Raw genomic sequence first — 113838 nt, forward strand, 5'->3', positions numbered from 1 at the left:
ATCACCATGTCCCTCCGACGAGCGCCTCGTATTCCGCCAGCGGGCGCAGCAGCGTCGCGGCTGCGATCTCCGGGGCGTCGACGGCCTCCTCGTCGCGGATGCGCCGCACGGCCCGCCCTCCCGCGCCGGCGACGCCCTCGAAGTGCGCGGGGTCGACGATCCGCCCCTTGCGGCGCGCGCTCGGCGGATGGCTCGCGACCTCGCTTCCGCCGTAGGCGATCCGCACGCTCGCGCCCGTCACCGTCACCCGGACGCTCTCGCCGATCAGCCGCCATGGGACGGAATAGGCCGAGCCGTCGACCTCGATCGTGCAATCGGCGCCGACCCGCCGGACGAGATCCCGCGTGGCGAGGAACGAGCCGTGGCCCGGCAACGGCTCGAGGCGCGCGGCCTCGTCGCGGGCGAACCGCACGATCGGCGCCTCGCCGGTCGTGCCGTGCTCGCGCACGTCCGCGATCTCGCGCGTCCACTCATCGAGATGCGCTTCAAAGGCGGCAAAGCTCTCGAAGCTGCGCCCGGCGATCGCGTTGTTCTTGACGTAGCCGACCCCGCGCTCGTCCTTGCCCTTGGTGCGGGCGCGATACGGCGCGCAGGCGACCACCCGGAAGCCCCAGTGCCGGGCAAAGGCATGCAGCCGCGGGTTCAGGACGACCTCCCGGCTCGCCGGGTCGTGGTGGAGGACGAGGGCGCGGGCGTTGTCCAGGAGGACCTCCTCGGTCACGCCGCCGAAGGTTCGGAAGGCGCTCTCCATCCCCTGGAACCAGCTCTCCTGGCGCTCGCCGTCGAAGGCGCGGACGTGGAGGCGCCGCGAGTAGCCGAGCGTGGCCACGAAGAACGACACCCGCCGCTGCTCGCCGCCGATCTCGACGCGCCGCTCGCCGAAGTCGATCTGCAGCTGCTGGCCCGGGCGCGTCTCGAACCGGATCGTCGCCCGCGCCTCGGCGCGGAGCTCACGACGCAAGTGGGCGACGGCCCGCTCGACGGTGCGCAGGCTCACCACGACCTTCTTCTCCGACGCCAGCTCCTGGCGCACGACATCGGCGTTCCCGGCGTGACGCCGGAAGCGCTCGGCGATCCAGTCCTCGAGCCCGTCCAGCTTCTTCGAGCGCGACGGCGATGTCGGCGGCCGCCATCCACCGGCTCTCAACCAGCGCCGAACCGTGTTCCGCGAGCACCCCAGCTCCGCCGCGATCCGCTTCGAGCCGCAGGGCCGCGGCGTGCGTCGAACCGCGACGCGATCGGCTCCGCGGGCAGGCAGCATCGATCTCCCACCCGGGCCGCGGAGCTTCCTCGCTCCGCGGCCCGCTCAGGCGTTTCCCCGAAAGCCCTCGGGATAGGCGACCGCAAGGCCTGCGTCCGTGACTGAGAGGTCGAGTGCGCGCACCCGCGCGCGCACAAGGCGCTCGCGCGCGCGTACGAAATCCGGCAGGGCGCGCACGTCCCACAGGTTCGAATCCGCGGGGATGAGGTGACGCTCGAGGAAGGCCTCGTCGCGGGTCTGGATCCAGGTCGAAAACGGCAGATCGCTCTTCTCGAGGTTCTCGCGAGCGGGGAGGATCTGCAGATTGCCCACGCGGTCGACGGCCTCGAGAATGCGCACGATCTCGGTTTCTGAGAGGTTTTTCGCCATCAGCGCCTTACGATTGGCGAGCGCGCGCGGGATGATGTGATCGACATGGTGAGGCGTGACGCCCCAGGCATGCGCGTCGTAGAGCAGCGACAGGGCCAAGAAGCAGGTTCGTCGGCCATAGGTCGCGTCCAGGAGCGCGTCGATCGCCGCCTCGTCGAAACCGGCCACGCGTCCCCGTGAGGCGAGGCCGCGCACGAGGGGGCGCACCGGGAAATCCGCGTCTGGCCCGCGCTCGGCTTGGAGGATCGCGCGGGCACGACCGATCGTCGAATCGGAATTGCCTCCGAAAACCCCGTTGAGAAGAGACCCGACGAGCCAACGATGGATCTTTCCGGCGTTGCGCGTCTCGAACGGCGTGGACCCGTCGAGCCCGCCGGCATCGGCCTTGTGAAGCCAATAGGCGATGGGCAGGAGAGCGTTGACCGATGTGAGCGTGTGCGCGTCGATGCCGAAGCAGTTGACGAGGCGCAACGTCGCCTCGAGGCTCACCTTGATGCGCGTCCAATCCTTTTCGATCCGCGCAAGGTTGGCGGCGTTGAAATTACCGGCGCGGTAGCGCTGGTCGAGGTCGCACAGAACCAGGCAAGACTTCAGCACGAAATCCTTGTCGATGTCGTTCTTTGCGGAAAGACCGCGATTGAGGTGCTCGACGAGCTCGAAGATCTCCTGGCGTGCGCTCGCGCCGCCCCATTTCGCCGTAATCATTGACATCAAGAGGTCGGACTTGGCGAGCTTGAGACCGCCGTCATTGGCACGAATGAAGATCTCGACGACGCGATCGTAGGACTGATGTTTTTCGGTGTAATAGGCGACGACCTCGTCCTTCCAGATCGCGCGGTAGAGCCGATCGAAAGTTCGTCCAACGAGACGCTCGTCGGCGCGTGTCGCGGTCTGCGGCAGGCGATCGAGGATCTCCTCGCGCAGCCGATCGTAGGCGTCGTCGCCCACGCAATCGAGAATGCGCCCGACCTTCATCCAGAGCCGACCGCCACCGCTCGGCGGTTCGACCTCTGCGAAGCGAAGACCGTAGGTGACGCCCCGCTCGCCGCCGTCCTCCTCCTCGTCCTCCGCGTCGGGATCCTGGAGAAGGTCGATGTAGAGACGCTGACGGCTCCAGGAGTCGGGATCGTGGCGGCGCTTGTATTTCGGCCGAACGGACAACGTGCCCCTCAAGCCGAGGAGGAGCGACGTCAACCGCTGCTGCCCATCGAGGACGAGCACGACCTCGCGCCCGTCAGGCTCGACAGGTGTGTTTTCGGTCTCGCCGACGCGGTAGTGCTCGACGAAGCGGTAGATCTCCCAGTCGCTGCGCCGCTGCGGATCGATGTCCCAGAACAGGAAGGAGGAAATCGGGAAGCCCTTGAGAAGCGAATCGAAAAGCGCCACGATCTGGTCCGGCTGCCACACGTAGGGGCGCTGGATCGCCGGAAGGAAATACGTTCGATTGACTTGATCGACGACGCGCGCGACGGTGGAGGACTGGTACGACATACGGGCTCCGCAAAAAACGCCAAGGCGCGCCGCATGAGCGCAACGCCCCTATTCACATCCCGTTTGCGGCAAATCGGCAGGTCGTCAAGCACCATCGCTCGTTCGTGGGCACCACCTCGACACGCTCGCCCAAGGGTGGTTGCCAATTCCTGCGGCGATGGATCGCGGCTGCTTCTCGGCAAAGGTCTGCGAGGCTGCGCTTCGTCAGCCGCCCTGGGCGGTGCCTCGGTTCGCTGGCGGCGTTTCCGATGGGGTCGTAGCGCGACGATACGCGTGGGCGCGATCTTGAAGAGCGTCTCGAGCATCCGCGCAGTGTTGCGCCGCCGTTCCGCGGTCGCGCCTCGCCGACGTCCACGCTTGTCCGATTGAGAAAAGCTACCTCATGTCGCCCCATCGCGGGCGGACAGACCGACTCAACCACTTCGGTCACCTGTCGGGTCCGTTCCTCGAAAGCGAGGCGAAGCGGCTCGAAGATCGCCCGTCACGGGCGGAAATAAAAGCCCGATTGACTTTTTCCCTCAGGATCAGTCGATCGGGCTTTACTCGTTTTCGGTCGATCGCGTCTGCGCCTCGGCGATGCGCAGCAAACGGGCAAGCGCCGGGCGAAACGCAGTCCGCCGCCGCACGTCGAGAGATCGAGGCTCAGATCGCCGACTTTTGCGATATCCACGAAACAGCACAGGCAGCGTCGCTCCACCGAGATGCAAAGCCGTCAGTGCGCGTCGATGTCATGCCGCAAGCCGTTCGGGCGCCACGAGCCGCTCGGCGAAGCGCAGCCCGAGCTCGCCGCCGGCGCTGCGGACAATCGAGGCACGGACCGCGCCTGTCTCCAATTCGAGGCTCACCGTCTCACCTTCGCGAATGCCGTCGAACGCGGCGATACGGGCGCCAGTCTCGCTGACGTCGAGCATCGTCGTCGTGACCCGACGGCCATTGGCGAGCACGACCACCGCGGTGCGGGTCTTGACCCGCATCGAGTCGCGACGATCGCGGACGTCGGCGGACACGCCCTCGAGGAAGCTCTCGACCGCCGAGGAAAGTTCCTCGGCGACCTTGGTCAGCGTGGTCGACACGCCGAGGACGCTGCGGGCCTGACCCGACGTCTCGTCGATCGCCGCGGTGACGGTCTCGACGTTCTGCGTCGCGTCGGTCGAGCCGCGCGAGGCGATGGAGATCGAGTGCGAGATCTCCTTCGTCGCCGAATCCTGCTCCTCGACCGCGCTTGCGATGGCCTGCATGAAGCTGTCGATCTCGTGGACGGCGCCGCCGATCTCCCGGATCGCTTCGACGCTCTCGCGGGTCGAGCCCTGCACGGCAGTGATCTGCTCGGCGATCTGGTCGGTCGCCTTGGCCGTCTGGTCGGCGAGCTGCTTCACCTCCGCGGCGACGACCGCGAAGCCCTTGCCGGCCTCGCCCGCGCGCGCGGCCTCGATGGTCGCGTTGAGCGCAAGCAGGTTCGTCTGCTCAGCGATGGTGCGGATCATGTCGACGACGGCGCCGATCCGCTCCGCCGCCTCGGACAGGCTCTCGACCTTGCCATTCGTGCGCTGGGCCGTGTCGTTCGCCTTACGCACGATGGTCGAGGCGCGAGAGGCCTGCTCGGCGATCTCCCGGATAGAGGCGGAGAGCTCCTCGGCGGCGCTCGCCACCGACTGCACCTCGGCCGCCGCCGTGTTCGACGCGTCGCGGGCGGCACCGGCCTGCCCGGCCGCGGCACCCGCCACCTGGGTGAGAGAGCCCGCGGTCTCGCGCATGGTGCGGGTGCCGTCGTTCACGCTCGCCAGCGAGCGGGCGATAATCTCCCGGAAGCGGGCGATCAGCCCTTCGAGCTGCGACTGGCGCTGGCGTTCGCGGTCGCGCTCGGCATCGGCCTCGCGCTCGAGGCGCGCGCGCTCCGCGGCATTGTCGCGGAAGACGACCACGGTGCGTGCCATATCCCCGATTTCGTCGCGGCGTTGCGCGTGCGGGATCTCGAGGCGATGGTCACCCGCGGCCAGAGCCTGCATCGCGGCGACGAGGCCGCCGATCGGGCGCGTGATCGAGCGGCCGACGAGCCATGCCGCGGCCACGGCCAGGCCCGCTGCGACGAGCAGCGAAAGAAGTGCGAGCGTCTGGAAGCCGGCCGCAGATGCGCTCACCTCGGCGCCGATGCGCTGGTTGGCGGCCTCCTGAAAATCGATGAACCGGTTGATCGCGGCGAGCCAGTCGCTGAAGAGCTCCTTCACCTCGCCAGCGAGGACCGCATAAGCCTCGTCCACCGCGCCCGCGTTCTGCAGGCGGATGATGTCGGCGACGAGCGGGTTCGTCCGCGCCTGGATCGTGGCGATATCGGCCAGGATCGCACGCTCCTCCGCGGAGGCGTCGACCTCCTCGACCAGCGCCTGCATGGCGCGCTCGTTCTCGGCATAGGTCGCGGCGAGATCGGCGATCAGGCGCTCGGCGGCGCGCCGATCCGAAGCATTCTCGACGAGCACGACGTCGCGGATCGCGATCGCCCGATCGTGCACGCTGCCGCGGAAGTTGATCGCGTAGCGCTGGAGCCTGCTGTTGACCTCGTTGATTTGAGCGAGGTTCCGGTCGAGCAGGTTGACCTCACCGACCGATACGAACGTCAACCCGCCCATCAGGACGAGCATGAAGGCGAAGCCGAGCGCGAGGCGCGCGGCGATGCCGGCCTTGATCTGCGACATGGTTCAAAGTTCCCTGGAGAGATCGACGCGTGCAAGACGCACAAATGTTAGGCTCAGACACCCTAAAGGCTCCGTAAACTACCGGACCCTCAGATCATGAAAGCTTCCTGCGGTGGGGTGGAAACAACGGTCGGCTCGATGCGCGTGTGCGGCTTTCGCAAGAACGGGATCGCGCTCATTAAAGGCCGGCCGAAGCGGACCACACCTTCGAGACGCGCGCGCAGCGCCGCCGGCGGGAACGGCTTCAGCAGCGCACAATGATAGCCCGCGTCGAGCATCGGCCGCAGCCGGTCGGGGTCAGGCGTCATCGTCATGAGAAGGAGACGACAGGCGGCGTTGCCGTGCCGTGCCGTTCCCTCCCTGGCGAGCGTCACCGGATCGAGCGGGCCCGTCGCCGTGTCGACGAGAGCGGCGGCGAAGCGCCGTTCTTCCAGCGCACGCACGGCCTCGTATCCGTCGTGGACGACGACCCGGTCGTGAACCCCGATTCGGTCGAGAAGCACCTCGAGCAGCGCCGTGACCTTTCGGTTCTCGTCGACGACGAGAACGGGCGTTTCCTCGTTCGTCATCGCACCGCCTCCCAATCCTCGACGTCCAAAACGAACGCGTCGAAGTCCGTCGCTGCACCATGCGCCCAGATGTGACCCGACACCCGCTCGGCTTCGCGGGCCAAGGCCGCTCGATCATCGGGCCCGAAGGCTCGCGGGCGCGTGTCGATCAAGCAGAGCGAGCCGAGGCGGATCCGCTCGCCCATGAACAACGGCGCGCCAGCGTAGAAGCGGATGAAGGGATCACCGAGGACGAGCGGGTTGTGCGCAAAGCGCTGATCGGCGGCCGCGTCGGAGACGACGAAGACGTCGTCGGCGAGGATCGTATAATTGCAAAAGGCGACGTCCCGGCAAGTCTGCTCGGCTTCGAGCCCGACGCGCGACAAGAACCACTGACGGTCGGCGTCGACGAGCGAGACGAGCGCGATCGGCACAGCGAAGCGGCGCGCGACGTCCCGACAAATGACGTCGATGTCCGGATCGGACGGCGCGTCGAAGATTTCCAATCCTCGCAGCCGCTCCAGGCGCTCTTTCTCGTTTTCGGCGACCGAATAGCGCATCGTCCTTCCTCCTCGTTCCCGAGCGAGGAGCGAAATGGCTCTTGATCCTTACGGGATCTTTGCGCCATTGCTCGAAAGCGAGGACAATTGACACAAAAGTCGACGCACGTGCCCGGCGGCCCGGTCCAATGCTTTCTGATCGGTTGCCGCGATCACCGATCAGCTCGAGGGGCGCCGTCACCTGGATCGACCCAGTGGGCCGCACCTCTCTGAACCGCGCCGTGTGTGGATGCCCCGGTCGTGTCCCCGATGGTGGTGTAGCTCGACGGGAGCGGAGCCGTCCGGCCGCGCGCCCTCCATAGCGCCGTAGCGGACGGACGGCTTCGCGGGTGGTCATCGANGCGGGTCGCGAGGAACGAGCCGTGGCCCGGCAACGGCTTGAGGCCCGCGGCCTCGTCGCGGGCGAAGCGCAGGATCGGCGCCTCGCCGGTCGTGCCGTGCTCGCGCACGTCCGCGATCTCGCGCGTCCATTGATCGAGATGCGCCTCGAGCGCCGCGAAGCTCTCGAAGCTACGTCCGGCGATGGCGTTGTTCTTGACGTAGCCGACCCCGCGCTCGTCCTTGCCCTTGGTGCGGGCGCGATACGGCGCGCAGGCGACCACCCGGAAGCCCCAGTGCCGCGCGAAGGCATGGAGCCGCGGGTTCAGGACGACCTCCCGGCTCGCCGGGTCGTGGTGGAGGACGAGGGCGCGGGCGTTGTCCAGGAGAACCTCCTCGGTCACGCCGCCGAAGGCACGGAACGCGCTCTCCATCCCCTCGAACCAGCTCTCCTGGCGCTCGCCGTCGAAGGCGCGGACGTGGAGGCGCCGCGAGTAGCCGAGCGTGGCCACGAAGAATGACACCCGCCGCTGCTCACCGCCGATCTCGACCCGCCGCTCGCCGAAGTCGATCTGCAGCTGCTGACCCGGGCGCGTCTCGAACCGAATCGTCGCCCGCGCCTCGGCGCGAAGCTCACGACGCAGGTGGGCGACGGCCCGCTCGACCGTGCGCAGGCTCACCACGACCTTCTTCTCCGCGGCCAGCTCCTGGCGCACGACGTCGGCGTTCCCGGCATGACGCCGGAAGCGCTCGGCGATCCAGTCCTCGAGCCCGTCCAGCTTCTTCGAGCGCGACGGCGATGTCGGCGGCCGCCATCCGCCGGCTCTCAACCAGCGCCGAACCGTGTTGCGCGAGCACCCCAGCTCCGCCGCGATCCGCTTCGAGCCCCACCCGAGCGCCTTCAGCGAAAGCATCGCCGAGACCTCGTCCGGCTCCTTCATCTCCAGCCCCCGTGCAATCTGCTCCTGGGGGCATCTGTGCATCCATGCGTCGTCCATCGCGACCTCCTGCTCGATGGCAGGGGGTCAGTTCCTCAGGTCGGCAGGGGGGCAGTTTGTCGTGTCGCCCGACAAGAGCGCGCCCGCCGTGGCCAGACCGCGAGCCTGACGTGCTGGTAGCGGCTGCTCTCAACAGGCGCGATCCTGCCGGGCGAAACGACTGCCGTCACGTGATCTCGCAACCCGCCGGGAGGCACAAGTTGTAAGCTGACCGGCCACCGCCGCGCGAGGCCGTCGAGGAACTCAGCTTCGGTGATCTCGGGGCAGGCCACGAACCCGCGCAGCCGACCGTCCGCGCTCAACCAAATCCACAGGCCGAAGGAGCGCCACCACCGGCTCTCGCGACGCCGATGATCCAGAACGTTCCGGCAGGCAATGCGCCAGCCGTGGAACGCTGCGACGGACAGGTTCACGTCGAACTCGACCGCGAAGAACGGGCCGCCAGTGATCGCCATTATCCGACGTGACAGTCGTGAGGAGTAGCGTCTCACACATCTTGAGCATTTCAGCGACAGGCAGCGGTTCGAGGAAGAGCACGTCACAGGATGTATTTAGAATAAATAAATTCATGAAAAAGCGAACCCCAGCAGAAGTTGCCCGAGACATGGGAGCCAAACCCATCAGAGACGTATCAGGGCTGCCGCATGAAGTTGATTGCCACGGATTGGATAGAGCCCTCATGGGAGACGAATCGTTCGAAGAAGGAATGAGGGAACGGCGCGTATGGATTGATGAGAAATGTGGGGGCCGCCACAGCATAGAGCCACTGAGAAATACAAGTGGTGATCGAATTGGCCGGAAGTACCACTTCGAGAACGCGAACGATGCGTTTTACTTTAGGCTTCGCTTCTGACCGCCGCTGGCGATTGATTTAGCGTAGGCGCAGCGGACTTCCTTCTCGTTTATATTGGGGCGGACTGAAGCGGCTCGTTCATGAGCCCTGTTAAGGTCGTGTTCGCTGCCGCCGAGCGATCCTCCGCCCGGAGGTCTCGAATGGCGAAGCTCCCGAGCGAGTGGAAGGTCTATCAGCGCAAGCGGGGTCTGAACGGCCTCGCCAGCCGCGTGTGGGCTGCTGGCAGAGCCTCGGGCCGATCTGTCCTCCCTTTCGCCGTCGTCGGCGTGCTTATCGGCGTCGGCGCGGTCTCCTTCATCGATCTCATCTCCGCGAAGTCGCCGCCCTTCAGCCCCTCGCTCTGGTTCTGCGAGGACCGCACCCATCTCGGGCTGGTCGGGAAGGCAGCCGTGATCGACGGCGACACCATCCGGCTGTGCGGCCTCGACACCAGCGTGCGCCTGTACGGGATCGACGCGCCCGAGAGCGGCCAGCCGTGCCGGAATGCCGCTGGTCGGAGCTACCGCTGCGGCTCAGAGGCGACGGCGACGCTCTCGGACCTCATCGGGCGTACCGGGCGCGTCTCCTGCGAGCGGAAGGATGTGGACCGGTATGGCCGGATCGTCGCGGTCTGCCGAGCAGGCGGCCTCGACATCAACGCCGAAATGGTGCGGCAGGGGTGGGCGGTCGAGTACCGCCGCTACTCGGATGGGCGCTATCGGGACGAGGAAGCTGCCGCACGCGACGAGCGCCGTGGGTTGTGGGCGGGCAGCTTCGTCGCGCCTTGGGATCACCGAAGGGGCGAGGTGAACGTCTACCGCTAGCCTCGCCCACTCGATAGCGCACTCACTCGGCGGCCTGCACCCGATTTTCGGCGGTCGTCGTGCGCTTCTGCCCGAGCCCGATCTCCTTCGCGCGCTGGGAGCGCAGGGCCGAGTAGTTCGGCGCGACCATGGGATAGTCGGAGGGCAGCCCCCACTTCTCCCGGTACTGATCAGGGGTCAGCCCGTACGCCGTCATGAGATGCCGCTTCATCGAGCGACAGTGCTTCCCGTCCTCAAGGCAGATGATGTAGTCCGGGGTGATCGACTTTCGCACCGGCACAGCCGGAACAGGCGGAAGGCTGGGCACCGGCTCCTCGGCGGCCTTTTTGAGGGCTACGAGCGCACGATGGACCGACCCCAGCAATTCCGGCAACTGCGCGGCTGGTACGGGATTGTTGCTGACGTAAGCGATGACGATAGACGCGGCCAAGGTCACATGAGTTTGCTCGGACATAGTTTGCCTCCAAGTCGTTACGTCAAGGAATAGCAGCGATGCCGGTGCCGTCAAACACTTCGCGCGCCAGCTTCAATTCCGCTGCCCGAATAAAAAGCCTGTTGGCGGCAGAATTTCGGTACATCAGCGGCAGGCATCGGCTTCGCGATGAGATATCCCTGCGCCAACGTGCAGCCAACCTTGCAGAGGTATGCCATCTGCGTGTGTGTTTCGACGCCTTCGGCTACGACACCCATGTCCACGCCCCGTGCAAGCTGCACCATTGCCCGGATGATTGCGTCAGCTTTTTTGGACATGGCAGCATTCTGAACGAAGCTGCGGTCAATTTTCAACCAGTCTACTGGCAGGTCGTGTAAATGCATCAAAGATGCATAACCGGTGCCGAAATCATCGAGCGCAACGGCGATTCCCATACCTCGAAGCGTGCTGATCGTCGCTTTGACATGCTCGGAATTTGCGCCGAGAAGCACGCTCTCCGTGATCTCGACCTCAAAATGGTTCTTCGGTAGAGCGTAGGTTTCTAGCATCCTTGCCACCCGTGACGCGTAGTCATGCCGGGTGAACTCGACGTTAGACGCATTGATTGCCACCGATCCGAAGTCAACCTCTGCCTCCAACCATTTGGAGGCATCATCAACCACAAGATGAAGCATTCGCTGGCCGAGATCGAAGGCGAGGTCTGTATCCTGAAATGCCGCCATTACTTCGCCCGGAGAGCGAAGCTGCCCATTTTCATCGCGCCAACGTAGGAGCGCCTCAAAACCTTGAACATGCCCGGTAGCAAGACAGATTTTCGGCTGATAGAAGGGCCTTATCCGATCCTCCAAGAAAGCTAGTCGTGCCGTCCGGAGCGTCGCGACCTTCTTGATCGTCTCAACACGAAGATCATCAGTGAACGTTAGCCAGCGATTTCGACCAGCGCGCTTGGCTGCGTACAGTGCCATGTCGGCGGCGACCATCAAGTCTTCTGGCGTAGAGCCATTGTACGGCGCAACCGCTATTCCGACGCTGGCTCGCTGCTCGAACTTCTGCCCGTCGAGGCAAACCGCGTCTTTCAGCCCTCTCAGGATCGCCTTCGCGACAAATTCCGCTTCAGCGACATCCACTCCCGGCAACAGAACCGCGAACTCGTCGCCGCTCAGTCGAGCGGGTGTCGTGCTCGCCGGGCAGGCGGCGGCGATCCTCTTCCCGATTTCTGTAAGGAGCTTGTCGCCCGCGCTGTGCCCGAGCGTGTCGTTTACGTCCTTGAAGTTGTCCAAGTCGATCAACAGCACCGCTACTGGCTGTGTTCTGCTGGTCTCCGTCAAGGAAGCCGATAACAAGCTCTGGAATAGCTCGCGATTGGCGAGGCCCGTAAGTTGGTCGTACCATGCCAAATTGAAGAGCTTATGCTCGGCACGTCGCCTTTGGGTGATGTCCGTGTAGGTTCTGACTGCGCTCCCGTCCTCTCTGTGGACCGTCCGAACCTCTATCGTCGCTCCATTGGGCCTGTCCCGCTCATAGATGTTCGGGGCCCGGCGAAGCTCGTATCTGCGGCGCATCCAAGGAGGTTGATCAGCCTCATAGTTGATCATCTCGCCTGCCTGCTCTTGGTAGCGGACGACATCAGAGAACGTGACGCCGGGGCGGATCAAGTCGTGCGGAAGGTCCAGCAGTTCGAGCAGGCGAGGATTGTGAACTTTGATCGCTCCATCAGCATCGACCATCATGAGGCCCTGATCCATGCTCTCAAGCGTTGCGCGAAGCAGCGAAGCCTGCGCCGTGATCTGCGCTTCGGCCTCTCGCGATTCGTGCACGTCGAGGGCGATACCGATCCACTCCTCGATGCCGAAAGGCGTGCGGACCGGAGCGAAGGTGACATGATGCCAGCGGTAAACGCCGTCGTGTCGCCTCGTCCGAGCCTCCATTTCTCTCGACCGCCCGTCCTTGGCGGCGTCAAGACGCAGGCGGAACGCCGCTTCCCGGTCGTCGGGATGAAAGATGGAGAAGCGCTCCTTTAGCTCGGTTCCGATCTTGCCGTGATAGTCGATCATCCGTTGATTGCAGTAGATCGTCTTTCCTTCAGAGCTTGCAATCCAGACCTTTTGCGGCAGGGCGTCGGCCAGAGCGGTGTACTCACTCGAACGTTTTTCGAAGGCCGCCTGCGCCACCTCAACCTGAGTGCGGTCGTGCGCTACGAGAAGCTTTTGTCCGCCGCCGAGCGGCACCGAGGTGACTTGCAGGCTCCGCCCTTGGGCACGTCCAAGGTCGCGCACCACGGGTTCCGGCGCGTCGCCTAGCTCAGCCGCCGCCGGAAGGCCGCCAGTCAAGACGGCGGCTCGCCGGTTGGTGATCGAGGAGCGGCCATGCCCATCGATGACGATGAGACCGGCCTCCACATTGTCGAGCGCGGCCTGCAAGAGCCTGCTGCGTACCCGCAGTTCAAGCTCGCGCATCACGCTTTCTGCGAGCGATTGAAGGAGGCGACCCTCTTCGCCCGAGATGCCGCTGGGGCGTGCTTCGTAGTCGAGGACGCACAACGTGCCGAGTGGAAGCCCCTCGTCCGTCTTCAGCAGCGCACCTGCGTAGAAGCGGAGCCTCGGATCGCCAACGACCAAGGGATTATGGCAGAAGCGGTCATCCTTCGTCGTGTCGGGCACAACGAAGAGGTCTTGTGCCAAGAGCGCGTGGACGCAGATCGAGATATCGAGTGGTGTCTCGCGAACGCCGAGGCCGATCTCCGCCTTGAACCACTGGCGGTCCCTGTCAATGAAATTGATAACGGCAATCGGTGCGCGGAAGAGGCGCGACGCTAAGAGCGTCGCGCTTTCGAAGGCTTCCTCCGGCTCGGTGTCGAGGATGTCGTACTTCTTCAAAGCGAGCAGCCGGTCCTCCTCGGACCACGGCAGTCGCAGGTCGCGGACACACTGGTTCACGATCTCCCCCCCGAGCGAAGCCACTGGACGCCCTTTTGTTCGTCAAGCCGCCTTGACCCCCGACAGGAAGGACGTGACCTCATCGCCAAGGCGCGACGAGTTCTGAGCAAGCTCCTTCGCGGCCCCGAGAACCTGCGAGGCGGCAGAGCCGGTGTCCGTCGCGCCGCGCTTCACCTCCACGATGTTTTCGGTGACCTGCTCCGTCCCGCGCGCCGCCTCCTGCACGTTCCGAGCTATCTCCTTTGTCGCTGCGCCCTGTTCCTCCATAGCAGCCGCGACGGTGGTCGAGATCGACGCCATCTCGGTGATCGTCGCGCTGATCTCCTGAATGGCGGTGACGAAGTGGCGCGTGGCCTCCTGCACCTGCCCGATCTGCTCTGCAATCTCTCCTGTGGCCTTGCTGGTCTGGCCCGCAAGCTCCTTCACCTCAGCGGCGACGACGGCGAAACCGCGCCCGGCAGCGCCAGCACGCGCCGCTTCGATGGTGGCATTCAAAGCGAGCAGGTTCGTCTGCGCGGCGATGTCGTTGATTAGGGAGACGACGTTGCCGATTCGATCCGCTCGCTCGGCCAGCGCGCGCACGGTCTCGTCGGTTCGCTTCGCCTCGTCCTGCGCCTTCGCGGCAACCTTGGACGAGTGGGAGACGCGATGCGTGATCTCCTGAATGGAGGCGACGAGTTCCTCGGTCGCGGCTGCTACGGTCTGCACGTTCGCGGAGGTCTGCTCTGCGGCGCTGGCGACGGTGACCGACTGCGAGTTCGTCTGCGCAGCGATGCTCGACATTGACTGAGCCGTCGCCTCCATCTCGGTCGCTGCGCTCGTAAGGCCCTGCGTCAGCGACGCCACCTGCGCCTCGAACTTCTTCGTTAGGTGGTCGAGCGTCTCGGCGCGACGCATCTTTGCGGCGTTCTCGACGGCAGCAGCTTCGTCAGCGGCCTTCTTGGCGATCAGCGCGTCCTTGAACACCTGAACCGCGTCCGCGATGCTGCCGATCTCCGTCTTTTCGCCCCGAGCGGGGATTTCGACGGCGAGATCGCCATCAGCCAACCGACGCATCGGCGCGACAACTGAAGCTATGCCTCGCGAGACGCCACGCACAATGAAGGCGGCCATAGCGATGCCGAGCACCGTGGCGACAAGGAGTGCGACGATCACCAGCGTAGTCGTCGTCTCCTGCGTGGAAGCGCCTGATGCAACCGTAGCGGCGGAGTTCCTGTCGTTGAAGGCTACCAGTTCTGCAAGCGCTTCATCGAGACCCCGCCCGAACGGAAGTGCCTTCTCCCTGTTGTGATCGCGCGCCGCTACCAAGTCATTACGGCGAGAGTGATCGAGGACCACTTCTGCCTCGCGTAAGAAGCCTTGCCAGTTCTGCTCAAAACGACGGAAGATAGCGTCTTCCTCGGGAGTCTCGATCAGCGGTTCATAGCCGAGCGCAGCGTTGTTCGCTGCCTCTACGAGACGGGGAAGTAGTTCGTCAACCCGCCGCTTCTCGGCTGGATCATCGTACATGATGTGCCGCAACATGGCGAGCCGGTAGGCGGAAGTCTGGATATTCATGTCGCCCGCGAGCCGCACGCTTGGAAGACTAATTAGACCGATATAGTCGGCGGAGGCCGCTACGTTGTTCGTTCCCCTCAGAGATACCAACCCTACTGCTCCAAGCATCACGATCAACAGAGAGAAAGCTGCGATAAGCTTCGCCTTAATGGAGATGGACTTCATCTCACACGCTCCTGATGTTCCCGAGCACGCGCGTAGAGCGGGGGGTGCGCCATGCTTTTGTTCGACAGGCGAAGTCTCGGACTGCCTAACTAATGATCATTTAACAGCGGTATGGTGTGCAATATTTTTTTGAGGTCAGCGGTTGGTAAGCTAATCGAGCGGCGCGAACGGTAGGTTTCGACGGTTGACCAATGGGGCAATTTTTTCGCGGCAAGCAAGCTATTTCCGGTGAGGCGCTCCGGGTCCGCGGTACGTGCCCTCGGCCTTCAACTTTTGCCGCTTCGCTTCGCGCTCCCGCTTCTTCCGCTCCTTGTCCTTCTCTCTGAGCGCCTCGTCCCGCTGCGCCTTAGTAATCGTCTCCTGCGGCACAGCGCGCGGCCTACCCGCCGGGGCTCGGACATAGCCGAGAAGTCCGGTCTCCTCGACGGGCTCGATGACGGGCTGCCCGAGGCCATTCTCCTCGATGTAGGCGGCGAGCGCTTCCGCTTGGAACCGATCATAGAGGAAGACGAGGTAGTCGTCGGTCGAATCCGGATTGCGCAGGTCGCCCCGACCGGCGAACTGGATCACATCCTCGATTTCTCGTGCGCGCTCGATTTCCTCTCGGCTCAGTCCGAGAGAGCTTATGAGAGGATCATCGTTCTTCGTCGCCTTGCTGCTGTAGATGTAGAAGCAGCACCGGTAATGGCTCAGGCTGTTTGTGCCCTCCGCCTTAGGCGAAACCATCTCTCCTGAGATGTGGCCTTCAAAATACTTCATGATATCTGTGTTAGCAGACCAGTATCCAATCTCTCGGTTCGAAATGTACTTCAAAATTCGCGTGAGGCCCGGCTTGCCTTTGCGCAAGAGGTATGTACTGGAACCTCGATGCATATCAGCGAAATAGCGGATAATAACTTTTCGCGGCTGCCGCGTGCGTCCTTGGACCTGCTCCTTGGTAATTTGGAGCATGTTGGGATGAAGGTTCTGCGTCACCTTGGCGAGGATGCTATGCTCGTACCCGGCAGCCGCAATCGTGACGCTCGCAGCGGATCGGAGGTCAAGCAGGGTCCATGCTGACCACCAACTGAGCTTTCGCCCCCGGAGGCGCGCGTCCTCCCAATCGAGAACATCGACGTAGGCACCCTGCGGGGATCGGGCTCGGCGGTCGAGCGAGACGAGCGCCCTGCCGAGATCATCGAGCATGAAGGAGCGGGAGTCGGGAGCGTCGTCTCGGACGCGGAGACGCGACCAATTCGCACCGGCAACGGGCACAAGGTCGTAGCTGGCCTTGAGCAGCGTGACCGTGGTCGGAACATCGAGCTTGCCCGCAAGGACGGCGTTCGGGACTTCATCGACCACGACGTGCCAGTCCTTGATGTTCGCGAGATCGGCGGACATCAGGCCCTCGTGCGTGATCTGAAGGATGACGTGGCTGTGGTCCTCGAATTCCGCTATAGCGTCGATGATCTGAACGCTAACCGGGTGACGCCGTTTCTTGCCCGAGTGGATAGATCGGATCAGCGGCTTGCAATTTGCACCGGCCATAAGCCGATTGAGGTCTTGTTCCCGTTCATCGATAAGCTCGGTCCGAGGCGAAGCGAAAATGTACTTGCCCGGAGTGTTGACCATCTCGTTCATGAGGAGATAGGTTTTGCCCGAAGACGGCGGTCCAATGATTTGACGAACTTGCATTGAAGAAATCCTGATTGAGCAATGACCTATAATCATGTCCGCCGCGTGTGTGGTCTATATATTTTTCTGGACACAATTATTTGCCCGACGATGGCGAGAACTGCCTGCAACTCGATTGAAGACGACGGGCCGAGGCGGAGCCGAGGTCTGGCGACGGCATGAGAGTTGCTCGGGCAGTGCTCGACCATCGTCACCGGGGAAGGTGCGGCGATTGCGCCAGCCTGCTGGCGCGAACGGCGCATCTGCCCCGTGGGCCTGACCTGAAAGTGAGCTTCCTGTTGGGACCGCTCCCGCGCTCGCGCCTTCAGCGCTCGGCGTCAGCGGTGCTGCTGCGCTCCTCGCCGGGCGGCGAGCGCCCGCCGCTGGCGCGCACCAGCGTGCTCCTGCTGGTTCTCGAACCGGCAATGTTTCATTCCCCCAACCCCAAACAGAACGGGGTCGAAATCGGCGGCGCAGCCGCCGCGTAGGCACGTGTCGGACGTGGCGGGGGGGCACTCTGAAGCACGCGGCGGAACTCGGCGGTGAAGAACCTTTTCGGACGGCCCGGTACGGGCATTGCTGATTGCAACGGACCCGCAGTAGCCTATGGAGCGCCCGCTCTCGGCCCGAGGTCACCACATGCGGAGTTCGGAACATGCTCGATGTAGTTCGAGGTCGTCAGTTCAGGGAGAGCGTTGGTGGCTTTCTGAACCGAAAGGCGTCAGCGACGCGGACCGCGAAACGTTCAAGCTCCTCGCGCGTGCAGCGCGCGTCCTCGCCGCGCTCCCAAACAGCCGGGCGGAAAGGATCGTGTCCGACCTCGAAGCCGCTCATAGGCAGGAGGCTGCCCTTGCTCAGGACGCTTCTGCGTGCCGCCCGCTGGCGGCCCTCCGCAACAAAGGAAGAGCCGCGCCCGCATTTCGCGGTGTCGCGGCTCTCGAAGACCCACGTGATCACCCCACGGGACACCTTCTTACATATGTGATTCGTTCGGCGTCGTCCACCAGACTAGGGCTGCAACATACCGCAGAGGACACTCCTTGCGCGTCGCGCCCTGACGTAATACGATTTTGATGCGCGACTTCGTACATGCCCCCACGGGTCGCAAACTTCTAGGCGCGTCAGGAGCGATCTTGACGCGCCGTTTTCTTGGTAATCTTTGTTGTCCGCTGTCCGATACCGCAGAGCTTACGGCGTGCGCACCGCTGTTGCAAGCCGCATTGACTGAAGAAGCCGCGTCTGGAAAGGTCGGGATGTTCGGGCACTAAGCGGAGGTTCGAGTAATGCGTCACGACGGGGGCTGCCTCTGCGGCGAGGTTCGGTACAGCGTGACGACAGCGCCCACGCGGGTCACCTTCTGCCACTGCAAATTCTGCCAGCGAACGACCGGCTCGGCCTACCTCGTTGAGCCCATCTTTGACAAACGAGCTTTCGAGGTCACCAAAGGTGAGCCCACCACCTACGACCACACCTCGGAGGGCAGCGGCAAGGTCATCCACATCCACTTCTGTTCGACCTGCGCGACGAAGCTGTTCCTGACGTTCGAGCGCTTCACGGAAGTGGTGGGCGTTTATGGCGGCACCTTCGATGATCCGAACTGGTTCGAGCGCTCGCCCGGCAACTCGAAACACATCTTCCTCGGCGTTGCTCAGCGGGGGACGATCATCCCTGCGGGGATCGCCTGCTTCGAAGAGCATGCCACGAACGTCGAGGGAGAGCCGAACGAGCCTCGCGTCTACAGCAGCCCTCACGCTGTATGAGATGACCGCTGGCGCGTCTGCGCCGCCGAGGTCAGGTCCGCCTCCATGAAGTGCAGGAGTTCGGCCACCCGTGGCGGCACGTCGTAGTACGCGTCCCGCATCCTGAAGCCGAGAGCCATGTACAGCCTAATCGCCTCGTCGTGATAGACGCCGGTATCGAGGCGCATCACCTCGTATCCTCGCTCGAAGCTAAGTCGAAGGAGCTGCTCGCAGAGCAACCTCCCCGCGCCCGAACCTCTTGCATCGCTGCGGACGAAGAGGCGCTTCATCTCGCATGCGCGACCATCGAGGGGACGCATCATGACGCAGCCGATGGTCCGGCCCCCAAGTCTCGCAAGCAGGATTTCTCCACGTGGTGGCGCGTGGACCTCGGGAAGGCTGTCCAAAGTCGCGGCCCACTTATCGGGCGCGTAGTAGGCGTCGATCAGCCACGTCTCGGTGGCGTAACGCTCGCGGAGCCACGAGAGAAATCCATCGCAGAGGTCTCGCACGTTGAGGAAGTCGTCGGGGGATCGCGCTGCGGTGATCGTCACGCTGTTCTCCATGGTGCTCCTCCACTTCGGAAGTGGCGGCCTCCTCGGTTAGAAGATGCGTCAGTAGAAGAGGTTGCGATCACATTCCATGACGAGCCGCACGAGCACGGACGGGTTCGCCTTCTCGTGCTGTATCGCCTGAAGGGCCTCATCATCGACGCCGCGCGCGGCGCATGAGGCCCCGACAGATACAGGCGACCACCGCCGCCGACGAATTTGTCGAAATGCTCGCGGAGCCGACCAGTCCCGACACCGACGAGGCTGTCGAGGACGGGTAAGCGGACAAGCTGAACCGCATCGCCCGCGAGGAACAGGTGCGTCTCGTTACCTGCCTCGACAGAGGTGGCAGCGACAAAGAACGCGAGCGCGGCTTTCGTCGGGTGCTCGGGTCCGCAAGTTACGTGAACGAGAAGGCTATGCATGGCGGGTCATCCGAACGAGGGTCGCGAGGGCAGTCCCATCCGCTTCAGCGCCATGACAACGGGGCACATTCCGGTGAAGGACGCTTGGATCAGGTGCGCGCCCATCGCTCCGGTGACCCAAAGCCAGTTCATGCTGTGGAACGCCGCGAGGAAAACCGAACCGAGGACGATGACGCCGACGACGAGCAGGATAGTGCGTTCGATGCTCATGCTGTCGTCCCTTGAGACAAGCTCGATCATCGCCTTGCTTTGCACCAAGGGCAAGCTCCGGAAACAGCGCAGCTTGCCTTTGCTCTCCTTGCGGCGGACGTTCGATGTGGCCGGTTCTTCCAAATGGCGCGGACATTCCGCAGAGATATCTTTGCAGCCGGTAGGGAGGCGAACCATGCCGACCAGCGTCGCAGACATGCTAGCCAGCGCGAACAGTTCGGTCCCGAACCTCTCGCCGCAGGAAGCGGCTGAAAAAATTTGCGGAGAGAATGTTCTGGTCGTAGACGTGCGTGATCCGACCGAGGTCGAGGAGACCGGAAAGATCAAGGGCGCGGTGAACGTATCTCGTGGAATGCTCGAATTCCGAGCCGACCCCGAGAGTCAGTACCACGATCCAGCGTTCGAGCGAGGTAAGACCGTTCTCCTGTATTGCGCCTCCGGCGGACGTTCCGCACTGAGTGGCCGCACGCTTCAGGAGATGGGCTACGGCGAGGTGTACAACGTCGGCGGCTTCAAGGAATTGGCGGACGCCGGGATCGAGACGGTGCAGGTCCGCTGAACTTCCGCTCATGCACGATGCCGAGACGCAAGAGGCCCCGCTGGTCGGCGGGGCCTCGATCAGAACAGCGGCGAAAGGGGGCAGCCGCACTGCCGCTCTGATGTTCGTAGATAAGACGCGGCGGCTGCGAGCGTCAATCGCGACCTGCTTGACCGACAATGGCTCCATGCCCGATCCGCTCCCATGCCTCGCGGAATTCGTCGTGCTAGTAGCCGCCCGGCTGAAGCCAGTAAGATATGCGCCCGTCCTTCTCGCCTCGATGAGCCCGCTCGCGAACTTCTGACGGCAGCAAGACGTAGGCCGAGGGGTTGGGGGTGGCGATGCGGTTCACGACGATCCAGAAGTCGCCCATGATCTTGTTCAGCCCGTTCCCGAGCGGAACCGGGGTGCGCTCGCTCAGCGCCTTCACCTGCACGCCGATGAAGCGGGAGGCGTCTCGGGTGTAGGCGATGATGTCCACGCCTCGTGCGTTACGCGCCGTGGGCATGACGTTCCACCCGAGGAGGGTAGCAGCAGTAGTACAGGCCGACGTTTCCGGTCACCTGCGGGTCGAGCGTGACGTTCTCGGCCTCACCCATTACGCTGCGCCTCCGCTCCGCTCGTCCTCCTCCCTCCCGGCATCGACCGGTAAAGTGTTGCGGGGGAGCACCCGACCTGCTGAGCGACTTCAGCCACGGTGAGGGCACCGTCTGCGAGGAGGACACGGGCCACGCCGAGCTTCTTGTCATCGAGGAGACGACGACGCCCGCCGACACGCCCGCGAGCACGAGCGGCGCGCAGCCCGTGCATGGTTCGCTCGCGGAGAAGTTCGACCTCAAGCTGGCCGAGGGCGGCGAGGGTGGTGAAGATGAACCGCCCGCCCGGCGTCGTCGTGTCGATCTGCTCGGTGAGCGAGATGAGGCCGATCTCCCGGCTACGGAGATCGTCAGCGATGTCGAGGAGGTGGCGGATCGAGCGCGCGAGCCGCGAGAGCGAGTAGACGCACATCACGTCGCCGGGGCGGGCGAAGGCGAGCGCCTCGGCCAGCACGGGCCGGTCGGCCTTTGTGCCGGAAGCCGTCTCCACGAAGATGCGCTCACATCCTGCGCTCTTGAGGGCATCGACTTGGAGCGCGTGCTCCTGACGATCAACCGAGCAGCGTGCGTACCCGACCTTCATCTCTCGATCCCCACCCTCCTGCGTCAGTTTCGAGACAGAGCTAATGCTACAGGCAATCGAGAATGCCGCTACCATTTTCAGCCAAGCTATCGAGACGAGGATGTAGCTCCTCGGAAACGAGCGTTTCCGAGAGGCCGTCGTGTAACCTCGGGGCTGATCTCAAAACATAGCGCTCGTGATCGACTGAAGTTCATCGGCCACCTCCGCAAATTTATCTCTGCTGAGCAGAGCGTACTTCTCTTCCAAAGTGAGGAATTTGCCTGACACGTTCTCCCCGTGCAAGGAAACCGTGCCTAGTACAAGCTGCATATCCTTCGGACGCTCAGCAAAAATAAAATTAATCATCTTCTTTGTATTGACTTTATCCTGCTCCTGCTGAATAGGGCTGTCAATAACGAGAGGTGCCGCAAGCGCAGTTGAGTATTCTTCTAAGGTCTGAAGAAAGGAAAATACATAGGCAAGCACTGCGCGCGGTTGATCACTTCCTGTCTGCTTTATTTTAGCGAACATCTTTTGTGACTGGGCAGGCTTCAGGTCAGGCACTCCAAGGCTCCGCAAATTCCGTGAAATCCTTTGCGCGAAAAACGACTCGATTGCTTTCTTTCTCTTCTTATCTTCCAATTCCTGAATCCGAACTTCAAGGGCTTTGATGTGCGTCTCACGCTCACGCAATGACGCATCTATCAAGGCCGACTGCTCATCAAATACGGATAAGGCTTGGCGGCGTCCTTCGGCAGCCAGCACATCCTTGAATTCAATTTCTCCATTCCTTATTGCAAGCGTCTCCTCGATCTCAACGATGACATCTTCAACTTGAGCTATGCGGCTCCTTGTAACCTCAACTTTCTGACTAAGTTTCGAAATTTCAGAAAACAGATCATTTATAAGCGCTATGCACTGTTCTCGGTCATCGATGATCGAAAACCTATTGCGAAACGAGTTTCTGTGCTCTGTTCCGCAGGTAGGGCATAAAATAAAATCGCCCTCGTGCTTGGCCAGCGACTTTACGTCTCGGTCATACTCAGAAAGCGCGCGACGAGCAATTTTAAGCTGCTCATTGAGTACAACTCGCTGCGCAACTGCGTCCTGCATTTCACCGATGTAGGCAAAGCGCTGAGCCCGTAGCGTCCGAAGACTGTTAAGATGCTGATGAATTGCTTCCTCGTACTCAGCCTGATTCAATGTGAGCGCATCCGAAACAGCACTTGCCCTCAAAGCAACAGCAGCTTTCTCAACAACCGCTCTGTGAGCCAGCATTTCAGACCATGCAACGCGCAAAGCGCTCAAATTGGCTTTAACTTCGAAATATTCGTCCGGCTTCAGCCCCGAGTGGTACTGAATCACATCTTTCTTCCAGTCCTTGTACTGGCTAAGCTGCGCAAACGATTGCCAAGGGTTTTGCCAGCCATGATCCTGATCTATATAGAACGGTAGAAACAGGTACGCAGGAGGAGGCACTTCGGGAGTACCCTTGCGCGACGTAAGCGTTAGCTTGGTGCCTAATACCTCTGCAAGCGCCGGAGCAAACTCCGCAGTTAGGCTAGATGTACATAGAATCTTTTCTCCATCTTCTGAGAACAGACAAAGACGATTCGCACGTCGTGCAACTGCGAAGCGCTGCTCATCTACACTGAAGTGAAGCACGCCAGTTACTTTCGCCTCAGTCCACCGCACGTGTTGTTGTGCAGGGTTAGCACCGAAGACCCAGTATAGAGACTTCAGAAGAGACGACTTTCCAGTGTCGTTCTCACCCCGGATCACGTTTACGTGGGGGTCGAACACGAGTTTGAACGCCGCCCGCTCTTTCTCGGACATCAGAAGTAATCTTTCGAAGCGCAATCTTCTCATCGTTCTTCTCGCGAATGTTCCTCACCAAGAGACGAAAGCATTCTTCTTCCTTCATGGTGCGTAGAACTCATACAGAAAGGCTGCACGAAGATAATCGTCACCAAACTTTAGCCCCGCCTGTGAAGCGTACGCTTTGAGCTTGGGAAGGGCCGCACCAAGTAGCTGAGGAAGCGTACTACTCGGCTGCCTGCCAAGTTCGTCCGTGATGCGGCGAACTGCTTCGGAAAACTGGACCGCACTGAGTTCGGGACGAGCCAACTTGTTAGTGGCATACAAATCCCATTGTGCTTTGAGCGCGCGCTTTTCCATTGGCGGAACACCTACGAGTTCGCCAACGATTACGTCCCACTGTGGCCGTGCAGATGTCTTTAAATGCAGGTCGGATAGCCATTGGGACATATGTTGGCGAGTAACAAATTTCCCCGCCAACAAGTCTTCAGAAGAGGCCAAATCCTTAAGATTCTTTGAGCGCCTACGGCACTGATCAACTAGAGCCAAATAGAATCCTTTGTGATTGCAGTGCGTTAGAGCACATTCATCGATCACAAAATTTACGACGCGCCCAAGAAGAGTCTCCTCAAACGATGTCAAGCTCAGGTCTGTATAGTGGTACTCGAACAGTCGCGCCTCGTCCGAGGTAAAACCTGAGACCTCAGATTCTAGAGCCTTTACGAAACTCGCGAGAGCGCTTTTTTCTGCCTCTTGAAAGCTACACGGATACTTGCTCTCAGCGATGAAATCACAGACTTGATTGCTGACAAATCCGAGAGCAACCACGTAGTCGCCAAACTTCAACCGACTGTCGTACATCTTCCCTGAAATCGACTGGTCTGCTATCCCATCCGTTTTCTTTCTCGCTGTGAGCTTCTTCACGGTCCATTTACCCGACTTGGCCGTTTTCAGTTGGTAGCACCTGATCTCAGTCGGGGAGGTAGCATCGTCCAAAACCAGAATGTCGTCGTGGAACTCAAAAGCTACCGCATAGCCCTTTCCAGCTTGGTGGAGCGTCAGCAGGTGGGAGACGCCCCAACAGGTCTGAAAGTCGAGGCGTTCGAGTGCGGTACTCCCGCCCTTCTCGCGCTGCGGAACGGATGTCAATGATTCGAGGAGGTCCACGCCGAGCCTTCGCACTTAGTTGCCATCGAATTGTACACGTTCGATTGCCGCGAAGCTAGCGCTTGAATTTAGAAGGCGAAATTGGAGAAAATCTACACAGAGTGGCCCGTCACTCGACGGTACATCGGTCAATCCGTAACCAGACTGTTGGAGGATCGCTGAAGCCGCTTGCATCGGAGCCAGCGTCAGCGTTTGCGCGTCGCGACCATCGGAGGGCGCTGCTGCCACATCTCTTAAACTGCAAAAACGACGGCAGAGCCTCTGGCGTTGACGACGAGCATCCAATTGGCATGCCCGCAGTCGGGCGGAGTAGCAGACCCTTGCCCTTAAAGGCTGCCCTCACCTGCCCATAATCTCAAGCTAAGTGCTTGAAAAATAAGGGTGGTGCCGCAAGAGGGACTCGAACCCCCGACCCCATCATTACGAATGACGTGCTCTACCACCTGAGCTATTGCGGCGGAGAAGTCGGCGCCGGGGCGCCGGCGACTTCCGAGGCGCCCCTCTTATAGGGGTGCGATCGGGTTGGCAAGCGTCCCGCGGCGGATTTTTCGCGCCGCGGGATGATCATCAGCCGAAGAGGCGGAAGCGGCTGGGCTTGCGCTCCTCCTCCACGCCGGGATCGTCCGGCGGGCGGTTGGCGAAGGGCGGCGCCGACTCTCCCGAAGCCGGCGCGGGCGACGATGCGTCGCCGGCGGGCACGGCAGCGCCGTTGCCCGTACCCGGCGCCGGGGTCGCGGTTCCGCTCTCGGGCGCGGGCGTGCTCGGCGCGGGCGCCGGCGTCGCCTCGACGCGGCGGCCGGCGGCGAGAGCCGCGGAGAGCTCGTCGCGATCGCGTCGCAGCCAGGAGCCGCGCTGCGGCTGCGTCGGCGCCGGAACGGGGGCGGCTTGCGCCTGCGCAGGTGCCGTCTCCGGCGCGGCTTGGGCGTGGAGCGCGGGCTCGGCAGACCCGTCCTCCTTGGCCATGGAGACCGGCGCGGGAGCCGGAGCCGGCGCGGGCGGCGTCTCGCGACGGATCGGGTCGAAGGGCTTCTCCTCGGGCGCGATCGCCGCAGCGGGCGCGTAGGCCGGGCGCGGCGGCGCGGCGGGGACCGGCGCCGGCTGCGGCGCGGGCGGCGGCGTCGGCTCGGGCGGGGGCTGCGGCGTCAACCGTGCCGCGTAGCCGGACGAGGCGGGCGCGGGCGCGGGAGCAGGCGCGGGAGCCGGCGGAGGCTGGCGCACGGGCTCCTCCGCGCCGCGCGAGACGGCGGCGGGCGCGACGACGGGCGCGGGCTGCGGCGCCGGCCGCGGAGCGGGTGCGGGTGCGGGTGCGGGTGCGGGCTCCTGGGCCCGCGGCGTCGGCTCGACGGACGGCTTCGGCGTCGGCGCCACGATCTGCGCCTCCTCCGTCACGGGCTCCGCGGGCTTCGCAACGGGCGCGAGGGTCGCGCCGTGATAGACCGGCGGCTCGAGCGCGGCGAGCGCGTCGTCCGGGCGGTTGTCGAGATCGCCCACCACCGAATCGACCACCGTCGTGCCGACGGCGCCGAGCACCTCCGGCGGCTGCTTCCACTCGAAGGCGTCGAGCCGCCCGGAGGCGGGCGACATCGGCGCCCAGCGGTCGGAGACGATGCCGTCAGCGACCCAGGCCTTGTCTCGGGGCGCGTGGACCGCGCGGGCGAGCCATTCGCGAACCTTCACCGTCGGGCCGTGCTCGGCGCGCTCGATGTCGGCCATCATCAGGCAGGCACGCACGCTCGGCCGCTCGCCGAGCAGCGGGTCGATCGCCTGGCGCGCCTTGGCGAAATCGCGTGCGTCGAGCGCGGCGCGGGCGAGCGCCAGCCGGCCTTCGACGGACCAGGTGGAGAGCGTCGCGAGCTTTTCCGCGCGCTGGAGGCGGTCGTGGGTCGAATCGCCGATGCGCAGATGCGTGTAGGCGTCCGCGATCTCCGGATGCGGCGTCGTCTTCCAGGCGGTCTCGAGGATCTTGGCCGCCTTGCGCAGCTCGAGGCGCTTGGCGAGGATGCGCCCGGCGAGAGCGGCCGCCGGCGTCAGGTCGGGCGCGAGGCGCAGCGCCTCCTTCGCCTTCTGAAGCGCGAGTTCCTCGTCCTTCTCCCCGCGCGAGAGCGCGTCGGCAGTCAGCAGGACCGCGCGCTGGCGCTTGGCGCTCGCCTTGTCGACGAGGCCCAGCGAGGCGCGGCGCTCCACCACGTCGAGGGCGCCCGCCCAATCGCCGCGGGCGACGTGCGATTCGAGCACTGCCTCGTTGGCCCAGCTCGCCGCCGGAGCGAGGCGCGCGGCTTCCTGCGCGTAGGCGAGCGCCGCGGGACGGTCGCCGCGCTGGCGCGCCTCGACGTGCAGGCCGCGCAGGCCAAGCACGCGCGTCTCGTCGTTCTCGGCCATGGCGCGAAAGGCGCTCTCCGCCTCGTGCCGATCCCCGGACATCTGCGCCGCCTGGGCCCGCAGGAGCAGGACGAGCGGCTCGTCGTGGCGCAGGTAGCGCTGCGCCTCGCGGGCGTAGCGCTTGGCCGCGGCCTCGTCGCCCGAGCCCACCGCGACCATGCCGCGGGAGAGCGCGAGCAGGCCCTTGCGGCGCTTCCGGTTGACGGAAGCCTCCGCCATCTTCTCCGGCGCCTTGAACAGCCAGCGGATCAGCGCCTCGACGAGGAGGAAGACGAAGACCAGCGCCACGAGCAGCACCGCCGCGACCGCGAGGCCGACGGAATAGCTCACGCCCTGCCAGACGAACGCCACGCGGCCCGGCTGGTCCGCGAGCCAGATGGCCCCCGCGGCGAGGGCGGCGACGACGGCGAGGTAGAGGAGAACGCGCCACATGTCCGGGTCTTCCTTACTGTGCCTGCGGAGCGAGCGCTCCGCGTGCCGCATCGACGGCCGCGCGGGCCGCCTCGCCCGCCGCGATGCGCGCGGCGAGTATCTCGGCGAATTCCTGTGAGGCGGCGCGGCCGGCCTCGGGCAGCGCCTGCCAGGCGGCGTAGGCCGCGGGCAGGTCCCCGAGCGCGAGCGCCCGCACGACGTCGGCGACGGGGTCGATCGCCGGCTCGCCGGGCGCGTCCAGCCCGTCGACGGGCTCGACGCGGACGGCACGGGCGAACAGCCCCTCGAAGAACGAGCCGACGCCGTCCTGCGTCGGGTCCTCCGGCGTGAGCGAGCGATGCACCTCGGGCGCGACCTCGGCGAAGCGCGCGCGCAGCGTCTCGGCGGTGGGCGCGCCGGTCTCGGCGAACGGCGCGAGATCGGCGAGGACGCTCTCGTCCATCCCCGTCGCCTGCAGCGTCTCGAACGCGCTCGGATAGGGCATGCCGGTCGGCAGCGCGTTGGCGATGGCGTTGGCCGCCGTGATGCCGAGATAGGCCTGGCGGGTCGCCTCCGCCTCGGCGGCGACGCCCTCGCGCAGGCTCTGCATGTCGGCCTGCGCCTGTGCGATGGCCTGGCGCGCCTCGTCGGCGGCCTGCGTCGCCTCGTCCACGCCGCCGATATCGGCGGCGAGGCTGTCGAGCCGGGGCGCGATCTCCTCGTCGAGGCGGGTCGCGAGCGCCGCGATCCGCTCGTCGAAGGCGGCGATCCGCTCCTCGAGCGTCGCGATGCGCTCCTGCGCGGGCGCGGCGTCGGCGGCCTGCGCGACCTCGTCGATGCGGCTCTCGAGGGCGGCGATCTCCTGGGAGAGGTCCTCGGCGACCGGGGCGGCTTCCGCCCGCTCGCGCGCGGCGGTCGCCGTCTCTTCGGCGGAGGTGGCGCGGCCCTCGACGGCGACGATGCGCTCCTCGAGCGCCGTCGTGTCGGCGCCGGCGCGGAAGAAGGCGTCGTAGGCGACGAGCGCACCGGCGACGACGAGCGCCGCCACGACGGCGGCGGCGAGCGCGCCCGATCCGCCGCGGCGGTCCTCGGAAGACGTCGTCGAAGGGCTCGGGCCGGACGCGCTCCCCCGCGGCGCCTCGACGGCGGCGGCCGCGGCGATCTCGTCGGACGAGCCGGCGGACGCGGAGGACGACCGCGCGGGAGACGCGGCGGCGGGCGATGCCGCAGTCCGCACGGCCGGACCCGTCGCCGAGGACGACGAAGTCGGCTTCGACGCGCTCTCCTCCTTCGGCGTCGCGGCGGCGACGGTGGTGCCGGCGGGCTCGGCAGTCTCGCCCGCGGGCTTCGCCGCCGGCGGGGCCGGGGCGACGCGCGCCTCGTCCGTGACGATGGTGGTGGAGGACGGAGCCGCCGACGAAGCGGGCGCGGTTGCGGAAGGTTCGGTCACGGGAGGCTTTTCCTCGACGGGCTTGCCCACGGAAGCATTGCTTGCGGAAGCACTGCTCGCGGAAGGCTTGCCGACAGAAGGCTCGGACGCCGGCGCGGCCGTCGCCGGAGGCGTCGTCGCCTCGGTCTCGGGCTTGCGCGGAGCGTTGCTCTCGGACCGCCCCTGGCGGCCCGCTCGGGAAGAGGGTCTCTTCGTCACGTCGTCCTTCCGCCTGATCGCGCCGCGCGGACGCGCGACGTCTCGTTTGGTCGGTCTACACCGTTCGTGCGCCGAGTGGCACCTCCGGTGTGCCGGCCGGCATCTCGAACCTTAGCATTGGTTCAACGCACTGAGCGACATCTTGCTCCAAAGGCCAAGCTCGCGGCGTCCGCAAAAACGCGCAGAAGGGCGGTTTCCGACGGTTCCGCCGCGACGACGAGCCGCGTCGCGCCAGCCTCCCGGAGGGGTTCGGCGGCATCCGCCGAGATCGCCGCGTGCAGGAACGCGCGGGCGCGATCCCCTGCAGCGGCTCGCGAAACGGCGTCTAGGAAGAGCGTGGCGCTGCGCCGCGAATAGTGCAGGACGGCGTCGATCTCCCCCGTAGCGAGGGCGCCGCGGGCCGCGGCGTCGAGCGGGAGGGACGCGGCCTCGTAGACGACCCAGGGCGTCACGCGATAGCCCTGCGCGACCAGCGTGGCGTCGGGCTCCACCTTCCTGTCGCGCCCCACGAGGTGGAGGAAGCGCGTTCCGGGCGCGTGGTTCCGCCGCACGTGGGCGATCATCGAGACGGCGTCTCCCTCCGCCGCGCGCACGTCGACGCCGCCGGCGTCCCGCACCGCCTCGGCCGTGCGCTCGCCGACCGCGAGAATCGGGGCCCGGGCGAGGTCGACGGGAAGGCGCGAGAGGAACGCCGCCGCCTTGGCGCTCGTGACGAGGAGGGCGTCGACCGGCCCCTCCGGCGGGGCCTCGCCGGTGGCGCGCGTCTCGATGAGGGGCGAGAGGAGGACGTCGAAGCCCATCGCCTCGAGCTTCGCGGCGGTGCGCGCGGCGTCTTCGGCCGCGCGGGTGACGAGGACGCGGACCGGCGCGTCGTGAGCCCTCACCCGAAGATGCCCGCCGGCAGGCGCGCCTTGACGTCGGCGCCGACCTCCGCGCCGAGCCGCGCGGCGTCTGCGAGCGGCGCCTCGCCCTCCCCCTCCACGACCTCGGAGCCGTCGGGGCGCAGGACGAGCCCCTTGAGATGCACCCGGTCGCCGACGATCCGCGCATGCCCGGCGATGGGCGTGCGGCACGAGCCGTCGAGCACGGCGAGGAAGGCGCGCTCGGCGGCGAGCCGGATGCCGGTCTCCTCGTCGCAGATCGCGGTGGCGGCCTCGCGGGCGAGGGCGTCGGCCTCGCGCACGACGATGGCGATGGCCCCCTGGGCGACGGCGGGGAGGAAGTCGTCGATGTCGAGCGCGGCCGAGGCGTGATGGGCGAGCCCGAGGCGGTTGAGGCCCGCCATGGCGAGCAGTGTCGCGCCGTACTCGCCCGCCTCGATCTTCGACAGCCGCGTGCCGACGTTGCCGCGAAGCAGCGCCACCTCGAGATCCGGCCGCAGCCGCCGCACCATCGCCTGGCGCCGCAGCGAAGCGGTACCGACGATCGTCCCCGGCGCGAGGTCCGCGAACGAGGTCGGCCCCTCCGGCCCGCCCTTGCAGATGAGCGCGTCGCGCACGTCCTCGCGCGGCAGGAAGCCGGCGATGACGAGCCCGTCGGGGAGATCGTTCGGCAAGTCCTTGCCGGAATGGACGGTGATGTCGACGCGGCCCTCGAGCTGGGCCTGGTCGATCTCCTTCGTGAACAGCCCCTTGCCGCCGGCCTCCGAGAGGGCGCGGTCCTGGATCATGTCGCCCGAGGTCTTGATCACGTCGAGCGCGAATCGCTCCGGCGCGATGCCGAGCGCCTCGGAGAGGCGCCGCTGCGTCTCGTGCGCCTGGGCGAGGGCAAGCGGGCTCCCGCGCGTGCCGATGACGAAGGCCGACCCGTTCTCGCGCGCAGCGCCGCTTGCCATGTCCTCGCCTCTCCCTTGTCACGCGCATTCCCTTCGGCGCGGGCGGGGACTATAGGTGCGCATGACGCGGTGCGGAAGCTCGGGAAAGGCACGATCCTCCCGCGGCCCCGCGCCGTAGGAAAGACAGGCGGCGAGGAACACCATGCGCGTGCTCGGCATCGAGACGACCTGCGACGAGACGGCGGCGGCCGTGGTCGGGCTCGCGGAGGACGGGCGCGGCCTCGTCCTCTCCAACGAGGTGCTCTCGCAGATCGCGGAGCACGCGGCCTATGGCGGCGTCGTGCCGGAGATCGCGGCGCGCGCCCATGTCGAGGTCGCCGACCGCCTCGTCGCCCGCGCTCTCGCCAAGGCGGGCACCGATCTCGACGGGATCGACGCCATCGCCGCCGCCGCCGGCCCGGGGCTGATCGGCGGCGTCATCGTGGGGCTGACGACGGCCAAAGCGCTGGCGCTCGTCGCGGGCAAGCCGCTCGTGGCGGTCAACCATCTGGAGGCGCACGCGCTCACCGCACGGCTGACGGACGGGATCGCCTTCCCCTACCTGCTCCTTCTCGTGTCAGGCGGGCACACGCAGCTCCTCGCCGTGCGCGGCGTCGGCGATTACGTGCGCCTGGGCGCCACCATCGACGACGCCATCGGCGAGGCCTTCGACAAGGTCGCGAAGCTGCTCGGCCTCGCCTATCCGGGCGGGCCGGAGGTGGAGCGTCTCGCGCGGTCGGGCGATCCGGAGCGATTCGCCCTGCCGCGCCCGCTGCTCGGCCGCCAGACGCCGGACTTCTCGCTCTCGGGCCTCAAGACCGCGGTGCGCCTGGAAGCCGAGCGCATCGCGCCGCTCTCCGAGCAAGACGTGGCGGATCTGTGCGCCTCCTTCCAGACGGCGGTGGTCGACGTCGTCGTCGACCGCACCCGCGTGGCTCTGCGCGCCTTCCAGGCGATCGCGCCGCGGCCCTCCGCGCTCGTCGTCGCCGGCGGCGTGGCGGCGAACGGGGCCGTGCGCCGTGGGCTGCAGCGGCTCGCGACCGAATCGGGGCTTCGCCTCGTCGCGCCGCCCCTCGATTTGTGCGGCGACAACGGCGCCATGATCGCCTGGGCCGGGCTCGAGCGCTTCCGGCTCGGCCTCATGGACGATCTCGACGCGCCCGCCCGCGCGCGCTGGCCTCTCGTCGCGGCGCCCGCGCCGGTGGAGGCGGGAGGCGCGTCGTGACGCCGCTCGGCATCGTCGGCGCCGGCGCCTGGGGCACGGCGCTCGCCAATGCCGCGGCCGCCGCCGGCGCGCCCGTGGTGCTCTGGGCGCGCGATCCGGACCATGCCCGCGAGATGGCCGAGACGCGCGCCAACGCCCGCCATCTCCCCGACGTCCCGCTCGCCACCTCCGTGCGCCCGACGAGCGCGCTGACCGAGCTCTCCGGCTGCGACGCGATCCTCCTCGTCGTGCCGGCGCAGGCGGTGCGCGAGGTGACGACGGCGCTCGCCTTCGTCCTGCCGACGCACGCGCCCCTCGTCATCTGCGCCAAGGGCATCGAGCGCGACACCGGCTTCTTCCTCTCCGACGTCGTGGCGGATCTGCGCCCGGGCGCGCCGGTGGCCGCGCTCTCCGGCCCGAGCTTCGCCCACGACGTCGCCATCGGCCTGCCGACGGCGGTGACGCTCGCCGCGCCCGATCCGATCCTCGCCGCGACGCTGGCGGCGCGCCTCTCGGGACGGGCGCTGCGGGTCTATCATTCCCTCGACCTGCGCGGCGTCGAGATCGGCGGTGCTGGCAAGAACGTGCTCGCCATCGCCTGCGGCGCCGCCATCGGCCGCGGGCTCGGTGAGAGCGCCCGCGCGGCGCTGACGGCGCGGGGCTTCTCCGAGCTGATGCGCGTCGCGCGCGCCTATGGCGGGCGCGCGGAGACGCTGATGGGGCTCTCGGGCCTCGGCGACGTCGTGCTCACCTGCGCCTCCGCCGCCTCGCGCAACTTCGCCTTCGGCGAGCGGCTCGGGCGCGGCGCGAGCGTGGCGGAGGCGGCCGGCGGCAAGCTCGTGGAGGGGGCCTTCACGGCGAACGCGCTCTCGGCGCTCGCGCGGGCGCGCGGCGTCGAGATGCCGATCGCCGACGCCGTCGCGGCCCTCGTCGCAGGACGCGCGGGGCTCGACGAAACCATGGAAGCGCTCATGAGCCGGCCGCTCAAGGCCGAGGACTGAGCGCGACGACGAACGAGAACGGGGGCGGGTGAGAGAATGGCGTATTGGCTCTACAAGTCCGAGCCGGACGTGTGGTCCTGGCAGCAGCAGGTCGAGGCCGGCGAGGCGGGCACGCATTGGAACGGCGTGCGCAACCATGTCGCCAAGCAGAACCTGATGGCGATGAAGATCGGCGAGCGCGGCTTCTTCTACCATTCCAACAAGGGCAAGGAGATCGTCGGCATCGTCGAGGTGATCCGCGAATACTACCCCGACCACACCGACGCCTCGGGCAAGTTCGGCATGGTCGACGTCAAGGCGGTCTCCCCCCTTCCCCGCCCCGTGACCCTCGACGCCATCAAGGCCGAGCCGCGGCTCGCGCAGATGATCCTCGTCAACAATTCCCGCCTCTCCGTACAGCCGGTGACGGAGGAGGAATGGCGCGTGGTGCTGGAGATGGGTGGGGCGTGAGGCGGAACGCGGAGCTCACGCAGCGTCGGCCCGCAGCGTCGGGATACGGTCGAGCTCCGCGCCGAGCTTCCGGCGCGCGTGCCACAGGTCGTGCGCCTCCTGCATGCGCATCCACAGCATCTCCCCGTTCCCGCACAGCTTGCCGAGGCGCAGGGCCATCTCCGGCGAGATCCCGGATTGCTCCGAGAGAACGCGGTGCAGCTGCTGGCGGGTCACGCCGAGATGTCGCGCGATCGCGGTGACCGATAGACCGAGCGCTGGGAGGACGTCCTCGCGCAGGACGGCTCCGGGATGCGTGGGTGCTCGTACGGGGCGTTGAGCGATCTCTACCATTTTCCGTGCCTTGTCAGCGTGTTCATCGAGCTAGTGGTATTGAACAAGATCGACGTGTGACGCGTCCTCGTCCGCAAACTCGAAGACGATGCACCACGGTCCGTTCACATGAACGGAGTAGCGTGTCGGCTCGAAGCCGATCAGCGGATGGAAGTCGAAGCCCGGCACATTGATCTCGCCGACTTCGCGCGCGTTGTCGATCACGTCCAACCTTCGCAAGATACGATCATGTAGCCTCTTGTCGATTTTCGCGCTCCTACCCGTCTTTAACAATTCACGCAGGCCCTTGTGCTTGAAATCGCGGATCATCGATACTCCCGCCGCTGAAAACAACCGTCTGCAATATCGGTGAGGTTACCATCGGCGGCCGAATTGTCAAGTGAAAAGTGACAGTTTACGCCTTGATCCCGAACTTCGACAGGCTGGGCGGCTGCCACCCGGAACCCACCGATCGACATGCCGGAGCCATCCCGCAAGAAACCCCGTCCGCACCGAGCCCGTTGCCTCGTCGAAACGTCACGACGACGAAGGAGACGAACATGGCCAAGGCCGGCAAGGGAATGGGGCACGACACGGTGCGCGGCGTCGAGCACGTCGAGGACGTGCCGGAGAACGTCACCCGCGAGGACGAGCTCGCCTCCAAGCGCATGGGCGACAACGAGCTTCAAGGCGACGACCAGGTCCGCGTCCACAATCAGCGCCAGACGCAGGCGGGCGCGCGCACCGACCGCCCGGAGACGGACGATTTCGTCGACAAGCACAAGACGGGCCTGCGCTCGGACAAGGTCGCGCCCTCCGAGGAGGAGCTCGACAAGGAGATGCGCAAGTCCTGAGGCGCGCTCGGCGCGTCATCGAAGACAAGCTCGGGCGGCAGCGTCCGCCCGAGCCCATAGCTGGCTTCAGCGAATCGCCATCGCTTCACATTCTGCTTTTGTGATATGATCCGCTCCGATGTGATGCGGGTCGCCATTCGGCCGCCCCCGCCCATCTGATGGCGCAAGTGCCATGTGCAACAGCCGTGTGAACGGGGAGCGGGACGCGATGGGGCCTATCACGAGACGCGGCATGTTCGGGCTCGCACCTGGTGCCGCGCTGGCGACGTCGTCGAGGCGCGCCTCGGCGCAAGACGACGGGATCGTCGTCGTCATGTACCGCCGGGCGGGCTGCCCCTGGTGCCACGCCTGGGACCGGGAGATCGGCGCGATCTGGCCGAAATCGGACGTCGGCGCGCGTCATCCGGTGCGGATGGTGGACCTCGATCAAGACGAGAGGCCGGCTCTCGCACTCGACCTGCCGGTGCATTTCACCCCGACCTTCGTCGTCGCCGTCGCCGGCACGGAGATCGGGCGGATCGAGGGCTATCCGGGGCAGGATTTCTTCTGGGGGCTGATCGAGCGGCTGATCGCGGACGCGGAGCGGGCGGCTGGCGGTTCGCCGACGCCCGCACCCGCGGCGGGCACGAACTGAACGGCCACACGTGCATCGGCGTTGCGTATGCGACTGAAGCGCGCTAGTCTCGCCGAATTCGCCGGGAGGTGTGCATGCGTGTCGACGTGAACGAGGCCAAGGATCGTCTGGAGGAACTGATCGATCGCGCCGCAGCGGGGGAGTTCGTGGCCATCGAGGCGCGGGACGGCAGCGTGGCGCAATTGTCGCTCTACGGGAGCAAGCCGGCGCGCGTGGCGACGGATCCGGCCGAACGGGATCGCATCATCAGAGAGATTCAGGCGCGGGTCGCCGCCAAGCGGCTCCCTCCAGGGCCGCCCGCCGAACGCGCCGCGGACTTCCTCTACGACGAAGAGACCGGCCTCCCGATATGATCGTCGTCGGTTCGTCCGCCCGCGCCTGACCCACCTCACACGTCCGCGAGGCGTCGACCGGTCTCGCGGTCGAAGACGTGGAGCGCACCCTCCGCGACGCGAAGCGGCAGCGTGTCCCCCTCGCGCACGGTGACGTTCCCGGGCAGGCGCGCGGCGAGCACCTCGCCGCCCTCCCCCGCCACCGGCACGATCGCCGCGTCCTTGTCGAGCAGGACGCCGTGGACGAGGGTGTCGGCGCCCAGCGTCTCGACGACGCGCGCCCGCAGCGTCAGCTCGGCCTCGGGCTGCCCGACGAGGGCGAGATGCTCCGGCCGCACGCCGATCGTGACGGGCTTCTCGCCGCCATGGCCGACGATCGGCTCCGGAAGCGCCCGCAGAGGCGCGCCCGTGTCGAGCGTGATCGCCCGCCCGTCGCCGCCGAGACGCCCGGGCATGAAGTTCATCGCCGGCGAGCCGATGAAGCCCGCCACGAAGGTCGTCGCCGGGTGGAGATAGACGTTCATCGGCGTGTCGATCTGCTCGGCGACGCCGCCGTTCATGACGACGAGCCGGTCCGCCAGCGTCATCGCCTCGACCTGATCGTGGGTGACGTAGAGGGCGGTGGTGCCGAGCGAGCGCTGAAGCTGCTTGATCTCGAGGCGCATCTGCACGCGCAGCTTCGCGTCGAGGTTCGAGAGCGGCTCGTCGAAGAGGAAGGCCGCGGGCTCGCGCACGATGCAGCGGCCCATGGCGACGCGCTGGCGCTGGCCGCCGGAGAGCTGTCGCGGCTTGCGGTCGAGATAGGGCTCGAGCTGGAGCATGCGCGCGGCCTTGTCCACCCGCTCGCGGATCGCGTCCTTGGAGAGGCCGGCGATCTTCAGCCCGTAGGCCATGTTGTCGTAGACGCTCATGTGCGGGTAGAGCGCGTAGTTCTGGAACACCATGGCGATGTTCCGGTCCTTCGGCTCGAGCCGGTTGACCACGCGCCCGTCGATGGCGACCTCGCCGCCGGTGATCTCCTCGAGCCCGGCCACCATGCGCAAGAGCGTGGACTTGCCGCAGCCCGACGGCCCGACGATGACGATGAACTCGCCGTCGGCGACGTCGATCGAGACGCCGTGGATGACCTTGGTGTCGCCGTAGCGCTTGACGACGTCGCGGATGCCGATGCCGGCCATGGCCTCGTTCTCTCTCACTTCTCGGTTTCGACGAGGCCCTTGACGAAGAGCCGCTGCATGACGAGCACGACCGCGACCGGCGGGAGCAGCGCGAGCGTCGCGGTGGCCATGACGAGGTGCCATTGCGGCTGCTCGTCCGACACGTTCACCATGCGGTAGATGCCCATGACGATCGTCGTGAAGCTCTCGTCCGTCGTGACGAGGAGCGGCCAGAGGTACTGGTTCCAGCCGAACAGGAACATGATCACGAAGATCGCCGCGATGTTCGTGCGCGAGAGCGGCACGAGGATGTCGAAGAAGAACCGCATCGGCCCCGCCCCGTCCATGCGCGCCGCCTCGGCGAGCTGGTCGGGCACCGTCAGGTAGAATTGCCGGAACAGGAAGGTCGCGGTGGCCGACGCGATGAGCGGGATGGTGAGGCCGGCATAGGAATTGAGCATGCCGAGATCGGCCACGACCTCGAAGGTCGGCAGGATGCGCACCTCCACCGGCAGCATCAGCGTGAGGAAGATGATCCAGAACGCGATCATGCGGAAGGGGAAGCGGAAGTAGACGATCGCGAAAGCCGAGATCAGCGACACCGCGATCTTCCCCGTGGCGATGAGGAGCGCCATGACGAACGAATTGAACAGCATCAGCCCCACCGGCGTGCCGCCGGCCTGGGCCATGCCGGCCGAGAGGAGCTGCGAGTAGTTCTCTACCAGGCGATCGCCGGGCCAGAGCGGGGCGACGCCCGAGAGCAGCGTCGGCTGCGGGTGGGTCGAGGCCACGAAGGCGACCCAGACCGGGAAGAGCACGATGGCGACGCCCGCGAGGAGGACGACGTGGCGCAGCACCGTGAGGAAGGGGCGGTTCTCGACCATGGCGGCGCTCCTCAATACTGTACGCGCCGCTCGATATAGCGGAACTGGACGAAGGTCAGCACGATCACGATCGCCATCAGGACGACGGATTGTGCGGCGGAGGAGCCGAGGTCGAGGCCGACGAAGCCGTCGGAATAGACCTTGTAGACGAGGATCGTCGTCGATTGGCCGGGCCCGCCCGACGTCGTCGCGTGGATGATCTGGAACGTGTCGAAGAAGGCGTAGGTCACGTTGACGACGAGCAGGAAGAAGGCGGTGGGCGAGAGCAGCGGGAAGACGATCGTCCAGAACCGCTTCATCGGGCCCGCACCGTCGATCGCCGCCGCTTCGACGAGCGAGCGCGGGATCGCCTGCAGGCCGGCGAGGAAGAAGAGGAAATTGTAGGAGATCTGCTTCCAGACCGCCGCGATGACGACGAGGATCAGCGCCTGGTCGCCGTTGAGCAGGTGGTTCCAGTCGATGCCGAGCGCGCGCAACGTGTGCGCGAAGAGCCCGATCGAGGGATTGAACAGGAACCACCACAGCACGCCCGCGACCGCCGGGGCGACGGCGTAGGGCATGATCAGCAGCGTCTTGTAGCCCGACGCGCCCTTGATCACCCGGTCCGCCATGGTGGCGAGGAGGAGCGCGATGGCGAGCCCCAGGAAGGTCACCGCCAGCGAGAAGACGACCGTCACCTGAAAGGAATTGAGGTAGAGCGGGTCCGAGAACAGCCGCTCGAAATTCGCCAGCCCCACGTATGTCGTGCGCAGCCCGAACGCGTCCTGGCGCAGCACCGACTGGTAGAGTGCCTGGCCGGCCGGCCACAGGAAGAAGATCGCGGTGACCACGAGCTGCGGCAGCAGCAGCGCGACCGGCAGCGCGAAGCCTCTGAAGGTGACTTTCTTGTGCATCAGGAGATCCGGTCGCGAGCGCCCCGACAGCGCGACGGCTCGGGCCGGCGGCGCACGAGACGCGAAGCCGGCGAACGAGAGACGCCGCCCGTCGAGGGCGGCGTCCGGGAAGAGCCCGTCAGGGCCTCAGCTGTTGTCGGCCTGGAACTGGCGCAGCATGTCGTTGCCGCGCTCGACGGCCGTGTCCAGGCCCTCCTGCGGGGTCTTCTGGCCGGCCCACACGGCCTCGAGCTCTTCGTTGATGATGTCGCGGATCTGGACGAAGTTGCCCAGGCGCAGGCCGCGCGAGTTGCCGGTCGGCTCGTTGAGCGTCATCTGGCGCACGGAGACGTCCGTGCCCGGGTTCTGGGCGTAGAAGCCCTCGCTCTCGGAGAGCTCGAAGGCGGCCTGCGTGATCGGCAGGTAGCCGGTGTCCTGGTGCCAGGAGGCCTGGACCTCGGGACGCGACAGGAACTCGAAGAAGGCGGCGACGCCGGCGTACTCGGCCTCGTCCTTGCCCTGCAGCACCCACAGGGTGGCGCCGCCGATGATGGAGTTCTGCGGCGCGCCCGGCACGTCGTCGTAGTAGGGCAGCATCGCCACGCCGACCTCGAAGTCGGTGTTGGCGTTGACGCCCGCCTGCGCGGCGGAGGAGTTCATGTAGATCGCGCACTCGCCCGAATAGAAGAGCGGAGCGGAATCGGAGCGACGGCCGCCGTACTCGAACAGGCCCTCGTCGGCCCACTCCTTCATGTTCGACACGTGACGGACGTGCAGATCGCTGTTGAAGGCGAACTCGGTCTCGAGACCGTCGAAGCCGTTGTTAAGCGTGGCGAAGGGGACGTTGTGGTAGGCCGAGAAGTTCTCGAGCTGCACCCAGGACTGCCAGCCGGTGGTGAAGCCGCAGGTGGCCGCGCCGGACTCGACGATGGCGCGCGAAGCCTCGACGACCTCGTCCCAGGTCTTGGGCGGCATCTCGGGATCGAGGCCGGCGGCCTCGAAGGCGTCCTTGTTGTAGTACATCACCGGGGTGGAGGAGTTGAACGGCATGGAGAGCATGTTGCCGTCCGAGTCGGCGTAGTAGCCGACGACCGACGGCAGGTAGTCCGACTGGTCGAAGCCGTCGGCATGCTCGTTCATCAGCTCGTAGACGGGGTAGATGGCGCCGCGGGCGGCCATCATCGTCGCGGTGCCGACCTCGAAGACCTGCACGATGTGGGGCTGCTCGCCGGCGCGGAAGGCCGCGATCGCCGCCGTCATCGTCTCGGTGTAGTTGCCGCGATAGGTCGGGACGACCTCGTACTCGTCCTGAGCCGCGTTGAACTCCTCGGCGATGGCGGCGGTGCGCTCGCCGAGCTCGCCGCCCATGGCGTGCCAGAACTGGATCTGCGTCTGGGCGTTGGCGGCGCCGGCCGCGAGCATGAGAGCCATGGCCGAGGTGCCGGCCAGGATCGTGCGGGTGAAGGACATGGACGTCTCCCGTTGAAGATTTCCCGTCGCCCCGGCTGTCCGGCCGGCGACGCGACGTGAGCGCCTTTTCGTGACGCTTCGTTACGGCTCTGTGACAGTGAGCCGGCTAGACAATAGGCGGGAGGCGCCCGGCGAGGCAAGCCGTTGCGGGAGCAACCGGAGGCTCGCATCCTCGGGCGAAAGCGGGCCCGCGTGGGGCGCAGTGACGATGCGCGAGCGATACCGCATCACGCCGCACGATTGCAAGTCGTGTGGACAAGTTCCACGGCGGGCCGGCCCCGCCGCGCGCCGTCCGCCTGCACTGGACCGCGCATCCCTCCCGCGCTAAGCGGGGCCGAAGCCGATTGAAGCCCCGTCCCCAAGCCCGGCTCGGAGCCCCTCCCCCATGTCCCTCGACAGCGTGCGCGCCTTTTTCGCCGAGCGCGCCCCCGACATCGACGTCGTCGTCACCGAGGCCTCGAGCGCCACCGTCGCCGAGGCCGCGGCCGCGCACGGTGTCGAGCCCGCGCGCATCGCCAAGACGCTGACGCTGGCGGTGGGCGAGCGCGTCGTCCTCGTCGTCGCGCGGGGCGACGCGCGCCTCGACAACAAGAAGATGAAGGCGACCTTCGGCGCGAAGGCGAAGATGCCGGACGCGGACACGGTCGCCGCGCTCACCGGCCACCCCGTCGGCGGCGTGTGCCCCTTCGGGCTCGCCACGCCGCTGCCCGTCCATTGCGACGTGTCGCTCAAGGCCTTCGACGTGGTGGTGCCCGCAGCCGGCGCGATCAACGCGGCGGTCTTCATCGCGCCCGAGCGCATGGCGGCCTTGACGGACGCGACCTGGGTCGACGTCTGCCGCGAGCCGGAGGCGGGTGCGGAGGAGAGCGCGCAGGCGTGAGCGCCGCGCGTCAGAGCGCGTCGTGCAGGCTCTTGGGCGCCCAGTCGTTGACGATGCGCCGGCGCTTTGCCTGACGCCGCAGCACGGTCTTCAGCTTCGACTTGAGGAGCGCGATGTCGAAGGGCTTGAGCAGGAAGGCGTCGACGCCGGCGGCATGCGCGGTCGTGACCTGCTCGAAGGTGATCGACGTCTCGGTGAGGATGAAGGCGATCTTGAACATCTCCTCGTCGCTCTTCACCGTACGCAGCACCTGCAGGCCGTCGACGGGCTCGAGGTCGAGATCGCAGACGATCAGCCCGTAATTGCCGTTGCGGATCATCTCGATGCCCTCGACGCCGGACGAGGTCACCTCCACCTCGGCGAAGCCGAGCCGGTAGAAGATCTCCGCCACGAGACGGCCGATCTTGACGTTGTCGTCGATGATCAGGACTGCGGGAAACGGATCGTCGGACATCGCACCGCCTCCCTTACGTGAGGGCCTCGATGCCGCGCTTGGCCAGCAGGTTCTGCTGCAGCGCGAGCATGCAATCGTGCACGAGCGTGGGCTTGGGCGTGCCGCGGGAGAACGCCTCGTCGAGCGCGAACTTGTCGAGCACGTCCTGGCTGATCAGGTTGCGCTCGAGGAGCTCGAGCGACGGCAGCAGCTCGCGCCTGGGGATCTCGCGCCACTCTATGATCCGCACTTCCTTGTGCCGGCTATCGGTCGAGATGCGCTTGAAGGTGGAATTCAGGGCGTCGCGATCGCCCTCCATCATGTGCCCGAACCAGCCGCGATCGAGCACGAGGATCGAGGTGATCAGCGCGAACTCGTTCTGCCGGCGCGAGGAGCGTACGAGACGGTCGAGCTGCTCCGTCCGCGTCACCGACTCCTTGTCGAGGGTGCAGCGGCTGAAATAGATGATCCGGCTGAGGCTGGAGCGGTTGAGCATGGGGCCTTTCGCGTCACGTCGGGTCCCACGCTCGCACTACGCGGATAAGAAACCGTAAAGGCCGTGCGGCTCAGGGGCATTGCACCGCGACGCGGCGGCCGCGGGAAACGATGGCGACGGCCTCCTCGGGCGAGGTCGCGATCACATCCTGAACACGCCGAAGGGTGTCTTCGGGATCGGCGCGTTGAGCGACGCCGAGAGCGCGAGCGCCAGCACACGGCGCGTCTCGGAGGGGAGGATCACGCCGTCGTCCCACAGCCGCGCGGTGGCGTGGTAGGGCGAGCCCTCCGCCTCGTACTTCTCGCGGATGGGCGCCTTGAACGCCTCCTCCTCCTCCGACGCCCAGGTCTTGCCCTCGGCCTCGATGTTGTCGCGCCGCACCGTGGCGAGGACGGAGGCCGCCTGCTCGCCGCCCATCACCGAGATGCGGGCGTTGGGCCACATGAACAGGAAGCGCGGGGAGTATGCGCGCCCACACATGCCGTAATTGCCGGCACCGAAGGAGCCGCCGACGATCAGCGTGAGCTTGGGCACCTGCGCGCAGGCGACCGCGGTGACGAGCTTCGCGCCGTCCTTGGCGATGCCGCCGGCCTCGTATTCGCGCCCCACCATGAAGCCGGTGATGTTCTGCAGGAACAGCAGCGGGATGCCGCGCTGGCAGCACAGCTCGACGAAATGCGCGCCCTTGAGCGCGCTCTCCGAGAACAGGATGCCGTTGTTGCCCACGATCCCCACGGGCATGCCGTGGATGCGGGCGAAGCCCGTCACCAGCGTCGTGCCGTAGAGGCGCTTGAACTCGTCGAACTCCGAGCCGTCGACGAGGCGCGCGATCACCTCGCGGATGTCGTAGGACTTCTTCAGGTCGGTGGGCACGAGCGCCTCGAGCTCGCTCTCGTCGTAGGCCGGGTCCATCGGCTCCGTGAGCGCGAGATCGACGCGCTTGACGCCGTTGAGGTTCGCCACGATGCGCCGGACGATGGCGAGGGCATGCGCGTCGTCGGTGGCGTAATGGTCGGCGACGCCGGACAGGCGCGCGTGCACGTCCGCCCCGCCGAGATCCTCCGCCGAGACCACCTCGCCGGTGGCCGCCTTCACCAGCGGCGGGCCGCCGAGGAAGATCGTGCCCTGGCGGCGCACGATCACGGTCTCGTCGGACATGGCCGGCACGTAGGCCCCGCCCGCCGTGCACGAGCCCATCACGCAGGCGATCTGCGGGATCCCCATGGCCGACATCGTCGCCTGGTTGTAGAAGATGCGGCCGAAATGCTCGCGGTCGGGAAAGACCTCGGTCTGATGCGGCAGGTTCGCGCCGCCGGAATCGACGAGATATATGCAGGGCAGCCGGTTCTCGCGGGCGATCTCCTGGGCACGCAGGTGCTTCTTCACCGTCATCGGGTAGTAGGTGCCACCCTTGATGGTCGAATCATTGCACACGATCATGCATTCGCGGCCCGAGACCCGGCCGATGCCGGCGATCAGGCCCGCGGAGTGGATCGCGTCCTCGTACATGCCCCAGGCCGCGAGGGCGCCGATCTCGAGGAAAGGCGCGCCGGGATCGAGGAGGCGCATGACGCGCTCGCGCGGGAGCAGCTTGCCGCGCCCGAGATGCCGCTCGCGCGCCCGCGCCGGCCCGCCCTCGGCCACCTCCGCGCGCCGCGCGCGCAGCTCGTCCGCGATCGCGCCCCAGGCGGCACGGTTCTCCTGCACCTCCAGCGAGGAGAGGTCGATCTGCGAGGCGATGACGGGCACGGGGGAGCCTCCGAGGACGCTGTGACGACCCGCGGGTTATGCGGCAGGGACGCGTGGATCACAAGCGGGGGGAGGACGCCGTCCCGGGCCGTTCGCCGACCCGCAGCCCGCGCCTCACGCCGCCTGCGCCTGCGGGCGCGCCTTCGCGACGAGGCGCTCGATGCCATCGCGGCGCGACAGGAGCGCTGCGATCTCGGCGCGGTTCATGGCGGCGATCGCCTCCTCGACGCTGCCGGCCGCGTCGAGGCGGGCGCTGGCGACGACGAAGGGCGGGTCGATGGTCGCCGGGCAGACCGGCGTCGCGGGGGCGGGCAGCGTGCCGGTGTGGAAGGCGGCGAGCGCCGGCGTGTCGAGGAGGCGCGCGACGGCGTCGCGCTCGGCGCCGAGGGCCGCGGCGATCTCCCGGCGCAGCACGCGCGCGCGCACCAGCATCGGCGGCACGGTGCGCTCCTCGGGCGTCGAGAGCAGCCCCAGCGCGGCGAGGCGCGGGGTGGCGCGGGCGGTGAGGCCCGAGAGCGGGATCGCCAGCACGAGGCCGACGACGGCAGGGCTCATCCACAGGAAGACGGCGGGCGAGACCGCGAAGGCGGCCACGCCCAGCGCCACGCCGAGCGCGGTGTGCCAGCGGTGGCGCTTGGCGATCTCCGACCACGGCACGGAGCCGTCGTCGCGGCGCTGCGCCTTCCAGCCGGCGTCGCGCCCGGCGAGGATCTGGAACACCGCCGCCGATTGCAGCGCCATCATCACGGGGGCGAGCAGCGCCGAGACGAGCGTCTCGAGGACGACACCGCCGGTGGCGCGCAGCGGCCCGCCGAGCCCGCGGCGCACCGGTCCGGAGATCATCGCGACGAGGAGCCCGAAGAGCTTGGGCAGGAGCAGCACCGCCATGGTCGTGGCGAAGAGACCGAGCGCGCGCTCGCTGTCGATCACCGGCCAGGTGGGGAAGAGCAGGAAGTCGGCGGCGAAATAGTCGGGGCGCACGAAATGCGCCTGCAGCGCCAGCATCAGGCCCGAGAGGAGAAAGGCGAGCCAGAGCGGCGCGGAGAGATACGACAGGATGCCGATGACGAGATGCGTCCGGCTCACCGGGTGCAGGCCCTTGGCGCCCAGCACGTTCGCGTGCTGCAGGTTGCCCTGGCACCAGCGCCGGTCGCGCTCGGCGAGATCGACGAGGGAGGGCGGGCTCTCCTCCCAGGAGCCGGAGAGCGAGGCGTCGATCTCGATCGCCCAGCCGGCCCGGCGCATCAGCGCGGCCTCGACGAAGTCGTGGCTCATCACCGGCCCGCCGAAGGGCGCCGTGCCGCGAAGATGCGGCAGGCCCGCGCATTCGGCGAAGGCGCGGGTGCGGATGATGGCGTTGTGTCCCCAGTAGTTCCCGGCGTCGCCCGAGAACACGGCGAGGCCCGTGGCCATCACCGGTCCGTAGACCCGCGCGGCGAATTGCTGGAGGCGCGCGAACAGGCTCCAGCGGCCCACCAGCAGCGGCACGGTCTGGAGCAGGCCGAGCTCGGGGCGGCGCTCCAGCGCGAGCGTCATGCGCACCAGCGTGCGCGGCGTCATCACGCTGTCGGCGTCGAAGACGATGAAGGCCGGGTAGGCCCCGCCGAAGCGGCGCACCCAGTCGGCCACGTTGCCGGCCTTGCGCTCGACGTTCTTCATGCGGCGGCGGTAGAAGATGCGCGCCCGCGGCCGGCGCGCGGCACGGATCGCGAGGAAGGCGGCCTCCTCGGCGAGCCACACGTCCGGGTCCGTCGTGTCGCTGAGCACGAAGACGTCGTAGGCCTCGTGCACGTCGGCGTCCGCGAGCGATTCCGCGGTCGCGACCGCCGTGGCGAAGACGCGGGCGGGGTCCTCGTTGTAGGTCGGCAGCAGGATCGCCGTGCGGGTCGACGGCTTGGAGCGCGGCGACAGGAAGTGGCGCTTCACCAGCCGGCGGTAGACGAGCGCGCCGGTGCCCAGGACCGCGAGCGAGAAGGCGAAGGCGATCCAGGCGATCGTGGTCGCGAAGAGAGCGAGCATCACGATCTCGATGGCGGTGAGCTTCGCCACCGAGAGCACCGCGTGCATCTCCCGCGTCAGGAAGACGGCGATGACGACCGCGAGGACGACGGCTGCGGCGCGAGCCGCGTAGGTCGCGTGCGTCGCGACGAGCGGGCCGCGCCGTGGCGGGACCCGGCCGAGGTCCTGCACGGGCATGGCGAGCGGCGCCTCCGGCGGGAGCGCCGGATCGAAGTCCTTCACGGGATGCGCGGTCATGCGGGAAGCCACCTGTAGAGCCACGTCTCGGAGACGACGGCGCCGTCGCGAACGAGCGCGCAGCGCAATTCGCAGACCTCGGCCCCGTCGGGATCGAGCTCGAGGGCGACGCGCACGCCGCCGATCTCGGGATCGGTCTTGATCACGGGCGTCGAGAGGATGCCGGAGGAGGCGCTCGCCTGCACCGTGATCGGCGCGGCGTCGGGCAGGACGAGGCCCTCGCCCTGGAAGTCGACGACGAAGACGCGCTTCTCGCGATCCGCCTGCGGGCGGCCGACCTCCGAGAGGCCCGACAGCGTGCGCCGTACCTTGGCGAGACCGTGCTGCACCGGCGGCTCGCCGCGCCAATGCAGGCGATACGCCATCTGCACGGGCACGCCGGCGGCGAGCGGGAGGCGCGGGCGCCAGAAGGCGACGATGTTGTCGTGCACCTCGGCGTCGGTGGGTATCTCGACGAGGACGACGGAGCCCTCCCCCCAATCGCCGATGGGCTCGACCCACAGGCTGGGCCGGCGGTGGTAATCGGCCTCGAGGTCCTGGTAGACGGCGAACTCGCGCTCGCGCTGCATCAGGCCGAAGCCGTGGGGCTTGTTGTCGAGGAAGGTCGAGATCTGCAGCGTCTGCGGATTGAGGATCGGCCGCCAGAGCCATTCGCCCTGCCCGTTCCACATCAGAAGCCCGTCGGAATCGTGCACCGCCCCGCGGAAATCGTCGATGCCGATCCGGTCGTGGCCGGAGAAGTAGAACATCGACGTCAGGGGCGCGATGCCCACCGTCGTGATCTCCACGCGCGGGTAGAGCACGGCCTCGACCTCCATCGCGGTGGAGGCGCCGGGGCGCAGCGTGAAGCGGTAGGCGCCCGTCGTGCTCGGGCTGTCGAGGAGCGCGTGGACGACGATGGTGTCGGCGTCGGGCCCGGGCGTTTCGATCCAGAACTCGCGGAAGGTCGGGAATTCCTCGCCCGCCGGATCGGCGGTGGCGATGGCGAGCCCGCGGGCGGACAGGCCGTAGGCCTGGTCCTTGCCGACCGCGCGGAAGTAGCTCGCGCCCTGGAAGACCGCGAACTCGTCGAAATAGTCGTCGCGGTTGATCGGCGTGTGGATGCGAAAGCCCGAGAAGCCGAGGTCCTCGATGGCGGTGGGCGGGTTCTCGACCAGCGGTCCGTAGGAGAACATCGCCGGGTCGAAGATCAGCTTGCGGCTCGCCCCGTTCTCGACGATGCGGATCGCCACCGGCGCGCGGTAGCCGAAGCCGAGATGGAAGAATTGCAGCTGGAACGGGCTCGACGTGCCGGCCCAGATCGCGCTCTCCGGCCGGAAGCGGATGTCGCGATACTGATCGTAGTCGAGCCCCGCGAGCGCGTCCGGCACCGTCTCCGGCGGGGGCTCGAAAGGCGCGGCGGCGAGCGCCTGGGCCCGCTCCCGCACGAGAGCGGGGCGGAACGGCTCGGGCTCGCCCCAATGATCGGGGCTGGAGGCGAGAGCGGCGGCGAGGGCACGCCCCGAGGAGCCGGGACGCGGGGCGAGCGCGAGCGCGGCGGCGAGCGCCAGCACCGAGCGGCGAGTGACCGACAAGGATTTCGTCTCCGACTGTCCTGGAGGCGTCCGCCCGGGCCGTTCGCGGACGCGCGGCGTGGGGGCCGTGCGCTCGTCCGCTCGCTCTCGGGCGAAGCGCTCTCAAGATACGCTTCCATTCCGCGCTGCACAACGGCGAAGAGGAGCATTCGGTTCGATTTCGTCGTTGTCGCAGTGCGGCGGTCGCGACCGTGGCCGGGGTTTTGGGGGAGATCGTGGCGGAGATCCGGCGAGCTTGCGAAAAGGGGCACGGACTCCGTCGGATCGGCCACCTTCGATCAGCGCTCACCCATGTGCGACGACAGTCGGCTGCGGAAGACCGCGTCGACGAGCCGCTTCGGCAAGAGCGGCAGGAGGACGTTCTCCAGGAGCGGCCGTCGCGAGGGGGCGTAGCGCGAGCGGGGGCGACGCGCGGTCATGGCGGCGAAGGTGGCGCGCGCCACCGCCTCCGGCGCGAGGCCGTGCGTGGGAGCGCTGTCGACGATCGTCCCGAGCGCCCAGCGGAAGGCGCCGCCGTAGCGCGTGGCGTCGAAGCGGTGGAGGTTTTGCGCCGCGACCTTCTCCCAGACCGGTGTCGCGACGGCGGACGGCGCCATGACGATCACGGGAATGCGGAACGGCGAGACCTCCCGCCGCAGCGCCTCCGAGAAGCCCTCGATGCCGTGCTTGGAGGCGATGTAGGCCGTCACGAAGGGCTGGCCGAAGCGCCCGCCCAGCGAGGACATGGTGACGAGCCGCCCCGGTGCGCCCTCCCTCGCGGGATCCGTGCCGAGCAGGGGGAGGAAGGCGCGAGCCGTGATCATGGTGCCCACCAGGTTCACCTCGATCTGCCGGCGCCAATCGTCGACCTCCTGGTGCTCCAGCGGCGCCGGGATGCCGATGCCGGCATTGGCCACGATTCCGGCGAGCCGCCGCGTGCCGAGCGCCCGCCCGACGATGGCGGCCGCCTCGGCGACCGACGCCTCGTCCGTCACGTCGAGGAGGAGCGGCGTGAAGCCCGGCCCGAGCTCGGATACGAGCCGGCGCGCGTCCTCCTCGCGCCGCGCCGAGCCGAAGACCCGCCAGCCGCGCGCCAGGAATTCCCGCGCGATCGCGTGGCCGATGCCGGAGGTGGCGCCGGTGACGACGAGGGCGGGGGCGTCGGACGAGGGCATGGAGGGCTCCGGAGGCGCGTGCGGGGCATCATGCATGGCGGGCCCCCGCGACTCCAGCCGAACGGGGCCTAGGCGACGCCGGTTCCGCTCAGGCGCCTCGAACGACCCGTCTTGCCACCCGCCTCGCCACTTTTCTCATTGCCGGCCGGCTGCCGCGCGAGGACGGCGGCGAGCCAGACCGACGCGAGAGCGACGAAGAAGATGCCGGCGGTTCCCACCATCCCGTCGATCCGATCGACGATGGGCGTGGTGACGGGGATCATGAAGGTCGCGAGATTACCGGCCACCATGATGCCGGAGACGGACAGGGCCGCGTGCCGCGGCGCGCGCGATGAAGCCCACCGTCCCGAATATCGCCACCGGCATCAGGCCGAGCAGGGCGAACTTCAGCTCCGACGACTGGTCGGGCAGGACGATCTGCGCCAGTGCGAGGAGCAGGAACGCCGCCATGGCGAGCGCCGGCGCGAGCGCGGCCCTGCGGCCGAGGGTCAGGACGACGATGGCGAGGACGTTGCCCGCGAGCGCCGCGGTGGAGAGCGCCGCCGTGTCGATCGGCTGCGCCGACGCGACGAGCCCCGCCTCCGGCGCGACCTTCCAGACGAGGAACATCGTCGCGTAGACGTAGAACGCCGCCGAGAGGGCGATGCTCGCCACGATCCGGCGCACGCCCAGCGCGTCGTCGGCGGCGGGCCGCCGGCGCGTCTCCTCCCCGCTCGCGCGCGACACGGTCGGCCCGGCGCGGAAGAGAAGGAGCGTGAGCACGAAGCCGACGGCGAAGACGGCCGCGGGCATCAGCCAGTAGGCGCGCTCCGTCGGGTCGACGAGACGCGTGAGGATGCTCTCGTCGAGGAGGAAGCCGACGGTGAAGAACGTGCCCCACGAGGCCATCAGCACCGTGCGCATCCGTGGGCCCAGAAGCGCGAACGCCACCACCGGCGCAGCGATCACGTAGAGGATGTGCGAGAGCGATTCGCCGACGCGCGCGACGACGACGACCGCCGTCACCGGGACGAGGAGGAGCGTCGTCGACACCGCGCCGAGCACGAGCGCGAAGAGCATCAGCGTGCGGTCCGACACGATCTCCCGCAGACGGTCGTAGGCGACGCCGCCGACGATGCAGACGATGCCGAAGATCGAGATCAGCAGCCCCTGCTCCGGCATCGCCGCGGGCGCGAAGCTCCGCAGCGCGTCGTAATGCGTCATCACCTTCGCGAGCTGCGAGACGGTCAGGCTCGCGAGCAGGAAGGCGAGCACCATGCGGGCGAGATCGACGAGGACGGACATCGGGCGCGCTCTCCGGCTTCCGGCGAGCGGCGTGACCGCCGATCCGGAACGGTGTCGGGGGAACGACCGGCGATCGCAATCCAAAATCGCTCCGCCGAGGCGTGTGCCATGCCGGGCCGACGCGATCAACCCCGCTCGCGGCTCCGTCACGATCCGTCCCCATCGGACTCCGCCGCGCCCCTGGCGAATCGCCGCCGAACCGGTGAGATAGCCTCCGGAGGACGGATGGTCAGGGTTCTGCATACCGCCGATTGGCATCTCGGGCACACGCTCGCCGGCTATTCGCGCGAGGCGGAGCATCGTGCGGCGCTCGACGCGCTCGTCGAGATCGCCGCCCGCGAGGCGGTGGACGCGGTGGTGGTGGCCGGCGACGTGTTCGACGCGCTCAACCCCTCCGCGGAGGCGCAGGCGCTGTTCTTCGACACGCTGACGCGGCTCCACGCGGCGCGGCCGCACGCGGCCATCGTCGTCGTCGCCGGCAATCACGATCCCGCGGGACGGCTCGAGGCGCCGCGCGGGCTCTACGCCTTCGCCAACGTGACGGTGGTGGGCACGATCGAGCGCGGTCGCGCGGGCGGGCCGGATCTCGCGCGCCATCTCGTGCCCGTGCGCGACGAGACCGGCGCCACCCGCGCCCACGTCCTCGCGGTGCCCTTCCCGCGCGTCGCGGACCTGCCGCCGCTCGACGCGCCCGGCGAGGGCTCGCCGGTGGTGGCGGGCGTGCGCGCGCTCTACGCGGACCTCGTCGGGCGCGCCGCCGAGGCGATCGGGCCGGAGAGCCCCCTCGTCGTCACGGGCCATCTGCACGTGGCCGGCGGGCTCGAATCCGACGGGGCGGAGCGGCGTATCCTGGTGGGCGGCGAGCACGCGGTGCCGCCGGACGTCTTCCCCGCGCGGGCCGGCTACGTCGCGCTCGGCCACCTCCACCGCCCGCAGGCGGTGGGACGCGAGAGCGTGCGCTATTCGGGCTCGCTCTTCCCGCTCTCGAAGACCGAGAGCGGCTACGAGCACGGCGTGACCCTCGTCGATCTCGAAAGCGCGAGCGCACCCGTGCGCCTGCGCCACGTCCCCCTCCCCCGCCCCGTGCCCTGCCTGCGCCTGCCCGCCCGCGGCGCCGTGGCGGCGGGCGACGTCGAGGGCACGCTGGCGGCGCTCGGGCTCGACGCGGACCTCCCCGTCTCGCGGAGACCCTTCGTCTGGCTCACCGTCGCGGTCGACGGACCCGCCGTGGGGCTCCACGCCGAGATCGGCGAGATCGCCGAACGCTTCCCCGTGCGTCTCGCCGGCCTGACGCTGGAGCGGCCCGGCAGCGAGGCCGCGCCGACGGCCGCGCCCGTGGGCGTGCGGCTGGCCGAGCGCGAGCCCATCGACGTGTTCCGCGAAGCGTTCGGAGCCAAGCACGGCGTGCCGCCGTCGCGCGCCCACGATAACGCCTTCGCCGCCCTCCTCACGATGGACGAGGCGGAGGGCTGAGATGCGCATCCTCGCGATCCGTGGTGAGAACCTCGCCTCCCTGGCCGAGACCTTCGAAATCGATTTCGCCGCCGCCCCGCTCGCGGCGGCGGGGCTCTTCGCCATCACGGGGGAGACCGGGGCGGGCAAGTCGACGCTGCTCGATGCGCTGTGCCTCGCGCTCTACGACGAGTTCCCGCGGGTGAAGGCGGAGGGCGCCAACGAGCAGATCCCCGACGGCGAGAACGCCCCCCTCGCCGCCACCGACCCGCGCACCATCCTGCGCCGCGGCGCCGGGCGCGGCTTCGCGGAGGTGGACTTTTCCGCGCGCGACAGCGTCGTGTACCGCGTGCGGTGCGAGCTCGCACGCGCCCGCGGAAAGGCGACGGGGGCGCTGCAGAAGCGCGGCCGGGCGCTGTGGAAGGTCCTCCCCGAGGGCGTCACGGAGGCGGTGGCGTCCGGCGTCGTGCCCGTGCGCCAGGAGGTCGAGCGCCTCACCGACCTCACCTGCGACCAGTTCCGTCGAACCGTCCTCCTCGCCCAGGGCGATTTCGACGCCTTCCTGCGCGCGGACGCGAAGGAGCGCGCGGAGCTCTTGGAGAAGATCACCGGCACGGAGATCTACGCCACGCTCTCGCGGCGCGCCTTCGAGCGCTGGCGGGCGACGAAGCAGGCCGTCGACGCGCTTTGCGCGCGCCGCGACGGCATCGGGCTCCTCTCCCCAGAGGAGCGCGCCGCGCGCGCGAACGCGATCGACGACCTGACGCAGCGCAAGGCTCGGACGAACGCCGCCCGCGAGGCTTTGGACGCGGTGTTGCGCCGTCACGAGGCGATCGCGGCGGCGACCGCCAGGCGCGATGCGGCTTCGAAGACGGTGGAGACCGCGCAGGGGGCGTGCGACGCCCTCGCCGAGGAACGCGCGCGCTACGCGGCGCTGGAGCGGGCAGAGCCGTTGCGCTCCGGGAGCGAGCGGACCGCGGAGGCGCAGCGCGGCGTCGCCGAGGCGCAGGCCGCGCTCGAAACGGCCCGCGGCGAGGACCAGGCCGCCCGCGCGGCGCTCGGATCCGCGGAGGCGGCCGAGACGGAGGCGAAGGCGCGCGCCGAGGCGGCGCAGGCGGCGTGCGAGGGCTTCGAGCCGCTCTGGGTCCGCGCGCAGACCCTCGACGATCGGATCGTCGATGCCCGCGCTCTCGTCGCCAAGCGCGCCGGCGCGCGCGACACGGCCGAGGCCGAGGCGGCGCGTCGCGCGACGGCGGCCGAAGCCATCGAGATGCGCCTCGCCACGAGCGAGACCGAGGCCGGCGCCCTCGACGAGACGCTCGCGCGCGACGCCGACCTCGCCCCGCTCGCCACGCGCTTCGACGAGCTTTCGGAGGCGCTGGAGAAGCGTGCCGGCTTCGTACGCGAGACGGCGGAGCTGGAGCGAAAGCGCGATGCCGCCGCCGCGACGCTCGATCGCCTGGCGGCGACGCTCGCCGCCCTCGACGCGGCCGATGCGGCCGACGTCGCGTCCCGTGCGGCCTGCGCGGAGCGTCTCGCCACCCACGAGGCCGCCTTCGCGGCGATGGACCTGCCCGCGATGCAAGCGCGCGCGCAGGCGCTGGAGGCGGCGGACGGGATCGCTGCGCGCCTCGCCGCCGCCGCGAAGGAGGCCGCCGCCGCGGCGGCGTCCCAAGCCTCGGCGCGCACGCGCCGCGACGCCGCGGCATCGGCGTGGAAGAGCGCCCGCGACGACGAGCGCGGCGCGGAGGCGACGCTCGCCGAGCTCGCGACCCGCGCGGAGGAGGTGGAGCGCCTCGGCGCCCTCGCCGACGCCACCGCCTCCGAGAGCGCGCGACGCCTGCGCGCGGCGCTCGTGCCCGGCGAGCCCTGCCCCGTCTGCGGCGTGCCGCACGACGAAAAGCCCGATTCCGCGCCGGACGCCTTCGTCGCCGCCATTCGCGCACGCCGCGATTCGCTGCGCGCCGAGCAGGACGCCGCCCGCGCCGCGCTCGCGCAGGCCCGGGCCGCGGCCGAGGCGGCGCAGGCGGAGGGCAGCCGGGCGCGCGAGGCGATGGACGTCGAGGCGGCCCGCCTCGGCGAGGCGGCGCGCGCCTTCGCCGACGCGCACGCCGCCTGGCGCGCGCTGCCGGCGCTCGATCTCCGCGAGCCGCCTGAAAACGTGGTGGAGGCCGCTTCCGCGCTGGCGGCGCTCGCCGAGGAGATCGCGCGCGCCCGCGGGGCCGTGCGCGAGAGCCAGCGCCGAGCGGAGGCGTTGCGCACCGAGATCGAGCGCGAGCGCACCGCGCGCGACCGGGCCGCTTCTGCGATCGAGGCACGCCGAAATGAGCGCGCGGGCCACGATCGCGATGCCGGCGCGGCACGCGAGACCGTGGCGCACGCGGCAACGCGCCTGCGCGATCTCGCCGACCGGCGCGCTTCCATCGATCGCGCCTGGTCACGCGTCCTCGCCGCGAGCGGCATCACGCCGGGCGATCTCGATCGCGATCCCACGGGCGCGCTGCGCATCCTGGAGACCCGCGCCGGCGACTACCGCGCGCGCGCCGCGCGGCGCGAAGCGTTGCGCGAGGCGATCGCCGCGGACCGGGTCGCCGCCGCGGCCGCGCGCACGTCCGCCGAAGGGGCCCACGAGATCGCCGCCGGGGCGAGCGCGGCGGTGACCGAGGCCGAGGGCGCGCTGTCGGGGCTGGTCGCCGAACGCGGCGGCCTCCTCGACGGCGAGGCGACCGAAGCGCATCGCACCCGCCATCGCGCGGATGCCGCAACAGCGCGGGAGGCCTTCGAGAAAGCGCGGGCGGCGTGCGAGGCGGCGCGCAGCCGCGTCGCCGTCGCGGCCGCGTCGCTGCGCACCGGCGAGGTGGCCCTCGCGCGCGCCGCCGAGCACCGAACCGCCGCCGGCGACGCCTTCGCCGCCGCCTGCACGACCGCCTGCATCGCGCCGGCCGACGCCATCGCCCTCCTCGCGGTCCCCCGAGCGGAGCGCGACGCCCTGCGCGCGCGCCTCGCCGCCGCCGACGAGGGTCTGCGCGAGGCGCGCTCGGCGCTCGGCCATTGCGAGAGCGCGCTCGCGGAGGCGATCGGCGAGGGGGCGCCCGAGCAGGACGCCGAAGCAGCCGGCGAGCACCGGGCCGCGCTCCTCGCCGAGATCGCGGAACTGGACGAGACGCTCGTCGCCGCGCGCGTGGCGCTGGAGCAGGACGACCGCGCCCGCGAGCAGGCGGGGCGGCTCGAGGACGAGATCGCGGCGGCCGGGGCGGACGAGCTCCTGTGGCGCGAGGTGTCGGACGCGATCGGCTCCGCCGACGGCTCGAAGTTCCGCCGCTACGCGCAATCGGTGACGCTCGATCATCTCGTGGCGCTGGCGAACCGCCACCTCGACGCGCTCGCCCCGCGCTATCGCCTGGAGCGCGCCGGCGGCGAGACCGGCACCGGCGGTGGCGATCTCGGCCTGCAGATCCTCGACCGCGAGCTCGGCGACGCGCGCCGCTCCACCCGCTCGCTGTCGGGGGGCGAGCGCTTCCTGACGTCGCTGGCGCTGGCTCTGGCGCTCTGCTCGCTGGAGGGCCGCGGCTCCTTCGTCGACACGCTGTTCATCGACGAGGGCTTCGGCACGCTGGACGCGGCGACGCTCGACGTCGCCATCGACGCGCTGGAGACGCTCCAGGCGCAGGGGCGAAAGGTCGGCGTCATCAGCCACGTCGAGGCCATGCACCAGCGCATCCCCGTGCAGATCCGCGTGGAGAAGGCCGGCGGCGGGCGCAGCCGCGTGCGGGTGACGGGCGCGGGGCTCGCGCAGCCGGCGATCGGCTGAGCGCGAGCCCCGCGCCTTCGCCCGCTCAGGCGGCGGCGCGGGCATCCTCGCCGCGGGCGTAGGCGCGCCCGAAGCGGTTGGCGAGGAAGGCGTCGAGGCGGATGTCCTCCTGGCGGACGAAGCCCGCCTGCGGCAGCGTGCCCTCCGCGAGAAGGTCGAGCACGGCGCAGATGCCGGACGCCGTCGTGATCTGGATGGCGGAGCGCACAATCCCGTTCACGCGCTCGGCGTAGATCTTGCGCGCGAAGGTCTCCTGCACGAGGAGCCCGTCCTTCTTGCCGGAGACGGTGACGAACACGATGACGACGTCCTGCATCGTCGTGGGAACCGCCTGCTCGAGGATGTCCTTGAGCACGTCGCGCCGCTCGCGCAGGCGCAGATCGTCGAGGAGCGCCTTCATCACGGCGCAATGCCCGGGATAGCGGATCGAGCGGTAATTGAGCGTGCGCACCCGTCCGGCCAGCGTCTCGCAGAGCGTGCCGAGCCCGCCCGACGTGTTGAAGGCCTCGTAGCGCACGCCGTCGAGCGAGAATTCCTCGCGCTCGTCGAGCGCCGCCGCCTGGACGAGCCGCCCGTCGCGGATCGCCTCGCAGGGCTCGATATACTCGTTGATCACGCCGTCGGTCGACCAGGTGAGATTGTAGTTGAGCGCGTTGGTCGGGAATTGCGGCAGCGCGCCCACGCGCAGCTTCACCTCGTCGAGCGTGTCGAAGCCGGATGCGAGATCGTTGGCGACGATGGAGATGAAGCCCGGCGCGAGCCCGCATTGCGGGATGAAGGCGCTCGTCGCGCCCTCGGCGAGCGCCTTGACGCGCCGCGTCGTCGCCACGTCCTCGGTGAGGTCGAGATAGTGCGTGCCGGTCGCCGCGGCCGCGTCGGCGATGGGCGCGGTCAGCTGGAAGGGCGCCGCCGAGACGACGGCGAAGGCGCCCGACAGGCGCGCGCGCAGCGCCTCCCAGTCGGTGATGTCGAGGGCGGCGGGCACGACGGCCGTGTCCTGCGTGGCGCGGGCGAGCGCGGTGCGGTCGCGATCGGCCAAGGTGACGGAATAATCCCCCGTCTCGGCGAGCATGCGGGCGACGATGCGGCCGATCTTGCCGGCTCCGACGACGACGATGTCCTTCATTGCGTGCTCCCGAGACGCTGCGTTCCTGGCTCGAGCACCAGCTTACGCTTCCCCCGCCGCGGAAACGACGCTACGTTCCGCGCGATCCGATCACCCGTCCGGACGATCCGACGATCATGCTCGACGAAACGACGACACAGAAGGACCGCGCGCTCATCGCGCTCCTGCGCGAGAACGCCCGCGCCTCCACCGCCGAGATCGCGCGGCGGCTGGGCGTCTCGCGCACGACGGTGCAGAGCCGCATCGAGCGGCTGGAGCGGGCGGGGATCGTCGTCGGCTACACGGCGCGGCTCGCGGCGGATTACGAGGCGGGGCTCGTGCGCGCCCACGTGATGATCGTCGCCGCGCCCAAGCTCGCGCCGGCCGTGACGAAGGCGCTCGCCGCCATGCCGGAGCTGCGCCGGCTGCTCTCCGTGTCGGGCGCCTTCGACATGATCGCGGAGGTCGCCGCCGAGAGCGTGGCCGCGCTCGACGCCGTCATCGACCGCATCGGCGCGCTTGACGGCGTCGAGCGCACGCAGACGAGCGTGGTTCTGTCCACACGCTTCGAGCGATGAGGCGCGCGACGAGGAGGCTGGCGTCGCACGCCCGCTTGCGCTCTTTATGCGAGGGTCCGTCACGCACCGTTCCCGAAGAGACCCGATGCCGCCCCGCCTCTCCCCCACCATCGCCGCCATCCAGTCCCCGCCGATCCCCGCCGCGCAGGGCTGGGCGCGGGCCTATGGCGGCGCGCGCGGGCCGCTGATCGATCTCTCCCAGGCGGCGCCCGGCGGCGCGCCGCATCCCGATCTCCTGGCGCGGCTCGCGCAGGCCGCCGGCTCGGCCGACGCGGCGCGTTACGGGCCGATCCTCGGCGACGAGATCCTGCGCGCCGCGCTCGCGCAGGACGTGGCGCGGCTCTATGGCGGCCGGGTCGAAGCGGGCGAGGTCGCGATCACGGCGGGCTGCAACGCGGCCTTCGTCACGACGATGCTCGCGATCTGCGCGCCGGGCGAGACCGTGCTCCTGCCGACGCCGTGGTACTTCAACCACGAGATGTCGCTCGCCATGCTCGGCATGGTGCCGCGCGCGCTGCCCTGCCGGGCCGACGACGGCTTCGTGCCGCGCGTCGCGGACGCGCACGCGCTCCTCGACGAGAGCGTACGCGCCATCGTGCTGGTGACGCCCAACAACCCGACGGGCGCCATCTACCCGCCCGAGACGATCGCCGCCTTCGCCGATCTCGCCCGCAGCCGGGGGATCTGGCTCGTGATCGACGAGACCTATCGCGACTTCCTACCCTCGGGCACGGGCGCGCCGCACGGGCTCTTCGCGCAGGAGGGCGGGCGCGAGGGCGTCGTCCATCTCTACTCGTTCTCGAAGAGCTACGCCGTGCCCGGGCATCGGCTCGGCGCGCTGATCGCCGGTCCCGAGATGATCGAGGCCGCGGGAAAGATCCTCGACAACGTCCAGATCTGCCCCGCCCGCGCCGGCCAGTCCGCCGTGGCGTGGGCGATCGACGCGCTGCGCCCCTGGCGCGAGGAGGCGCGCGCGACGCTGGAAGGCCGCGCGGACGCCTTCGCCGCGGCGCTCGCTCCCCTCCCCGGCTGGGAGATCGCCTCGATCGGCCCCTATTTCGCCTACGTTCGCCACCCCTGGCACGGCATTCCCGCCACTGACGCCGCCCGGCGCCTCGCGGCGGAACGCGGCGTGCTGATGCTGCCGGGCAGCTTCTTCGGGCCGGGGCAGGAGGACCATCTGCGCGTCGCCTTCGCGAACGTCGACGCGCAGCGGCTCGGCGAGCTCGGCGAGCGGCTCGCCTAACGCGCGCCCTCGCCCTTGGCGATCATGCGCATCAGCAGCAGCACCGGGATGATCCCCACGGCGACGATGGCGAGCGCCCCCGTCGCCGCCTGGGCGAGGCGCTCGTCGGAGGCGAGCTGGTAGACGCGCACCGCCAGCGTATCGAAATTGAAGGGCCGCACGATCAGCGTCGCAGGCAATTCCTTCAGCACGTCCACGAACACGATGAGCGCCGCCGTGATCAGCGAGCCGCGCAGCAGCGGCGCATGGACGTGCGCGACGACGCCGCCGGGCTTCTCGCCGAGCATGCGCGCCGCGTCGTCCATCGTGCGCGGGATCTTGAGGAAGCCCGCCTCCACCGATCCGTAGGCGATGGCGAGGAAGCGCACGAGATAGGCGAACAGCACGGCGACGACGGTGCCCGACAGCAGCAGCCCCGTGGAGACGCCGAAGGTCTCGCGGAAGACGCCGTCCACCGCGTTGTCGAAGGCGCCGAGCGGGGCGAGGACGCCGACCGCCACCACGGTGCCCGGCACGGCGTAGCCGATCGTCGAGACGCGCACGAGGGCGCGCAGGGGCTTCGCCCGGGAGAGGCGCGTGGCGTAGGCGAGCAGGATCGCGACGCCGACGAGCAGCACGGCCGCGAAAGCGGCGAGCGTCAGCGAGTTCGCGGCATAGCGCCAGAAGCGCTCGCTCATGAACGGGTCGCCGCCGATCAGGTGCAGGCGGATCAGGATCAGAACCGGCGCGACGAAGCCCGCCACGACCGGCAGCGCGCAGGCGAGGAAGGCGAGCACGGCGCGCCAGCCGCGCAGGCGGAAGGCGGGGGACTTGCGCGCGCCGCGCCCCACCTGCGTGTAGCGCTGCGCGCCCCGCGCATGGAGCTCCAGCGCGATCAGCACGAGCACGAAGACGAGAAGCCCAGTCGCCAGCTGCGCCGCCGCCGTCTGATCGCCCATGCCGAACCAGGTGCGGTAGATCGCCGTCGTGAAGGTGCGTACGCCGTAATATTGCATCGTGCCGAAATCGGCGAGCGCCTCCATCAGCGCGAGCGCGACGCCCGCCGCGATGGCGGGACGGGCGAGGGGCAGAGCGACCCGCGCGAAGGCGCTCCACGGACCGTGGCCGAGCGCGCGCGAGGCGTCGAACGCGTTCGCCGTCTGCTCCAGGAAGGCTGCGCGGGCGAGGAGGTAGACGTAGGGGTAGAGCACCATCGTGAGCATCACGCTCACGCCCCAGACATTGTAGACGTCCGGGAACCAGTAGTCGCGCGGGCTCGTCCAGCCGAAGAGCGTCCGCAGGCTCGTCTGCAGCGGCCCGGCGAAGGCGAGGAAATCGGCGTAGGCGTAGCCGATGATGTAGCCGGGGATGGCGAGCGGCAGGAGCAGCAGCCAGACGAAGGCGCGCGAGAACGGGAAGCGGCACTGCGTCACGAGCCAAGCGCTCACGACGCCGATCGAGGACGTGCCGAGACCGACGACGAGAACCAGGATGCCGGTATTGGCCAGAAGGTCCGGCAGGATGGTGGACGCGAGATGCGCCATCACCTCCGTACGCGGCGAGAACAGGCTCGACGCCACGGACAGGATCGGCAGGAGCACGAGGCCGGCGACGAGCGTCGTCGCCACGACGAGAAGGAAGGGTGCACCCGAACGGCGACGCCCCCGCCGCGATGCGGCGAGGGCGGGGTTCGCTCTCGCGATGCCCATCGCGACGGGGGACGAAGCCCCCGCCGCCGCTGGTTCCCGACCGTGCATCACTTCCAGCCGGCGCGGTCCATGATCATCAGGGCGTCGGCGTTGTTCTGCGCGAAGGTCTCGGCGGAGAGGTCGTCCTCCTGGAACTCGCCGAGCGTCTGGATCCACTCGGGAGCCGCGACGCCCTCGACGACCGGGTACTCGCTGTTGCCCTCGGCGAAATAGGCCTGGGCCGAGTCGGAGGCGAGGTACTCGAGGAAGAGCTTGGCCGCCTCGGGGTTGGGCGCGTTCGCCGCGACGCCGCCGCCGGAGATGTTCACGTGGGTGCCACGGCCGTCCTGGTTCGGGAAGACGACGCAGATCTGCTCTGCCACCGCGCGATCCTCGGGGTTCTCCGAGCGGATCAGGTTGCCGAGATAGTAGGTGTTGGAGATCGCGAGATCGCCCTCGCCGGCCGCGACCGCGCGGATCTGGTCGGTGTCGCCGCCGCGGGGCTCGCGAGCGAAGTTCTCGGCGAGCCCGCGGGCCCACTCCTCCGTCGCCTCGGGACCGAGCGCCGCGAGGATCGAGCCGGTCAGCGACTGGCTGTAGATGTTGGTCGAGGAGCGGCTGAGCACGCGGCCCTCCCACTCGTCGTCCGCGAGCGCCTCGTAGGTCTGCGGCGGGTTCTCGACGCGATCGCAGGCGTACATGATCACGCGGGCGCGCTTGGAGAAGCCGAACCAGAAGTTCTCGGGATCCTGCAGGTAGTCGGGGACGCGCTCCTCGAGCACCTCGGAATCGACCGGCTGGAACAGGCCCGCCTGCTGAGCGCGCTCGAGGCGGCCGGCGTCGACGGTCAGGAGCACGTCGGCCGGGGAATTCGCGCCCTCGGCGATCATGCGCTCGATGAGCTCGTCGGCGCCCGCCTCTATGCGGTTGATGGTGATGCCCGTCTGCTCGGTGAAGTTCTCGTAGAGCGCCTCGTCGGTGTCGTAATGGCGCGACGAATAGAGGTTGAGCTCACCCTGCGCGGCGGCGAGCGTCGGCACGCCGACGAGGCCGGCGGCGAGGACGGTCCCGAGCAGAAGGGTGCGGCGAGCGTGCGAGGCGTTGCTCATGACGATGATCTCTCCCTGTGCCGGGCGGTCAAGGCGCCCGGATGAAGACTTTCGCGGGCCGTCGCGGCGCCCGGAGCGCGCAACGGCGACGGGCGCTAAAAAGGCTATTCGCGCGAAGACGTCAAGCAGGAAAACGAAGCTTAGAATCGTTCGAGAGATGGTTCATCCAGTTGAGAATCGCTCTAAAGTATAGATCTCGCAAGTGCAGTGAAGACATCGTTCAGTACAGTCACGTTCATCGCCGGAAACGCGCGATGGAGTACGGCTCCATGTCGACATCCCCGGTGTCGCCGGACAGGAGCCCTGCGACGAGGCGTCCCGTCGTCGCCGATTGCGTGAGCCCGAGATGACCGTGGCCGAAGGCGTAGATGACGCGGCCCTTGCCCGGGGACCAGCCGATCACCGGCAGGCCGTCGGGCGTCGAGGGCCGCTGGCCCATCCAGCGCGTCGCCTCGCTCGTGTCGAGATCGGGCAGGTAGATCTTGGCGAGCCGCGCCAGCGCGTCGGCCCGCGCGAGGCGCGCCGGCGCGTCGAGACCGGCGAACTCCGCCGCGCCGCCGATGCGCAGGCCGATCGCGAGGGGCGTCGCCACGAACTTGCGCTCGGCGAAGACCAGCTGGCGGGTGAGCGACACGTTCGGCCGGGGGATCGTGACGTTGTAGCCGCGCTCGGATTCGAGCAGCGCCCGATCGCCGACGCTCTCCGCGAGCCGCGCCGACCAGGCGCCCGCCGCGACGACGACGATGTCGGCATCCCCCGCGCTCCCGTCGGCGAGCATGATGCGCACGCGGTCGAGGCCGGGCTCGAGCGCCGTCGCCTCGGCTTCGTGGAAGGGCACCTCGCGCTCGCGCAGCCAGCGCTCGAGCCCCTCGACGACGCGGCGCGGATCGGCGACGAGGGACCAGCTGGGATCGTAGACGGCCTTGACCACGCGGGTCGAGATCGCCGGCTCCATCGCCCGCGCCTCGTCGCCGCTGAGGGCCTCGGTGGGAAAGCCGTGCTCGGCGCGCCGCGTCCAGTCTGCGCGATCGGCCTCGAAGCCGGCTTCGCTCTCGTAGAGCGTGAGCGCCCCGTCGCGGCGCAGGTCGCCGGGAAGCCCGACCTCCGCGAGGAGATCGGCCATGTCCTCGGTGGCGCGCCGGCCGATGGCGGCGTTGGCCGTGCTGATCCGGGCGATCTCCTCGGGCCTGCCGGTCGCGAGGAAGCGCCGCAGCCAGGGCAGGAGCTTCAAGGCGTGCCCAGGCCGGACGGAGAGGGGGCCCAGCGGATCGACGAGCCAGCGCGGCACCTGCTTCCAGATGCCGGGCGCGGAGGCGGGCGCGAGCTCGCTCACGGCCAGACCGCCGGCATTGCCGAAGGAGGCACGGTCGCCGTCGACCGCGCGCTCGACGACCCGAACCGCGTGCCCGTCCTTCACGAGCGCACGGGCGCAAGCCAGGCCGACGACGCCGGCGCCGATGACGACGATACGCACGTGATCATCCTCGAGCGCGCATTCGGGGGGCGCGCGCCTCGCACGGCGAAGATGCTGCGCTCGACGAGGATGCGTGTCAAATGGGCACGGACACCGACGTTCTGCTTACGCGGGCACCACAGCCGTCGCCTCGATCTCCACGAGTGCCGCCTTTTCGACGAGCCGGACGACCTGAACGAGCGCCATGGCCGGATAATGCGGCCCGATGACGTCCCGATAGGCACGCCCGAGATCGCGCTGGCAGGCGAGGTAGGCGTCCATGTCGGTCACGTACCAGGTCATGCGCACGAGATGGCGCGGCCCGGCGCCGGCCTCCTTCAGGATGGCGACGATGTTCTCCAGAGCCTGGCGCGTCTGGGCGACGAAACCCTCGGGAAACCGGCCCTCCACGTCCCATCCGACGACGCCGCCGGTGACGACGAGGGTGCCCGTCGCGGCCATGCCGTTGGCGTAGCCCTTGGGCGCCGGCCAGCCCGCCGGCTGCAGCGTCCGCGGCCCGTCCTGCGCGCCTCCCTCCCCCATCAGACGCTCACGCGGACCGGTCATCGAGATCTCTCCTGGTAATTGTGCATGGCCGTGCGCAGGTCGTCGGGCACGGGGATCGCCTTGTGGGCGTCGAGGTCGGTGGTGACGATGACGAGGCGGGCCGCGATGACGGGCTCCTCGCCGCGATAGCCGGGCAGGAGCAGCCGGATCGACGCCCCGCCGATTCGCTCCACGAGGACGGCGAAGTCGACGACATCGCCCATCAGGCCGGGCTTGAGGTAGTCCGCATGGGCCTGCCCGTAGCCGAGCCCGATGCGGCGGTCGCGGATGAGGACGTCGTAAGGGAGCGCGAGGACCGCCCCGAAGAAGTCCTCGAGCACGCCGTTGAGCATGTCGAACCAGCGGGCGTAGTAGACGATTCCCGCCGGGTCGCAATGCGAGAAGCGGATCTTCACGGGCGCCACGTGGACGCCCGAGGAGAGGCTCGCGCGTGCCGGCGGCACCAGGCGCTCGCTCATCGCACGGCCTCCGCCGCGACCTCGTCCTGCGCCTGGCGGCGCAGGGCGAAGCGCTGGAGCTTGCCCGTCTGCGTCTTCGGCAGCGCGTCGACGAAGACGATGGAGCGGGGATACTTGTAGGGCGCGATCTCGGCCTTGACGTGGTCCTGCAGCGTCTTCGCCATGGCGTCGTCGCCGCTCTCGCCCTCGCGCAGGAGCACGTAGGCGCGCACGATCATGCCGCGCTCGTCGTCCGGCACGCCGACGACGCCGCATTCCGCCACCGCGGAATGGGTGAGGAGCGCCGCCTCCACCTCGGGGCCAGCGATGTTGTAGCCCGACGAGACGATCATGTCGTCGGAGCGCGCCTGGTACCAGAAGTACCCGTCCTCATCCATGAGATAGGTGTCGCCCGTGACGTTCCAGCCGTTCTGGACGTACTTGGTCTGGCGCTCGTCGGCGAGGTAGCGGCAGCCGGTGGGGCCGCGCACGGCCAGGCGGCCGATCTCGCCGGCGGGGAGGTCGCGGCCCTCCTCGTCGATCACCTTCGCCTCGTAGCCGGGCACGGGGCGCCCCGTGGCGCCGGGGCGGATCTCCTCCTCGGGGGAGGCGATGAAGATGTGCAGCATCTCGGTGGCGCCGATGCCGTCCATCAGCTTCAGCCCCGTCGCCTCGTGCCAGGCGTCGAACGTGGGCTTGGGCAGGGCCTCGCCGGCGGAGACGCATTTGCGCAGGCAGGAGACGTCGAACTCGGAAAGCCGCGGCAGCATGGCGCGATAGGCGGTGGGCGCCGTGAAGACGACGCTCGCGCGATGCTCGTGGATCGCCGGAAGGAGCTCGTTCGGCCCCGCCTTCTCGAGCAGCACCGTGGAGGCGCCGATCGCCAACGGGAAGAGCACGATGCCGCCGAGCCCGAAGGTGAAGGCGAGCGGCGGCGAGCCGATGAAGCGGTCGTCCGGCTCCGCCCGCAGCACGTTGCGGCCATAGGCGTCGCAGATGGCGAGCATGTCGCGGTGGAAATGCATCGTGCCCTTGGGCTCGCCCGTCGTGCCCGACGTGAAGCCGATGAGGCAGACGTCGTCGCTCGCGGTATCCACCGCCTCGAAGTCCGGCGAGGCGTCGCGCATGAGGGCCTCGAGCCCGAACTCGTCGTGCGTGCCCCAGTAGATCACCCGCTCCAGGCAGTCGCAGAGCGGCTCGGCCTTGCGCATCTCCTCGGCGAGGCGCGCGTCGCAAAGCGCGAGCGCGATCTGCGCCTTCTCGACGGGATAGGCGATCTCGCGGGCGCGCAGCAGCGGCATCGTGGCGACGACGACGCCGCCGGCCTTGAGCACCGCGAGGTAGCAGGCGACCATCATCGGATTGTTGGCCGAGCGCAGCAGCACGCGCCCGCCCGGCACGAGGCCGAGATCCTTGGTGAGCACGTTGGCGATGCGGTTCACCCGATCCTGGAGCTCGGCATAGGTGAGGCTCTCGCTCGGCGAGACGATGCAGGACCGATCCCCCCGCCCCTCGCGCACGTGCACGTCGAGGAAGGCGTCCACGCAATTGAGCCGGTCGGGATAGGCGAGCTCGGGCCGCGTGAAGAGGAAATCCGGCCACAGCTCCTGCGGGGGAAGGTTGTCGCGCGCGAAGGTGTCCGTATGAGCGCTCGGGATCATGCGCGTCTCCAGGCTGCGAGAGGGACATCTGCCGGGGCTGCGCCGGCGAAACCTCGGGCGAAGCCCTCTCCTTCCCCGTAGGGGAAGGTGGCTCGGCGAAGCCGGGACGGATGGGGCGCGCGGAACGCGCGTACGGCGCAGCCGAAATCGACGTTTCCATCCTGACACCGAGGCTTCCGCTTCGCGGAACGCGGCTTGCGCCGCGCCCCATCCGTCACGCCGCCTGCGGCGGCGCGCCACCTTCCCCTACAGGGAAGGAGAGGGCCGGCATGCGCGTCGAGGGTCCTCGTCATCCCCCCGCTCCCTTCAGCGTCTCGCGGGCGATGACGATCTTCTGGACCTCGGTGGCGCCCTCGTAGATGCGCAGCGCGCGGATCTCGCGGTAGAGCGCCTCGACGGGCACACCTTTGGTGACGCCGAGCCCGCCGAAGATCTGGACCGCCTTGTCGATGACGGATTGCGCATTCTCGGTGGCGACCATCTTGGCCATCGCGGCCTCGCGGGTGACCCGCGGCGCGCCCATGTCCTTCGTCCAGGCGGCGCGGTAGACGAGGAGCGCGGCGGTGTCGACGTCTGTGGCCATCTCGGCGAGGGACGCCTGGGTCAGCGGCAGGTCGCCCATCGGCGCACCGAAGAGGTGGCGCGTGCGCGCGCGGTAGAGCGCCTCGTCGAGCGCGCGCCGGGCGAAGCCGAGCGCCGCCGCGCCCACCGTGGAGCGGAACACGTCGAGCGTCGCCATCGCCACCTTGAAGCCCGCGCCGGGCTCGCCGATGCGGTTCGCGAGCGGCACGCGGCAGCCCTCGAAGCGCAGGCGCGCCAGCGGGTGGGGCGCGATGACGTCGATGCGCTCGGCGACCGTGAGGCCGGGGTTGTCGGCCTCGACCAGGAAGGCCGAGAGCCCGCGCGCGCCCGGCGCCTCGCCGGTACGGGCGAAGACGACGTAATGTTCGGCGATGCCGCCGTTGGAGATCCAGGTCTTCTCGCCGTCGAGGATCGCCTCGTTCCCCTCGATCCGCGCGCTCGTCGCCATGGCGGCGACGTCGGAGCCCGCCTCCGGCTCGGAGAGGGCGAAGGCGGCGATGCGCTCGCCGCGCACCACGGCGGGGAGGATGCGGCTCTTCAGCTCCTCGGACCCGAAGAGCGTCACCGGCCCGGTGCCGAGCCCCTGCATGGCGAAGGCGAAGTCGGCGAGCCCGTCGTGATAGGCGAGGATCTCGCGGGCGAGGCACAGCGACCGGACATCGTAGGTCTCGCCCGCGCCGCCATAGGCCGCGGGCGCCACGGCGCGCAGGAGCCCGGCCTCGCCGAGGCGGCGCACCAGGGTGCGGCAGGCCGTGTCGACATCGTCGTGCGAGACGTGAAGCTCGGCCGCGAAGTCCTTCACGCGGCTCGCGAATTCGCGGTGGCGCTCTTCGAGGAACGGCCAGTGGAGGAAGCTCGTGTCGGGCATGGACGCGTCCTCCTCAATCGCCGCCGAAGACGGGCTTCGTCTTCTGCGCGAATGCTTCAAAAGCACGACGGAAGTCGTTGGTGGTCATGCACAAAGCCTGCGCGACGGCTTCCGCCTCGATGGCTTCCTCGATCGACATCGCCCATTCCATGGCGAGCATCCGCTTGGTCATCGTGTTGGCGTAGGTCGGGCCCGCGACGATCTCCGCGGCGAGCGCACGCGCCTCCTCGAGCACCGGCCCCTCGCACACGCGCGAGAAGAAGCCCCAGCGCTCGCCCTCCTCCGCGCGCATGAAGCGGCCCGTGTAGAGCAGCTCCGAGGCGCGGCCCTGGCCGATGATGCGGGGCAGGATCGCGCACGCGCCCATGTCGCAGCCCGCGAGCCCCACCTTGTTGAACAGGAAGGCGACCTTGGCGGAGGACGCCGCGAGGCGGATGTCGCTCGCCATGGCGATGATGGCGCCCGCGCCCGCGCAGATCCCCTCCACCGCCGCGATCACCGGCTGCGGGCAGGCGCGGATCTCACGCACGAGCTCGCCCGTCATCCGCGTGAAGGCGGTGAGCTCCTTGGTGCTCATCTTGGTGAGCGGCTCGATGATCTCGAACACGTCCCCGCCCGACGAGAAGTTTCCGCCCGCGCCCGCGATCACCACGGCATGGACGTCCTCGTCCTTCTTGAGCGCCGCGAAGAAATCGGTGAGCTCGCGGTAGCTCTCGAAGGTGAGCGGGTTCTTCTTCTCGGGCCGGTTCAGCGTCACGGTCGCGACGCCACCCGCGACGGACGAGAGGAAGTGGCGCGGCTCGTAGGAGGAGACGGGCAGCGTGACGGCATTGGCGGATCTCATCGGGGGACGTCCTCCTGGGGGGCGCCTGCGGGCCCCTTCTCCATGGCCGTTCGGGTCGAGGCCTTCACCTTGCCGAGAAGCGTCATGAGCGTGTCGATCTCGTCCTCGTCGAGGCCCGACAGCATCTCGGCGATCCATTCCTCGTGCTCCGCCGCCATGGCGCGGAAGGCGTCGAGGCCGGCATCGGTGAGGCGGATGACCTGCGCGCGCCGGTCGGTCTCGGAGACGCGACGATCGAGATGGCCGCTCTCGACGAGCCGCTCGACGAGGCCGGTGACGTTGCCGTTCGAGACCATCATGCGCTTGGAGACGTCCGACAGCGTCATGCCGTCGGGCGCGCGCACGAGCTGCGCCATCAGGTCGAAACGCGGCAGGGTCACGTCGAAGCGATCGCGCAGGCGCCGGCGCACCTCGCCCTCGATCATGGTCGAGAGGGTGAGGAGGCGCAGCCACAGCCGCAGCTCGGCGGCGTGGTCGGCGGGCGCCTCCAGCGCCTTGGCCTCGTGGTCGAGATGGACGCGCTCGTGCATCACACCTCGCCTCCGGCGACCGCGATCGCCTGGCCCGTGACCGAGGCGGCGCCCTCGCCGCACAGCCAGGCGACGGCGTCCGCCACCTCCTCGGGCTTGACGAGGCGACCTTGCGGATTGTGCTTGGTCAGCTCGGCCATGGCATCGGCCTCGGAGCGGCCGGTCTTGGCCATGATCCGCTCGACGCTCTGGGAGACGAGGTCCGTGTCGGTGAAGCCCGGGCAGACCGCGTTGACCGTGATGCCCTTCTTCGCCGTCTCGAGCGCCAGCGCCCGCACCAGCCCCAGCGTCGCGTGCTTCGCCGCGACGTAGCTCGTCACGTAGGGATAGCCGCGCAGCGATGCCGTCGAGGCTACGGTGACGATGCGGCCGAAGCCGCGCTCGATCATCGCCGGCAGCACCGCGCGGGCGGCGTAGATCACGCTGCGATAGTTCATGTCGAGCATGCGCTCGAGGAGCTCGTCGTTGCTCGACAGGAACGGCGCGGATTCCGCGGCACCCGCATTGCACACGAGGAGATCGATCGGCCCCGCCTGCTCCACGGCCTCGCCGAAGGCATGCACGATCGCGTCCTCGATGGTCACGTCCGCCGTCACCGCATGATGGGCCGAGCCCGCCGCGACGGCACGCTCGAGCGCCGCCATGTCCCGGCCGAGTACGGTCACGCGCGCGCCCGCTTGCGCCAGCGTTCGGGCGATCGAGAGACCGATGCCGCGCCCGCCACCGGTGACGAGCGCATGGCGCCCGGAGAGCCGGCCGTTCGGCACGGTGCGGTGGGTGGGTGCTGCGTCCATGACGCTCTCCTTCGTGTGCCCGGCGCCTGGCGAGGCCGTCCGGGACGGGTGCTTCGCGAGAAGATGCGCAGGGGCTCTTGTGATTTGCGCGCGGCTTGTTTTAAGCTTCAAATATCACGCCCGAACACGGGCCGCGTCAAGCGGGATCGGGACGGGTGTCGCGGGAATGCACGTGGCGCAGGGCCGGAAAAGGCTCTTTTCGGGAGCGGCTCGTGGCGTACAGTGCCCCTGCGGCGGAACGAGCGCGGGAAACGCGCGGGGAACAGCCGAAATCGGGAGAACAGGTCACATGACGCGCTTCACCAGGACATTCGCCGCAGCGACGCTGGGGCTCCTCGCAACGACCGCGCTCACCCACGCGCAGAGCACCGATCCGATGAAGGTCGGCGTCATCGTCACGCTGTCGGGTCCCGCCGCCTCCCTCGGCGAGCAGGCGCGCGACGGCTTCCAGCTCGCGATCGACCAGCTCGGCGGCGAGCTCGGCGGCGTGCCGGTCGAGGTCGTGGTCGCCGACGACGAGCAGAAGCCCGACGTCGCCCTCACCCGCGTGAACGGCCTCATCGAGCGCGAGGACGTCGACGTCGTCGTCGGCCCGATCTTTTCCAACATCCTCCAGGCGATCCACAAGCCGGTCATGGACGCCGACCGCATCCTGATCAGCCCCAACGCCGGCCCCTCGTCCTACGCGGGCGCGGAGTGCAACCCGAACTTCTTCGTCACCTCCTACCAGAACGATCAGGTCCACGAGGTGATGGGCCGCGTCGCGCAGGACCGCGGCTACGAGCGCGTCTTCATCCTGGTGCCGAACTATCAGGCCGGGCGCGATTCCGCCGCGGGCTTCAAGCGCCACTTCGAGGGCGAGATCGTCGACGAGGTCTACACCCAGCTCGGCCAGCTCGACTTCTCCGCCGAGCTCGCCCGCATCGCCGCGATGCAGCCCGACGCGCTGTTCACCTTCATGCCCGGCGGCATGGGCGTGAACCTGGTGCGCCAATACAACCAGGCGGGGCTCAAGGATCGCATCCCGTTCCTTTCCGCCTTCACGGTGGACGAATCGACCCTGCCCGCGCAGCAGGACGCCGCCATGGGCATGTTCGGCGCCATGACCTGGGCGCCCGACATGGACACGCCCGGGAACGCGGAGTTCGTCGCGGCCTACATCGAGAAGTACGGCAAGGTGCCGGGCTCCTACGCCATGCAGGCCTACGACACCGCGATGCTGCTCGACGCGGCCGTCGAGGCCGCCGGCGGCGCGGACGACCAGGAGGCGCTGCTCGAGGCCATCCGCACGGCGGACTTCCAGTCCTTGCGCGGCGACTTCGCCTTCAACAACAACCAGTACCCGATCCAGGATTTCTACCTGGTCGACATCGGCCAGCGCGAGGACGGGATGTACCAGACCCAGATCGTCGAGCAGGTCTTCGACGATTACGGCGACGTCTACGCCTCCGAGTGCCAGATGGGCGGCTGAGGCCGGCTCACGGTGCGGGCGCGGCCGCGGTCGCGCCCCTCTCCTTCCCTGTAGGGGAAGGTGGATCGCCGCGCAGCGGCGAGATGGATGGGGCGCGCCGCCAGGCGCGTTCGGCGAAGCCGAAGCGGAGCGCCGGGCGCCGCGCAGACCCTCTTGCGGACCCCACCCCTAGGCCGCTTCGCGGCCATTCCCCTCCCCTACAGGGAGGGACAGACGCGAGGTCGCGCCATGTACACCACGCTCATCCTGGTCCAGACCCTCAACGGCCTGCAATTCGGGATCATCCTGTTCCTGATCGCGGCGGGGCTCACGCTCGTGTTCGGGGTGATGGACTTCATCAACCTCGCCCACGGCGTGCAGTACATGATCGGGGCGTATTTCGCCTTCGCCTTCACGAGCTGGACAGGGAGCTTCGGGCTGGGCCTCCTGCTCGCCCTGCCGGCGGCGCTGGTCTTCGGGCTCCTCTTGGAGGCGCTCGTCTTCCGACATCTCTACGACAAGGACCACCTGGAGCAGGTGCTCGCCACCTTCGGCATCATCCTGTTCCTCAACCAGGGCGTGAAGGTGGTCTGGGGTTCCTCGCCGCTCTTCGTGCCGGTGCCCGAGTTCCTGCAGGGCTCGATCGTGCTGTTCGAGGGCTTCTTCTACCCGACCTACCGCCTCGCCATCATCGGCGCGGGGCTCGGCGTCGCGGCGCTGCTCTACGTGCTGGTGAACTACACCCGCGCCGGCATGCTGGTGCGCGCGGGCGCGACCAACGCCAAGATGGTCTCGGCGCTGGGCGTCGACATCCGCCGGCTGTTCATGATCGTCTTCGGCTTCGGGGCGATGCTCGCGGGCTTCGCCGGCGCGATGGTGGCGCCGATCCTGTCGGTCGAGCCCGGCATGGGCGACAACCTCCTCATCCTCGCCTTCGTCGTCATCGTCATCGGCGGCATCGGCTCGATCCGCGGGGCGTTCCTCGCAGCCCTCATCATCGGCCTCGTCGACACGCTCGGGCGCACCTTCGCGGGCGACGTGCTGCGGCTGTTCATGGATCCCGGCGCCGCCTCCACGGTCGGCCGCGCGGTGGCGCCGATGCTGATCTACATCCTCATGGCCGCGGTCCTGTTCTTCCGCCCGGCCGGCCTCTTCCCCGTCAAGCGCTGAGGAGGCGTTCCGCCATGCTCGACACCGCCTCCCCCGCCGCCGCGAAGGTCGCCGCCCCGCCGCCGGAAGCCGGCGCGACGTCCGCGCGCGCCCCGCTGATCCGCCGCGAGGCGCTCGCCTTCGCGCTGTTCGCGTTCTTCGCGATCGCCCCCGCCATCGCCCAGGTCGGCGCGGAGGGATACCTGCTCTCGCTCGTCATCCGCGCGATGATCTTCGCCATCGCGGCGCTCTCGCTCGACCTGATCCTGGGCTACGGCGCGCTCGTCTCCTTCGGGCACGCGGCCTTCGTCGGCATCGGCTGCTACGCCGTCGGCATCCTGATGGCGCATTCGGTGAGCGACCTCTTCGTCCAGCTCCTCGCGACGCTGCTGGCGAGCGCGCTCTTCGCGCTGGTCACGGGAGCGATCTCGCTCAGGACGAAGGGCGTCTACTTCATCATGATCACGCTGGCCTTCGGGCAGATGATCTACTTCCTGACGACCTCGCTCGCGGCCTATGGCGGCGACGACGGGCTGACCCTGCCATCGCGCAGCGCCGTCTTCGGCACGGACGTGCTCGAGAACGACCTCGTCTTCTACTACCTCGTGCTCGCCTGCCTCGTCGGCGTCTACGCGCTCTTGCGCGCCATCGTCGGCTCGCGCTTCGGTCGCGTGCTGCGCGGCACCAGGGAGAACCCGGTGCGCATGCAGGCCATCGGCTACGATCCCTACCGCTATCAGCTCGTCGCCTACGTGATCGCCGGCATGATCGCCGGGCTCTCGGGCTTCCTGCTCGCCAACCACATCGAGTTCGTCTCCCCGGCCTTCATCTCCTGGCAGCGCTCGGGAGAGCTGATCATCATGGTGGTGCTGGGCGGCATGGGCACGCTGGTGGGCCCGATCGTTGGCGCCATGTCCTTCCTCTTCCTGGAGGAGATCCTCGCGCGCATCACGCAGGACTGGAAGCTGATCTTCGGCCCGCTCCTCGTCCTCGTCGCCCTGTTCGCGCGGGGCGGCATCCTCGGCTTCTTCCGGAGGAAGGCATGAGCGCGATCCTCGAGCTGAAGCACCTGCGCAAGAATTACGGCGCGCTCGCCGTCACCGACGACGTCTCCCTCGCCGTCGACGCCGGCGAGCTGCACGCGATCATCGGGCCCAACGGCGCGGGCAAGACGACGCTGATCCACCAGATCTCCGGCCTCGCGCCCTCCGACAGCGGGCAGATCCTGTTCGACGGGCGCGACGTGACCCGTGCGCCGATGCACGAGCGCGTGCGTGCGGGCCTCGCGCGCTCCTTCCAGATCACCTCGATCCTGCCGGGCTTCACCGCGCGCGAGAACGTGGCGGTCGCCGTGCAGGCGCGCTCGGGCTCCTCGTTCCGCTTCTTCGGCGACCCCGCCCGCGAGCGCGACCTCGACGCGCAGGCGATGGAGGCGCTCGCGATCGTCGGCCTCACCGGGCGCGCGGACGTGACGGCGGGCCAGCTCTCGCACGGCGAGAAGCGCCAGCTCGAGCTCGCCATCGGGCTCGCCACGCGGCCGAAGCTGCTGCTCCTCGACGAGCCGCTGGCGGGAACCGGCAAGGAGGAATCCGAGCGCGTGGTCGAGACGCTGCTCGGCCTCAAGGGCCGTTACACCATCGTGCTCATCGAGCACGACATGGACGCCGTCTTCGCGCTCGCCGACCGGGTGAGCGTGCTGGTCTACGGGCGCGTCGTCGCCACCGGCGCGCCCGACGCCGTGCGCTCCGACCCGGCGGTGCGCGAAGCCTATCTCGGCGAGGAGGCCGCCTGATGCTGTCCGTGCGCAAGCTCGAATCGAGCTACGGCCCCGCCCAGGTCCTGTTCGACATCTCCTTCGACATCGCCGAGGGCGAGGTCGTCACCCTGCTCGGCCGCAACGGGATGGGCAAGACGACGACGGTCAATTCGATCCTCGGCCTGGTGAAACCGAAAGCCGGGGAGATCCGCTTCGAGGGCCGCGAGATCCGCGGCCTGCCCTCCTACCGCATCGCGCAATGCGGCATCGGCCTCGTGCCGGAGGGGCGCCAGATCTTCCCCACGCTCACCGTCGAGGAGAACCTCGTCGCCACCTCCGCCGCGCGCTTCGGCGCGGCGCGCTGGACGCTCGCCTCGGTCTACGAGCTCTTCCCCCGCCTCGACGAGCGGCGCCGGAACCTCGGATCGCAGCTCTCGGGCGGCGAGCAGCAGATGCTCGCCATCGGACGTGCGTTGATGACGAACCCGAAGCTCGTCATTCTCGACGAGGCGACGGAGGGGCTCGCACCGCTCATCCGCGCCGAGATCTGGGACTGCCTCGCCCGCCTCAAGACGGAGGGCCAGGCCATCCTCGTCATCGACAAGAACGTCGACGCGCTGATCCCGCTCGCGGACAGGCACGTCGTCGTGGAGAAAGGCCGCGTCGCCTGGATGGGGACGAGCGCGGAGCTGAAGGCGGATGCCAGCGTGAAGGATCGCTTCCTCCACGTCTGACGAAGAAGAGCGCTGAGACGAGAGGGGGTAATCCACCATGCGTACCGACGAGATCGCCGGCATCACGCCCGGCGGCGAAGGGTTCGAGGGCGTTCGCCTGAACATCCTGGGCCAGGTCTACGTGCCCAAGAACGTCACCGAGCAGTGCTTCTCCTGGCACGCGACGTTCCCCGTCGGCACGTTCGTGCCGCCGCACATCCACCCGACGCAGGACGAGTACATCTACATGCTCGAGGGTCGCTTCGACCTGATGCTCGGCGGCGAGGACGTGGTGGCGCAGGCGGGCGACCTGATCCGCATGCCCAAGGGCATGCCGCACGGCATCTTCAACAAGACCGACCAGCCGGTGAAGTGCCTGTTCTGGGTCACGCCCACGCGCAAGCTCTACGACCTGTTCTGGGGCATCCACTCCATGAGCGACCCGAACCCAGAGGCGGTGGTGGCGCTCTCGGCCCAGCACGAGGTCGAGTTCCTGCCGCCGCCTCCGGGCGCGTGATGGGGCGGGAAAGTCCCGGCCGCGTCAGCGCGAGGCGAGGAACGCCTCGTGCTCGCGGGCGAGCGCGCCCGACAGCGCCTTCTCGATGAGCGCGCGGGTCTCGTCGACGCCGTAGAGCGCGACGAACGAGCCGAAGCGCGGCCCGCGCTCCTCGCCGAGCAGGACCTGGTAGAGCGTGGCGAACCAGGTCTGCGAGACGCCCGGGCGCCCGTCCGGGCTCTTCGACTTGCCGGACGTGTCGGGGAAATGCGTGCGCCCGACCTCGTAGACCACGTCCTGGAGCGCGGCCGCGTCGGTGGAGCCGGCGTGCGGGGCGAGCGCGCGGTCGAGCTCCTCCAGAGCGGCGCGCTCCTCGGGGGTCGGCGCGCGGTAGGTCTTCTGCGGGCGCACGAAGTCGCGGTAATAGCGCACCGCCCGCTCGACGAGGACGTCGAGGCGCGGATGCGTCTGCGGCGACGCGCCCGGCGCATAGCGGCGGATGAAGGCCCAGAGCAGCCCCGGCTCCTCGGCGTTCGCCACGGCGACGAGGTTCAAGAGCATGCCGAACGTGATCTGCGCGGCGGCCGCGTTCTCGCCCTCGCTCTGGACGGTCTCGGGCTTCGGCGGCGCGCCGCTGTGGATGTGCCAGACCGGGTTGCCGAGGCGGTTCTTGTCGTCCTGGCGCTGGTAGCGCTCGAGGAACGAGAGATACTCGTCGACGTGCTTGGGGATCACGTCGAAGAACAGCCGCTTGGCCTCGCGCGGGCGGTTGTACATGTAGAGCGCCAGGCTCTCGGGCGTGCCGTAGGCGAGCCATTCGTCGATGGTGAGCCCGTTGCCCTTGGACTTCGAGATCTTCTGGCCGTTCTGGTCGAGGAACAGCTCGTAGTTGAAGCCCTCCGGCGGCTCGGCGCCCAGCGCGCGGGCGATGGCGCCCGAGACCTTGACGGAATCGATCAAGTCCTTGCCGGCCATCTCGTAGTCGACGCCGAGCGCCACCCAGCGCATGGCCCAGTCGGGCTTCCATTGCAGCTTGGCGTGCCCGCCGGTCACCGGCGTCTCGTAGCGCTCGCCGGTCTCGGGGTCGCGCCAGACGAGCGTGCCCTTCTGCGGATGGCGCTCCTCCATCGGCACCTGCATGACGATGCCGGTCACCGGGTGGATCGGCAGGAAGGGCGAGTAGGTCGCGCGTCGCTCCTCGCCCAGCGTCGGCAGCATGATCTCCATCACCGCGTCGTAGCGCTCGAGCACGAGGCGCAGCGTGTCGTCGAAGCGGCCGGACGCGTAGCATTGCGTCGAGGACAGGAACTCGTACTCGAAGCCGAAGGCGTCGAGGAAGGCGCGCAGGCGCGCGTTGTTGTGGTGGCCGAAGCTCTCGTGCGTGCCGAAGGGGTCGGGCACCCTGGTGAGCGGCAGGCCCAGCGCGCCGCGCAGGAGCTCCTGGTTCGGCAGGTTCTCGGGCACCTTGCGCAGGCCGTCCATGTCGTCCGAGAAGGCGACGAGGCGGGTGGGCACGGAATCGTTCGTCAGCGCACGGAAGGCGTTGCGCACCATCGTCGTGCGCGCCACCTCGCCGAACGTGCCGATATGCGGCAGGCCGGACGGCCCGTAGCCCGTCTCGAAGACGACCTCGGTTTTGCCGGTGCGCTCCAGGCGCGCGACGAGCTTGCGCGCCTCCTCGAAGGGCCAGGCGGTGGCGGAGCGCAGGACGTCCGGGTCGATCATCGTCTCAGGTTTTCCCATGAATGCGAGGCTGTGAGGCTTACGCCGCAGGCCGCGGGGGCGTCAATGGCGGGGGTGGCGCGGGGAGCGCGCCCGTTCGCCTCGCATGCTCAGTCCGGGAAGACGGCGTGGGCGCGATCGAGCCAGACGAGATAGAACGTCGCGTCGAACAGAGCGCCGTGGACGCGTGCCTTGCCGTCGACGCGCAGCTCGCACAGGCCGATGTCCTTGGAGAGGCTCGCGGGACGCGAGAAGCCCCGCGCCGCCGGCCCCTTGTGCGGCTTCCAGCCGAGCCCCGGGTCGGCGCGCAGCTGGGCGGGCGTGAGCGACTGCACCTTGTCGACGAGCCGTCGCAGCTTCTTCAGCTCGGGCGCGCGCCAGTCCGAAAGGCATTGCGAGCCCGCATGCCAGTGCTTCAGCGACACGTCGACCGCAGGAGCGATCTCCCGCGGCGCTCCCTTCGGCACGCTCTCCACGGGAGGAAAGCCGAAGCGCGCCTCGCTCACGCCGCCACCCTCAACGCTTCGAACCACGCGCGCATCGCGCTCTTCGGAATGATCGCCGCGGAGCGGGCGTCGGGCGCGAGGCCGCCGCGGGCGTCGCGCCAGGGCGCCTCCTCGTGGGTCATCGCCTCGAGCCGCTTGGCGGAATAGATCCCGTATCGGGCGTGCACGCCCTGGAGCAGCGCCGCGGCGTCTCCCACGATGCGCCGCGTGATCCGCTGGCTCGGCAGCGCGTCGTAGCCGTGCGGTCGAAAATGCTCGAACACGCTCGGCGCGACGGGGCCGTGCGCCCACGCCTGGAGATCCTCGGCGAAAAGCGGGCGGCCGAGATGCGCCAGCGCCCAGCCCTGCGCGTAGTAGACGAGCTTCTGCGCCTTCAGATGCGTGATGGCGTCCCCCGCCTCGCGGTCGGTCGCATTCACGAACCATTTGGCGACGTCGAGCGCCGTGTAGCCGAGGCACGGCGCGTCGCCGGTCGAGGCCGCCTCGAAGCCCGTTGCGCCGCCGGTGTTCGCTCCAGCCATCGCCGGCATCTCCGTTCCCTCTGCGTTCTCTTCTCCTAGCACAGACGAGAACGAGCGTGCAACACCGACGTCATCACAACTTACGCACCCTCAAAACGGCCCCACCGGGAAGAACCGCAGGTAGATCTCCGCGTAGGTGCCGTCCTCCCACAGGCGGGCGAGGGCGGCGTCGAAGGCGTCCGCCAGGAGCGCGTCGCCGGGGCGGAAGACGAAGCCGATGCCCTCGCCGAAGAAGCGCGCGTCGAGGAAGGGGCCCGACACCAGCGTGCAGCATTCCTCCGACGCCCGCCCGCCGACCCACAGGGCGAGCGCCGTGCCGTCGGCGAAGAGGAGGTCCGTCTCGCCCTCGCGCAGCGCGTCCTGGGCGGCGGACAGGCTCTCGAAGGGCACGCGCGTCGCGCCCGGCCAGAAGGTGGCGACGTAGGCCTCGTGCGCGGTCCCCGCGACGACGGCGACCCGCGCGTCCGCGAGCGCGGCCTCGTCCATCGCGTCCGGCGCGAAGCCGGCGGCGGCGGCGCGGGGCGCGGCGAAGCGGGCGGGGAAGCGGAAGAAGGGGCGCGTCGCCGCGTGCTCGGCCCGCAGGTCGGCGGTGAGCCGGATGGCGGCGGCGAGCGCGTCCCCCTCCGCGGCGTCGAGCGCGGGCACCAGCGTCTCGAAGGGCCGCGCCTGGATGGTACAGGCGAGCCCCGCCTCGAGGCAGGCCTCGCGCGCGAGCTCGACGACGAAGCCCGTGGGCGTCCCGTCCGCGCCCAGGAAATGCAAGGGCGGGAAATCCCCGCTCGTGAGGAAGCGCACGGTCCGCCCGGGCGGCACGGAGACCGGCTCGCGCGGGCTGCGCGGATCCCAGAAATTGGGAATCACCGGCTCGGGCAGCCCCGACGCGGGCTGCGCCGCCGCGGGGGCGGCGAGGAGAAGGAGGAGGAGGGCGGGGAGGAGGAGGCGCATGAGAGCGGCACGCATAAGTGATTCGACTGACGCACTAGCGAATTACGAGTAGCATTGTCAAGATACACGTCCTATGACGTGGCGCACCGTCGTATGCCATGCATAATCGCAGCTCCGAAAGACGGTGAAGGCAGGGCGGGGGTCGACGATGAAAAATGAAAACGAGGCGCCGGGCGGCGCCGCGAACGGAGACGGCTGTCCCGACGATGGCGCTACCGGGTATGCGCCGGGTGTGCAGGATTTGCCGACGGACATCGCCTTCCTCCTCGACCACGGTGTACGCCGGCCGATCCTCGAAACGGCCGCCGCTGCGGCGCGCGAGAGCGGCGTCGATGCGAGCGACGTCCTGCTCGCGCGCGGCCTCGTCTCGCAGGATCGCTTCTACCGCGCCCTGGCGGCCGCGGTCGAGGCGCCATTTCTCGCCGATGTCACCCTGGGCCCGCAGACGCTGTTTCCGGACGCGATCGTCGCCCGCCGAGCCGTCCTCGCCCACGGCGGTACGAGCACGCCGATGCTCGTCACTACGCCGGACGGCCGAGAGACGACCGCTCTGCTCGAGCGGGGAAAGGCTCCTGCGGGCTACGCCATCACCACGCCGCCTATCCTGCGCCGAGCGGTCTTCGGGCTGCACGCCGCGGAGATCGCGCGCCGCGCGGCGCACACGCTGCCGGACAAGGCACCGCACTTCTCCTATCGCGACGGTCCGCACGCCTGGCAGATCTACGGTCCGTTCGTCTTCGCGACGGCGCTGCTCCTCGGCACGGCCCTCGTGAGCGGGACTTTGGCCGTCGCCGGAATGGTCGCCTGCCTGATCTTCGTCGTCATGGCGGCGCTGCGGGGGGCGACATGCCTCGAGGACGTCCCGACGAGCCCGCTGCGCTGGACGCCACGCATGCCGGATGTCGCGCTGCCGGTCTACACGATCCTCGTGCCGCTCCTGAACGAGGCCGAGGTGGTCGCCCCGCTGGTGGAGGCGCTCGCAGCGCTCGACTACCCGCTGGAGAAGCTCGACATCAAGCTCCTGGTGGAGGCGCACGACGTCTCCACGGCCGCCGCCATCGAGGCTCTGGCTCTGCCGGCCGCCTTCGAGACGATCGTCGTCCCGCGCGGCGAGCCCCTCACCAAGCCCCGCGCGCTCAACGCCGCCCTTCCCCTCGCCCGCGGCGCCTTCACCGTCGTCTACGACGCCGAGGATCGGCCCGATCCCGATCAGCTGCGCCTCGCCGTCGCGGCCTTCGACCGGGAGGGCCCCGACCTCGCCTGCCTCCAGGCCCGCCTCGTGATCCACAATTCGCAGGACGCGCTGATCGCCGCGCTCTTCGCCATCGAGTACGCGGCGCTCTTTGACGTGGTCAATCCGGGGCTCCTGCGGCTCGGGCTGCCCATCCCGCTCGGCGGCACGTCGAACCATTTCCGCACGAGCGCGCTCGCCGCCATCGGCGGCTGGGACGCCTGGAACGTGACGGAGGACGCCGATATCGGGCTGCGGCTCGGCGCGCTCGGCCTGCGCATCGGGGATCTGCCGTCGGCCACGCGGGAGGAGGCGCCGACCCGCCTGCCCGTCTGGCTGCGCCAGCGCGCCCGCTGGATGAAGGGCTTCCTGCAGACGCTCCTCGTCCACACACGCGCGCCGCGGCGCACGCTCGCGGTCCTGGGTCCGGCGCGGACGATCGCGGTGTGGCTCCTCGTGGGGGGCACGGTGCTCTCGGCGCTGCTCTTCCCGCTCTCGCTCGCCATCGGGCTCGGCATGGTGCTCGCCGCCGCGGCCGCGCTCGTCGGCGCCGCGCCGGAGGCGGCGCTCCTCGACGATCTCGTGACGCACGCCTCCATCGCGACGCTCGCGCCGCCGCTCCCCTTCCCCGTCGCCGTGCTCGCCGCCACCACCTTCGCGGTGGGCATGGCCGCGACCCTCGTCGTCGCCGAGATCGCGCTGCGCCGACGAAAGCGCCGCGACCTGCGCCCCATGCTGGCGCTCCTGCCGGTCTACCTCGTCCTCGTCTCGCTCGGCGCCTGGCGCGGCGTGTGGGACCTCGCGCTGCGCCCCTACCATTGGCACAAGACCACCCACGGCCTCGCCCCGCCCGAACGCCTCCTCCCCCGCCTGCGCCGCCACGCCGGCGCGCTGCGCGCGCGCCTGGGCGGTGGACGCGTGCGTGGTCGGGCCCCGGCAGAGTGAGGCTCCGACGGTGGCGCGGAGGAGAACGGGCCTAGTTCCGCGTGCCATGGCCTGCTAGCCTGGGCACCGGGCATGAGGGGGACGCCGGCGATGACGATGCGCGATTTCGTGACGACGCGGCTGGGGCTGATCGCCGTCGCGATCGCGTCGGTGACGGGGCCGCAGGCCGCGCTCGCGTCGCAGGAGGCGATCCTCGCGCTCGAACGTCTGGAGATCGGCGAATTCTGCGCCGAGACGAGCTTCCTCGACGGCTACGCCACGCCGGTCGACGCCAACGGCGACGATCGACCCGACTACGTCGTGAACACGCAGCTCCTTCTGTGCGACGGAAGCCAGATGATGTTCTGCGGGTCCGCGGGCTGCACGCATCGGGTCTGGGTGCAGCGCTCCGACGGCGGGTACGATCTCGCCTATGACGGGCTCGTCTACGAGATCACCTTCGACCGCCCGGACGAGCCGTCGTTCCTCGCGCGCGGACGCGGGGGTGACACGCGGGTTCGGCTCGCCTCCGTCGGGCCCACGGCGCCGCAGCCAGACGCGGCGCCCGGCGCCCACGGCCCCTTCTCCAGCGAGCGATGGACCTACCATCCGGACCCGGTCCCCCACGCGGGAGTGGCGGATCTCGAGGGCGGCGCGCTCTGGCTCGCGTGCGAGAGCGGGAGCATCCGCGTGCGCTACACGGCGCAGTGGATGTTCGAAGACGGTGCAATTTCTGATTTCGTGCGCGAATGGGATCGAGATTACGGCCTCGTGCCGACTTTCGCGGCCGTCGGGCGCGAGATCGACCTGCCGTCGAGCGTCGACGAGCGTGCCAACGCGGTGGCCGCGGACGAACTCGTCGATCCGGCCGGCCCGCTGGTCGAGATCCTCGCGCGCGGGGACTTCGTCACCGTGTACCACGGCGGCTCGCTGGAGCACGAGCTCCAGTACCCGCTGCGCGGCTCGTCCGCCGCGCTCGCCTCGCTACGCGCCGCCTGCGGCTGAGGAGGAGGAGGAGGGCACCCCAGCCCGTCCTCAGATCCGCGCCAGCAGCTCCTGCGCCACGTCCTCCGGCGCCTGGGCCGTGTTGAGGCCGGCGACGAAGCGGCCTTGCTCGTCCATGATGTAGACGATGGCCGTGTGCTCCATCGTGTAGTCCTCGCCATCGAGCGGCACCTTGCGGGCGAAGGCGCGGTAGGCGGAGACGACCTGCGCCACCTGCTCGGGCGAGCCCGTGAGGCCGAGGATGCGGTCGTCGAAGCTCGAGACGTAGCTCTTCATGATCTCCGGCGTGTCGCGCTCGGGGTCCACCGTGACGAACAGCGCGCGGATGTCGCGGCCGGAGCGCTCCTTCACCTCGTCGAGGGTCTGCGCGATCTCGAAGAGCTTCGTCGGGCACACGTCCGGGCAATGGGTGAAGCCGAAGAAGACGAGGTGCGGCTCGCCCGCGAAATCCGCCTGCGTCACGGCGCGCCCGTCGTGATCGACGAGGGTGAACGGCCCGCCGACGTCGGAGGCCGCGACCTCGCGCCCCTGGGGCGTCAGCGTCAGCACGGCGGCGATGCCGAGCGCCACGAGCCCGAACAGGAAGGCGGCGAAGGGCAGGACGAGGCGGCGGGTGCGGTCTGTCATCGGTCTCTTCGGGTCGGAATGTGCGTCATCGGCTCGGCCCCGATGTAATCCCTCAGAAGCACCACGCCAATGCGGCGAGAACGACCTCGTTGAACACGGCCGGCCCCTGCACGGCCCACATCATCAACCCGGCGCCGGCGAGCGACGCGACGCCGAGCGCGAGGAGAATCACGCCGGCCCGCGAGATTCGGGCGGCGCCCGGCTCGGTGGCATTCTCGGCGGCGGGAGGCGATGCGCGGTTCGACATGTTTCGCAGGATAGCGCCATTCGGGGAGGCAAGCAACCAGCGATCAAGCACGCCGTCAAGATAGTACAACCCTTCAACGGATTGAATTTTTACATCTGCTAAGCGCACCCAGCACAATGCAGCCTAGCGGGTCTGCGCGCATAAACCATCGCAGTGCTTGCAACTTTTCCGCAGATGACAGAAAATCGCTACGATGGCATCTTGCAGGTGTTTCGATCCAACCGAGGCTGACGTGTCCGACCCGATGTTCACCAAGGAAAAGATGTTGCTGCTGGTGCGCGAGATCGCCGTCCTCATCGACTCGGACCTGAGCTGGATCGACCCCGAGCGGCGCAGCGACTTCGTCGACCGCCAGCGGGCGGAGCGCGACGAGGCGCTCGACCTGGTGCTGGCGCAGGAGCCGAGCCCGGAGGACCTGCCGGAGGCGGAGCGCATCCTGCGGCATCTGCGCGCCCGCCCGGTGGACGCCGCCCGGGCGGACGCGCTCGAGAGCTGGATGAACCTCGCGCGCAGGCCCCAGACGTAAGCGAAGGGCGGTTTTCGGGGGAACCGCGCCGCCCGCCGCGGCATTGCGCCGGCACGTTCCCGCAGGCACCATGGCGCGCATGCCTCCCACCTCACGCTACCGTCCCGATCCCCGCCACCTCGCCCTCGGCCCGGCCTTCTACGACCCCGTCGCGCCGGCCGCCTTCCCCGATGCGCGGCTGCGATTCCGCAACCGGCGCTGGGACGCGCGGGTGGGCCTCGACGGGCTCGACGAGGCGGAGTGGATCGAGCGCATGGCGCGCTTCGCACCGCTGCCCGACAACATCCCGCAGCCGCTGGCTTTGCGCTACCACGGCCACCAGTTCCAGACCTACAATCCGGACCTCGGCGACGGCCGCGGCTTCCTCTACGCGCAGATGCGCGACGCGGAGGACGGCCGCCTCCTCGACCTCGGCACCAAGGGCTCGGGCCAGACGCCCTATTCGCGCTTCGGCGACGGACGTCTGACGTTGAAGGGCGGCGTACGCGAGGTGCTCGCCACCGAGATGCTGGAGGCGCTCGGCGTCTATACCTCGAAGACCTTCAGCCTCGTGGAGACCGGCGAGGCGCTCGCGCGCAACGACGAGCCCTCCCCCACCCGCTCCGCCGTCATGGTGCGGCTCTCGCATTCCCACGTGCGCATCGGCTCCTTCCAGCGCCTGCTCTTCCTCAACGAGGGCGCCGATCTCGAGCGGCTCCTCGCCTATTCCATCGAGACCTACCACCCCGACGCCGTCGCCCCCGGCGAGCCGGCGGCGGTGGGCTTCCTGCGCGCGGTGACGCGCGAGGTGGCGATGATGGGCGCGGAGTGGTTCCAGGCGGGCTTCGTCCACGGCGTCCTCAACACCGACAACACCACGATCACCGGCGAGAGCTTCGATTACGGACCGTGGCGCTTCCTGCCGGTGCTCGATACGGGCTTCACCGCCGCGTATTTCGACCAGACCGGCCTCTACGCCTTCGGCCGCCAGCCGGCGGCTCTGCACTGGAACCTGTGCCGCCTCGCGGACTGCTTGCGCCATCTCGCCGACGACGACGCGCTCGTCGCCGCGCTCGCGCCCTTCGGCGACGTGTTCGACGCGCATCTCTCCCGGCTGAGCCGGGCGCGGCTGGGGCTCGATCCGGACGACCCTGCCGCGGAGGAGGCGCCGGCCCTGTTCTACCGGGCGCTGGCGAAGACCGGGCTGCCCTTCGAGCGGGCCTTCTTCGACCTCGCCTTCGGCGCCGATCCCGCGCGCATCGCCGCCAGCCCTCATGCGGACGCCTACGGGCAAGCGGACTGGGCCGAGGCGATCGCCGCCCTGCGCGCCGCCCCGTCTCATCCGCGACGCGACGAGGCGGCCACGCACCCCTATTTCGCGCGCGAGGCGCCGGTGACGATGCTCATCGACGCCGTCGAGGGCCTGTGGGCGCCCATCGCCGAGCGCGACGACTGGAGCGCCTTCGAGGCGACGCTCGCCGACATCGCCGAGCTCCGCGCCGCCTACGACCCGCTCCTCGCCGGCCCGAGACGCGGCTCCGTCACGCCCTCGTGATCGGCGCGCGAAGGCGCTTCCGTTCGGGCGGACGGCTTCCCATATGGCGGTCATCGGCCTCCAAAGGGTCGAGACCCCGTACTTCGGCGCGGCCTCGCGAGAGGTCGCGCCGCTTTTTTGTCGGGCTCCATGTTTTGTCCGGCTCATGGAAGGCGCGCAGCGGGGCGCATGCGGGTTCGCACGGAGGCCCTCGGCCCTTGTACGGCAGATGCATCAGTGTATTCTAATATTCGTATCCGAAGCGGGCACGCCGCCCCTTCCACTGATCTCGTGCCTCGGGAGCCTCCTCATGAGCATCGACCGTGCCGTCCTCGTCTTCGCCGGCTTCATGGTGCTGGTGTCGCTCGTCCTCACCCACACCGTCTCGCCGCACTTCGTCTGGCTCACGGCTTTCGTCGGCCTGAACCTGATCCAGTCCGCCTTCACCGGCTTCTGCCCGGCTGCCATCGTGATGAAGCGGCTCGGCCTGCGCCCGGGCAACGCGTTCTGAGCGTCGGCGACGCGCGGCGCGCCCTCTCCCCCGAGGCGCGCCGCGGGATCGTTAACGCGGCTTAACGGCTCGCGCCGCTCACCTCACTCCTGGGCGGGCTGAAACTTTAACATTCGTAATATTCCTTACCGTAAGCTCCTCCGACTGCCGCCCACGCGTGCATCGAGGGAGCCTGCCGTGCAGTTTTCAGGGATCGACGACGCCGCGCCCCTCCTCCTCGCCGCGCTCCAGGCGACGCCGGTCAACGTGACGATCGCCGACGCCCGCCGGGCGGATCGCCCTCTCGTCTACGTCAATCCCGCCTTCACCCGCACCACCGGCTATACGGCGAAGGAGGTGCTCGGGCGCAATTGCCGCTTCCTGCAGGGTCCCGACACCGATCCCCACGCGCCCGATCGCATGCGCCGGGCGCTCGCGCGCGGCGCGCCGATCGAGCTCGAGGTCCTCAATTACCGCAAGAACGGCGAGCCGTTCTGGAACGCCCTCGTGATCACCCCGGTGCGGGACGCCGCCGGTGCGCTCACGGCCTTCGTCGGGCTCCAGGTCGACGTCACCGCCAAGCGGCGCGAGGCCGAGCGCGAGACCCACGACGCCAAGATGCGCGCGCTGGGCGCGCTGGCGGGCGGGGTCGCGCACGAGATCAACAACCTCCTCCAGCCGATGCTCTCCTTCCCCGAGCTGATCCGCCCCGCCCTCCCCGAGAGCGCGCAGGACGAGCGGGCTTGGCTCGGCCTCATCGAGGACCACGCCCGCGCCGCCCGCGAGACCGTGCGCGCCATCCTCGGCTTCTCGCGCCGGGACGCGCCGGTGCACGCGCCGATCGATGCGCGCGAGGCGATCGAGCGGGCGCTGGCGCCCCTCGCGGCGACGCTGCCGGAGGGCATCATGCTCGTGCGCGAAGGTGCGCTGGCCCGCGGCGAGGCGCTGGGCTCGCTCACCATCTGCTCGGCCACGCTCGCCCGCGCGCTCGCCAACCTCGCCGGCAACGCCGTCCACGCCATGCGCAAGGCCGGCGGCGTGCTGTCGGTGGGCGCCGCGCGCCGGGGCGGCGAGCTCGTGATCGAGGTGGCGGATACCGGCTGCGGCATGGCGCCGGACGTGGCGAAGCGCGTCTTCGAGCCCTTCTTCACGACGAAGCCGCTGGGCGAGGGCACCGGGCTCGGCCTCGCCCTCGTCCACGCCGACGTCACGCGCTACGGCGGACGCATCGACGTGGCGAGCGCGGTGGGCGTGGGCAGCCGCTTCACGCTGCGCCTGCCCCTCGCCGAGGCGGCGGACGAGCCTGAGGACATCGAGACCGGCCGATCGGGCGCGCGCGCCGCGTGACCCACCCGAGAATGAACGAGAAGAGGAGCGAGACGAGCATGGCACGCATCCTGGTCATCGACGACGTGGCGGGCGTGCGCCGCTCCATCGTCGCGAGCCTCAAGCGGCACGGGCACGAGGTCGAGGAGGCCGCGAACGGCGCCGACGGCGTCGCCAAGGCCGCGCGGGTGCGCCCGGACCTCGTCGTCACCGACATGCTGATGCCCGGCATGGACGGCATCGACACGATCGAGCGCCTGCGCGAGATCCCCGGCGGCGGCGCCATCAAGGTCCTCGCCATCTCCGGCGGTGGCTCGCTCGTGCCGGCGGCGGACGCGCTCATCGTGGCGGAGGCCATCGCCGACGGCGTGCTGCCCAAGCCCTTCGACAATACCGAGCTCGAGGCCGCGGTGACGGCCCTCGTCGGCGGGCGTTGACATGAAGCGGCTCGGCGAACTCTCCGTCGCCGGGAAGATCGGCGCCGGCCTCGGCGCGATCCTCCTGATCATGGCCGTCGTGGGCGGCCGCACGCTGCAGAGCCTCGACGACATCGGCACGAGCTTCTCAGCCTACGAGCGCGCCGCCGAGCAGGTGGAGCGCGCGCAGGCGCTGGAGCTCGCGGTGGCGGGCTTCGTCGGCTCCGTGAAGGAATACGTCGCGCGCAACAGCGAGGCGCGCTTCCGGGCGACGTTGGGCGTCTACGAGGGCGTGAGCACGGCGATCATCGAGGCCGGGACGCTGGCGGAGGGCGACTACGCCGCCGCCCTCGCCCGCGCCGGCGAGGAGGTCTCGGCGACCCGCGAGAGCTTCGAGGCCTTCGGTGCCCTGCGCAACGCCCGCAACGCCCTCGTCGACGACGTGCTGCGCGAGGGCGGCACGGCGGCGCGCCGCGCGCTCTCCGGCTCGATGGAGGCCGCCCACCGCGCCGGCGACGTCGACGGGCTGGCGAGCCTCGTCGAGGCCGCCGTCTCGCTGATGCTCGCGCGCGACTACGCCAACCGCTATCTCGACGATTTCCAAGTGGAGGATCTGGAGCGGGCGCGCTCCGAGATCGCCGCCACCATCGCGGCGCACCAGCGTCTCGCCGGCGGCCCATGGGAGACGCCCGAGGCGGCCCCGCTCATCGCCTCCTTCGCGGATGGGCTGGAGCGCCTGGAGGCCGTCGTCGCCGACGAGCGCGATGCCGCCGCGACCTTCTTCGAGACGCGCGTGGGCGCCGTCGTCGCGGCCGCGCGGGACATGGCGATCGCCGCCAAGGACGAGGAGGCACGCGCCGCCGCGCTCCTCTCCGCGCGCAAGGCCGAGGCGTTCTGGCTGACGCTCGTCGCGATCGGCGTCGGCGTCGCCCTCGCCGGCTTGGTGGGGCTCTGGCTCGCCCGTGCGATCGCGCGCCCGATCCGCCAGATGACGGCGCTGATGGGCCGCATCGCCGCCGAGGAGAACGGCATCGACATTCCCCACCGCGACCGCGCCGACGAGGTCGGCGCCATGGCGCGCGCGCTCGCCCATTTCGACGAGGCCGGTCGGGAGCGCCGTCGCCTGCAGGAGGCTCAGCGCGTCGCGGGCGATACGGCGCGGCGGCGCCAGGACGAGATCGACCAGCTCGTGTCCATGTTCGGCAAGTCCGTCGACGGCGTCCTCGGCCATCTGGAGCGCGCCTCGCAGGGCATGGGCGACACCTCCCGCGGCATGGTCGACACCGCCGAGCGCAACCTCGCCCAGGCCGACGTCGTCGCGACCATCACGCGGCGCACCGCCGACAGCATCCGCGCGGCGGCCGCGGCGACGCAGGAGCTCGCCGCCTCCATCGACGAGATCTCCAGCCGCGTCACCGAGGCGAGCGGCCTGTCGGGCCGCGCCGCCGGCGTCGCCGTCGAGGTGCGCGAGGACGTCGGGCGCCTCGGCGAGACCATCGGGCGGATCTCGTCGGTCGTCGACGCCATTCGCGCCATCTCCGAGCAGACGAACCTGCTCGCCCTCAACGCCACGATCGAAGCCGCCCGTGCCGGCGAGGCGGGCAAGGGCTTCGCCGTCGTCGCGGCCGAGGTGAAGCAGCTCGCCGGCCAGACGACGCGCGCGACCGAGGAGGTGGCGGAGGCGGTCGAGGCCGTGCGCGCGTCCGCCGATCGCGCGGGGGCCGCGAGCCTGCGCATCGCGGAGGTGATCGCCGAGCTCGACGGCGTCTCCCAGAGCGTCGCCGCCGCGACCGTCGAGCAGCAGGCGGCGACGGGCGAGATCGCCCGTGCGGTGCAGGAGGTCAACGACGAGGCGGCTCGCGTTCTCACCGAGATCGAGACCGTGCGCGAGACCGGCATGGGCGCGCGCGCCGCCTCCGACGACGTGCAGCGCGCGGCGGGCGCGCTGCAGGCGGAGACGAAGCACTTCTCCGAGGAGGTCCTCGCCTTCCTGGAGGGGATCTCCACCTCGGAGCTGCGCGACGCCATCGAGCGGCGGGCGATCGAGCTGGAGGCCAGCGTCGAGACGAAGAGCGGCACCTGGCGCGGGCGGATCTTCCGCATGTCGCCGGCGCTGGTCGAGATGGATCCCGGCCTCGCGGCGCGCCCAGGCGAGAGCGTGACCGTGACGCTGCCCGGCCTCGGCACGGTCAAGGCCCGCGTCGCGGAGATCTCGCCGCGTCGCTCGGCGCTGCAGCTGCCGATGGATCGCGAGAGCCTGGAACGCACCGCACGCTGGCTCGCGGCCGCCTGACGGCTCGCCTCAGCCGTCGACGGAGATGCCGAGGCGGCGCATCTTCTCCCAGAGCGTGGTGCGCGAGACGCCCAGGCGTTGCGCCGTCTCCTGGATGCCGTTGCCCGTGGCACGCAGCACGGCCTCGATATGCGCCTTCTCCGCCGCCTCGCGCACCTCGGCGAGGGTGAGGCCCTCGGCGGGCGCCGGGGCCGTCGCCGCCGCGGGCGCCGAGGCTGCGGCGAGCGAGCCGGGGCGCGCGTCCGGGAAGAGGTCCGCGGCCTCGATCGCCGCGCCCTCGCACAGAGCGACCGCGCGCTCGACGCGGTTCTTGAGCTCGCGCACGTTCCCTGGCCAATCGTAGCCCCGCGCGGCCGCCTCCGCATCCGTCGCGACGGCGATGCGCACACCGCGCAGCCGCGGTCCGGCCTCCGCGGCGAAGCGGGCGAGCAGCGGCGCGATCTCGTCGGGGCGCTCGCGCAGCGGGGGAATGCGCACGGTCAGCACGTTGATGCGGTACCAGAGGTCCTCGCGAAAGCCGCCGCGGGCGACCTCCGCCTCGAGGTCGCGATGGGTCGCGCAGACGAGGCGGGCGGTGAAGGGGATGGGACGCGTGCCGCCCACCCGCATCAGCTCGCGCTCCTGCACGAGCCGCAGCAGCTTCGCCTGGAGGCTCGCGTCGAGCTCGCCGATCTCGTCGAGGAAGAGCGTCCCCTCCCCCGCCGTCTCGGCGAGGCCGAGGCGGCGCTCGGAGGCGCCGGTGAAGGCGCCCTTCTCGTGGCCGAAGAGCGCGCTGTCCACGAGCTCGGGCGCGAGCGCCGCGCAGTTCACCGCGAGGAAGGGTGCGGCCGCGCGCCGGCTCGTGGCGTGGAGGAAGCGCGCGGCGACCTCCTTGCCCGTGCCGGTCTCGCCGGTGAGCAGGACCGGCAGGTCGACGTCCGCCACCCGCTCCAGCGTGCGCCGCGTCGCGGCCGTTGCAGGCGAGAGGCCGAAGGAGGCGAAGGGATCGCCGGCGTCGGACTCCTCTCGCGCGGCGCCCGCGGCCTCCCCCGCATCGGCACCCGCGGTGGCGGCGCCGAGCTTGTCGACGACCTCGTCGATCTCGAAGGGCTTCGCCACGTAGTCGCGCGCGCCCATCCGCACGAGCCGCACCGCCTGATCGATGCCGCCATAAGCGGTCATGAAGATCGTCGGCACCGCGCCGGCGCGGGCGAAGACGCCGCGCATCAGGCTCTCGCCGTCGCCGTCGGGCAGGCGGATGTCGCACATGACGGCGTCGGGCGTCTGGCGGCCAACCGCCTCCAGCGCCTCGGCACAGGTTTTCGCCCAGCGCACGTGCCAGCCCTCCAGCGCGAGGCGCTGCTCGAGGGAGGCGCCCAGGATCTCGTCGTCCTCGACCACCAGGATGAAGCCGCGCCCGCTCACGACGCCGCCTCCGCCGCGCGCGCGGGCGCCCCGATCGCCTCGTCCTGCGGCCCCACGGGCAAGCGCACGATGACCCGCGTGCCCTCCCCGGTGCGGCTCTCCACCCGGATCTGGCCGGAGAGATCGTCGATGAGCCGCGAGACCATCCACAGGCCGAGCCCCTTGCCCTTGGTCAACGGCGTGGTGCTGCGGCCCGAGGTGACGAAGGCGAGGACGTCCTCGGGCATGCCCTCGCCGGAATCGGACACGACGAAGGTCGTCGCGCCCGCGTCCTGGCCGACCGAGAGCCCGACGCGGCCGTGGTCGGGCGAGGCCTTGCAGGCGTTGAGCAGGAGGTTCAGCAGGACCTGCCGCAGCGCGTCCGTGTCGGCGGCGATGGGGCGCATGTCCTCCACGCTCCAGTCGAGCGCCACGTGACGCCGCCGCGCCTCCGGGGCGACCAGCAGCTGGATGTCCATCAGATCCTCGCGGGAGAAGCGCATGCGGCCCGGCGCCGGGCGGTAGGTGGAGAGCATGGCGTCGGCCACGCGCTCGATGGAGCGCAGCCCCCGCTCGATGAGATCGAGGGTCTGGGCGCGCACCTCCTCCTTGTCGCCGAAGCGCCGCAGCGTCGAGACGCCGTTGAGGAGGCCCGCCAGCGGGTTTCGCACCTCGTGGGCGAGGCCGGCGGCGAGCTTCGCCAGAAGCGCGTCGCGCTCCTTCTCGCCGAGATCCGCGAGCGCCTGGCTGCGCGCCTCCTCCGCCTCGAGCCGCGTGGCGATGGCCTCGCGCAGCCGCGAGATCTCGGCGCTCACCCGCCTCGGCTGCGCCGTACCCGAACCGTCCTGCCTCACGAGCTCGCTCGCCAGCGCGTCGAGGGGCGCCACCGCGCGGCGGGTGATCACGAAGGTGAACAGCGCGGCGATGCTCGCCAGGACGAGGTCGATGACGATGGCCCACGCCTCGTCGCGGGAGAGCTCGGCGACGATGTCGCTCGCGTCGAGCGCCGCGACGAGCTCGAGGCGGGTGCCCTCCACCTCGTAGGCGCGCGCGATGATGGCGCGCACGCCGGGCTCCGCGCGCGTGAAGGTCACCGCCCCCGCCGGCGCGGCGGCGATGGCGGCGAGCGCCTGGGCCATGTCCGCACCGCCGGGATCGCCCCGCGAGACCGAGCGCGTCTCGCCGTCCGGGCCGCGCCAGCGTGCGACGAGGCTCTCCTCGGCCATGGTCTCGCGGAAGGCGAGCGGATCGTCGAGGAGATCGGCCACCGCCGCCTCCCCACCGTCGAGGCGCGGGGCGACGACGCCGGCGAGCGCGTTGAGGAAGATCGTCGCCTTGGCCTCGAGCGCGCGCACCTCGCGGCTCTCGAGGATGGCGAGACCGATCTGGGTCGTCCCCACCGCCACGGCGAACATGGTGATCGACACCCCGAGCGGCAGGAGGAGCGTCAGCGGCCAGCGGCGGGAGGAGGCGATGCGCATGGCACCTTTCTAGGAGCGCGCCCTCGCATTGTCATCAGGAAGAGGCCGCGCCCTCCCCGCTCAGCGGGTTTCGCGGGTTCCAGGCATAGCGCAGGGTCTCGAAGCGCATGGCGCGGGCGTCCACCATGAGCAGGCGCCCCACCAGCCCCTCGCCGAAGCCGACGATCTCGCGTACGACCTCCATCGCCATCATCGAGCCCATGACGCCCGCGAGCGCGCCCAGGACGCCCGCTTCCGCGCAGGTGGGGATCGTGCCCGGCGGGGGTGCGTCGGGGAAGAGGCAGCGATAGGTCGGGTTCGGCCGCCCGTCGGGGCCGCGCTCGTGGGCGCGGATCGTGGTGAGCGTCCCGTCGAACTGGCCGAGCGCCGCCGTCACGAGCGGGCGTCCCTCGTGGAAGCAGGCGTCGGAGACGGCGTAGCGCGTGGCGAAATTGTCCGAGCCGTCGGCGACGAAGTCGTAGCCGGCGACGAGCGCGCGGGCGTTCGCCGCGTCGAGCCGCATCGCATGCGCCTCGACGGCGACGTGCGGGTTGAGGCGCGCGACCGCGTCCGCGGCGCTCTCGACCTTCGAGCGCCCCACGTCCGGCGTGCCGTGGATCACCTGGCGCTGGAGGTTGCCCAGATCGACCACGTCGTCGTCGACGATGCCGATCGTGCCGATCCCCGCCGCCGCGAGGTACTGGATCAGCGGCGCGCCGAGGCCGCCGGCGCCGATCACGAGGACCCGCGCCGCCTTCAGCTTCGCCTGGCCCGGGCCGCCAACGTCCTGGAGGACGAGGTGTCGGGCGTAGCGGGCGATCTCGTCCTCGGCGAGCGCCATGACTTCACCCTTGGCGGCGCGGCCCGAGGATCGCGGTCGCGAGCTTGCGGAAGGCGCGCGCCCGATGCGAGAGGCCGCTCTGCGGGTCGCTCCAGTCGATGCCGTGCTTATCCTGCGCGCTCATCTCGCCGAAGGTGCGGCTCTCGCCCTCGGGCTGGAAGATCGGGTCGTAGCCGAAGCCGGCGTTTCCGCGCGGCGGCCAGACGAACGCGCCTCGGGTGCGGCCCTCGAACAGCTCCTCGTGCCCGTCCGGCCAGGCCACCACGAGGGCGGAGACGAACCAGGCCGACATGTCGGTCGCCGCGCGCTTGTCGAGCTCGTGCTTCACGCGCTCCATGGCGCGGCCGAAATCGCGGTCCACGGCCCAGTCGGCGGAGAACAGGCCGGGCGCACCGTCGAGGGCGAGCACGCACAGGCCGGAATCGTCGGAGATGGCGGGCATGCCCGTCGCCTTCGCCGCGGCGTGGGCCTTGATGGCCGCGTTCTCCGAAAACATGTGGCCGGTCTCGTCGGGCACGGGCAGGCCCTTCTCGCCCGCCGAGGTCGCCTCGACGCCGAAGGGGGCGAGCAGCTCCCGCATCTCCCGGAGCTTGCCGGCATTGTGGGTGGCGATGACGACGGGGCCTTCGAGGCGACGATGGGGCATCTCTCGCGCTCCTCTCAGGCGATGGCCTGCTTCTGCTTCTCGACCAGGTTCGCGACGCCGGCCTTGGCGAGGCGGAGCAACCCGAGCAGCTCCTCTTCGGAGAAGGGCTTGCCCTCCGCCGTGCCCTGCACCTCGACGATGCCGCCCGAGCCCGTCATGACGAAGTTCGCGTCCGTCTCCGCGGCCGAATCCTCGGCATAGTCGAGATCGATCACCGGCTTGCCCTGGTGGATGCCGCAGGAGATCGCCGCGACGTGGTCGCGCAGCGGGTTCACCGAGATGATGGAGCGCTTCATCATCCAGGCGAAGCACTCGTGCAGCGCCACCCAGGCCCCCGTGATCGAGGCTGTGCGGGTGCCCCCGTCCGCCTGGATGACGTCGCAATCGACGACGATCTGCCGCTCGCCGATGGCGTGCAGGTCGACGACGGCGCGCAGCGAGCGGCCGATGAGGCGCTGGATCTCCTGCGTGCGGCCGGACGGCTTGCCGGAATTCACCTCGCGGCGCGTGCGCTCGTGGGTGGCGCGCGGCAGCATCGCGTATTCCGCCGTCACCCAGCCCTTGCCGGTGCCGCGCAGCCAGCCGGGCCCGCGCTCCTCCAGCGAGGCGGCGCACAGGACCTTCGTCTCGCCGAAGGTGACCATGCACGAGCCCTCCGCGTAGCGCACCACGCCGCGCTCGAGGGTGACGGGGCGCATCTCGTCGGGCGCGCGCTTCGAGGGCCGCATGATGGGATCTCCGTTGTTGGCGGCTCGCGTCTTACGCCTCGCGGGAATGCGGGGCAAGGCGCGGGGTTATTCCTTATCCGGATCGCGGAACAGATCGATCCGCCGTTCCGCATCCGCTCGGGCCTCGGCGAGGAGCTTGTCGAAGTCGTTTGGTGGATCGCCTCTGTCGAGCATGGCCTTGAAGACTGAGTAAGCGTCCGTACGGCTCCCGTAGGCCCGCAGCGTGGAATCGTCGTTCAGCCACACGAGGAGGATGATCTTGGCTCTACTGTCGAAGCGGTAGAACAACCTGTATTGCTGGAAGAACTTTGCTCTGAACCAATGCTTCCGGTCCGCTCCCAGTGTTTTCCCCTGACGAAAGCTCGCATGGCCAGGGTCCGCGGGGATACGCTCGCGAGCAAGCTTGAGAACAGCCACTAGACGCTTGGTGCTCGCACGTCGTCGATAGCCCTCGGGATCGCGGCGCCTGTCTTCCAGGAACTCGCCACGCAACAGCTCCAGCTGCTCTGCAAAGAGCGGATGGGCGATGATCGTCCACCCGTTCTCGACAATCTCGGCCCCGGCCGCCACGTCGCCTCAACCGTCCTCCGGATCGAGCGGTGCATCGAGGTCGACCTCGATGCCCTCGACCATCGCTGCAGTCTCATCCATCCATTGGCGGCTGAGCGGACGCAGCCGCTCGGGATGCGCTGCGATGTCCGCCTCGAGAAGATCGAGGAAAGCTCCGAGCGCCGGATCAACTTCCTCGTCTCGAACCGCTTCGATGTATACGCGGCCGGTCGGCTCGACGCAGTAGCGGATCTGATCGCCTTTCCGAAGGTCCAGTTGCCTGCGCACCCCGCTCGGCACGGTCGTTTGGTAGCGATCGGTCAGCTTCGACGTTTCTTCCTTGAGCGCCGACATCGAACAACCTCTTCGCAATGAGTGCTGACTTGCCCAGAAGGTAATGCGAACGCATTGTGCCCGCAACCCGCCAGCCCGTGCAACGCCCCCCTCGCGCTCGCGCGCGATCCGTTCTAGGAATGGCGCCAGCCGACCCCATATGGGGAGGCGAGCGAGCCGCACTCGCGAGAACGAATCCGGATTCCGGTGGAATCGCCGATTCGCCCCCGTTTCGTTCGACGCCCGTTCCGTGCGCTCGTTCCCAGGCGACCGCCCCCGAGATCCAGCTCCCCGCCAGATGCCACGCCTCTCCCTTCCGCCGCAGGCCCGCTCGCGCGGGGTGACCGCGGTCCTCGGCCCGACCAACACGGGCAAGACGCATCTCGCCATCGAGCGGATGCTCGGGCATTCGTCCGGCATGATCGGGCTGCCGCTGCGGCTTCTCGCGCGCGAGGTCTATGCCCGCGTCGTCGAGCGCGCGGGCAAGGACGCCGTCGCCCTCGTCACCGGCGAGGAGAAGATCAAGCCCAAGCACCCGCGCTACTGGATCTGCACCGCGGAGGCGATGCCCCGCGACCTCGATCTCGCGTTCGTCGCCATCGACGAGATCCAGCTCGCCGCCGATCTCGACCGCGGCCACGTCTTCACCGATCGCCTGCTCAACCAGCGCGGTCGCGACGAGACGCTGCTGATCGGCTCGGGGACCATGGAGCCGCTGGTGCGCGCGCTCATCCCCGGCATCCACGTGACGACGCGCCCGCGGCTCTCGCAGCTCACCTTCTCGGGCTCGAAGAAGCTCTCGCGCCTGCCCGCGCGCACGGCGATCGTCGCCTTCTCGGCGGAGGAGGTCTACGCCATCGCGGAGCTGATCCGCCGCCAGCGCGGCGGGGCGGCGGTGGTGCTGGGCGCGCTCTCGCCACGCACCAGGAACGCGCAGGTCGCGCTCTACCAGTCGGGCGACGTCGACTACCTCGTCGCCACCGACGCCATCGGCATGGGGCTCAACCTCGACGTCGACCACGTCGCCTTCGCGGCAGACCGCAAGTTCGACGGCTTCCGCTTCCGCAAGCTCAACCCCTCCGAGATCGGGCAGATCGCGGGCCGTGCCGGGCGCCACCTGAACGACGGCACGTTCGGCACGTCGGGGCGCTGCGACCCGTTCGACGTCGAGCTCGTCGAGGCGGTGGAGGCGCATCGCTTCGAGCCGGCGCGCATTCTCCAATGGCGCAATCCCGATCTCGACTTCCGCTCCCTCGACGCTCTCCAGCGCTCTCTGGCGGAGGTGCCGCAGGAGCAGGGGCTGACCCGCGCGCCGATGGCGGAGGACGTCGCGGCGCTAGAGATCCTCGCCCGCGACGATTCGGTGCGCCACCACGCGAACGGCCGGGCGAACGTCGAGCGGCTGTGGGACGTCTGCCAGGTGCCGGACTACCGGAAGGTGTCGCCGCAGACGCATGCCGACCTCGTCTCGGCCATCTACCTCTTCCTGATGCGCGACGGCGCCGTTCCCGACGACTGGTTTCGGCGGCACGTCTCGCTGCTCGACCGGACCGACGGCGACATCGACACGTTGTCGGCGCGGATCGCACAGGTGCGCACCTGGACCTTCGTCGCCAATCGACCGGACTGGTTGGGCGATCCGGAGCATTGGCAGAGCGTGGCGCGTGCGGTAGAGGACAAGCTGTCGGACGCGCTGCACGAGCGGCTGGCGAGCCGGTTCGTGGACCGGCGGACCAGCGTGCTGATGCGGCGCTTGAGAGAGAACGCGATGCTTGAAGCGGAAATTTCGGCGAGCGGCGACGTGAGCGTCGAGGGCCAGCACGTCGGGCGCCTGTCCGGGTTCGTCTTCGTACCGGACCCGGACGCCTCCAGCGACGAAGCCAAGACCCTGCGCAACGCCGCCGTGAAGGGGCTCGCCAGCGAGATCGAGGCCCGGGCGGACCGCTTCTCGACCGCGGCGGACACGTCCTTCGTCCTGTCGAACGACGGCACGATCCGGTGGCAGGGCGAGCCCGTGGCCAAGCTCGAGGCGGGCGAGAAGCTGTTCGAGCCGCGCATCCGCCTGATCGCCGACGAGCACCTCACCGGCGGCGCGCTGGAGAAGGTCGAGGCCCGGCTGCAGGCCTGGATGAAGGCGCACGTGGTGCGCACGCTCGGCCCCCTCCTCGATCTCGAGGAGCCAGCCGACCTGACCGGCATCGCCCGCGGCATCGCCTTCCAGATCGCCGAGGCGCTGGGCGTGCTGGAACGCGCGCGCGTGGTGCAGGAGGTCCGCGGGCTCGATCAGCAGGCCCGCGCGGCCCTGCGCCAGAAGGGCATCCGCTTCGGCGCCTACCATCTCTACCTGCCGGCCCTGATGAAGCCCGCGCCGCGCACGCTGGCGGCGCAGCTCTGGGCGCTGAAGAACGGCGGGCTCGACCAGAAGGGCATCGACGAGATCGCGGCGCTCGCCTCCTCCGGCCGCACCTCGATCCCGGTCGACACGGAGGTCGCCAAGGGGCTCTACCGCTCCGCGGGCTTTCGCGTCTGCGGCGGGCGGGCGGTGCGCGTCGACATCCTCGAACGCCTGGCCGACCTGATCCGCCCCGCCATGGCCTACGTGCCCGGCCAGTCCGTCGGCGAGCCACCGGCGGGCGCCGCGGAGGGCGACGGCTTCGTGGGGACGGTGGCGATGACCTCCCTCGTCGGCTGCGCCGGCGAGGATTTCGCGCAGATCCTGAAGTCGCTGGGCTACGTCTCCGAGGAGCGCCCGGGCCCGGCGATCACCTCGCCGATCCTCAAGCCCGCCCCGACCCAGCCGATCGCGCCCGTCGCGGCCGAGCCGGCGGCGAGCGAGCCGGCGGCGGAGGGTGATGCGGGCAGCACGGACGCGGTCTCGGCCGAGGGTGCGAGCGAGGCTCCGGCCGAGGTCGAGGGATCCGCGGATGCCGAGGCGCCGCAGGTCGAAGAGGCCGTGGGCGCAGAGCCGGAGAGCGCTGCTCCCGAGAGCGACGCGCCCGAGAGCGACGCGGTTGCGGGCGACGCGGAGGCGGAGGTCTCCCCCGCGGCGCTCGAGACCGCCAACGAGCCGGTAGCGGCCGAGGCTCCCGCCGAGGCGTCCGCGACGGAGGCCGAGGCGGAGGCCGAGACGGTCGCCGAGGCGGTCACGGAGCCGGCTTCCGAGGCCGGCGAGGCCGCGCCGGCGGAGGCCGCGCAGCACGAGACGATCGTCGTGTGGCGCCAGGGTCGCCGTGAAGGTCGCGGCCGGCCGGGTCGCCGCGGCGAGCGCCCCGGTCGCGACGCGCGCGGCCCGCGTCGCGACGGCAGGGGTGGAAGTGCGGGCGACCAGGCCCCCCGCGGCGAGGGCGAGGGCGAGGCCCGTCGCGCCCGCGAGGGCGGCGGCGAGGGTCGCCGCAACGGCAAGGACGGCCCGCGCGGACCGCGCAAGGACCCCTTCCGCGGCGCGGACCAGCCGCGCGGCGGCGGCGGTCGCGGGGAGGGCCGCAACGGCGGCTCCTTCGGCGGCAAGGGCGGCGCGCCTCAGCAGGGCCGCCCGCCCCGGCGCGAGAAGCAGGCGGATCCGGATTCGCCCTTCGCCAAGCTCGCGGCGCTCAAGGCGCAGCTCGAGGAGAAGAAGTGATGGGCGCCTGAGCCGTGCGGGAGGATCGCCAGCGCCTCGACAAGTGGCTCTGGTACGCGCGCTTCGCGCGCACCCGCACGCTCGCCGCCAAGCTCGTCGAGGCCGGCCACGTGCGCGTCAACGGCCAGCGCCAGACCAACCCGGCCAAGGGCATCGCCATCGGCGACGTCCTCACCGTGGCGGCCCCGCACGTGACGACCGCCATCCGCGTCCTCGACCTCGGAGAGCGCCGCGGCCCCGCGACCGAGGCGCAGACGCTCTACGAGGAAGCGGGGTGAGGATGGGGGAGAGCGTTCTTTGTCATCCCGGGCGCCGAACGGCGGCCCGGGACCCATGAACACAGGTGCTCGCTCTAGCGCGCGCGATAGCGCGCGTGGCCACCGAACGCCTGCATCGGCCCCCGGTGGACGGACGCGCTCCCGCGCGCCGTGACCCCACCCTCACACGTTCCGGATACCGGGTCCGCTTCGCGGCCCGGAACGACATCCCTCAGCCGCCTCCCCCCTCCCCCACCTCCGACCTCAGCCGGTCCAGCACGGCCGCCACCTCGTCTTCCTCCAGCACGTCGATGGCGAGAAGGCGGGTCGCGGCGAGGCCGTGGAGGGCGAGATACGCGATGGTGGCGCGGTCGGGGTCGGCGGCGTTCTCGCGGATGGCGTCGAGGAAGCCGCGCTCGCGTCCGCGCACCGGCTCGAGGATCGCGGGATCCTCGACGAGCGCCGACAGCATGCCGGCGCTGGGGGGCGCCTTGCACAGGCGCTCGGCGACGAAGGTCTCGAGATAGGCGGCGATCACGCCATCGTGACGAGACTTCGCCTCCTCGATGGCGAGCGCCGCCTCGAAACGCGCGAGCTGGTGCTCCACGAGGCCGCGCAAGAGCGCCGCCTTGGACGGAAAGTGGTAGAGCAGCCCGCCCTTCGAGACGCCGGCCTTCGCGGCTACGGCCTCCAGCGAGACGGATGCGGGACCGACCTCTTGCGCGATCTCCTGGGCTGCGCGCAGGATGCGCGTACGCGTGCTTTCGGTCCCTTTCGTCACGGCTGCTCCTTGACAGGCGGGCTCATACGGTCCAGTTCCCAACCGTCCGGACGGTACACTCAGCGGCCGCCCGCGTGCAAGCGTGACACTTCGAGCACGCGTGACACTCCGAGATCGAGCCCGACCCCATGATCCTGCGCTTCATCATCGCCATCGTCCTCGTCGCGCTCGTCGGCGGCGGCCTCGTCGGCTTCAACCTGTTCCGGGACCGGATGATCGCGGACTTCTTCGCGAACATGCCCGTCCAGCCCGCCACCGTGTCGGCGACGACGCTGGAGGCGGAGACCTGGCAGCCGACCATCGAGACGATCGGCACGGTCAACGCCGCGCAGGGCGTCGAGCTGACGGTGGAGGCCGGCGGCATCGTGCGCGAGATCGCCTTCACGTCGAACGCGGAGGTCGAGGCGGGCGAGCTCCTCGTGCGCCTCGACGATGCCGTGCAGCAGGCGGACGTGGACGCCGCGCGCACGCGCCTCGCCCTCGACGAGCAGGATCTCGCCCGCGCCCGCGACCTGCAGAGCCGCGGCGCCGGGACCGAGGTGAACGTGTCGAACGCCGAGGCTGCGGCGCGCTCCTCGGAGGCGCAGCTCGCCCGCGCGGTGGCGGTGCTCGAGCAGCGCAGGCTGGTGGCGCCCTTCTCCGGCACGATCGGCCTGCCGCGCATCGACCTCGGCCAGTACATCACGCCGGGCACGATCGTCGCGACGCTCCAGGACCTCGACACGATGCGCGTCGACTTCACGCTGCCCGAGCAGCGCCTGCCCGACGTGGCGATCGGCCAGCCCATCCGCGTCTCCGGCGAGGGCGTCTCGGGCGAGATGACCGGCGAGATCGTCGGCATCGATCCGCGGGTCGACCCGGCGAGCCGCCTCTTCGCCGTGCGCGGCGCGGTGTCGAACGAAGCCGGCGGCCTCACGCCCGGCCAGTTCGTGCGCATCGCCATCGTGCTGCCGCAGGAGGAGGGCGTCGTCGCCGTGCCGCAGACGGCGCTCGTCTCGAGCCTCTACGGCGATTACGTCTTCCGCATCGTGCCCGCCGAGGAGGGCGAGGGCCTCGCCCTCGACCAGGTCTTCGTCCAGCCGGGACGGCGCGCCGGCGGGCTGATCGAGATCGTGTCGGGCCTCGCGCCGGGCGAGCGCATCGTCACCGCGGGCCAGAACCGGCTCTCGAACAACATGCCCGTCGTGATCGACGGGGCGGGCGAGGCCTCCGAAACCGCCCCCACCTCCGAAACCGCCCCCGCAGCCGAGAGCGCCGCGCGATGAGCCCGTCCGACATCTTCATCAAGCGCCCCGTCCTCTCGACGGTGCTCGGCCTCCTCATCCTGCTGCTCGGCTTCCAGGGCCTGTTCGGGCTCCAGACGCGGCAGTACCCGGAGGTCGACGAGACGGTCGTGACCGTCACGACCGTCTATCCCGGCGCCTCCGCCGAGCTGATCCAGGGCTTCGTCACCTCCCCCATCGCCCGCGCCGTGGCGACGACGGAGAACGTCGACTACGTCACCACGCAGTCGCGCCCCTCCGCCTCCGTCGTGACGGTGAACATGCGGCTCGGCTCCGACCCGGACGCTGCGCTCACGGAAGTGATGTCGAAGGTCAACGAGGTGCGCTCGTCGCTGCCCTCCGAGGCGGAGGACCCCGCCATCGTCAAGGGCACGGGGATGACCTTCGCGACGATGTATTTCGCCCTGCAGAACCCGAACATGACCGCGGAGCAGGTGACGGAATACATCGAGCGCGTCATCCGCCCGCGGATGTCGACGATCGAGGGCGTCGCCGAGACCGAGGTGATCGGCGGGGCGCAATACGCCATGCGGGTGTGGATCGACCCGGTGCGGCTCGCAGCCCGTGGCCTCACGGCGGCGGAGGTGCGCCAGGCGATCGACGCCTCGAACTTCCTCTCCGCCCCCGGGCGCACGAGGAACGAGCTCGTCACCTACCCGATCACCATGCGCTCGACGCTGCAGACGCCCGAGGCCTTCGCCCAGCTGCCGCTCTCCGGCCAGGGCGACGACGTCGTGCGCCTGCGCGACGTGGCGCGGGTGGAGCTCGCGGCGGAATCGAACGACACGATCGTGAACTTCAACGGCGAGCCCGGCACCTTCATCGGGCTCTTCCCGACGCCCGGCGCGAACCCGCTCGACATGGCGGCCGCCGTGCTCGAGGAGATCCCCGCCATCCAGGCGACGCTGCCCGACGGCATGAGCCTCACGCTCATGTACGATTCGACCGAGCAGATCGGCGCCTCCATCGACGAGGTGTTCCGCACCATCGTCGAGGCGACGGTGATCGTCGCCGTGATCACGCTGCTCTTCCTCGGCTCGTTCCGGGCCGTGTCGCTGCCGCTCGTCGCGATCCCGCTCTCGCTCGTCGGCACGCTCTTCATCCTCCTCCTGATGGGGTACTCCATCAACCTCCTGACGCTGCTCGCCATGGTGCTGGCCATCGGCCTCGTCGTCGACGACGCGATCATCGTCGTCGAGAACGTGCAGCGCCACGTCGACGAGGGGATGAGTCCCGCGCGCGCCGCCTTCGTGTCGATGAAGGAGCTGTTCACCTCCATCGTCGCGATGATGCTGACGCTGGTCGCCGTGTTCACGCCGCTCTTCTTCACGGGCGGCCTCACGGGAGCGCTCTTCCGCGAGTTCGCGGTGACGCTCGCCGGCGCGGTGTTCATCTCCGGCATCGTCGCGCTCACCATCTCGCCGATGATGGCGGCGCGGGTGCTCAAGGCCGGCCACAGCCGCTTCCAGAACGCGCTGGATCACGGCTTCGGCAAGCTCGAGGGCTGGTACGAGCGCCGCGTCGCGGGTTCGCTGCGCTTCCGGGCGGTGACGATCTTCGTCGTCGTGGCGCTCGTGGGCGTCACCGGCTTCCTGTTCACCAAGACCTCGGGCGAGCTGGCGCCGGAGGAGGACGTCGGCGCGCTGTTCTCCATCGTCAACGCGCCGGCCTACGCCACCTCCGATTACACCCGCGCCTACGTCGACGAGATGCGCGTGCGCACGCAGGACCTGCCGGAGCTGTCCGCGAACTTCTCCATCGTCGGCTTCGGCGGGCAGACCAATTCGGCCATCGCGCTGTGGGCCTTCGACGACTGGGCCGAGCGCGAGCGTAGCCAGGCGGAGATCCAGCAGGACCTCCAAGGCCGCATCGCCGGCATCACCGGCGTCGAGGCCTTCGTCTTCGCGCCGCCCACTTTGCCCGGCGCCGGCGGCGGCCTGCCGATCTCGGTCGTGATCCAGACGACGAGCTCGCCCGCCGACGTCTACGAGATGGCCGAGCAGATCCGCCAGGAGGCGCAGGCGTCGGGCCGCTTCATCGTCGTGCAGAACTCGCTGTCCTTCGACACGACGGAGGTCGTCGTCACCATCGACCGCGACCGCGCCGCGGCGCTCGACGTGCCGGCCTCCCAGGTCGGCGCGACGCTGGGCCTGCTCGTCGGCGGCGGGGCGATCTCGCAGTTCGACCGGGATTCGAACAGCTACGACGTGATCATGCAGGTGCCGGCCGAATACAGGGACAATCCCGAACGCCTGGGCGAGCTCTACGTTCGCTCTCGAGGCGGCGACATGGTCCCGCTCTCGGCGATCTCGAACATCGAGACCGGCGTCGCGGCGGCGACGATCGAGCAGTTCAACCAGCTCAACTCGGCCACCATCTCGGCGCTGCCGCTGCCGGGGGTCTCCACCGGCGACGGGCTCGCCGAGATCGTCTCCATCGCCGAGCGCGTCCTGCCGGACGGGTTCTACATCGACTACGCGGCGCAGTCGCGGCTCGAGGTCGGCGAGGGCAACACCATCGCCATCGCCTTCGCGCTCGCCATCGTCGTGATCTACCTCGTGCTCGCGGCGCAGTTCGAGAGCTTCCGCGACCCGTTCGTGATCCTGATGTCGGTGCCGCTGTCGATCTTCGGCGTGATCGTGCCGCTCAACCTCGGCCTCTCGACGCTCAACATCTACACGCAGGTCGGGCTGATCACGCTGATCGGGCTCATCACCAAGCACGGCATCCTGCTCGTGGAGTTCGCAAACCAGCTGCGGCGCGAAAAGGGCCTGACCCGCGAGGCGGCGATGGTCGCCTCAGCCAAGCTGCGGCTTCGCCCCATCCTGATGACGACGGCGGCGACGGCGCTGGGCGTCGTGCCGCTGATGACGGCGGAAGGCGCGGGCGCGGCGGCGCGCTTCTCCATGGGCCTCGTGATCTTCTCGGGGATAACGGTGGGCACGCTGTTCACGCTCTTCGTCGTGCCGACCTTCTACACGCTGCTCTCGCGGCGCGAGCTGAAGGGCGAGCTCGACGAGAACGGCGAGCGCCTCGCGCCCGGCGCCCATCCGGCGGCGCATCCCGCGGAATGAAGACGTGGAGCGTGGCCCGTCACGCTTTGACCGGTGTCGTGAAAAGCGCTAGAGCCGCCGCATGGTGAATCCCGCTCCCGCCCCCGTCGTCGCCGCCGGATCGGTGCGCTTCGGCAACGCCCTGCCGCTCGCGCTGATCGCGGGCCCGTGCGCCATGGAGAGCCGCGCGCATGCGCTCGAGACCGCGAGCGCGCTCAAGGAGATCTGCGGGCGGCTCGGGATCGGGCTCGTCTACAAGTCGAGCTTCGACAAGGCCAACCGCACCTCCGCGGGCTCGGCCCGCGGCATGGGGCTCGAGACGGCGCTTCCGGTCTTCGCCGAGATCCGCGAGAGCCTCGGCCTGCCCACCCTCACCGACGTGCACGAGGCGTCGCAGTGCGCGCCCGTGGCCGAGGCTGTGGACGTCCTGCAGATCCCCGCCTTCCTCTGCCGGCAGACGGACCTCCTCGTCGCCGCGGCGAAGACCGGCCGCGTGGTCAACGTCAAGAAGGGGCAGTTCCTGGCGCCCTGGGACATGGCGAACGTGATCGACAAGGTCGTGGGCGCCGGCAATCCCAACGTCATGGCCACCGAGCGCGGGGCCTCCTTCGGCTACAACACGCTCGTCTCCGACATGCGCGCGCTGCCGATCATGGCGACGACCGGGGCACCCGTCATCTTCGACGCGACCCATTCCGTGCAGCAGCCCGGCGGCCAGGGCGCGACGTCCGGCGGCCAGCGCGAATTCGTCCCCGTTCTCGCCCGCGCGGCGGTGGCGGTGGGCGTCGCGGGCGTCTTCATCGAGACGCACGAGGCGCCCGAGCGCGCCCCCTCCGACGGACCCAACATGGTCCCGCTCTCGCAGATGGAGGCGCTGATCGCCGAGCTGATGGCGTTCGACGCGCTGGCGAAGCGCCGTGGGGTCGCGGGATGAACGCCGTGCGGGCCGACGCCGCCCTCGACGCGAAGAGCGATGTCCTCGCGCCCGCCTTGCGCACGCTGGCGACCGAGCGCGAGGGCCTCGTCGCCTTGGAGGAGGCGCTGGCGAACGGCCTGGGGGCGGCCTTCGCCGAGGCGGTCGAGACGATCAAGGACAGGCCCGGCCGCGTCATCGTGTCGGGCATGGGCAAGTCCGGGCACGTTGGCCGCAAGATCGCGGCGACGCTCGCCTCCACGGGCACGCCCGCCTATTTCGTGCATCCGGGCGAGGCGTCGCACGGCGATCTCGGCATGATCCTGCGCGAGGACGCGATCCTCGCCCTCTCCTGGTCCGGCGAGACGGGGGAGCTCTCCGACCTCATCGCCTACGCCAAGCGCCACGGCGTGCCCCTCGTCGCCTTCACCTCGAACGCGGATTCGACGCTGGGGCGCGCCGCCGACATCTGCCTCGCGCTGCCCAAGGCGAAGGAGGCCTGCCCGAACGGTCTCGCGCCGACGACGTCGACCACGATGCAGCTCGCGCTCGGCGATGCGCTCGCGGTGGCGCTGCTCGAGGCGCGGGGCTTCACGGCGCAGGATTTCCGCCTCTACCATCCCGGCGGCAAGCTCGGCGCGCTGCTCAAGACCGCCAAGGACATCATGCATCGCGGCGAGCGCCTGCCGCTGGTGCGGCTCGGCACGCCGATGGCGGCGGCGCTCGCGATCCAGAGCGAGAAGAGCTTCGGCTGCGTCATCGTGGTGGACGAGGCGGAGCGCCTCGCGGGCATCGTCACCGACGGCGACGTGCGCCGAAACATGGGCAACGACCTCCTCTCCCGCCGGGTCGAGGAAGTGATGACGAAGCGTCCCCTCACCATCGGCCCCGACATGCTGCTGGGCGAGGCGCTGGAGCTGGTGGAGAGCCGCAAGATCTCCGCCCTCGTCGTGGTGGAGGACGCGCGCCCCGTGGGGCTGGTCCACGTGCTGGACCTTTTGCGGACCGGGGCTGCTTGAGGGGCGTTGACGGTCGCGCGAACGTCCGTCACCCTGCCTTCGGTGACGGGCACGAGCCCTACGCCCTGATGCAATGAGACGCGCCATGAAAACGGTCGACATCAAGGAGCTTGACGCGGCGCTCCGTCTCGCCGTCGAGGCGGCCGCATCCGGAGAGCACGTCGTGATCACGCGCGACGGTCGCCCCTTGGCGAAGCTGTCACCGCTGGAAGAGGCTCCCGTCAAGCGCGAGGAACGGATCGGCTTCCTGCGCGGACGGGCGAACATCCCGGACGATTTCGATACAGCCGTGCAGGACGAGATAGCCGAGCTGTTCGAGGGCCGCTGAGTGCGCGTGCTCTGCGATACCCACGTTCTGCTTTGGGCGGCTTACCGGCCGGAGATGCTCTCGACCGCCGAGCGATCCATTCTGACCGACGCTGCGAATTTGCTGGTGTTCAGCGTAGCGAGCCTCTGGGAGGTCGCTATCAAAGGCCGACTGAGAAGCGACTTCGACTTCGACGCGTCCGAGCTGCGCGCTGGCTTGCTCGCTAATGGCTACGAGGAGCTTCCGATCATCGCCGCGCACGTGCTTGCCGTCGCGGGTCTTCCGGCGATCCATCGAGACCCGTTCGATCGATTGCTCGTCGCGCAGGCGATCGCCGAGGATCTCGCGTTCCTTACCCGCGACGCTGTTCTCGCGCGTTACAGCGCGGTTGTCCGTCTCGTTTGACCCCAAACGCAACGAGCCGGCCCCGCGGGAGCGGGGCCGGCTCGCTCGTCATTCGTCGCTCCCGGGGGAGCGGCGAATCAGAACTTGTAGCTGAGACGCGCGCGGACGACGCCGAACTCGACGTTGTCGTCGTTCGACTCGCTGGCGGCCGGGATCGGGTTCGCACCGACGAAGCCGGCGAGGCCGTTCGTGTCCGTGTCGCGGTCGAGGTTCACGTAGAGACCCTCGATACCGACGATCAGGTTGTTCGTGAACGCGTAGTCCACACCCGCGCCGAGCGTCCAGCCGAAGCCGACGTCGTCGTCCTCGAACAGGACGCGGTCGCCCGTCGCCGTCTCGAAGCGCGCGGCGTCGCCGCCGCCGTAGGCGAGACCGCCCGTGGCGTAGATCAGGGCGCGATCGAAGGCGTAACCGGCGCGGATACGCGCCGTGCCGAACCAATCGACGCCCGAGATGCCGCGACGCAGCGGGGCGAAGCCCGGAGCCGCCGGGGTGACCGAGAGCGGGCCACGCATGTCGTCGTCGTCGAGACCGACGAACTGGAGGTCGGCTTCGGCGCCCAGCACGAAGTTGTTCGCGAACTGGTAGTTATAGCCGATGAAGCCGCCGCCGGTGAACGCAGCGTCCTCGCTGTTGTCGCCGTAGCGAATCACGGTGCCCGTGGGGATGAAGCCGTTCGGCCCCACGACGACGGTGTCGTCGCGGTCGTCGCCGGCGTTGAAGCCGACGCCCGCGTTCACACCGGCGTAGAAGCCGGTCCACGTGAAGGCCGGCGGCACGAACACAGGAGCCGGGGCCTGGACACGGGCCGGGAGATCCGCAGCGAACGCCCCGCCCGTGAGGGCGAGAGACGCTGCGCTCGCGAGAAGGATGGTTCTGATCATGAGAGCACCTCTTTCGGATGAGCCACCACCATAACGCGGAAAGCGCTGAAGATGCTGTTGCTTCCATGCATCAGCTACGGGAAGCTTATTGTCAAGCTGCACGTATGTTACAGGCTCGATCACGATTATTTGCTTCGATTTATCTTCATGCGGATGGAACCAGTTCCATCTACTTACATAGGTTATCCAAGCTCGGCAGTTTCCTCGTGCCCCGCCCCGTCACGATGAGCCCGATCGCCGGGTTTGGCCGCGCGCGCCGGCACCGTTATGCTGCGACAGGAAAGCGCGCGATTCGCCCTCGCCCGGCGTCCCCGCGCATCGCGGCCCGGAGGTGCGTCGTGAAGGTCGTGATACTCGCCGGCGGTCTCGGCACGCGCCTCTCCGAGGAGACGGTGAACGTCCCAAAGCCCATGGTGGAGATCGGCGGCATGCCGATCCTGTGGCACATCATGAAGATCTACGCCGCTCAGGGCTTCGACGAATTCGTCGTGGCGCTCGGCTACAAGGGCGACGTGATCAAGCGCTTCTTCTACGATTACGGCCGGCTGCGCGGCTCGCTGACGATCGATCTCGCCGGCGGGGACCTGCGCCCCCACGCCGGCGATCCCGGGAGCCTGCGCGAGAGCTGGCGCGTGCATCTCATGGAGACGGGCCGCGAGACGCTCACCGCCGGGCGCCTGAAGCGGCTCAAGGACTTCCTGGGCGACGAGCCCTTCATGCTCACCTACGGCGACGGCGTGTCGAACATCGACCTCAACGCGCTCCTCGCCTATCACCGCGCCCACGGCCGGCTCGGCACCATCACCGCGGTGCGCCCGCCCGCACGCTTCGGCGGGCTCGATTTCGGCGAGAACGGCGAGATCCGCGAGTTCATCGAGAAGCCGCAGATCGGCGAGGGCTGGATCAACGGCGGCTTCATGGTGCTGGAGCCCGAGATCCTCGATCGCATCCCGGGCGACGATTCCGCGCTCGAAGGCGACGTGCTGGAGCCGCTCTCGCGCGAGCGCGCGCTGATGGCCTATCGCCACGAAGGCTATTGGCAGTGCATGGACACGCTGCGCGACCGGCGCATCCTGAACGACATGTGGGAGACGGGAGACGCGCCGTGGCGGATCTGGGAATGAGCCCGCGCGAACGCTTCTGGCGCGACCGCCGCGTGCTCGTCACGGGCGCCACGGGGCTCGTCGGCTCGCACCTCACCCGCGAGCTCGTGTCGCTGGGCTGCGACGTGGTCGCGCTGGTGCGGGACTGGGTGCCGGGAAGCCCGCTTCTCTCGGAAGAATGGGCGGGCGCCGTCACCCTCGTTCGCGGGGACGTGTGCGACCAGGCGGCGATGGAGCGCATCCTCGGCGAGCACGAGATCGCGAGCGTCGTCCACCTCGCGGCGCAGACCATCGTGCCCATCGCCAACCGCAACCCGGTCTCCACCTTCGAGACCAACGTCGCGGGCACCTGGCGTCTGCTCGAGGCGGCGCGGCGCTCGCCCAAGGTGAGCGAGTTCGTGCTCGCCTCCTCCGACAAGGCCTACGGCCAGGCGGCCGTGCTGCCCTACACGGAGGAGACGCCGCTCGCGGGGCTCTACCCCTACGACGCGTCGAAATCCTGCGCGGATCTCATCGCGCAATCCTATGCCGCCACCTACGGCACGCCCGTCGCCATCACCCGCTGCGGCAATTTCTTCGGCGGGGGCGACCTGAACTGGAGCCGCATCGTGCCCGGCACGATCCGCTCCGTGCTCGCGGGCGAGCGCCCGGTCATCCGCTCGGACGGCACGCTGGTGCGCGACTACATCTATGTCGGCGACGCGGTGGAAGCGTACATGACGCTCACCGAGCGCCTCGCGGAGAACCGCGCGCTCGCCGGGCGCGCCTTCAACTTCTCCACCGAGATCCCCCTCTCGGCGCGCGCCCTCGTCGACCTCGTCCTCGCGCGGATGGGGAGCGACCTCGAGCCGATCGTGCTCGGCGAGGCGACGCACGAGATCGCCGAGCAATATCTCGACGCGTCGCGCGCCCGCGCCGAGCTCGGCTGGGCGCCGCGCTACGGGCTCGAGGAGGGGCTCGACCGCACCATCGCCTGGTACCGCGAGAGGCTCGCCCGATGAGTGACGCGCCCGCCATGACGCGCATCACGGGCTGCCGCTCCTGCGGCGGCACGCATCTCGCGCCCGTCCTGTCGCTGGGCGAGACGCCGCTCGCCAACGCCCTCGTCGCGCCAGATCGCCTGGAGGAGCCCGAGCCGCGCTTCCCGCTGGAGCTCGTCTTCTGCCTAGACTGCACGCTCCTCCAGCTCACCGTGTCGGTGCGTCCCGACCTGATGTTCTCGGACTATCCGTACTTCTCGTCGGTGTCGGAGAGCTTCACCGCGGCGGCGCGGGCGCTCGCGGCGCGGCTCGTCGAGGCGCGCGGCCTCGGGCCCGGCTCGCAGGTCGTCGAGATCGCGTCGAACGACGGCTACCTGCTCCAGGGCTATCAGGCGCTCGGCGTACCCGTGCTCGGCATCGACCCTGCGCAGAACGTGGCGAAGGCGGCGATCGCGAAGGGCGTGCCCACCCGCGTCGCCTTCTTCGGGCGCGACCTGGCGGACGCGCTCGCGGCGGAGGGGATCGCGGCCGACGTGATCCACGCCAACAACGTCCTCGCGCACGTGCCGGACCTCAACGGCGTCGTCGCCGGCATGAAGCGGCTCCTGAAGCCAGACGGCGTGTGCGTCATCGAGGTGCCCTACGCCCGCGACTTCATCGAGAAGTGCGAGTTCGACACGATCTACCACGAGCACCTGTGCTACTTCTCCGCGAGCGCGCTCGCCGCGCTCTTCGCCCGCCACGGCCTCGTCCTCGCGGACGTCGAGCACACGCCTTTCCACGGCGGCACCCTGCGCGCCGTCGCGGCGCACGAGGGCGCCCTGCCGAGCCCGGCCGCGCGGGATCTCCTGGAGGAGGAGCGCCGGCTCGGCATGACGGAAGAGCCGTACCATTCCGGCTTCGCGGCGCGGGTCGAGCGTCTCGCCGCCACGCTTTCGAAGACGCTGCGCGACCTCAAGGCCGGCGGCGCGCGCATCGCCGCCTACGGCGCCTCCGCCAAGGGCGCGACGCTCCTGAACCATGCCGGCCTGGGCGCGGACGTGCTCGACTTCATCGCCGACCGCTCCCCCGCCAAGCAGGGCCTGCACGGGCCTGGCACGAAGCTGCCCATCGTGCCGCCGGAGCGCCTTTTAGAGGCGATGCCCGACTACACGCTGCTCCTCACCTGGAATTTCGCCGAGGAGATCATGGCGCAGCAGGCGGCCTATCGCGACGCCGGCGGGCGCTTCGTCGTCCCGGTGCCGGAGGTGCGGATCGTCTGATGCGCTTTTCCGAGACGCCGCTCGCCGGAGCCTTCCTGATCGAGCCCGAGCCCATCGCCGACCCCCGCGGCTTCTTCGCGCGCACCGTGGATCGCGAGGCGTTCGCCGCGCACGGGCTCGACGCCGACTTCGTCCAGGCGAGCGTCTCCTTCAACGCGCGCGCGGGCACGTTGCGCGGCCTGCATTTCCAGCGCGCGCCGCATGCGGAGGACAAGCTCGTGCGCGTCACCGCGGGCGCGATCCTCGACGTGATCGTCGACATGCGCCCGCGCTCGCCGACGCGCTGGCGCTGGCATGCGCAGCCGCTCGACGCGGCCTCGCGGGCGGCGCTCTACGTGCCGAAGGGCTTCGCCCACGGCTTCGTCACGCTCGTGGACGAGACCGAGATCCTCTACCAGATGACGACGCCTTACGTGCCCGGCGCGGGCGCGGGGCTGCGCTGGGACGATCCGATGCTCGCCATCGAGTGGCCGATCCGCACCCCGATCCTCTCCGAGAGCGACGAGGCGTGGCCGCTGCTCGTGCCGGGCGCCTTCGACGACGAGGACGCCTTCCCGTGAGCGCGCGCGGAACGCTCCTCCTCACCGGTGCCACGGGCTTCATCGGCCGCCCGCTGGCCGCGCGCCTCGCCGCCCGCGGCTGGCGGGTCGTGGGCACGACCGCCCGCGCCGTACCGGCGGAGGTCCCCGGAATCGCCGCGATGGAGCGCGCGGACCTGACCGACGCCGCCTCCGCCCGCGCGCTGATCGCGCGGGTGCGGCCCAACGCGCTCGTCCACGCCGCCTGGACGACGACACCCGGCCGCTTCTGGGCGGACCCGGCGAACCTCGCCTGGCTCGAGGGCGGCATCGCTCTCCTCGACGCCTTCGGCGCCGCCGGCGGCGAGCGCGCCGTCGGCCTCGGCACGTGCGCGGAATACGAGGCCGGCGCCGAGCGGCTCGACGAGGCGACGACGCCCCTTCGCCCCGCGACGCTCTACGGCGCGGCGAAGGCCGCGCTCTTCCATGCGGGCACGGCCGCCGCGATGGCGCACGGCGTCTCCTTCGCCTGGGCGCGCGTCTTCACGCCCTACGGCGCCGACGAGCCGGAGGGCAAGCTCGTCGGGTCGGTGGCGCGCGCGCTCCTCGCGGGGCGTCCCGTCGAGACCACGCAGGGCACGCAGCTGCGCGACTTCCTCCATGTCGAGGACGTTGCGGAGGCGATCGCGGCGCTCGTGGACGGCGGCGTCGAGGGGCCGGTGAACGTCGGCTCCGGCGAGGCGGTCTCCCTGCGCGACGTGATCGCGCGCATATCCGCCCTCACCGGAGGCGGCGAGCGCGTCGCCTTCGGCGCGCGCCCCCGCCCGCCCCACGATCCCGACAGCATGGTCGCCGCGGTGGAGCGGCTCACAAGGGAGGTCGGCTTTCGCCCGGCGATCCCGCTCGACGAGGGGCTCGCGCGCACCATCGCCGCCCTCGCGTCGCGCATGCGGCACGAACAGACGGAGCCGGAGGAGGCCCGCCCATGAAGATCACCATCGACACCGATGCGCGAAGCCTCGTCGCGGATGGCCCCGAGGGCACGCGCACCCTCGACCTGTGGGGCAAGGAGGCATTCGAGCTGATCTCGGACGTCTGGCTGCGCACGAGCTGGAACGCCAAGTACCCCTACACCTTCACCTGGCTCGACCGGCCCATCATCCAGCATCCCGAGGACATGGTGCGCACGCAGGAGGCGATCTGCGCGCTGCGTCCGGACGTCATCGTCGAGACCGGCGTCGCCCATGGCGGGTCGCTCGTGTTCTCGGCGGGGCTGATGAAGGCCATGGGCTTCGGGCGGCTCGTCGTGGGCGTCGACATCGAGGTGCGCCCGCACAACCGCGCCGCCATCGAGGCGCATCCGCTGGCCCCCATGATCGCGCTGGTCGAGGGCGATTCGGCCGCGCCCGAGATCGTCGACGCCGTGCGCGCGCTGATCCGCCCCGGGGAGAGCGTGCTCGTCATTCTCGATTCGAACCACACCAAGGCCCACGTCGCCCGCGAGCTCGAGGCCTACGCCTCGCTCGTGACGCCGGGGAGCTACATCGTCGCCACCGACGGCATCATGCGCGAGGTGGCGGACACGCCCCGCGGCAAGCCCGACTGGACGCACGACAACCCCGCGGCGGCCGCCGAGGAGTTCGCCGCGCGCCGCGCGGACTTCGCGCTGGCGCCGCCGGCCTGGCGCTTCAACGAGAGCGACCTCGACCGCCCGATCACGGCCTGGCCGAGCGCCTGGCTGAAGCGGGTCGGCTGACGCGGCTCAGCCTTTCGCGGCCTGCAGGAAAGCCTCGATCTGCGCCTCGGTGGTCGCGAAGGAGGCGACGAGGCGCACCAGCATCTCGTGCGGCGCGATCCGCTCGCCCTCCGGGAGCGAGCGCTCCGACCAGGGATGGAAGACGGCGCCCGCCGCGCGCAGGCGCTCCACGGTCTCACGGGGAAGGACGGGGAAGACCTCGTTCGCCTCGCGCGGCACCGCGAGCCGCGCGCCGGGCAGCGCCGCGACGCCCTCCGCCAGCCGCGCCGCCATGGCGTTGGCGTGGCGGGCGTTGTCGAGCCAATGGTCGTTTCCGAGATAGCCCTCGAGCTGCGCGCCGAGCAGCCGCCCCTTGGAGAGCGTGTGGCCCGAGCGCTTGCGCAAGTACGGCATCGCCTCCGCGAGCGCGGGATCGAAGAAGATCACGGCTTCCGCCGCGAGGCAGCCGTTCTTCGTCGCGCCGAAGGTGAGGACGTCGATGCCGAGCTTCCAGGTCATCTCGGCGGGCGTGACGTTCAGCGACACGAGCGCGTTGGCGAAGCGCGCGCCGTCCATGTGCACCTTGAGCCCCGCCTCGTGGGCGACCTCGCAGAGCGCCGCGATCTCGGAGGGCGTGTAGACGAGGCCGTACTCGGTCGCCTGCGAGAGCGTCAGCGCGCGCGGCGGCATCTGCTTCTCGTGGCGCGGCAGGGCGGCGAGGTAGTCGGCCAGCGTGCGCGGCGCGATCTTGCCGCCGGCGCCCGGGAGCCCGAGGAGCTTCATGCCGCCGGCGAAGAACTCGGGCGCGCCGCACTCGTCCTCCATCACGTGCGCCTCGACGTGGCACAGGGCCGCGCCATAGGGCGGGACGAGAGCCGAGAGCGCGAGGGCGTTCGCCGCCGTGCCGGTCGCCACGAGCTGGATCGCGCAGTCGCGTTCGAACAGCGCGCCGAGCCGCTCGATCGCGGCCTTGGTCGCGCGATCGGTGCCGTAGGCCCCCTCCGCCCCCTCGTTGGCGGCGACGAGCGCGTCCAGCACGGGCCGGCTCGCGCCGACGATGTTGTCGCTGGCGAAATTCATGAACGGATCTCCTCCACGCCCGCACCGGACAGGGTGGCGGAGCGCGCGTCAAGGTCGCCGAGGACCTTATGCCGGTGCGCGGAGTTCCTCACCTCATTGCAAAGCCTAAACCTTAGGTGTAACCCAAACGAGTGGTCGCACCGATGTCGAAATCGAAAGCCGAGGAAAGACGCGAGGAAGCGTGATGCTGAACCTTCGTTTGACGGATTTCTTCGTCGTTGAGCGTGAGTTCGCGACGCCGGACGAGATCAAGCGGCACGTGGCCCAGGCAAAGGAAAGCCGTGGCCCCCTCCACGCTCTGCTGTTCTTCTCCACCGAGAAGCAGCAGAGCTGGTTCGTCGCAGCCGGTGGTGCGCTGCATCTCGTCGTCGACCACACGAACGAGGCCTCCCCGAAAATCCTTTGGACGATCCCGCTCGACGAGCTCGGCTCGGTCGAGATCGGAGAGCGTTCCCGAACCACCGGGCTGATCACCGTCGGCGGCAAGCGACCGAGGTTCTTCAGCAAGAAGCTGTTCGCCGACGAGCCTATCGACGTGCGCCTGCGCGACATGATCGAGCGCGCGCGGCAGCGGACGCCGTATGCGGCCTGACGCCGCCGTCGCAACCTAAGCGAAGGCTGCCCTCGATAATTGGTCGATTGTTGCGCCGT

Annotated in this window: 102 protein-coding genes, 1 tRNA gene and 3 pseudogenes; 43 read left to right on the forward strand and 63 right to left on the reverse strand. The window is 69.4% G+C overall.

Annotation, left to right across the window (positions count from 1 at the left end; all coding sequences use genetic code 11):
• Position 1 precedes the first annotated feature (1 nt).
• The 7 genes and pseudogenes from istA (IEX89_RS06720) to IEX89_RS06750 form a co-directional block, all read right to left on the reverse strand.
• Positions 2–1204 (reverse strand): annotated as a pseudogene (gene istA, locus IEX89_RS06720) (IS21 family transposase); the annotation flags it as partial.
• 102 nt (positions 1205–1306) lie between these two features.
• A complete protein-coding gene (locus tag IEX89_RS06725; RefSeq protein ID WP_188911027.1) occupies positions 1307–3121 on the reverse strand; it encodes a DUF262 domain-containing protein in 1815 nt (604 codons plus the stop codon).
• Between the two features lie 728 nt (positions 3122–3849).
• On the reverse strand, positions 3850–5811 hold the full coding sequence (locus IEX89_RS06730) for a methyl-accepting chemotaxis protein (protein WP_188911029.1): 1962 nt from the start codon (positions 5809–5811) through the stop codon (positions 3850–3852).
• 89 nt (positions 5812–5900) lie between these two features.
• Positions 5901–6380 (reverse strand): response regulator, encoded by a 480-nt coding sequence (locus IEX89_RS06735; RefSeq protein ID WP_188911031.1) that lies wholly within the window; start codon positions 6378–6380, stop codon positions 5901–5903.
• Positions 6377–6919 carry a GAF domain-containing protein gene (locus tag IEX89_RS06740; protein WP_188911034.1) on the reverse strand — a complete coding sequence of 181 codons (543 nt, stop codon included), beginning with the start codon at positions 6917–6919 and terminating at the stop codon, positions 6377–6379. Before IEX89_RS06740 ends, IEX89_RS06735 begins: the two co-directional genes overlap by 4 nt.
• Positions 6920–7272: 353 nt before the next feature.
• Positions 7273–8235, reverse strand: a pseudogene (istA, locus tag IEX89_RS06745) (IS21 family transposase); the annotation flags it as partial.
• Between the two features lie 35 nt (positions 8236–8270).
• A complete protein-coding gene (locus IEX89_RS06750) occupies positions 8271–8690 on the reverse strand; it encodes a hypothetical protein (protein WP_188911892.1) in 420 nt (139 codons plus the stop codon).
• Between the two features lie 538 nt (positions 8691–9228).
• Here IEX89_RS06750 and IEX89_RS06755 point away from each other — a divergent pair.
• Complete coding sequence (locus tag IEX89_RS06755; protein ID WP_188911036.1) at positions 9229–9891, forward strand: thermonuclease family protein; 663 nt, start codon at positions 9229–9231, stop codon at positions 9889–9891.
• Between the two features lie 22 nt (positions 9892–9913).
• Here the strand turns inward: IEX89_RS06755 and IEX89_RS06760 are convergent, their stop codons facing one another.
• The 4 genes and pseudogenes from IEX89_RS06760 to IEX89_RS06775 all read right to left on the reverse strand — a co-directional run bounded on the left by IEX89_RS06760 (position 9914) and on the right by IEX89_RS06775 (position 16602).
• Positions 9914–10345, reverse strand: coding sequence for a Ros/MucR family transcriptional regulator (locus IEX89_RS06760; RefSeq protein WP_188911038.1), 432 nt, complete (start codon positions 10343–10345; stop codon positions 9914–9916).
• 50 nt (positions 10346–10395) lie between these two features.
• Positions 10396–13260: a bifunctional diguanylate cyclase/phosphodiesterase gene (locus tag IEX89_RS06765; RefSeq protein WP_188911041.1), complete on the reverse strand. Its 2865-nt coding sequence runs from the start codon at positions 13258–13260 to the stop codon at positions 10396–10398.
• Positions 13261–13302: 42 nt separating this feature from the next.
• Positions 13303–14961 (reverse strand): annotated as a pseudogene (locus IEX89_RS06770) (methyl-accepting chemotaxis protein); the annotation flags it as partial.
• A gap of 240 nt (positions 14962–15201) precedes the next feature.
• Positions 15202–16602 carry a hypothetical protein gene (locus IEX89_RS06775; protein ID WP_188911044.1) on the reverse strand — a complete coding sequence of 467 codons (1401 nt, stop codon included), beginning with the start codon at positions 16600–16602 and terminating at the stop codon, positions 15202–15204.
• A 1316-nt stretch (positions 16603–17918) separates the two neighbouring features.
• On the opposite strand from IEX89_RS06775, the gene IEX89_RS06780 reads away from it, so the two are divergent.
• Positions 17919–18395, forward strand: a complete 477-nt coding sequence (locus IEX89_RS06780; RefSeq protein WP_188911046.1) for a GFA family protein — start codon at positions 17919–17921, stop codon at positions 18393–18395.
• On the opposite strand, the gene IEX89_RS06785 is transcribed toward IEX89_RS06780, so the two are convergent.
• Together IEX89_RS06785 and IEX89_RS24385 are read right to left on the reverse strand one after the other, a co-directional pair.
• Positions 18383–18940, reverse strand: coding sequence for a GNAT family N-acetyltransferase (locus IEX89_RS06785; protein ID WP_188911048.1), 558 nt, complete (start codon positions 18938–18940; stop codon positions 18383–18385). The two genes, IEX89_RS06780 and IEX89_RS06785, sit on opposite strands and share 13 nt — an antisense overlap.
• 416 nt (positions 18941–19356) lie before the next feature.
• Positions 19357–19758: a YgaP family membrane protein gene (locus IEX89_RS24385; RefSeq protein WP_244645140.1), complete on the reverse strand. Its 402-nt coding sequence runs from the start codon at positions 19756–19758 to the stop codon at positions 19357–19359.
• Here IEX89_RS24385 and IEX89_RS06795 point away from each other — a divergent pair.
• Positions 19736–20119, forward strand: coding sequence for a rhodanese-like domain-containing protein (locus tag IEX89_RS06795; protein ID WP_188911050.1), 384 nt, complete (start codon positions 19736–19738; stop codon positions 20117–20119). The two genes, IEX89_RS24385 and IEX89_RS06795, sit on opposite strands and share 23 nt — an antisense overlap.
• 205 nt (positions 20120–20324) lie before the next feature.
• On the opposite strand, the gene IEX89_RS06800 is transcribed toward IEX89_RS06795, so the two are convergent.
• The 9 genes from IEX89_RS06800 to hemC form a co-directional block, all read right to left on the reverse strand.
• Positions 20325–20579, reverse strand: a complete 255-nt coding sequence (locus IEX89_RS06800; protein ID WP_210317589.1) for a hypothetical protein — start codon at positions 20577–20579, stop codon at positions 20325–20327.
• Between the two features lie 110 nt (positions 20580–20689).
• Positions 20690–21277, reverse strand: a complete 588-nt coding sequence (locus IEX89_RS06805) for a recombinase family protein (RefSeq protein ID WP_188911052.1) — start codon at positions 21275–21277, stop codon at positions 20690–20692.
• Positions 21278–21436: 159 nt separating this feature from the next.
• Complete coding sequence (locus tag IEX89_RS06810; RefSeq protein ID WP_188911054.1) at positions 21437–23092, reverse strand: hypothetical protein; 1656 nt, start codon at positions 23090–23092, stop codon at positions 21437–21439.
• 84 nt (positions 23093–23176) lie between these two features.
• A complete protein-coding gene (locus tag IEX89_RS06815) occupies positions 23177–24241 on the reverse strand; it encodes a dsDNA nuclease domain-containing protein (protein ID WP_188911056.1) in 1065 nt (354 codons plus the stop codon).
• Positions 24242–24623: 382 nt separating this feature from the next.
• Positions 24624–24699, reverse strand: a tRNA-Thr gene (locus IEX89_RS06820).
• A 109-nt stretch (positions 24700–24808) separates the two neighbouring features.
• Positions 24809–27052, reverse strand: coding sequence for a heme biosynthesis protein HemY (locus IEX89_RS24610; RefSeq protein WP_188911058.1), 2244 nt, complete (start codon positions 27050–27052; stop codon positions 24809–24811).
• 13 nt (positions 27053–27065) lie between these two features.
• Positions 27066–28481, reverse strand: a complete 1416-nt coding sequence (locus IEX89_RS06830; protein WP_188911060.1) for a COG4223 family protein — start codon at positions 28479–28481, stop codon at positions 27066–27068.
• Positions 28482–28801: 320 nt separating this feature from the next.
• Positions 28802–29563 (reverse strand): uroporphyrinogen-III synthase, encoded by a 762-nt coding sequence (locus IEX89_RS06835; protein WP_188911062.1) that lies wholly within the window; start codon positions 29561–29563, stop codon positions 28802–28804.
• Positions 29560–30513 carry a hydroxymethylbilane synthase gene (gene hemC, locus IEX89_RS06840; RefSeq protein WP_188911064.1) on the reverse strand — a complete coding sequence of 318 codons (954 nt, stop codon included), beginning with the start codon at positions 30511–30513 and terminating at the stop codon, positions 29560–29562. Before hemC ends, IEX89_RS06835 begins: the two co-directional genes overlap by 4 nt.
• 142 nt (positions 30514–30655) lie before the next feature.
• On the opposite strand from hemC, the gene tsaD reads away from it, so the two are divergent.
• The 3 genes from tsaD to IEX89_RS06855 are packed head-to-tail and all read left to right on the forward strand — an operon-like array spanning position 30656 to position 33147.
• Complete coding sequence (gene tsaD / locus IEX89_RS06845; protein WP_188911067.1) at positions 30656–31717, forward strand: tRNA (adenosine(37)-N6)-threonylcarbamoyltransferase complex transferase subunit TsaD; 1062 nt, start codon at positions 30656–30658, stop codon at positions 31715–31717.
• Positions 31714–32697, forward strand: coding sequence for an NAD(P)H-dependent glycerol-3-phosphate dehydrogenase (locus tag IEX89_RS06850; RefSeq protein ID WP_188911069.1), 984 nt, complete (start codon positions 31714–31716; stop codon positions 32695–32697). The genes tsaD and IEX89_RS06850 overlap by 4 nt, the downstream gene beginning before the upstream one ends.
• A gap of 36 nt (positions 32698–32733) precedes the next feature.
• Positions 32734–33147, forward strand: coding sequence for an EVE domain-containing protein (locus IEX89_RS06855; RefSeq protein WP_188911071.1), 414 nt, complete (start codon positions 32734–32736; stop codon positions 33145–33147).
• 15 nt (positions 33148–33162) lie between these two features.
• Here the strand turns inward: IEX89_RS06855 and IEX89_RS06860 are convergent, their stop codons facing one another.
• Both IEX89_RS06860 and IEX89_RS06865 read right to left on the reverse strand, forming a co-directional pair.
• On the reverse strand, positions 33163–33480 hold the full coding sequence (locus tag IEX89_RS06860; protein ID WP_188911074.1) for a HigA family addiction module antitoxin: 318 nt from the start codon (positions 33478–33480) through the stop codon (positions 33163–33165).
• A gap of 30 nt (positions 33481–33510) precedes the next feature.
• Entirely contained in the window at positions 33511–33789 is a 279-nt protein-coding gene (locus tag IEX89_RS06865; protein ID WP_188911076.1) for a type II toxin-antitoxin system RelE/ParE family toxin, read from the reverse strand.
• 230 nt (positions 33790–34019) lie between these two features.
• Between IEX89_RS06865 and IEX89_RS06870 the strand changes: the two genes are divergently transcribed.
• The 3 genes from IEX89_RS06870 to IEX89_RS06880 all read left to right on the forward strand — a co-directional run bounded on the left by IEX89_RS06870 (position 34020) and on the right by IEX89_RS06880 (position 35300).
• Complete coding sequence (locus IEX89_RS06870; protein ID WP_188911078.1) at positions 34020–34313, forward strand: hypothetical protein; 294 nt, start codon at positions 34020–34022, stop codon at positions 34311–34313.
• 232 nt (positions 34314–34545) lie between these two features.
• Positions 34546–34947 (forward strand): thioredoxin family protein, encoded by a 402-nt coding sequence (locus IEX89_RS06875; RefSeq protein ID WP_188911080.1) that lies wholly within the window; start codon positions 34546–34548, stop codon positions 34945–34947.
• Between the two features lie 74 nt (positions 34948–35021).
• Entirely contained in the window at positions 35022–35300 is a 279-nt protein-coding gene (locus IEX89_RS06880) for a type II toxin-antitoxin system prevent-host-death family antitoxin (protein WP_188911082.1), read from the forward strand.
• A gap of 35 nt (positions 35301–35335) precedes the next feature.
• On the opposite strand, the gene IEX89_RS06885 is transcribed toward IEX89_RS06880, so the two are convergent.
• From IEX89_RS06885 to ugpB, 4 genes are all read right to left on the reverse strand, one after another.
• The gene (locus IEX89_RS06885) at positions 35336–36457 is read right to left on the reverse strand and encodes a sn-glycerol-3-phosphate import ATP-binding protein UgpC (RefSeq protein ID WP_188911830.1); all 1122 of its coding nucleotides are present in this window, start codon (positions 36455–36457) and stop codon (positions 35336–35338) included.
• A 14-nt stretch (positions 36458–36471) separates the two neighbouring features.
• Positions 36472–37320 carry a sn-glycerol-3-phosphate ABC transporter permease UgpE gene (ugpE, locus tag IEX89_RS06890; RefSeq protein WP_188911084.1) on the reverse strand — a complete coding sequence of 283 codons (849 nt, stop codon included), beginning with the start codon at positions 37318–37320 and terminating at the stop codon, positions 36472–36474.
• A gap of 11 nt (positions 37321–37331) precedes the next feature.
• Positions 37332–38213 carry a sn-glycerol-3-phosphate ABC transporter permease UgpA gene (gene ugpA, locus IEX89_RS06895; protein ID WP_188911086.1) on the reverse strand — a complete coding sequence of 294 codons (882 nt, stop codon included), beginning with the start codon at positions 38211–38213 and terminating at the stop codon, positions 37332–37334.
• Between the two features lie 126 nt (positions 38214–38339).
• Positions 38340–39662 (reverse strand): sn-glycerol-3-phosphate ABC transporter substrate-binding protein UgpB, encoded by a 1323-nt coding sequence (gene ugpB, locus IEX89_RS06900; RefSeq protein ID WP_188911088.1) that lies wholly within the window; start codon positions 39660–39662, stop codon positions 38340–38342.
• 385 nt (positions 39663–40047) lie between these two features.
• Between ugpB and IEX89_RS06905 the strand changes: the two genes are divergently transcribed.
• Entirely contained in the window at positions 40048–40542 is a 495-nt protein-coding gene (locus tag IEX89_RS06905) for a YbaK/EbsC family protein (RefSeq protein WP_188911090.1), read from the forward strand.
• A 10-nt stretch (positions 40543–40552) separates the two neighbouring features.
• Here the strand turns inward: IEX89_RS06905 and IEX89_RS06910 are convergent, their stop codons facing one another.
• From IEX89_RS06910 to IEX89_RS06945, 8 genes are all read right to left on the reverse strand, one after another.
• Complete coding sequence (locus tag IEX89_RS06910; RefSeq protein WP_188911092.1) at positions 40553–40996, reverse strand: response regulator; 444 nt, start codon at positions 40994–40996, stop codon at positions 40553–40555.
• A 13-nt stretch (positions 40997–41009) separates the two neighbouring features.
• On the reverse strand, positions 41010–41471 hold the full coding sequence (locus IEX89_RS06915) for a BLUF domain-containing protein (protein WP_188911094.1): 462 nt from the start codon (positions 41469–41471) through the stop codon (positions 41010–41012).
• Positions 41472–41612: 141 nt separating this feature from the next.
• Positions 41613–43220 carry a carboxyl transferase domain-containing protein gene (locus IEX89_RS06920; RefSeq protein ID WP_188911096.1) on the reverse strand — a complete coding sequence of 536 codons (1608 nt, stop codon included), beginning with the start codon at positions 43218–43220 and terminating at the stop codon, positions 41613–41615.
• Between the two features lie 114 nt (positions 43221–43334).
• Positions 43335–45476, reverse strand: coding sequence for a glucans biosynthesis glucosyltransferase MdoH (gene mdoH / locus IEX89_RS06925; RefSeq protein WP_188911098.1), 2142 nt, complete (start codon positions 45474–45476; stop codon positions 43335–43337).
• Complete coding sequence (locus IEX89_RS06930; RefSeq protein ID WP_188911100.1) at positions 45473–47050, reverse strand: OpgD/OpgG family glucan biosynthesis protein; 1578 nt, start codon at positions 47048–47050, stop codon at positions 45473–45475. Before IEX89_RS06930 ends, mdoH begins: the two co-directional genes overlap by 4 nt.
• 278 nt (positions 47051–47328) lie before the next feature.
• Positions 47329–48204, reverse strand: coding sequence for an SDR family NAD(P)-dependent oxidoreductase (locus tag IEX89_RS06935; RefSeq protein WP_188911102.1), 876 nt, complete (start codon positions 48202–48204; stop codon positions 47329–47331).
• 68 nt (positions 48205–48272) lie between these two features.
• Positions 48273–48467 carry a hypothetical protein gene (locus IEX89_RS06940; RefSeq protein ID WP_188911105.1) on the reverse strand — a complete coding sequence of 65 codons (195 nt, stop codon included), beginning with the start codon at positions 48465–48467 and terminating at the stop codon, positions 48273–48275.
• Between the two features lie 13 nt (positions 48468–48480).
• Positions 48481–49488 (reverse strand): MFS transporter, encoded by a 1008-nt coding sequence (locus tag IEX89_RS06945; RefSeq protein WP_188911107.1) that lies wholly within the window; start codon positions 49486–49488, stop codon positions 48481–48483.
• Positions 49489–49713: 225 nt separating this feature from the next.
• Between IEX89_RS06945 and IEX89_RS06950 the strand changes: the two genes are divergently transcribed.
• Entirely contained in the window at positions 49714–50961 is a 1248-nt protein-coding gene (locus tag IEX89_RS06950; protein WP_188911109.1) for an exonuclease SbcCD subunit D, read from the forward strand.
• A 1-nt stretch (position 50962) separates the two neighbouring features.
• Entirely contained in the window at positions 50963–54751 is a 3789-nt protein-coding gene (locus IEX89_RS06955; protein ID WP_188911111.1) for an AAA family ATPase, read from the forward strand.
• A gap of 25 nt (positions 54752–54776) precedes the next feature.
• On the opposite strand, the gene IEX89_RS06960 is transcribed toward IEX89_RS06955, so the two are convergent.
• The gene (locus IEX89_RS06960) at positions 54777–55877 is read right to left on the reverse strand and encodes a saccharopine dehydrogenase family protein (RefSeq protein WP_188911113.1); all 1101 of its coding nucleotides are present in this window, start codon (positions 55875–55877) and stop codon (positions 54777–54779) included.
• A gap of 116 nt (positions 55878–55993) precedes the next feature.
• Here IEX89_RS06960 and IEX89_RS06965 point away from each other — a divergent pair, with 116 nt between their 5' ends.
• Together IEX89_RS06965 and IEX89_RS06970 are read left to right on the forward strand one after the other, a co-directional pair.
• The gene (locus tag IEX89_RS06965; RefSeq protein WP_188911115.1) at positions 55994–56434 is read left to right on the forward strand and encodes an Lrp/AsnC family transcriptional regulator; all 441 of its coding nucleotides are present in this window, start codon (positions 55994–55996) and stop codon (positions 56432–56434) included.
• A gap of 85 nt (positions 56435–56519) precedes the next feature.
• A complete protein-coding gene (locus tag IEX89_RS06970) occupies positions 56520–57680 on the forward strand; it encodes an aminotransferase (RefSeq protein ID WP_188911117.1) in 1161 nt (386 codons plus the stop codon).
• Here IEX89_RS06970 and IEX89_RS06975 read toward each other — a convergent pair.
• From IEX89_RS06975 to IEX89_RS07020, 10 genes are all read right to left on the reverse strand, one after another.
• Positions 57677–59368: an ABC transporter permease gene (locus IEX89_RS06975; RefSeq protein WP_188911119.1), complete on the reverse strand. Its 1692-nt coding sequence runs from the start codon at positions 59366–59368 to the stop codon at positions 57677–57679. The two genes, IEX89_RS06970 and IEX89_RS06975, sit on opposite strands and share 4 nt — an antisense overlap.
• 47 nt (positions 59369–59415) lie before the next feature.
• A complete protein-coding gene (locus IEX89_RS06980) occupies positions 59416–60456 on the reverse strand; it encodes a Fe(3+) ABC transporter substrate-binding protein (RefSeq protein WP_188911121.1) in 1041 nt (346 codons plus the stop codon).
• Positions 60457–60691: 235 nt separating this feature from the next.
• Positions 60692–61930 (reverse strand): NAD(P)/FAD-dependent oxidoreductase, encoded by a 1239-nt coding sequence (locus tag IEX89_RS06985; protein WP_188911123.1) that lies wholly within the window; start codon positions 61928–61930, stop codon positions 60692–60694.
• A gap of 105 nt (positions 61931–62035) precedes the next feature.
• The gene (locus IEX89_RS06990; protein WP_188911125.1) at positions 62036–62476 is read right to left on the reverse strand and encodes a RidA family protein; all 441 of its coding nucleotides are present in this window, start codon (positions 62474–62476) and stop codon (positions 62036–62038) included.
• Positions 62473–62934, reverse strand: a complete 462-nt coding sequence (locus tag IEX89_RS06995) for an acyl-CoA thioesterase (protein ID WP_188911127.1) — start codon at positions 62932–62934, stop codon at positions 62473–62475. Before IEX89_RS06995 ends, IEX89_RS06990 begins: the two co-directional genes overlap by 4 nt.
• Entirely contained in the window at positions 62931–64574 is a 1644-nt protein-coding gene (locus IEX89_RS07000) for a benzoate-CoA ligase family protein (RefSeq protein WP_188911129.1), read from the reverse strand. The genes IEX89_RS06995 and IEX89_RS07000 overlap by 4 nt, the downstream gene beginning before the upstream one ends.
• A 289-nt stretch (positions 64575–64863) precedes the next feature.
• Complete coding sequence (locus tag IEX89_RS07005) at positions 64864–66024, reverse strand: acyl-CoA dehydrogenase family protein (protein ID WP_188911131.1); 1161 nt, start codon at positions 66022–66024, stop codon at positions 64864–64866.
• Positions 66025–66037: 13 nt separating this feature from the next.
• Positions 66038–66868: an enoyl-CoA hydratase family protein gene (locus IEX89_RS07010; protein ID WP_188911133.1), complete on the reverse strand. Its 831-nt coding sequence runs from the start codon at positions 66866–66868 to the stop codon at positions 66038–66040.
• The gene (locus IEX89_RS07015; RefSeq protein WP_188911135.1) at positions 66865–67398 is read right to left on the reverse strand and encodes a MarR family winged helix-turn-helix transcriptional regulator; all 534 of its coding nucleotides are present in this window, start codon (positions 67396–67398) and stop codon (positions 66865–66867) included. The genes IEX89_RS07010 and IEX89_RS07015 overlap by 4 nt, the downstream gene beginning before the upstream one ends.
• Positions 67398–68192, reverse strand: a complete 795-nt coding sequence (locus IEX89_RS07020) for an SDR family NAD(P)-dependent oxidoreductase (RefSeq protein ID WP_188911137.1) — start codon at positions 68190–68192, stop codon at positions 67398–67400. The genes IEX89_RS07015 and IEX89_RS07020 overlap by 1 nt, the downstream gene beginning before the upstream one ends.
• Before the next feature lie 289 nt (positions 68193–68481).
• On the opposite strand from IEX89_RS07020, the gene IEX89_RS07025 reads away from it, so the two are divergent.
• From IEX89_RS07025 to IEX89_RS07050, 6 genes are all read left to right on the forward strand, one after another.
• Positions 68482–69663, forward strand: a complete 1182-nt coding sequence (locus IEX89_RS07025) for an ABC transporter substrate-binding protein (protein WP_188911139.1) — start codon at positions 68482–68484, stop codon at positions 69661–69663.
• 228 nt (positions 69664–69891) lie between these two features.
• A complete protein-coding gene (locus IEX89_RS07030) occupies positions 69892–70812 on the forward strand; it encodes a branched-chain amino acid ABC transporter permease (RefSeq protein ID WP_188911141.1) in 921 nt (306 codons plus the stop codon).
• 14 nt (positions 70813–70826) lie between these two features.
• Positions 70827–71837 (forward strand): branched-chain amino acid ABC transporter permease, encoded by a 1011-nt coding sequence (locus IEX89_RS07035; RefSeq protein WP_188911143.1) that lies wholly within the window; start codon positions 70827–70829, stop codon positions 71835–71837.
• A complete protein-coding gene (locus IEX89_RS07040; protein ID WP_188911145.1) occupies positions 71834–72583 on the forward strand; it encodes an ABC transporter ATP-binding protein in 750 nt (249 codons plus the stop codon). The genes IEX89_RS07035 and IEX89_RS07040 overlap by 4 nt, the downstream gene beginning before the upstream one ends.
• The gene (locus tag IEX89_RS07045) at positions 72583–73281 is read left to right on the forward strand and encodes an ABC transporter ATP-binding protein (protein WP_188911147.1); all 699 of its coding nucleotides are present in this window, start codon (positions 72583–72585) and stop codon (positions 73279–73281) included. Before IEX89_RS07040 ends, IEX89_RS07045 begins: the two co-directional genes overlap by 1 nt.
• A gap of 37 nt (positions 73282–73318) precedes the next feature.
• Positions 73319–73777: a cupin domain-containing protein gene (locus IEX89_RS07050; protein ID WP_188911148.1), complete on the forward strand. Its 459-nt coding sequence runs from the start codon at positions 73319–73321 to the stop codon at positions 73775–73777.
• A 24-nt stretch (positions 73778–73801) separates the two neighbouring features.
• On the opposite strand, the gene IEX89_RS07055 is transcribed toward IEX89_RS07050, so the two are convergent.
• The 4 genes from IEX89_RS07055 to IEX89_RS07070 form a co-directional block, all read right to left on the reverse strand.
• Positions 73802–75481, reverse strand: coding sequence for a lysine--tRNA ligase (locus tag IEX89_RS07055; RefSeq protein WP_244645143.1), 1680 nt, complete (start codon positions 75479–75481; stop codon positions 73802–73804).
• 107 nt (positions 75482–75588) lie between these two features.
• Entirely contained in the window at positions 75589–75984 is a 396-nt protein-coding gene (locus tag IEX89_RS07060) for a hypothetical protein (protein ID WP_188911152.1), read from the reverse strand.
• Positions 75981–76505 (reverse strand): Panacea domain-containing protein, encoded by a 525-nt coding sequence (locus IEX89_RS07065; RefSeq protein ID WP_188911154.1) that lies wholly within the window; start codon positions 76503–76505, stop codon positions 75981–75983. Before IEX89_RS07065 ends, IEX89_RS07060 begins: the two co-directional genes overlap by 4 nt.
• A gap of 90 nt (positions 76506–76595) precedes the next feature.
• The gene (locus IEX89_RS07070) at positions 76596–77450 is read right to left on the reverse strand and encodes a transporter substrate-binding domain-containing protein (RefSeq protein ID WP_244645152.1); all 855 of its coding nucleotides are present in this window, start codon (positions 77448–77450) and stop codon (positions 76596–76598) included.
• Positions 77451–77691: 241 nt separating this feature from the next.
• Here IEX89_RS07070 and IEX89_RS07075 point away from each other — a divergent pair, with 241 nt between their 5' ends.
• Both IEX89_RS07075 and IEX89_RS07080 read left to right on the forward strand, forming a co-directional pair.
• Complete coding sequence (locus IEX89_RS07075) at positions 77692–79626, forward strand: glycosyltransferase family 2 protein (RefSeq protein ID WP_244645154.1); 1935 nt, start codon at positions 77692–77694, stop codon at positions 79624–79626.
• Between the two features lie 90 nt (positions 79627–79716).
• Positions 79717–80610, forward strand: a complete 894-nt coding sequence (locus IEX89_RS07080; protein WP_188911161.1) for a hypothetical protein — start codon at positions 79717–79719, stop codon at positions 80608–80610.
• A 30-nt stretch (positions 80611–80640) separates the two neighbouring features.
• On the opposite strand, the gene IEX89_RS07085 is transcribed toward IEX89_RS07080, so the two are convergent.
• Positions 80641–81237 (reverse strand): SCO family protein, encoded by a 597-nt coding sequence (locus tag IEX89_RS07085; RefSeq protein WP_188911163.1) that lies wholly within the window; start codon positions 81235–81237, stop codon positions 80641–80643.
• Between the two features lie 52 nt (positions 81238–81289).
• The gene (locus tag IEX89_RS07090) at positions 81290–81553 is read right to left on the reverse strand and encodes a hypothetical protein (RefSeq protein WP_188911165.1); all 264 of its coding nucleotides are present in this window, start codon (positions 81551–81553) and stop codon (positions 81290–81292) included.
• A gap of 163 nt (positions 81554–81716) precedes the next feature.
• Between IEX89_RS07090 and IEX89_RS07095 the strand changes: the two genes are divergently transcribed.
• The 6 genes from IEX89_RS07095 to IEX89_RS07120 all read left to right on the forward strand — a co-directional run bounded on the left by IEX89_RS07095 (position 81717) and on the right by IEX89_RS07120 (position 88048).
• Positions 81717–82010 (forward strand): hypothetical protein, encoded by a 294-nt coding sequence (locus tag IEX89_RS07095; protein WP_188911167.1) that lies wholly within the window; start codon positions 81717–81719, stop codon positions 82008–82010.
• Positions 82011–82089: 79 nt separating this feature from the next.
• On the forward strand, positions 82090–83544 hold the full coding sequence (locus IEX89_RS07100) for a protein adenylyltransferase SelO family protein (protein WP_188911169.1): 1455 nt from the start codon (positions 82090–82092) through the stop codon (positions 83542–83544).
• Between the two features lie 289 nt (positions 83545–83833).
• Complete coding sequence (locus tag IEX89_RS07105; RefSeq protein WP_188911171.1) at positions 83834–84034, forward strand: YgaP family membrane protein; 201 nt, start codon at positions 83834–83836, stop codon at positions 84032–84034.
• 177 nt (positions 84035–84211) lie between these two features.
• Positions 84212–85360: an ATP-binding protein gene (locus tag IEX89_RS07110; protein WP_188911173.1), complete on the forward strand. Its 1149-nt coding sequence runs from the start codon at positions 84212–84214 to the stop codon at positions 85358–85360.
• Between the two features lie 38 nt (positions 85361–85398).
• The gene (locus IEX89_RS07115) at positions 85399–85776 is read left to right on the forward strand and encodes a response regulator (RefSeq protein ID WP_188911175.1); all 378 of its coding nucleotides are present in this window, start codon (positions 85399–85401) and stop codon (positions 85774–85776) included.
• A 1-nt stretch (position 85777) separates the two neighbouring features.
• A complete protein-coding gene (locus IEX89_RS07120) occupies positions 85778–88048 on the forward strand; it encodes a methyl-accepting chemotaxis protein (protein WP_188911177.1) in 2271 nt (756 codons plus the stop codon).
• Positions 88049–88057: 9 nt separating this feature from the next.
• Here the strand turns inward: IEX89_RS07120 and IEX89_RS07125 are convergent, their stop codons facing one another.
• The 7 genes from IEX89_RS07125 to IEX89_RS07155 form a co-directional block, all read right to left on the reverse strand.
• Entirely contained in the window at positions 88058–89452 is a 1395-nt protein-coding gene (locus IEX89_RS07125) for a sigma-54-dependent transcriptional regulator (protein ID WP_188911179.1), read from the reverse strand.
• Positions 89449–90912, reverse strand: a complete 1464-nt coding sequence (locus IEX89_RS07130; protein ID WP_188911182.1) for a sensor histidine kinase — start codon at positions 90910–90912, stop codon at positions 89449–89451. The genes IEX89_RS07125 and IEX89_RS07130 overlap by 4 nt, the downstream gene beginning before the upstream one ends.
• A 34-nt stretch (positions 90913–90946) precedes the next feature.
• Positions 90947–91732, reverse strand: coding sequence for a HesA/MoeB/ThiF family protein (locus tag IEX89_RS07135; protein ID WP_188911184.1), 786 nt, complete (start codon positions 91730–91732; stop codon positions 90947–90949).
• 4 nt (positions 91733–91736) lie between these two features.
• Positions 91737–92378: a non-canonical purine NTP pyrophosphatase gene (locus IEX89_RS07140; RefSeq protein WP_188911186.1), complete on the reverse strand. Its 642-nt coding sequence runs from the start codon at positions 92376–92378 to the stop codon at positions 91737–91739.
• Positions 92379–92392: 14 nt separating this feature from the next.
• Positions 92393–93106, reverse strand: coding sequence for a ribonuclease PH (gene rph / locus IEX89_RS07145; protein ID WP_188911188.1), 714 nt, complete (start codon positions 93104–93106; stop codon positions 92393–92395).
• 66 nt (positions 93107–93172) lie between these two features.
• Positions 93173–93676 carry a type II toxin-antitoxin system YhaV family toxin gene (locus tag IEX89_RS07150; protein WP_188911190.1) on the reverse strand — a complete coding sequence of 168 codons (504 nt, stop codon included), beginning with the start codon at positions 93674–93676 and terminating at the stop codon, positions 93173–93175.
• Positions 93677–93682: 6 nt separating this feature from the next.
• Positions 93683–94009, reverse strand: coding sequence for a type II toxin-antitoxin system PrlF family antitoxin (locus IEX89_RS07155; RefSeq protein ID WP_188911192.1), 327 nt, complete (start codon positions 94007–94009; stop codon positions 93683–93685).
• Between the two features lie 277 nt (positions 94010–94286).
• Here IEX89_RS07155 and IEX89_RS07160 point away from each other — a divergent pair, with 277 nt between their 5' ends.
• Both IEX89_RS07160 and IEX89_RS07165 read left to right on the forward strand, forming a co-directional pair.
• Entirely contained in the window at positions 94287–97607 is a 3321-nt protein-coding gene (locus IEX89_RS07160) for a helicase-related protein (RefSeq protein WP_188911194.1), read from the forward strand.
• 14 nt (positions 97608–97621) lie between these two features.
• Complete coding sequence (locus IEX89_RS07165) at positions 97622–97885, forward strand: RNA-binding S4 domain-containing protein (protein WP_188911196.1); 264 nt, start codon at positions 97622–97624, stop codon at positions 97883–97885.
• A gap of 211 nt (positions 97886–98096) precedes the next feature.
• Here the strand turns inward: IEX89_RS07165 and IEX89_RS24615 are convergent, their stop codons facing one another.
• A complete protein-coding gene (locus tag IEX89_RS24615; RefSeq protein WP_188911198.1) occupies positions 98097–98645 on the reverse strand; it encodes a TetR/AcrR family transcriptional regulator in 549 nt (182 codons plus the stop codon).
• 128 nt (positions 98646–98773) lie between these two features.
• On the opposite strand from IEX89_RS24615, the gene IEX89_RS07175 reads away from it, so the two are divergent.
• The 6 genes from IEX89_RS07175 to IEX89_RS07200 all read left to right on the forward strand — a co-directional run bounded on the left by IEX89_RS07175 (position 98774) and on the right by IEX89_RS07200 (position 105625).
• Complete coding sequence (locus IEX89_RS07175) at positions 98774–99910, forward strand: efflux RND transporter periplasmic adaptor subunit (protein WP_188911200.1); 1137 nt, start codon at positions 98774–98776, stop codon at positions 99908–99910.
• A complete protein-coding gene (locus IEX89_RS07180; protein ID WP_188911202.1) occupies positions 99907–103002 on the forward strand; it encodes an efflux RND transporter permease subunit in 3096 nt (1031 codons plus the stop codon). The genes IEX89_RS07175 and IEX89_RS07180 overlap by 4 nt, the downstream gene beginning before the upstream one ends.
• A gap of 61 nt (positions 103003–103063) precedes the next feature.
• Complete coding sequence (gene kdsA, locus IEX89_RS07185) at positions 103064–103915, forward strand: 3-deoxy-8-phosphooctulonate synthase (RefSeq protein ID WP_188911203.1); 852 nt, start codon at positions 103064–103066, stop codon at positions 103913–103915.
• A 5-nt stretch (positions 103916–103920) separates the two neighbouring features.
• A complete protein-coding gene (locus IEX89_RS07190; RefSeq protein ID WP_244645162.1) occupies positions 103921–104913 on the forward strand; it encodes a KpsF/GutQ family sugar-phosphate isomerase in 993 nt (330 codons plus the stop codon).
• A gap of 85 nt (positions 104914–104998) precedes the next feature.
• Entirely contained in the window at positions 104999–105241 is a 243-nt protein-coding gene (locus IEX89_RS07195) for a type II toxin-antitoxin system Phd/YefM family antitoxin (protein WP_188911205.1), read from the forward strand.
• A complete protein-coding gene (locus IEX89_RS07200; protein WP_188911206.1) occupies positions 105242–105625 on the forward strand; it encodes a type II toxin-antitoxin system VapC family toxin in 384 nt (127 codons plus the stop codon).
• 77 nt (positions 105626–105702) lie between these two features.
• Here IEX89_RS07200 and IEX89_RS07205 read toward each other — a convergent pair whose 3' ends face one another.
• Positions 105703–106509 carry an outer membrane protein gene (locus IEX89_RS07205; protein WP_188911207.1) on the reverse strand — a complete coding sequence of 269 codons (807 nt, stop codon included), beginning with the start codon at positions 106507–106509 and terminating at the stop codon, positions 105703–105705.
• Positions 106510–106847: 338 nt separating this feature from the next.
• Between IEX89_RS07205 and rfbF the strand changes: the two genes are divergently transcribed.
• The 6 genes from rfbF to IEX89_RS07235 are packed head-to-tail and all read left to right on the forward strand — an operon-like array spanning position 106848 to position 112128.
• A complete protein-coding gene (rfbF, locus tag IEX89_RS07210) occupies positions 106848–107633 on the forward strand; it encodes a glucose-1-phosphate cytidylyltransferase (RefSeq protein ID WP_188911208.1) in 786 nt (261 codons plus the stop codon).
• The gene (locus tag IEX89_RS07215) at positions 107615–108613 is read left to right on the forward strand and encodes a GDP-mannose 4,6-dehydratase (RefSeq protein WP_210317590.1); all 999 of its coding nucleotides are present in this window, start codon (positions 107615–107617) and stop codon (positions 108611–108613) included. Before rfbF ends, IEX89_RS07215 begins: the two co-directional genes overlap by 19 nt.
• Positions 108610–109854, forward strand: coding sequence for a class I SAM-dependent methyltransferase (locus IEX89_RS07220; RefSeq protein ID WP_210317591.1), 1245 nt, complete (start codon positions 108610–108612; stop codon positions 109852–109854). The genes IEX89_RS07215 and IEX89_RS07220 overlap by 4 nt, the downstream gene beginning before the upstream one ends.
• On the forward strand, positions 109854–110414 hold the full coding sequence (gene rfbC, locus IEX89_RS07225) for a dTDP-4-dehydrorhamnose 3,5-epimerase (RefSeq protein WP_188911209.1): 561 nt from the start codon (positions 109854–109856) through the stop codon (positions 110412–110414). Before IEX89_RS07220 ends, rfbC begins: the two co-directional genes overlap by 1 nt.
• The gene (locus tag IEX89_RS07230; protein WP_188911210.1) at positions 110411–111361 is read left to right on the forward strand and encodes an NAD-dependent epimerase/dehydratase family protein; all 951 of its coding nucleotides are present in this window, start codon (positions 110411–110413) and stop codon (positions 111359–111361) included. Before rfbC ends, IEX89_RS07230 begins: the two co-directional genes overlap by 4 nt.
• Positions 111358–112128: a cephalosporin hydroxylase family protein gene (locus IEX89_RS07235; protein WP_188911211.1), complete on the forward strand. Its 771-nt coding sequence runs from the start codon at positions 111358–111360 to the stop codon at positions 112126–112128. Before IEX89_RS07230 ends, IEX89_RS07235 begins: the two co-directional genes overlap by 4 nt.
• 6 nt (positions 112129–112134) lie before the next feature.
• On the opposite strand, the gene IEX89_RS07240 is transcribed toward IEX89_RS07235, so the two are convergent.
• Positions 112135–113187 carry a threonine aldolase family protein gene (locus IEX89_RS07240; protein WP_188911212.1) on the reverse strand — a complete coding sequence of 351 codons (1053 nt, stop codon included), beginning with the start codon at positions 113185–113187 and terminating at the stop codon, positions 112135–112137.
• Between the two features lie 184 nt (positions 113188–113371).
• On the opposite strand from IEX89_RS07240, the gene IEX89_RS07245 reads away from it, so the two are divergent.
• Positions 113372–113779 carry a hypothetical protein gene (locus IEX89_RS07245; RefSeq protein WP_188911213.1) on the forward strand — a complete coding sequence of 136 codons (408 nt, stop codon included), beginning with the start codon at positions 113372–113374 and terminating at the stop codon, positions 113777–113779.
• Positions 113780–113838 lie beyond the last annotated feature (59 nt).

This window comes from Salinarimonas ramus (assembly GCF_014645695.1).
GTDB classification, from domain to species: Bacteria; Pseudomonadota; Alphaproteobacteria; order Rhizobiales; family Beijerinckiaceae; genus Salinarimonas; species Salinarimonas ramus.

Coding starts and splice junctions, on each gene's coding strand:
- IEX89_RS06725 (WP_188911027.1), bottom strand. CDS start 3,121: ATGTCGTACCAGTCCTCCACCGTCGCGCGCGTCGTCGATCAAGTCAAT.
- IEX89_RS06730 (WP_188911029.1), bottom strand. CDS start 5,811: ATGTCGCAGATCAAGGCCGGCATCGCCGCGCGCCTCGCGCTCGGCTTC.
- IEX89_RS06735 (WP_188911031.1), bottom strand. CDS start 6,380: ATGACGAACGAGGAAACGCCCGTTCTCGTCGTCGACGAGAACCGAAAG.
- IEX89_RS06740 (WP_188911034.1), bottom strand. CDS start 6,919: ATGCGCTATTCGGTCGCCGAAAACGAGAAAGAGCGCCTGGAGCGGCTG.
- IEX89_RS06750 (WP_188911892.1), bottom strand. CDS start 8,690: ATGGCGATCACTGGCGGCCCGTTCTTCGCGGTCGAGTTCGACGTGAAC.
- IEX89_RS06755 (WP_188911036.1), top strand. CDS start 9,229: ATGGCGAAGCTCCCGAGCGAGTGGAAGGTCTATCAGCGCAAGCGGGGT.
- IEX89_RS06760 (WP_188911038.1), bottom strand. CDS start 10,345: ATGTCCGAGCAAACTCATGTGACCTTGGCCGCGTCTATCGTCATCGCT.
- IEX89_RS06775 (WP_188911044.1), bottom strand. CDS start 16,602: ATGAACGAGATGGTCAACACTCCGGGCAAGTACATTTTCGCTTCGCCT.
- IEX89_RS06780 (WP_188911046.1), top strand. CDS start 17,919: ATGCGTCACGACGGGGGCTGCCTCTGCGGCGAGGTTCGGTACAGCGTG.
- IEX89_RS06785 (WP_188911048.1), bottom strand. CDS start 18,940: ATGGAGAACAGCGTGACGATCACCGCAGCGCGATCCCCCGACGACTTC.
- IEX89_RS06795 (WP_188911050.1), top strand. CDS start 19,736: ATGCCGACCAGCGTCGCAGACATGCTAGCCAGCGCGAACAGTTCGGTC.
- IEX89_RS24385 (WP_244645140.1), bottom strand. CDS start 19,758: ATGTCTGCGACGCTGGTCGGCATGGTTCGCCTCCCTACCGGCTGCAAA.
- IEX89_RS06805 (WP_188911052.1), bottom strand. CDS start 21,277: ATGAAGGTCGGGTACGCACGCTGCTCGGTTGATCGTCAGGAGCACGCG.
- IEX89_RS06810 (WP_188911054.1), bottom strand. CDS start 23,092: ATGTCCGAGAAAGAGCGGGCGGCGTTCAAACTCGTGTTCGACCCCCAC.
- IEX89_RS24610 (WP_188911058.1), bottom strand. CDS start 27,052: ATGTGGCGCGTTCTCCTCTACCTCGCCGTCGTCGCCGCCCTCGCCGCG.
- hemC (WP_188911064.1), bottom strand. CDS start 30,513: ATGGCAAGCGGCGCTGCGCGCGAGAACGGGTCGGCCTTCGTCATCGGC.
- tsaD (WP_188911067.1), top strand. CDS start 30,656: ATGCGCGTGCTCGGCATCGAGACGACCTGCGACGAGACGGCGGCGGCC.
- IEX89_RS06855 (WP_188911071.1), top strand. CDS start 32,734: ATGGCGTATTGGCTCTACAAGTCCGAGCCGGACGTGTGGTCCTGGCAG.
- IEX89_RS06860 (WP_188911074.1), bottom strand. CDS start 33,480: ATGGTAGAGATCGCTCAACGCCCCGTACGAGCACCCACGCATCCCGGA.
- IEX89_RS06865 (WP_188911076.1), bottom strand. CDS start 33,789: ATGATCCGCGATTTCAAGCACAAGGGCCTGCGTGAATTGTTAAAGACG.
- IEX89_RS06870 (WP_188911078.1), top strand. CDS start 34,020: ATGGCCAAGGCCGGCAAGGGAATGGGGCACGACACGGTGCGCGGCGTC.
- IEX89_RS06875 (WP_188911080.1), top strand. CDS start 34,546: ATGTTCGGGCTCGCACCTGGTGCCGCGCTGGCGACGTCGTCGAGGCGC.
- IEX89_RS06880 (WP_188911082.1), top strand. CDS start 35,022: ATGCGTGTCGACGTGAACGAGGCCAAGGATCGTCTGGAGGAACTGATC.
- IEX89_RS06885 (WP_188911830.1), bottom strand. CDS start 36,457: ATGGCCGGCATCGGCATCCGCGACGTCGTCAAGCGCTACGGCGACACC.
- ugpE (WP_188911084.1), bottom strand. CDS start 37,320: ATGGTCGAGAACCGCCCCTTCCTCACGGTGCTGCGCCACGTCGTCCTC.
- ugpA (WP_188911086.1), bottom strand. CDS start 38,213: ATGCACAAGAAAGTCACCTTCAGAGGCTTCGCGCTGCCGGTCGCGCTG.
- ugpB (WP_188911088.1), bottom strand. CDS start 39,662: ATGTCCTTCACCCGCACGATCCTGGCCGGCACCTCGGCCATGGCTCTC.
- IEX89_RS06905 (WP_188911090.1), top strand. CDS start 40,048: ATGTCCCTCGACAGCGTGCGCGCCTTTTTCGCCGAGCGCGCCCCCGAC.
- IEX89_RS06910 (WP_188911092.1), bottom strand. CDS start 40,996: ATGTCCGACGATCCGTTTCCCGCAGTCCTGATCATCGACGACAACGTC.
- IEX89_RS06915 (WP_188911094.1), bottom strand. CDS start 41,471: ATGCTCAACCGCTCCAGCCTCAGCCGGATCATCTATTTCAGCCGCTGC.
- mdoH (WP_188911098.1), bottom strand. CDS start 45,476: ATGACCGCGCATCCCGTGAAGGACTTCGATCCGGCGCTCCCGCCGGAG.
- IEX89_RS06935 (WP_188911102.1), bottom strand. CDS start 48,204: ATGCCCTCGTCCGACGCCCCCGCCCTCGTCGTCACCGGCGCCACCTCC.
- IEX89_RS06940 (WP_188911105.1), bottom strand. CDS start 48,467: ATGATCCCCGTCACCACGCCCATCGTCGATCGGATCGACGGGATGGTG.
- IEX89_RS06945 (WP_188911107.1), bottom strand. CDS start 49,488: ATGTCCGTCCTCGTCGATCTCGCCCGCATGGTGCTCGCCTTCCTGCTC.
- IEX89_RS06950 (WP_188911109.1), top strand. CDS start 49,714: ATGGTCAGGGTTCTGCATACCGCCGATTGGCATCTCGGGCACACGCTC.
- IEX89_RS06955 (WP_188911111.1), top strand. CDS start 50,963: ATGCGCATCCTCGCGATCCGTGGTGAGAACCTCGCCTCCCTGGCCGAG.
- IEX89_RS06960 (WP_188911113.1), bottom strand. CDS start 55,877: ATGAAGGACATCGTCGTCGTCGGAGCCGGCAAGATCGGCCGCATCGTC.
- IEX89_RS06965 (WP_188911115.1), top strand. CDS start 55,994: ATGCTCGACGAAACGACGACACAGAAGGACCGCGCGCTCATCGCGCTC.
- IEX89_RS06970 (WP_188911117.1), top strand. CDS start 56,520: ATGCCGCCCCGCCTCTCCCCCACCATCGCCGCCATCCAGTCCCCGCCG.
- IEX89_RS06975 (WP_188911119.1), bottom strand. CDS start 59,368: ATGGGCATCGCGAGAGCGAACCCCGCCCTCGCCGCATCGCGGCGGGGG.
- IEX89_RS06980 (WP_188911121.1), bottom strand. CDS start 60,456: ATGAGCAACGCCTCGCACGCTCGCCGCACCCTTCTGCTCGGGACCGTC.
- IEX89_RS06990 (WP_188911125.1), bottom strand. CDS start 62,476: ATGACCGGTCCGCGTGAGCGTCTGATGGGGGAGGGAGGCGCGCAGGAC.
- IEX89_RS06995 (WP_188911127.1), bottom strand. CDS start 62,934: ATGAGCGAGCGCCTGGTGCCGCCGGCACGCGCGAGCCTCTCCTCGGGC.
- IEX89_RS07000 (WP_188911129.1), bottom strand. CDS start 64,574: ATGATCCCGAGCGCTCATACGGACACCTTCGCGCGCGACAACCTTCCC.
- IEX89_RS07005 (WP_188911131.1), bottom strand. CDS start 66,024: ATGCCCGACACGAGCTTCCTCCACTGGCCGTTCCTCGAAGAGCGCCAC.
- IEX89_RS07010 (WP_188911133.1), bottom strand. CDS start 66,868: ATGAGATCCGCCAATGCCGTCACGCTGCCCGTCTCCTCCTACGAGCCG.
- IEX89_RS07015 (WP_188911135.1), bottom strand. CDS start 67,398: ATGCACGAGCGCGTCCATCTCGACCACGAGGCCAAGGCGCTGGAGGCG.
- IEX89_RS07020 (WP_188911137.1), bottom strand. CDS start 68,192: ATGGACGCAGCACCCACCCACCGCACCGTGCCGAACGGCCGGCTCTCC.
- IEX89_RS07025 (WP_188911139.1), top strand. CDS start 68,482: ATGACGCGCTTCACCAGGACATTCGCCGCAGCGACGCTGGGGCTCCTC.
- IEX89_RS07030 (WP_188911141.1), top strand. CDS start 69,892: ATGTACACCACGCTCATCCTGGTCCAGACCCTCAACGGCCTGCAATTC.
- IEX89_RS07035 (WP_188911143.1), top strand. CDS start 70,827: ATGCTCGACACCGCCTCCCCCGCCGCCGCGAAGGTCGCCGCCCCGCCG.
- IEX89_RS07040 (WP_188911145.1), top strand. CDS start 71,834: ATGAGCGCGATCCTCGAGCTGAAGCACCTGCGCAAGAATTACGGCGCG.
- IEX89_RS07045 (WP_188911147.1), top strand. CDS start 72,583: ATGCTGTCCGTGCGCAAGCTCGAATCGAGCTACGGCCCCGCCCAGGTC.
- IEX89_RS07050 (WP_188911148.1), top strand. CDS start 73,319: ATGCGTACCGACGAGATCGCCGGCATCACGCCCGGCGGCGAAGGGTTC.
- IEX89_RS07055 (WP_244645143.1), bottom strand. CDS start 75,481: ATGATCGACCCGGACGTCCTGCGCTCCGCCACCGCCTGGCCCTTCGAG.
- IEX89_RS07065 (WP_188911154.1), bottom strand. CDS start 76,505: ATGGCTGGAGCGAACACCGGCGGCGCAACGGGCTTCGAGGCGGCCTCG.
- IEX89_RS07070 (WP_244645152.1), bottom strand. CDS start 77,450: ATGCGCCTCCTCCTCCCCGCCCTCCTCCTCCTTCTCCTCGCCGCCCCC.
- IEX89_RS07080 (WP_188911161.1), top strand. CDS start 79,717: ATGACGATGCGCGATTTCGTGACGACGCGGCTGGGGCTGATCGCCGTC.
- IEX89_RS07085 (WP_188911163.1), bottom strand. CDS start 81,237: ATGACAGACCGCACCCGCCGCCTCGTCCTGCCCTTCGCCGCCTTCCTG.
- IEX89_RS07100 (WP_188911169.1), top strand. CDS start 82,090: ATGCCTCCCACCTCACGCTACCGTCCCGATCCCCGCCACCTCGCCCTC.
- IEX89_RS07105 (WP_188911171.1), top strand. CDS start 83,834: ATGAGCATCGACCGTGCCGTCCTCGTCTTCGCCGGCTTCATGGTGCTG.
- IEX89_RS07115 (WP_188911175.1), top strand. CDS start 85,399: ATGGCACGCATCCTGGTCATCGACGACGTGGCGGGCGTGCGCCGCTCC.
- IEX89_RS07120 (WP_188911177.1), top strand. CDS start 85,778: ATGAAGCGGCTCGGCGAACTCTCCGTCGCCGGGAAGATCGGCGCCGGC.
- IEX89_RS07130 (WP_188911182.1), bottom strand. CDS start 90,912: ATGCGCATCGCCTCCTCCCGCCGCTGGCCGCTGACGCTCCTCCTGCCG.
- IEX89_RS07135 (WP_188911184.1), bottom strand. CDS start 91,732: ATGGCGCTCGCCGAGGACGAGATCGCCCGCTACGCCCGACACCTCGTC.
- IEX89_RS07140 (WP_188911186.1), bottom strand. CDS start 92,378: ATGCCCCATCGTCGCCTCGAAGGCCCCGTCGTCATCGCCACCCACAAT.
- rph (WP_188911188.1), bottom strand. CDS start 93,106: ATGCGGCCCTCGAAGCGCGCGCCCGACGAGATGCGCCCCGTCACCCTC.
- IEX89_RS07155 (WP_188911192.1), bottom strand. CDS start 94,009: ATGTCGGCGCTCAAGGAAGAAACGTCGAAGCTGACCGATCGCTACCAA.
- IEX89_RS07160 (WP_188911194.1), top strand. CDS start 94,287: ATGCCACGCCTCTCCCTTCCGCCGCAGGCCCGCTCGCGCGGGGTGACC.
- IEX89_RS07175 (WP_188911200.1), top strand. CDS start 98,774: ATGATCCTGCGCTTCATCATCGCCATCGTCCTCGTCGCGCTCGTCGGC.
- IEX89_RS07180 (WP_188911202.1), top strand. CDS start 99,907: ATGAGCCCGTCCGACATCTTCATCAAGCGCCCCGTCCTCTCGACGGTG.
- kdsA (WP_188911203.1), top strand. CDS start 103,064: ATGGTGAATCCCGCTCCCGCCCCCGTCGTCGCCGCCGGATCGGTGCGC.
- IEX89_RS07195 (WP_188911205.1), top strand. CDS start 104,999: ATGAAAACGGTCGACATCAAGGAGCTTGACGCGGCGCTCCGTCTCGCC.
- IEX89_RS07205 (WP_188911207.1), bottom strand. CDS start 106,509: ATGATCAGAACCATCCTTCTCGCGAGCGCAGCGTCTCTCGCCCTCACG.
- IEX89_RS07220 (WP_210317591.1), top strand. CDS start 108,610: ATGAGTGACGCGCCCGCCATGACGCGCATCACGGGCTGCCGCTCCTGC.
- rfbC (WP_188911209.1), top strand. CDS start 109,854: ATGCGCTTTTCCGAGACGCCGCTCGCCGGAGCCTTCCTGATCGAGCCC.
- IEX89_RS07235 (WP_188911211.1), top strand. CDS start 111,358: ATGAAGATCACCATCGACACCGATGCGCGAAGCCTCGTCGCGGATGGC.
- IEX89_RS07240 (WP_188911212.1), bottom strand. CDS start 113,187: ATGAATTTCGCCAGCGACAACATCGTCGGCGCGAGCCGGCCCGTGCTG.
- IEX89_RS07245 (WP_188911213.1), top strand. CDS start 113,372: ATGCTGAACCTTCGTTTGACGGATTTCTTCGTCGTTGAGCGTGAGTTC.